The sequence below is a fragment of the Buttiauxella sp. genome (genome assembly GCF_049686335.1).
GTDB lineage: Bacteria > Pseudomonadota > Gammaproteobacteria > Enterobacterales > Enterobacteriaceae > Buttiauxella.
Map to the genome: position 1 here is coordinate 115,343 of NZ_JBAVHX010000009.1, position 115,343 is coordinate 230,685.

The window sequence follows — 115,343 nt, forward strand, 5'->3', positions numbered from 1 at the left end:
ATTTTGTAACTAACATAGGCCTCAGGATAATAACTCACCAGCTATTCTAAAGAATAGCTGGCTTAATTAACATAAACAATCCATTAATAGCATAGAATAAATCATCACTGTTTATCACATTTTACATTAACGAAATTCAAGGATACATATGAAAAAACGCATCACTTTCAGCGCAAACAAAAAATCTACTATTGATGCAATTGATGACTATAGCCGTGCAAAAGGATACTCCAGATCAGAAGTGATATCATTTTTGTTAAACGCTACTGCCCCAGTATTAAATAAAATAACATCGCAATATCATATAGCTCAAACTTTAGAGTCAACATTAGGCTGTATTTTTGAAGAGAAGGAATCCTTAACAGCACGGAGTGAGCCGAAATTAACCTACGAAGAGTTTTTTTACTCTGTATGGAACACTCACATTCGACACAGGAACGAAGTTATCGATCAGGATTTTTATGCACACAAAATACCTCATGATAAGATGGGGATGAGTGAAAAAAAATTAATTCATGAAAAGCTCTCATGCATTATAAAAAGTTTTCATGTGAAAAAAGCAATTTTTATTTACACAGATCGACGCGTGAATCACAAACATCTTATTGCAGGAGGGTTATCGAATATCATTCTGATAAAAGAAACAATTTATGATGATTATTTTTTTGATTTTAGCAGCATTGTGATTATACCAACCTTTGAACTTATTACATTTGGAGTTGAAGCAGTGTTGAAACGAAATAAAATCCACCCTGAACAATCATGCTATTGCTGGATACCAATTTATTACACAAATGATCTAGCGGTAATGGTTCCGGTCATTGCCGAAGGCGATGCACCTCAAAAGGCGATAAAAGGAAGAGACGCCATCATCATTAACCCCTTTAACGGTGAAGTTAACCATACATTCTGATACCAATGTTAAGCATAACCACTTAGTTTGCATACATCTCACCAGTATGGAGTTGGTGTTCAATAGCTAGAGGAGGACAAAGATGCCCAGGAACAATACAAACTCAAAGAAAATGCAGGGAAGACCTGAAGGAAGTAAATATTTCCCTCTAATTCAGAATGAGAAGGCTAAGCATTATTCTCAATCCAAGGTGGCAAAGATCTTAGGAATAAGCATTTCCACGGTAAAAAGACACTGGGATAATGGTATCTTTGGGTGATTATAATTGCAGAGTTACTTTTTCAGTTTTTTACTGCATGGATGTTGGCTTGATAACAAGTTCAATTGTTGGAAAGGTATTATATAGCGATCATTACTATCAACACTTAACTAACTACAGACATTCATCTGTGTCTTATCATATTACTCTATACGGCTTTAGAAAACCGTAGAACTAACTACAAGGGTATACATATGGAGTTATATCATGGTTCCCATGGTGAGCATGTGCTCGCCTATAGAAAGCATATTGAGCGAGTCGTTAATGATGCTGTCAGTGAATTCCCTAGAACAATGGCATTACGTGTTGATGCCCATTACCCCCCTATTTTAGATAGAGGTGATACGATTTGCTGTTTTCCTAATCTGGAGCCTGGCGCGATATCACGTTTCCGAAATGCGTTAAATGCCATACTGGAGGCCAATGAGAAAGCTAGAGCAGTCCCCGGTAAAAGAATATATCCAAACCGTGTTCGTCATGTTTGGGTGCGGGAGTTTTCTGATGAGGGTAAATGTCACTTTCATCTTGGTCTTTTTTTTAATAAAGATGCCTATTATCACTTGGGAGATTATGAAACTGAAAATAATCTACGAATGATGATTGCAAGGGCATGGTACAGTGCACTGGGGTTGGAACTGGATGATTATCCCGGATTAGTTCATTATCCTGAAAATTGTCGTTATATATTAGATGTCAATGATGTCAGCTTTAAAATGGAATACAACAACCTACTGAATCGTTTAGATTATTTAGCCAAGCTCGATACTAAAGTATTTGGTGATGGTGACCGTAATTTCGGCTGTAGTCGCGGGTAATTTATTTTTTACAACAATGGCATTTCTTATGGATGGAAAGGCCCGATTTGTTTGTGTTAGATATAAGCAATTTTTAATGGTTGAAAGCCCGTCTTGGTTGGCGCACTGGCCTACCAAATGTGCGGGTTATTCAACAAGATCCCCTCAGTGCTAAATAGGTGCGCCTAATACCGCTACACTTTTGCCTGACCATGTTTTCCTCCGGGGAATGGGCTGGCAGTTTCCATAAATGGCGGACCTTTTTCAGTAACTGCCACATTGAGCGGCACTGATGATTACGGGTTATCGTGTCATGAAGCGCCTGCCATAACCGCTCAACGTGGTTCACCCACGGCGAGTAAACCGGCTGGTAAATGACCCTGAACTTGGGATTTGCTTTCAACCAGCGCTGTGTTTCACGGCTTTTATGGATAATGTAGTTATCTACGATGAGCGTGATGGTTCTTGTCCGTCGATATGTGGCTTTAAGATGTTTCAGCAGTCTGATGAACAGCACCGAACTTTTGCTGTTGCCGCCAACGTAACTGACCTTTCCTGTACCGCTGTGTAAGGCTCCGGCAAGATAATATTTTTCATTCTGACCCGGCGTGACGACTCGCTTTTGCTGCCCGCGAACCTGTAAGTCTCCCGGTTTTAGTTCCACACACTTTTTGAGAGTTCCGCGTTTTCAGCCATCAGCCGGTACTCTTCCGGCGTCAGATTGTTCAGGGATTCATGAGGTCGCTCGCTGTTATATTCCGTCAGCCAGCGCTCTGTAATTTCCCGTGCTTCATTCAGTGTTCTGAACAGGTAAAAATCCAGGATTTCTGTCCGGTACGTCCGGTTAAAACGCTCAATAAAGGCATTCTGCGTCGGCTTGCCAGGCTTGATAAATTCTAGTAGCACACCATGCTCCTCAGCCCATTGTGTCAGCGCCAGTGAGACCAGTTCTGGTCCGTTATCCATCCGCATCTTTAGCGGATAACCGCGGTTTGCCACTATCCTGTCCAGCACTCTCACGACGCGTTGTGCCGGGATGTTCAGGTCGATTTCTATTGCCAGCGCTTCGCGGTTAAAATCATCCACCACATTGAAGGTCCGGAAGCGTCTTCCACAGACCAGTGCATCGTGCATAAAATCTATCGACCAGCTCTGGTTCAGCGCTTCCGGCGTCGCCAGTGGTCCTCAGTATCCACGCTGTCAAGCAACCAAAGATCCTCAGCCTCAACAATCTCTCCGGTGCGTTTATCGCGAGCAGATTCCATCACTCTCTCCTTTTGTAGAATCAAAAATCCAGTATGCTTAGTGTTGGCGATCAAACGCGCGCAATAATGATGCTCCAGAAAAACTCATCGGTGATATCGCTCTCGTTGCCAGTTCCCCTTATAGATTACGAGGTGAGTAAGTAGCACCACTTGTTTTGCCTACAAACGGCATTCGGTTTACACCATCCGGTATCGAAAATGTTTGTTAAACTCTTGGTGATTCAATACCATTTCGTTAGAAGTTGAGAGCAATTCGATTGCCCCCGATCTGTCCAAGCAACGTTTTCGTATTGCTTAACAATTGTAGCCTTACATCATTTTCAGGCATTGACCACGCCTTACCCAGCAATCGAACTGTAATATTGAAATCCCATGGCATCACAGTTCGATTGTCAAATTGAGCAAATGGCCCGTCGCTCTCAGGCACAACCCTGTCTTTAGGGAGCTTAGTAGCAAGAGCTTTCCCAGCAGCAGAGTTGAAAGCAGCCGGACCAATACTGAACCAGCATCCCTGCGCTGAAGCATCCCTCAATTCCGTAACACTTCCAGTGAACCAATGTAAAATAGGAATTCCGTGAGAGGGGAATGCTTTTAAGGTAGCCAGCACATCCGGCACGGCCTGTCTTGAGTGGATGCTCATTGCTCGTCCCCCAACATCCTGGCACTTCCTGGCCACCTCGGAAAACACTCGAAGTTGCATCGCGTAACTAGTGGAATATCGTTTTGAACCATCCAATCCAACCTCACCTACAGCAGCTTCGTTTTGAATCAAATCAAGAAGCATTTCCAATTCCTGGAAACGATCAGCGACAATTTCAGGATGAAGTCCAGGACTGATCATTACCGATTCATGTTTTTGTAAAACATGACTTGTAGCCTGAAAAGCCTTTGGGCTCGTAGTAACTAACCAAGTGAAAACATTACGCTCAATCGCACCAGCATAAACTTCTCTAGCCTTGGGATACAAATCAACGTGACAGTGAAAATCAATCAAAGCAATTTATCCTGAGTGAGTACAGTTTCTAGCTCTTTTATACCTTCTTGCAAAACTCTACGGTACATAGGGCGCTCGTTAATCGGTGCAAAAGCCAACGAGCCACCAAGAAATCTGTCAAGCCCTCTCTTCCTTACATCAAGGATGGCAAGTGCAACAGCCATAGGGTCATCGGGTGCACTTGATTTGTCACTGCCAACAACAGACCCAAAGCGGTAAGACGTTGTATCCCCCTCAGGTTTCCATGCAAGGAAGGCAGCCCGACGGATCAAGCATGGAACACAGCGTCCACAGTGCTGACGATTATAAGTTCGAAAACGGCCACAACTTGTAGAATCAGCAGCCCATTTTTGCAAGAGGTCTTGGTCAAGACATTCCCGCATCATTTCGCCTTTAGTTTTAAAACGATAAGGCAATTGAAGCTGCACATGAATACCTAAAGTATCCAAAACTCTTTGCAACATATCGATAAACATAGGATGCGTTGTTCGAGTACTCAAACTAGATACACGCCCTGGAACCAAAGGAGGATTAATGGAGATCACCCCATTTTCGGGGATAAATATTGTTGGCTTCGGTAGGTTGATTTTTGTTGAAGCAAGTAGTGCAAATGCATAAAAAGCTAATGAACGACCACGTGTAGAAGGTTCGCGCGATCCTTTGAAGCTGATACCATGACTCCATTGATAATGTGAGCCATTTCCCATCAGCATAGCCGCGTATGCCCTCTGTCGCTCTGAATCTTTATGTGCGAGCTGAGAAACAAATAGAGGTTTTTGGCCTTTAGCTACCAAATCAATCCCACCTATTAGACTATCTAGTCCACCCGATAATAAAGACACACAGTCATTGCTGAGAAAAGCGCCGTCTCCTTGAGGAGGTTCCATGCCTGCATTATTGAAATTTAATAACCAATAATCGCCAGTCAGAACTTTTAGCATATCTTCAAGATCAGATTTCAGCGGTAGCCATTTATCTGGATCGCACAATCCAACCGTAAGTTGAATATTCCGAGTCCAGCCATCTGCACTTGTTCTTCTAGGGCTTGATAGATCCGCGCTACATACCGCGAGGCAAAATTGTACAAAATCCCAAATCTCTGTTGAAGGTCGAAACCCACCCCGTTTTAATGCACCATGCCATCGATTCGCAATTGTACCAACACCTGCACGCTTAGCGCCTTTAAAATAGGAGAATACTCGCCCATCAGCAGGAACCTGCGCTGGAATCAGTTCTGCTTTAGCACATATAACTTTAATCATTCTGAAAATACCTCTAAGGCAGACAAGAGAATAGACTGAGCCAAGCTTTTCGGTTCTGTATTTTTTGTAGTTTGTTTTTCCAATACCACTCTAACCTCAGCACCGACCCACTCGCGAATATCAGAACGCCGTTCCTGAATTAATAAAGGATCATATTTTAATTTTTCGTAAGTCTGTCCAAGCTGGAGATCTATTCGATTACAAATCTCATTCGCAATGGTCAACCCCATGACTTCAGCTATTTGCGCATCCGTGAGATTAAATATGTCAACGTCCGGATAAAGTTCATAGAGTTGCGCCATAGCCTCCGCGCCAGCATTACGGAGCGATTCGTCATCAACGCTTCCTGTCCCAGGAATAACCTCTTTCAAAATTTCAAGAGTAAGATCTGTTGCCGAAAGGTTCTCTTGACGAACGTGAGTAAGCCAATCAATCACTCGCTGGTCGTTTCCATCCCTAACAGACGTCAGGAACTCACCAAGACTACCGACACCACTGGCAACACCTCGCATAGTAGCGGCTGCTCGTCGCGCGCCCCCCATTCCTTTGGAGACCATGCTTTTTGTCGCACCACGTAAATTATCGTGGCTGCCATTTTGCAGATATCCCCTAAGTAGCGACCGAGCAGGTCCAAACCGTCGTTCTGGTGCTATTGCACCATCAGGAACTACATTTCCACCGTTCTCCTCCGATGGTGAATCAGGCGAATCTCCTCCACCTGTTGTAGAGTCACTTTCAGGTTTTAACCATTCAGGATCAAACGGTGAGCCTGCGCGGCCTCCCCCACTAGAAGTTGATGTTCCCATTAGCGCCTCCTCCCAAGGTTCCCAATTGCATTCCTAGTTGTTTTTGGTAATTCGTTAAGATCTTTCCATCGTTCTAAAAGTTGCTGTGCCCATGGCTGAGCACCAAGAGTTGGGATTAAACCTGGGCCAATAAGTTTCAGAGGAGCCTGATCCAACAAGCTGACCGCTTTATTCCCAATTTCCGGGTAAACCCTGCAGCACTCAATCAGCATTACAATTTCTTTGCTACTCTTCCAGGTACGTGAGGCACTATTGCTCTGCCAGGCCTTCGTCATCGCCAACTCTGTCTGCGAAGGTCCTATTTTCCTCATAAGTTCAACTAAGGACTCATGACCATTAGTTGCAACCTTCAGTGCGTCTCTCAATTTTCTAGAATCAGGAGTCATATTGTCATCACCGAAGTCACGAGTTCCAGAGTCGCGGCTGAGGTGGAGAAGCGGGCGTAGATCCTCGGTTCCCAAGGCTGGCAGGAGTTGGAGCCATTGCTGAGTAAATGGCGTATTCTTGAAAGGCTCAGGTAAACTACTCTGACCCGCTGCAGCAGCTTCAGCATCCGCCAAAACTTGTACCCTACCGTCATTATCCGAATGAACACGACTAGCAAGTTCCTCAGCAAGGCTTTCGTCGCACCTTTCAAGGAGATGCCATTTTGCCAGTGCGGCTATATCTAAAGTTATTCCCTGTGGCGCAGAAAGAGCATCACGCAAATAAACAGTATTTAAAAATCTTTTCATTAGCCGGGGATTAGCGTTTACTGCTAAAGAGCTATGAAGAAGAGCCGCAAGACCTTGGGCTAAATCCATTAAACTTTTGAGTGCATTAACATGCTCTACCAATTCATATAAAAACTCTTGATTGATCGTTTCACCTTTCCAACTATTACGCAGTTTCTCAGGGATAACGCTAAGAGCATGATTGAACCTTTCCTTACTGAAATGGCCTGCGTTGGTTTCTCGCTCAAGCAACAAAAGCACCAGATACGCTTTTGCCTCATTCAAACCAAGGCGAGGAACATGGAGTGGAACCTGTATTAATTTATCGAAATAGTTAGTTGCAACATCACCCGTAATTCCAGCGCCATCAAAGTGAACCTTCACTGCAGCTTTTATGAAATCATTATCTGCAGCAATAACGAAAGCGCTACGGCGAATAAATAGCAACAAACGAATTGATTCAAGTGTTGAAATTGCTGTTTGTGGCAAACATCTGTCTAAATCATCCACAAATATTACTAACGTGATTTTCAACTCTTCGAGAATACTCTCTAAAGTATCCCTGAATGCCTGAATATGGGCTGGCATCGAAAATGGCTCACTCGGTTTTAGAAGACCGCTGGCACTTAGCTCGAGACTATCTGTATCTGATGATTCATTGCTCGATTTGTCATCCGACGTAAACCAACCAGCCAATTTACTAACGGTTTTTCCAAGAGAACCGATAGGAATGCCAGTAGTTAAAGTCAATGCAGCTTCACCACTTAATTGAGCGACTCGGAGAAGATTTATCCTTCGCCACAGTTCAGATACTTTGTCGGCGATAGTTTTATTTTCATCGGTAAGCCGAACAATCTCGTCTCCCACAATTTGTAACAATGCACTCCTAGCGGACTCAAAATCTTGGTAAAGCCATGGATTAAAAGTGAGCACGACAAATGAATGCTTTTCTAGATTGTTTTCCTCCCTACACGACTCTTCTGATGAAGGCCCCTCCAAGCGTGATGCAATCATTTTCACCAGAGAAGATTTACCTGCTCCCCAGCCACCTGACACGCCTATAGAAATAGGTTCCCCATTAGCCTGCTTCAGCAGGCTTGCACATGCATCAGCAACAACACCAAAATTCAAATAATCGACAGTTGTCTCGTTGTCATGCCACATAGTAAAAAATCCATTTAAAATTAATTTATATCAATAGGATATGAAAACTATTGGTTTCTGGTTCACAAATCCACTCTTGTATAGGGCACTTGGCGTGTGGCCAGCAAATCTACACAGCGCCCTGCAAAGGCGTTTGGTATCGCAAGAGCAACAAAATTACGAGCACGGGTTAAGCCAACGTAGAGTACACGCTTTGCCTCAGCATCTACTCGCGCTTGCCATGACTCGAAGAGTGCTTCAACTCTGTTTTCAGGGGCTCGATTTGGCGGGACTACGACGCATACGGCATCGTACTCACGACCTTTCACTTCATGTACATTGCCACATGAAAAACCGAGAGCTGCGGGCACTTGAAGATGCTTTGACCAATGCGCATTAGGTGGCTGTCGGAAGAAACGACGTACGCTTACACCAGCTGGGAGTGGCAGATGCAGCCTCTCCATTTCCGCGTGAACACAGGCTATCCAGGCAAGCCGCTCTTCATCCGAATCTCTGCACGTTTTTGGAAGGTTAATGAGGAAACTTAGGGCGCATCTCCGATGGGCACGCCGGTCCATACCAAGACGCTCTATGGCTTTAATCAGATGCTCATTTGGTTGACGCACACCCATTAAATCCAGCAATAATATTTCGACTGACTGGACTACATTCTCCTTCGTTTTTGGGGTTGCGGCAGGTGACCAGAACTTTGACACTTGACGAGCCAGCGTCTCAATTCGCGAGTTTCCGGTTGAATTGCTGGAAGTGACACCAGCTGCGCGTAACGCAACTTTGCCTGAGTGAGCCAAAATAATCGCCTTGGTTGACTCCAGTCCCAGTTCCGTAATCCGTTCAAGGAATATCTGACCAATCATTGCCGTTGGACCCCGGCCACCGTAGGTAAGAAGTAAAATTGGATAGTCAACATTCGCACTTTCACCAAGCGACCGATCAACCTGACCTTCTCGCCTTAAAGAGGCTGCTAACTGGCAAATTGCGGGACTACTACGAAAATTACCCGTCAACTCCTTATGTGATGCAATAGGGTATGTATCCTTAAATACCTGTATTCCTTGAGGATTACCATTACGAAATTCGTAGATTGCTTGGTCAGGATCACAGACGAACGTAACATTTACCCCATGTGCTCTGAGCCATGTCAGTATTTGTAGATCGAGTGGATTGCAATCTTGCCCTTCATCAACCATAACTTCTTGAAAACGTGCCGCTAATGCGCGAGCAAGTGCCCCACCAATTACATTATCTCTAATCAACCGCAATGTTTGAGCACGTGCATCTCCTGCACTCATATAGCCAGCTTGTAACAAAGATCTTCGCCGATGTGCTGCTGCTTGTTGGTATCGAAGCTGATGTTGACGGACATGATTTTGCAAACCTACATGTCCGATCCTATCAGGATCAATAATATTGGTTTCTGGATCAAACAAATCTAGGCTTACCGGTTCACCTCGAAAGGCAAATTGACCTGATAAACGAATTTCTATGCCAAGAGTATCCCAACTATCAAGGATGATTGGTCGTATCTGGTTTGATACCGCACAGCTTGGTAGTACAACGAAATGCCTGACGAAAGCATCAAGTGTTCCCATGAAACTAGGATATTGCAAAAGCGTATCGAGCCCAGCAGCCAGGCATCGTTCGCGAAACTCGTCTACAGCGGAGTTTGTGAATGAAAGTATCGCTATGCCCTGACGAGGAGGCAACGTAGCGGCGATCCTCGCTAGCCGAGCAATGATAGTGCGTGTTTTTCCGGCTCCAGGACAAGCATTAACGAAGGCTCCGCCAATGTGGGCAGCAAATGTTTCTTGCTCTGGGGTTAGATTGTTGATGCCAGTCATATACGTGAAGCTCCACGAATTGCATCAATGAGATAAGGAGGTACAACAAATGGTTCACCCGCCTCAATGCGCGAAGCCATAGCTTGCGCCAAATCGCCTTTACGAGTCTTTTTCGCCTCAATTAATTTAAGAAATGCATTAGGGCGATCTTGTTCTGGAATGGCCTCTATTTGCGCTTCCCAGTCTCTACGTGAATTACGATGCAAACGAAGAAACACGCTTTTCAGGAAACTTTCATTTCCAGCGCCAAAAATTTCGTGCTCCAGTGTGTGCTGATTGGTTAGCACGATCAGAGCATCTGGAGCTCCATGCGTTGCCGCCAGATTTTCCAGATCAACTTTCCTATTTCCCAACACGGTTGGGTCCGCATCAGTGATCACTATCAGCCTATCAGCAATACGTGCATCACCGTATGGCCGTAGCAGCACCTCTACATATGGGCGGAAGTCCACACCTTCAATCGGCACAATTACAGCCCCCTTGAACCTAAGCCACCCATCTAAGTCATCGGCTAGCACAAGCTTTTGTGCTAGTACGGGCAACAATAGTGCTTCCGCGATCCCTTCCACCAATATAGCTCTGTTACCAAACAGCAAAGCGGAACGAGTCACGTCAAGATATCGGCTAATTTTATCTAATGTCTTTGGCTTTAGCCCTATTTCGGCAATAGGCACACTAACTGATTCTGAGATGGCTATTCCATCTTGCTCACGATGTCGCGAACGCATGACCACTAGGTGGCGTGGAGAAACCCATGCCGTCAGGTTGGGGGAATGGGTTGTCACTACAATTTGGATGCGACCTTCAGGCTTTCCTGGCTCTATGATGCGTGATGCTGATTGACGCGCTTGTTCTAAGAGGAACTCAAGCACAAGTACCTGTAATTGCGGGTGCAAATGCGCTTCAGGTTCTTCAACAAGGAAAATCGTGAGGTCTGCCTCTTTGGCTTTAGTCAGCTCTACAACAACAGTGGCCATGTAGAGTAGATTTGAGTACCCCAGACCAGAAGATCGAATATCTTCGGGTATCAAACCTGTATCGGCCATACGAAATCTCAAATCACGAGCTACATCGAATAAGGTTTCACTACCAAAATCCAATGCCGCTATCTGCGGACGAACTCCATTAGTGAGTAGTCCGAGAGCTGCACTGATATCAGTATTCATTGTAGTTAATATCTCAGGCCGATTATCCGCACGCCTGACACCAGCGAGGAAATCCTGTTCCTGCTCTTTTGGCAAGAAATTACGCAGCAATGCCATCACTCGAGTGCCACTGCTGGTACCAAGCACCTGGTGTGCGTCCCTTAAAGGAGGGAGATAAACGTGTCTGATCAACTCTGAAGAACCAAGCTCTGGTCCATTGGTGTCGAAACGTCCAGCCCACACGGTAGTCTTACCACGGGGAGCATGTTCGGAACGCGATTCATATCGATAACCGAAGGTAGCCTCACTCTTGGTAGGATCGGGAACTGCAGATATCAATAGACCTTTGAGGGTATCGCTTAGACCTTGGAAAGCCCCTTCGATTTGAAAACTTGGGATGGTCGAATAGCGACGCACATCCTCATCTTCTGGGTATCGTTCGCGACGTCCGCTCAATGGTAGAGTAAGTAATCTGATTGCGTCTACAACATTGGATTTTCCACCATTGTTTTCACCGACCAATACAGTCAAATCTGGGCGGAGACTAACAGTCACATCATCACAAGACCGAAACCGCGAAATTTTTAGTCTACCTAAATACATAAATATCCTTATGTAAGTCTCTTGGATTTATTCATTCACATCAGTCTCAAACTGTATGACAACGGACGGCGCTTCAAGCAATCCACCTAACCTGATCCCATTGGTAGGGATGACATTGGCACAATTAACCGGATCAAAAATGAGCCTGATTTCATCGGTCTGGCCGGTTTCAAGCCCTGATACCAGGGCGAGAATGAAATTATTACCCCGTTCTTTTGCTCGCTGATACTCATTGTTAGACATCTCTATCTGACTCTGAGGACTACGCCCAGTGGCTTTCATCTCGATGAACAGTTTCCAGTCAATAACGCCATCGGCGCCGACGCCATGATTGCGCCGGAAGTCAATAATCTTCTGGTCGTTGGTCGTGTCCAGTGCCTGGGAAAGTAGCTCCCAACCTCTCTGCTCAAGATCCGCATTGGTATAAGCCACTGGAGTGGAAATTGACGTGTTGGTTCCTGATTTTACCGGGGGCGGTGTCGTTTTCAGTCCACGAGCGCCTTTGCTGGTGGTGGTTGTCTTAGCCGTTCCTGTACCTGTTTTGACCGAGGCACGGACCATCGCACCAACTGATGGTTTCAGCGTTCTTGGTTGTACTTGTGCAGAACGACTTTTGGGGGTCGTAACGTTAATTTTGTGTTTTAAAGCGGCATTAATATTTGTAGCGATATCTTCCATGGCTTCAGTACGTGCCTCATCACTTGCCAGCCGGATTGGCTCAGCGACTGAATCGAGACTCTTTTTCCATGCAATAGTCCACTCGGCATCAATGCGTCGACGTTCTTTCGATGGAAACAGTGAAGCGATGACTCGGCCACCGAAATCGCGGTCGCCAATAGCATCTTGATAAAAATGGAAAGCCTGAGAATTATCTAAACTCACGGCTTTGAGCGAAAGGTCAACAAATCCGCCCGGGAATTCTGGTGCTAAAGCGCGGATGGTGGCGGGGGAATCGTAAATATAGAGCGTTGTATTTTTGAACTTATCCCAACTGATAGGCAGCTTATCACGCAGATCAGGCATACTTTTTGCCAGTTCATTTGAAAGATGCTCAATTGCGTGGCCAAAGCGCAATCTTTCCTGCTCTCCACGCTCTTTCGAGTCGGTGTTATCGTTGACACTCTGAAGCTGGGGATTCAGTTCCACAACACGTAGTGCTTTAACCAGTCCTGGAAAATACTGGATATCGCAAGGAGGCACCCAGCACTGGAGGTCGGGAAGCGCTTTGCCTAATTGCTCTCTGAGTTCTGGGTTATCAAGCGAGTAAATGGGCCGTTGTGTCACCCAGCCTGAAGAGCAGAAGAGTGGTAGCGTGCGTAATTTATCTTTTGGGCCTCGCTCCTCCTTCTCGAGCCGTGTCTCCATGTAACGATAAACGTCCATCAGTTGGGATTCTGTTTCGGTGCTATACGGCTTGTGAGACAGTTCACGGCAGTATTGAATACAATCAGCAAGACTCGGTTCGGGAATATTCAGGGCATACCAAAGGTTCTGGCAATGCGATGTCGTACCTCCAGGTACAAATGGCCGCTTTCCATGGAAAATATCGAGTCCTCTGAACAATTCATTGGGTCTGGACCAGCCTCTGCCAGAAACATAGATTAACCCGCTCCCCTCAAGAAATCGGGTCCTGAGTTCTTGGATACTCAATTCGCCGACTCGTGTTGCGAAGGTAATCGTTGCGGGGCAGTGCTTTGCAATGGCCCTGTATATTTGCTGTGTCTGTGCCTGAATAACAATTTCTTCGTTCGTTCGTATCGTTTCCAGTGCGGTCAACAAGTCCCCAATCCTGACATCCGTAATGATATTTAAAACACGTAAAAATTCCTTATCGAGGTCTTTTGCATTCACGCCGCAGATGAAGGTCTGATAAAGCGTCTGAGTTTCAGGTGTTTTCAGCACGGCGGAATGGGGTAAAACCGTATCCCCTTTACCGACTGCAACCCAACTTACATCTCTTAACGTATTCAGCCACGCTGCGGTGACATTCGCTTTAGGATAAAAGTATTTAATGGCTTTGTGTGCGGAGGGAACCGATGAGGTTGGAACATACAGGCGTTGCCAGTTTTTGGTGAGAGTCGTGAGTAGGGCAGGACTCCGCCGTTTTGCGTGTTGTTTGCTTGTTGCTTTGATGCTTTGAATCACGCGTTCGAGATCCGGGGATTCGAAGTCGTAATAAACCAGTTCGGCACCATTAGCCCGAAGTTCTGCTCTCCGACGTTCAGTTACTCCGTAACGATGTTCATCAATTTTTTGTACCCGAGGCGAATATTCAACCCCAAGTAGTAGCAGGAACTTTCTGGCACCACGAGATTGTGTTCCATCCTCGCGCTTGCGCTTCGCTCCTCTAGTTATGTTGGTTTTTAAAATGGCTTCGTATTTTGCTCCAACCCACTGGATACCCGGCGTGTTGTCTGCTGCATCAGGCCAGGTAGAGTTTTCGCTATCCAGAGTTTTACACAGGTAGCTTTCTGAAAGCCGCACTTTTTGCCGTACGATCTTGCCGTTTTTATAGACATAACCATCCAGCTTAAGAATCGCGCCTATTTTGATACCTAAAGCTTTTGCTTCTGTATCCCGCAGTTTATCAAACATGTCCCGCAGCGAGCGAAGATCGTCTTCTGATATTTCGATGCTGTCTTGTTCAAATTTTTCAGCAAAGGCTAAGAGCTCAATCACCGTGTTAGCTTGACTGACAAAGGCGACATTAGCATCCAACCAGGTGATAACCTGTTCGCCTGCATCCCCATCCTCGTATGCCACATGCAGGCGCTGTAAAAGTTGCCAGCGTTGCGCAAATTCAGAAGGTGGGTTCAGCACCAGGGGAATGTCGGTTACATCATCAGAGCTACAAGAAATCGGCTCATTAAGATGTGAGAGTAAGAAAGCGCGGTCAAATAATTCACTCTCTTCATGATGTTCCACCAAGAGTGCGCCCGCCCGGACCCACCATGGTGCAGGTTTAAAATTGAAGAGTTTGTTCTCCAGGGAGTCAAGTAACTCATCTGTGCTGACAAGACTTGAGACGTTGAGTTCCTTAATGACTTCGCGCCAGCGGTCCTGAGTATCCCGGGCACTTCTGTGCAGGGCATGCTGTCCTTGATGGATACGTTCGACATCGTCCTCGCTAAGAAATGCTTTCAACGTTTGCGCTTCATAACTCAGTGCTGAAAAAGGGTAATGGCCAGAGGGTAACTGGACTACAGCATGCTGAGCTAACCAGGTACGGGTTTTATTCAGTGCAGTTGAAAAGCAGCGGTTAAGTACCGAGTTACGCTCTGGATCGACAAGTTCGGTGGTGAGCGGAATGAGGTGCCAGGCGGTTTTCGGGACGGTAGCGAGCATTCCCGCTGCAATATTTCCCACCACTTCGGCGGTGCGCTCAATGAGCCATCGGTTCCAGTCGTTTTCTATAATAGATTCGCGGGAGGTACTTGGATCGAACTGCGCATCCAGTGAAAAGGTGAGGGTTGTGGGAATGTCAGTACGAAAACCAATATAGACCCCGGATTGGGTTCGCTGTGACGAAATAGCAATGGAAATATCGGTGACTTCGCTGCGCGCTTTATGCGCTGGATGTAAATGTTCAGGAACTGCGACTGATGCTCGCCAGATGGTCCAGTCATTCTCTTGTGCTTTGGTGAATCGACACTGGAGTTTGTGCATTCCTGAGTGGTGTAATGTATAGCCCGTATCTGTCCAGTCTGAAAAAGTCAGTGCACGCTGGCTTTTTATGCTGCCATCGAGCTCGCACCATGTTAACTGGCTTACCGAAGCCAGAAACAGCAACCCGTCGTGGCGCCATGAATCAAACCATGCGGTGAGCTCTGACTCATCAAAGGCAGAATTCAGGTCCGCAACAATAAGCGTATGCTGCATCGGGTCGTAAAATCCGGGAAGGGCCGGTTCTGGTGGCAGGCGGTCAAAATCTAACTGATTACAGGAGAAATGATACGGGGCAGAGTGCACTGCAAGCGTGTCGGCAATACGGAGAAGGGTTTTCATACCGATACCAAAACGCCCGCGCTGATCGGTTCGATTAGTCTTGGAAGTCTGATAGGGGAGGACCATGCCGAGCACATTAAGACAGGTAACCGGGGCACCGTCGTGAACTAGCAAAAGTTGTTTACCTGTTTTCGTCTGCCTGAGTGCAAACCATACCTGTGTGGCCCTGACATCATCGGCGTTCTGTATCACTTCGATGATCCCCTGAAAGGTGGCCACGGCAAGATCTTCTGCGCCTGCTGTTGCGCGTTCAACCAGATCTTTAAATATGCCGGCCGCATTTTTAAGTTCGCTGGCCGCAGTATCCATCATGGCGTTCGCAAACTCAGTGGTTCGGGGATCGTGAATATGTGCTGCTGCAGGATCATTATCAATGATAAGTCGGGCGGCATTTTTCCCTTTAAGGGTATCTGATAGGTCGGGTGCTGTGCTGGTGTGCTGGGAAAGGGACATAGAGCAAAAGACTCGCTGGAAGTGATGACAAAGGCTGTAAGCCTGTTATCAGGCCTTTGCAGCCGTACCCTGTTTGATGAGAATGATAGTGGCGTGGCGCACCGCAGACGGCACTATCAACGATGTCTCGTATTGATAAGCGAGGGGCTCGCTTGGTACTGGTTAAGTTCCCACTCTGATTGGATTACGCTAGCTTACCATTTTGTTGTTTGCTAGTGGATGATTTCCGCAGGACGAGATAAGTGGACGTTCTTCGAAAGAAATATAGACAGCAGTTTTCTGCATGCCCTGAGTACCTGAGTATTCGTTAGCGAACGTGGAGCACTTACTGGCTCGAAAGCAAAGCGGCAATCATCAAATCACATGATTCTGGCACAATATTCGTAACCAGTAAGCGCATACCCTGAATCACTTAAAAGTGTAACTCTCAGGGTTCGAATGACTATATCTGGCGCAGAACAGCCTGTCAGCATTATAAAAGTATTCAGATATATATCATTCCTCTGAACATACACGATTAACGGTGAAATCTCACGATTCTGCCGTTTTTTTATTATTTTTCAGAGGAGTAGTAATGAACAATTCTGAAGGTTTGAAGTCGTTTCAGCAATCGCTTGCTGGTCTGCCACAGTGGGTATCAGAGCGGATTCTGCAGCAAATAAACCAGTTAACAAACTACGAGCCAGTTATTGGCGTTATGGGTAAATCCGGAGCCGGGAAATCCAGCCTGTGTAATGCACTGTTTGCCAGTGAGGTATCACCTGTCAGCGATGTGGCGGCCTGCACCCGTGAACCTTTACGCTTTCGTCTGCAGGTTGGTGACCGCCATATGACGCTGGTGGACCTGCCCGGCGTGGGCGAAAGTGGCGCTCGCGATAACGAATATGCTGCGCTGTACCGCGAACAGCTTCCCCGGCTTGACCTGGTGCTGTGGCTGATTAAGGCCGATGACCGGGCGCTGGCAGTGGATGAACACTTTTATCATCAGGTGATTGGTGAGGCATTCCGGCATAAGGTGCTGTTTGTTATCAGCCAGTCGGATAAGGCCGAGCCCACCAGCGGTGGGGGGCCATTGTCCAAAGAGCAGAAGCAGAATATCAGCCGTAAAATCTGTCTGCTGCATGAGCTGTTCCAGCCCGTACATCCGGTGTGTGCCGTGTCGGTCCGTCTTCAGTGGGGACTGCGGGTGATGGCTGAGCGAATGATTAAGTGCCTGCCACGTGAGGCCACCAGCCCGGTGGTGTCGCAACTCCAGTCTTCCTTTCGCACAACGGTAGTCCAGGAGCAGGCTCGTAGCGATTTTGGTGAAACCGTCGGTGCTGTACTCGATAGCATCAGTGCCTTTCCCCTGATACCCGCCCCGGTGCGGGCAGTCATACGCGCGGTGCGCGATACCGTGGTGTCGGTTGCCCGTAGCGTCTGGAATTTCTTCTTCTGAGTATTTAATCCTGCCAGTTGATTTCCTAGCCCTGTCGCCTTCATGCGACGGGGATTTCTTTTATATATTTTCCCGTTATGAGGAGTCTGCTTATGACCCGTCTGGCTTCGCGCTTTGGCGCAGCAAATCTTATTCGTCGTGACCGTCCGTTAACCCGTGAAGAGTTATTTCGGGTGGTGCCCAGCGTATTCAGCGAGGACAAACACGAATCCCGCAGTGAGCGATACACATACATACCGACCATCTCTCTGCTGGACAGTCTGCAGCGGGAAGGCTTTCAGCCGTTCTTTGCCTGTCAGACCCGGGTGCGTGACCCGGGGCGTCGGGAGCATACGAAGCATATGCTGCGCCTGCGTCGGGAGGGACAGATTACCGGTAAACAGGTGCCGGAAATTATCCTGCTCAACTCTCACGATGGCACCAGTTCGTATCAGATGCTGCCGGGGTTATTTCGTGCCGTGTGTCAGAACGGCCTCGTTTGCGGCGAGTCATTTGGTGAAGTAAGAGTGCCGCACAAAGGCGATGTGGTGAGTCAGGTGATTGAAGGGGCCTATGAGGTGCTGGGGATTTTTGACGGGGTGGAAGAAAAGCGGGATGCCATGCAGTCTCTGCTGTTGCCGCCACCTGCGCAGCAGGCACTGGCAAAGGCTGCGCTCACCTACCGCTTTGGTGAGGACCACCAGCCCGTGACCGAATCGCAGATACTCTCCCCGCGCCGCTGGCAGGATGAGAGCAATGACCTGTGGACCACTTATCAGCGCGTGCAGGAAAACCTGATTAAGGGCGGGCTCAGTGGACGTAATGTTAAAGGCGGGCGGACGCACACCCGTGCCGTACGTGGCATTGACGGGGATGTGAAGCTTAACCGGGCACTGTGGGTGATGGCGGAAACATTGCTTACACAACTGCAGTAGTCATTACCTTTGTTGCCATGTTGTTAATATCGGACACCACCTGTCCGCATTGCAACGTACTGACAGATCTCACTCCCTCGAAGATGACCTGTAACCCCCACCACATCTGACTTTTGCAGAAATGAAAAATAGTTTCTGCAGTGTCCATACCCTGTCCGCACCCCTCTTTAAAGTATTCACATCATTTTCAGTCAGTTAACTTTCACGGAGAACCATTCATGACACAGGCAGAACGCCGCCATGACCGGCTGGCTGTCAGGCTGTCACTGATAATCAGCCGTCTGGTGGCGGGGGAAACGCTGAGCGTACGCAAACTGGCCGCTGAGTTTGGCGTGTCGGTGCGCACACTGCGGCGGGATTTTCGTGAGCGGCTGATGTATCTGGACCTGGAATATCAGTCCGGCTACTGCCGCTTACGTACTGCTGGTAGTGAGATGCAGATGGTGCCAGATGTGCTTATCTTTGCCCACCGGAGCGGGCTGGCCGGGCTTTTCCCTGGCCTTGACCGCCGCCTGGTGAACGCACTGCTGATGTGTGACGAGTCTCCCTGCGTGATATCGCCCGCCAATCCGCTCCCTTCACCGTCTGGCTCATTGTCTTTCTGGCGGTTGATTCAGGCTATTACCGGGCGCAGGCGGGTGATGCTGATTGCGGATGGACAGCGCTGTGAGCGACTGGCTCCCTGTCGGTTGCTCATCCACCAGCAGGCCTGGTACCTGGTGGGTGAGTACGGCGGACATATCGCCGTATTCACCCTGGATGAAATCCATCTGGTTCAGCCCCTGCAGGAGACGTTCCGCCGTAATGACAGTCTGTGCCGCCTGGCTGAAGACCCGGTGTTCATTCAGGCCTTGCCCCATTTTCGCTTTATCCAGCAGTCACTGCTTGCGTTTATTCCGGCTGACAACTCACCGGAATAGCACAGGCTTTGTTAACAACCCGGCAACAGGGAGGAGCCCTATGCCCGTTATTGTCATTATCGCCATTGTTGTCATCGTCATCATTCTCAACAAAACCGGGGTGTCCGACAGCCTCACGGCCCTGACACTTGGCACCGTTGCTGCACTGCTGACGGGCGGTGGCGCAGCCGGTGCCGCCAGTGTTGCGCTGACGCCGTTCATCGGTGTTCCGGTAGGCATTTTCGTGGGGATTTATGTCTTTGCCAAAGTCGTTCGTCTGATTTCAGGAAAAAAATAATGAAACGTAAAACATTCCCTCTGCTGGCACTGGTTGCCACCACCCTGTTGCTGAGCGCCTGCGATGACAGGAATGATGATCTGAAAGCCATCAGCAAATTCAGGGACCTCACACCTCCGCGATTTAGTGACGTGGTGAGCCGCCAGGATGATGTCAGTGAGGAATGGACACAGATTGGTTTCTCCACCGGCCTCACCCTGCAGGTCTTACGCACCCGCCAGTCGCCGGAAGGTTGCGAGGGTGGCAGTTACTACTATCTGGTGGATATGAAGGAAAAAACCGTGCAGCCGCTGATGAATGCGCTGTGTATTGCTGACAACATCAAACTGGAATACCACGAGGTCACGGACCCGTATACGAAGGAAAAATACTTCGAATACTCCCATGACGGCAAACTGATGGGGCGGCTGCTGATACCATCAAATCCTGATAATCAGGAATAAAAACAAAGATAAAGGAGACAGGAATGAAAACACATTCGCTCAGCCGGTTTGCGCTGGCAGGCGTACTGCTCGCGAGCTTTAATGCTTCTGCGGTTCCCGGACTCTGGCAGCAGGGTTACGGCCAGGGCAATGCGGAATACAGCGTGACGGACGCCAGTGGGAAGATGTTTACCATAAACTGTACAGGCAATCCGGACCAGAACGGTATCTACCAGCACTCGGTTTTTCTTACCCTCGCGGGAGACAAAACGGTCAGTTCGCATGATGACGGTACCGATATCACGGTAGTGATGAACCACCAGCAGTACGGAATTCCGTCCAGCCTGGGCTGGCGTAACGGGGATAACGCCTGGTACGGCTTCATCATGGATATCCGTAAGGCCTCGCAGTTCGAGGTCTACGTCAATGACCGCAAAGCGGGTAACTTCAGTGCTGACCTGAAGAATGCCGCGAAGGTCCTGCCCACGCCCGGAGACTGCGGTAACGACTGATACATTCATTTCGCATGCAATCCAGCCCCGACAGCCATCAGGCTGCCGGGTTTTTCTTTTTTTGTTACATGAATGCCACGTATAAGCCTTACGCTGTATCCCGTAGCAATGAAGGTTCGGTCTCAGTAATGAGAGATTGTATGATCTTCTAACGCAAAAAAACGTACCCGATTCAAACTGGCGAAGCGTATTAAGCCATTTATTACGCGAGATTATTCTACTCCGCATAACAGAATTATCAGTCATCCATATACATGCTTTAATACCAGACCTGCGAAATCGATACCAACAACGCTGATCGTGTTCATGTGAGGTTACACCAAGATTGATGCAGTTTTCTGTAAAAGTATTGCATTTACTACATTATGAAGTTGAGTTCATCGCATCACTAAAATATAACTTTTTGTTAGATAAATATTATATTGGAGAAAAAATCAAACTATGCATCCAGGGATGCTCCAGGGATGCTCCAGGGATGCTCCAGGGATGCTCCAGCGATTGACTATCGTTGGATGTAACGGATTGCGGATGTCAAGGGTACATTTCATGTATTTTTTTGCACGATAATAAGTGCAAAATAGAATATTTCATTTTTGAGGGTGTATATATATCTATATCACGTAGATAGCATCATGCTAGCATCTTGTTATGGTAATTATTTAGAGGAGTGTGCAAATGGTGCATTATATATTAGCGACTCATGGGAAAATGGCCGGAGGGATGAAGTCCTCTGCTGAGATGCTATTGGGCCCTACAAATAATCTTTCAGTTTATGATGCATACGTTGACGAAGAAGATATAAGTGTTGGTATTCAAAGAATCATTCGTTCTATTGACGAAAATCAGAAAATAGTAATGCTCTCAGATATGCGGGGGGGAAGTGTAAACCAGAAAATGATGGGGTATTTAGGAGGGGATAATATATTTTTAGTTACTGGGCTGAACCTAGCTCTGTTATTGACTTTGTTGGTTGATTACTCTGATGATATTGATGAGCAAAAGCTTTCTAAAGTAGTAGAAGAGCATCGAGACTCAATGCAAGTTGAGTCACTCGATTTTAAGATCGAAGATGATTTTTTGTAAGGATAATTTATGATAAACCTTTTCAGGATTGATGAGCGTTTGATTCATGGCCAAGTGGCAATAAAATGGTCAAAATATTCAGATGTAAGTCATATTGTTGTTGCAAATGATAATGCTGCAAATAATTTAATTGTCGAGAAAACTTTAAAAATGGCAGCTCCAGCAACGATAAAAACTGCCATTAAGTCAATCGATAGCGCAGTTGATCTATTAAATGATCCTAGGGTAAGCAAAATGAAGCTTCTTGTTTTAGTCGCTTCACCACATGACGCAGTTGAGGTAATTAAAAATATACCGGGAGTACCATATGTAAATGTTGGGAATTATGGGCGTGTAATACAAGAAAAAAATAATGAAAATAGAACAAGATATGCAGGTAACCTTTACTGTAATGATGAGGATGTTAGGAGCTTTCAAGAATTGATGAGAATGGGTTTGAAATGTATTTATCAGCCGACACCAGAAGATAGTGCTGAGGATATGGTGTCATTTTTTAAATAAAAGAGAGGTAAGCATGGTCATTAGTGGAATACTTGCTGCCATAGTTTGGGTATTTGTTCAGGGGGTGGATAGATTACTATCATGGCAAACTCTGCAAAGACCTTTAGTTACAGCAATGTTAACCGGTCTGGCATTTGGCGATATACAAACAGGCATCGTCATGGGAGCAGCGCTAGAAGCGATATTTATGGGTATTTCGGCAATTGGAGGCACAATTCCGGCTGATGCATGCTCTGCAAGTATTATTTCAGTAAGTATGGCTGTATTAACGAATGCAAACATGACTACAGGAATAGCCCTAGCATTGCCTATAGGTACTCTACTTGCAACTACAGGATCAGTATGGAAAATATTTTTATCATCCCTAGCTCCTTATTGGGAAAAATTGGCACAAAGTGGTAATGATAAAAAATTCCTTCACACTTTGATTTTCTTCGGAATTATTGTCGACCGGTTGCCACAAACTATCATTATTTTTGCATCTGTAGCATTTGGGGTTTCTGGACTTGAATATGCGATTAATTATCTTCCTGTCTGGGTAATGAGCGGCTTTGATGCTGCTGCAGGAATGATGACTGCGGTGGGGTTTGCGATCCTGGCAGCAATGATTTGGGATAAAATATTCATTGGTTTCTTCTTTATCGGATTTGTTTTGGCACAATATTTTAAATTAGATACAGTGGCTATCGCTATAATAATGGGGGTAGTGTCATTAATGTATTTTGTAAATGATAAGAAAATTTTAGATTCTAGAAGTGAAACCAAGAGAGGTATAGCAGATAATAATAAGGATGAGGACTTTTTCGATGAGTAAAAATAAGAGTGATAAAGACATACCATTGGAAGATAAAAAAATACTAAAGTCTATGTATTGGCGTTCTGGATTAGTCATGTCAGGATTTAACTTGGTCAAGATGGAGGGCAATGCGTTCTGTGCGACAATGTCTCCATGCCTTAAAAAGTTATATGTAGATGAAAATGAAAGAAGAAAAGCGTTACTGAGACATAATGGTTTCTTTAACACAAATGCTGTATTGTTCCCATTTATTGCAGGACTTACTTACGCTCTTGAAAAAGAGAAAATGGAGAAAGGTTCTGTTGATGATGATGCCATAGAGAACATTAAAGTTTCGCTGATGGGGCCATGTGCCGGTATTGGTGATGCATTGTTTTTCAATAGCTTAAGGATAATTGTTGCAGGAATCTCAATGGGGTTTGCTGCACAAGGAAATATACTTGGCCCAATATTGTTTATATTACTCTATGGGGGAACTCAAATGATTTCCCGATGGAAGTTTTTAAATATTGGGTTTACTATGGGTACATCGTTTATAGATAAAGTATTTGCATCTGGCCTTATGAGTTCGCTGACTAAATCAGCATCCATTTTGGGACTAAGCATGGTTGGTGCTATGGTTGCCAAAATGGTAAATGTGAAATTAAAGTGGACCATAGATATAGGAAAATCTCCGATTGTAGTACTGGATGTAATTAATTCAATCATGCCCAATTTGTTATCGATTCTATTGTTATTCTCATTTGTATATCTTCTGAAAAAAGGATACAAACCAATTACACTAGTTATTGGGCTTTTAATAGTCAGTGTTTTATTAGCATTCTTTGGGGTTTTTTGAATAAATTTACTAGGAGTGGTTTTAATGAATAACTTCCAATTTATTAAAGTATGTTCAGAATCTCCATACGAACGTGGAGTTCAGTATGGGTCACAAGCCAAAAGCAAAATTATCGACGGGGTGGTAAAGTATAAAAAACTGTTTCTTGAAACAACAGGGAAATCCTGGGAACACTTACAAGGATATATTGAATCATATAGTAAGTTTATAGAAAAGAATGCTCCTGATCTATTGACCGAAGCTTCAGGGATCGCAAATGGGGCTGGAGTACATCTGAATGAAATTATGCTTTTGAACTGCCGTTACGAAATCACAAAATTTTCAAGTAACGCTGCAAGTACACATGAGTGTACTACTGGGGCATTACTTTCTGACACAACAAGGAATAATAATATTTTCATGATTAAAAACTGGGATTATAAACCAGGGATCGTTGAAAATATCGTGGTAATACATATAGATGAATGTAATGGCACTCAAATTCTTGGTGTCGCTGAAGCTGGGCAGTTAATTAGAGATGGGATTAATAATCATGGGGTTGGCATTGTAAATAATAATCTAAAATCAATTTATGATACAGAACTGCCAGGAATGCCTTCAACTTTCCTGAGACGTAGCATTTTATCTTGTAATTCATATGATAATGCTTTGAAAAAATCCATCTCTACAAAGAGAACAGTTTCTGTAAATATGATGCTGGTTTCTGATGAAGATAAGGCTGTTGACATCGAAGCATATCCAGAAGGGTGTGATTTCGTCAAGCCAATTAACGGAATTATAACCCATGCAAATCATTTTACTATTAATCCTGAAATAAATGCCAAAAAATCAGATGATTTTATGAGGGATACCAGATTGCGATACTTACTGGGGAAAAAGTATAAATATATAGAACTGGAAACTATTAAGACAGCTTTACAAGACCATGAGTTTTATCCGCTCTCTTTATGTGGGCATGATGAACCAGTACATGAAGATCCAATGAAGGGTCGAACCACTGTTGCATCTATGATTTTCGATTTAACTGAAAAAAAACTTTACGTCAGTAAAGGATGTCCGTGCACAAATGCATACAATGAATATTCTTTATTTCAAAGTGATTGTGATGTTTAATCAAATTTTTTTCTTTCATATAAAAGGTCGTCTTCTGAGTATTTAGTGTGATGGTTTTATTGTTTATATTAAAGATAGGTAGTGTAATGATTTAAGTCGTGGCGCTCATTTAGCTGTAGTAATGTGTTATTGTTATAATAATGCTATATATTGCATGTGGTTCTATATTTTCATGGCAAAATAAATCAATTTATAAATAATGAAATGAACGTCACGACAATCTTTTCTAAATTAATGATTTTCCCCAGTTAAGTATTATTTGCTTCCTGTTTTATAAATTCACAACGGATGAAAGAAAATAGAAACCCATTAAAATATTACATGGAAATCTCAGGGTTCTGAAAATAGCGCCTGTCTCCAGGGGGCATTATGTTTGGCAATAATAAATTCACGCAAGTTAAGCGTTCAGAAAATAAAAAGATGGCTGCTATTACTCTATTCTTGAAAGAGAACGATTTAAGCGTTGATACAACTGTCGAAATATTTATCACCGTCAGCCGTGATAACCACCTGATTGCCTGCGGTGGTATTGCTGGAAATATCATTAAATGCGTGGCCATCAGCAAATCCGTGCGCGGTGAAGGCCTGGCACTGACTCTGGCCACCGAACTAATCAATCTCGCGTATGAACGCCACTGTACGCACCTCTTCATCTATACCAAAACCGAGTACGAATCGCTGTTTAAACAGTGCGGTTTTTCTACGCTCACCAGCGTTCCCGGCATTATGGTATTGATGGAAAACAGCACCACACGCCTGAAACGCTACGCCGAATCACTGGCAAAACAGCGCCATGAAGGGAAAAAAATTGGCTGTATCGTCATGAACGCCAACCCTTTCACTAACGGACATCGTTTTCTGATCCAACAGGCGGCCGCGGAATGTGACTGGCTGCATCTGTTTTTGGTGAAAGAAGATACCTCGCGTTTTCCGTATGAAGACCGCCTGCATCTGGTGCTTAAAGGGACAAAAGATATTCCTCGTTTAACCGTTCATCGCGGTTCGGAATACATCATTTCTCGCGCCACGTTCCCGTGTTACTTCATCAAAGAGCAGAGCGTTATTAACCAATGCTACACCGAAATAGACCTGAAAATCTTCCGCCAGTATCTGGCTCCGGCTCTCGGCGTCACACGCCGCTTCGTCGGTACTGAACCATATTGCACCGTCACCTCCCAGTACAACAACGATATGCGTTACTGGCTGGAGACCCCAACGCTTCCCGCTCCACCGATTGAACTGGTGGAAATTGAGCGGCTGTGCTTCCAGGAGATGCCGATTTCCGCCTCCTGGGTGCGCAAGCTGCTGGTTAAAAAAGATCTCACGGCTATCGCATCCCTGGTCCCTGACGCCACGCTGCAGTATCTGCAAAGCATGGTTGAACGAGCCTCATCGGGTACGGCGGTCCGCCAAAATACCCCGCATTAGCAACAGGTGAAAAATGAAAATAAACCAGGCAGCCGTCGCAGGCACACTCGAGTCCGGTGATGTGATGATTCGCATCGCACCACTCGATTCGCAGGATATTGACCTGCAGGTTAACAGTAGCGTCGAAAAGCAGTTCGGTGATGCCATCCGGGCCACCATTCTGGACGTTCTGTCCCGCTGCAACGTACGCGGCGTGCAATTGAATGTTGATGATAAAGGCGCACTGGACTGCATTTTACGTGCGCGACTGGAAGCACTACTGGCCCGCGCTGGCGGTATTCCGGCACTGCCATGGGAGGATTGCCAGTGATTTCCGAATCTTTGCAACAACGTAAAACCCGTACTCGCCGCAGCATGTTGTTCGTACCGGGCGCCAATGCCGCCATGGTCAGCAACTCGTTCATCTACCCGGCAGATGTGCTGATGTTCGACCTAGAAGACTCCGTCGCGTTGCGTGAAAAAGATACCGCTCGCCGCATGGTGTACCACGCGCTGCAGCATCCGCTGTATCACAACGTTGAAACCATCGCGCGTGTAAACGCCCTCGACTCCGAATGGGGTATCAACGACCTTGAAGCCGTGGTACGCGGCGGTGCTGACATCGTACGTTTACCGAAGACCGATACCGCGCAGGATGTCATCGACATCGAAAGCGAAATCCTGCGTATCGAAAACGCCTGTGGCCGTGAGCCTGGCAGCACCGGTCTGTTAGCCGCCATCGAATCGCCGTTAGGAATTATCCGCGCGGTAGAAATTGCCCATGCTTCCGAGCGTCTGATCGGTATTGCCCTGGGTGCGGAAGATTATGTACGTAACCTGCGCACTGAGCGCTCACCGGAAGGTACTGAACTGCTGTTTGCCCGCTGCTCTATTTTGCAGGCTGCACGTTCTGCCGGTATTCAGGCGTTCGACACCGTGTATTCCGATGCCAACAACGAAGCAGGTTTCCTGCATGAAGCCGCACACATCAAGCAGCTGGGTTTTGACGGCAAATCGCTCATCAACCCGCGCCAGATCGAACTCCTGCATAACCTGTACGCCCCAACGCGCAAAGAGCTGGCTCACGCCCGTTTGGTCGTAGAAGCCGCTGAAGCCGCCGCTCACGAAGGTCGTGGCGTAGTTTCCCTGAACGGCAAAATGGTCGATAGCCCGGTTATCGAGCGCGCCCTTCTGGTTATCTCCCGTGCAGAACTTTCCGGCATTCGCGAAGAATAAGGCAAAAAAATGACGCAGAAAATCGAACCGTCTCAACATCAGGATCGCGTGGCGACCTGGAGCCGTCATGCAGAAAGTGAGCTTTCCGCCTATCAGAGCACCGTAAAAGTAGAATTGCAGGCGCAAAAACCGCGCGACAAAAAGTTGTGCGCTAACCTGGAAGACGCCATTCGTCGTTCAGGTTTACAGGATGGTATGACCATCTCTTTCCACCACGCTTTTCGCGGTGGCGATCTGACGATTAACATGGTGATGGACGCCATCGCCAGTATGGACTTTAAAAATCTGACGCTGGCCTCCAGCTCCCTGAGCGACTGCCATGCTCCGCTGGTTGAGCACATCCGTCAGGGCGTGGTTAGCCGCATTTATACCTCCGGTCTGCGTGGCCCGCTGGCGGAAGAAATCTCACGTGGCCTGTTGGCCGAACCGGTACAGATTCATTCCCACGGTGGTCGTGTACACCTGGTGCAAAGTGGCGAGCTCAGCATTGATGTGGCGTTCCTCGGTGTACCGTCCTGCGACCAGTTTGGCAACGCCAACGGTTATACCGGTAAAGCGTGCTGCGGCTCACTGGGCTATGCCCGCGTAGACGCCGAAAACGCGAAACAGGTTGTCCTGCTGACTGAACAGCTGCTGACATATCCGCATAACCCGGCCAGCATTACACAGGATCAGGTGGATCTGATCGTACAGATCGATCAGGTCGGCGATGCGGACAAAATCGGTGCCGATACGACCCGCATGACCACTAACCCGCGTGAATTGTTAATCGCCCGTAGCGCGGCAGAGGTCATTGCTAACTCCGGTTACTTCAACGAAGGCTTCTCACTGCAGACAGGAACCGGCGGTGCTTCTCTGGCCGTTACGCGTTTCCTGGAAGACAAAATGCGCAGCCGTGATATCCGTGCCGACTTCGCGCTGGGCGGCATTACCTCTACCATCGTTGACCTGCACGAAAAAGGCCTGATTCGCAAACTGCTGGACGTTCAGAGCTTTGACCGTAACGCCGCGGAATCGCTGGCCCGCAATCCGAACCATATCGAAATCAGTGCAAACCAGTATGCCAACTGGGGCTCAAAAGGCGCATCCGTCGATCGCCTGGACGTCGTAGTACTGAGCGCGCTGGAGGTTGATACCAGCTTCAACGTGAACGTACTGGCCGGTTCTGACGGCGTACTGCGCGGCGCATCCGGCGGTCACTGCGATACCGCGGTTGCCGCTGCGCTGTCTATCATCGTCGCGCCGCTGGTTCGCGGACGCATCCCGACGCTGGTTGACAACGTGCTGACTTGCGTAACCCCTGGCTCCAGCATTGACATTCTGGTCACTGACCACGGTATCGCCGTCAACCCTGCACGTCCTGAACTGGCAGAACGTCTGAAAGAAACCGGTATGAAAGTGGTGTCCATTGAATGGTTGCGCGAACGTGCACAGCAACTCACCGGTCAGCCACGCGCTATCGAATTCACTGACCACGTGATTGCCGTTGTACGTTACCGCGATGGTTCAGTGATTGACGTTGTGCATCAGGTGAAGGAATAAGCCATGCACCTGCTCCCTGAACACGCCACTCAACACGCGGTTTCAATTCCCGAGTTGCTAACCAGCCGTGATGAGAGACAAGCAAGGCAACTTACTTGCCTCGCGAGTCATTCTTCGCCACTGATCTCTTATACAGTAGTAGCGCCAGGTTCGATTAAAGACAGCGAGTTAACACGTCGCATTTTTAATCATGGCATGACAGCCTTGCTCGAACTGGCTGAAAAATCATCCTGGATTGTGAGGGCGCAAACTACGCTGGTTTCTGCCAGCGGGCCGGAAGGCCTGTTGTCCATTGAAGCCCCAGCCTACGACCTCAAGTTTGCCACAATCGGGCTTGAGAATTCACATCCGCTGGGACGGTTATGGGACATCGATGTCCTTACTCTTGAGGAGGGAATTCTGTCCCGGAGTCATTTCGCGCTCCCTGCCCGCCGCTGTCTGCTGTGCGAGCAAAGCGCTGCCGAATGTGCGCGAGGTAAAACCCACGCGCTTTCCGACTTACTCTCTCAGATGGAGGCACTGCTGCAAGATGCCGATTCTCGCTACATCAACCAATAACGCAGCCCTTCCTCTGGTTCTGCCTGATGCTTACGCAACGCTTGCGTGGCGGGCCATGTTGACTGAAGTCAACTTGTCGCCCAAACCGGGTCTGGTGGATCGTATTAACAGCGGCGCACATAAAGATATGGCGCTGGATGATTTTCACCGCAGTGCGGAGGCTATCCAAACTTGGTTGCCAAGATTTATCGAATACGGCGGATTCAGCACGCAGCTTTCGCCTGAAGATGTATTGCAGGGACTGCGTCCACTGGGTATGGCCTGCGAAGCCGAGATGTTCCGCGCCACTGCTGGGGTAAACACCCACAAAGGCAGCATCTTTTCACTGGGACTGCTGTGTGCCGCTATTGGCCGCTTGCTTCAGCTCCGCCTCGCAGTCACTGCGGAAACTATTTGCTCTACGGTAGCAACATTTTGCCGTGGCTTGACCGAGCGCGAACTGCGCCAGAACAATCAACAACTAACGTCTGGTCAACGTCTTTATCAACAAATGGGTTTAACCGGCGCACGGGGTGAAGCCGAATCGGGATACTCATTAGTAATCCAGCATGCTCTGCCACACTATCGGAGCCTATTGGCAAAGGATCTCGATCCTGAACTGGCCTTACTGGACACTTTACTGCTGCTGATGTCTGTAAATGGCGATACCAATGTGGCCTCCCGCGGCGGCGCAGAAGGTTTGCGCTGGTTACAGAAGCAAGCCACCAAACTATTGCAGCAGGGAGGAATTCGTACCCCCGCCGATCTAGAATACCTGCGTCAGTTCGACAAACAGTGCATTGAACGTAACCTCAGTCCCGGAGGTTGCGCCGACCTGCTGATAGTTACTTGGTTCTTAGCTCAGATTTCACAAGTTCATTATTAATATAATTACATATCCATTCTAGATAGAGCCGAATATTATTTTCTTGATATATAAATATATCTGCTGATCATTGTATATAACACTAACTTTTTTAATCCAGAAGTTGGTTGTAGAGTAATCATTTTTTTATGCGCTAACACTTTGCGAGTTCAATTTTAATTAATTCTTTAAATTGGTTTACTGTTTTCTGTCGGATTATTTTTTCAGTTTTATTTCTGTCATTTGTTAAAGCACAGGTGAATTGCGAATAAAGTTTTGCCAATGTATTATCCCCCTTGAAGTTCATTGTGATAATAACTATTATTTTTATGTTTTTCTTATTCCATTTACTGATTTTATTTAACTCGTAAATATCGAATATGCTACTTGTGACTAAGCTAGTTGGTAATGTGATTATCAACATTTCACTCCAAATGCATAAGTCATCAAAATCATTAATATAATTATAGAAACTTTCTCTAGAAGCATTGTCAGTCCAGTATTTAAATGCGCAAAAATTTAAAAAATCATTTCGGTTATTATATTTGTAATTCTCATGTAGTATATATGAAGTTAGTTTTAGTTTTGTTAATGATTCTAGTATGGGGTATCCATCAAGAATGATTTTTTCATATATCATATTGAGTTGTGAACTACTTGGAATTGAGTCAACATATACGAATGGAAGTTCGAAATTATAGTAGTAAGACTCAAAGTTTGATATTAGATAATCATAGTCATCTTGCTTAATGCTTCTTACTTCATAAGAGTTTAAGCAGGATATTTTTGAGAACCATACTGAGCCGTATTTTTTTATTATTCTATTTTTTATTATCTCGCTACTTTCCAAGCCATTCTGAGCAGTAATAATTATTTTTCTCGGAGTGTAGTTATAATTAATTCCATCTAAGCATGAGTAGAGGCAAATGGCTAGCTTTATAAGCTCAGCAGGATTAACACATATATCTTTTGTATTAGTTAGAAATCTGGAAATGTCAATTGCCAAAGCCATGCAAAAGCCACAACCGCTAAACATATTGTTTTCAATTTTCTTTCCAAGGATTAGATTGTATCCAATCCCATTGAAACTATTCCTTAATACTATTGGAATGATACTTGCGTTAATGATATTTCTGAAACCATATATGGAGGGGATGTGTATCCCCCATGTTAAATCTAGGTGGTGAAATATTTCATCTGAAATAGATTCTGATTGAGATACTATTGAGCTCCAGTTGGCATCATATTGCGCATGCTGGTTATGATCAATAAAGAATAGGATTAATAATTCTAAACTGAGTACCTCTTCGAGGCCAAATGTAATATAAGGATATAACTCTTTTATTTTTTGAAGGATCTGTTCTGCGCATTTATATTCGTTGTGATAGTTCAACAAAATAGCTCTATTGTGAAATAATTCAATGTCTTTTTTCTGTTTTATTCTATTTATGCTCAAGAGGATATAACATGTTATTTTGTGTGTGTTACTGTCAATAATTCTGATATTATTAAGCCTAAGTTCACTAAGAAGGATTTTTCTTATCTCAAGTTTATTGATATCTTCTACTTGAAAAATATTTTTATAGCCATCGACTTTTGTTTCTGGTAAGCATCTGACATCATGACTTAAAATCATTTCAGTCATACACAATCTGCGGTTTATCTCTAGTCCACAAATCTTTAACCCTTTTTTATTTTGGCTGAGAATTGTTATGTTGAAAGATGAAAAAATATCTCTTACTCGTTGCATTTCTTTATTAATGCTACTTGCCGATAAAAACAAAGCATGCCCAATATCATCTAGCGTAATATAATCATTTTGAAGCAAAAGATACTGAACAATATTGTTTGCATGGTCCTCATGTTCCATCGTATATGTCATGTTAGAGAAGTGATGGTTTAATTCTTTATTTATTGTTGAAAATAATTTATCATCCTTTATTTCGACCCAAAATCCAATTCCTTTAGTTGAATGTAACTCAAGGCCAAGGAGGGGGCCAACTAATTTGAGTTCTTTTAACTCATTTTTTATTGTTCTTTCACTACACCCTATACTCTTCGCTAATTCAGTTGAGGTCAAAACATTATTTGTGAGCGTTAATGTATATATTATTTTTTTTAATCTCTCACTATGTATTTTCAATATATCCTCCCTGCAATATATTTATGATTCTGCATTTATTATAATATGATATCATATTGTGTAAATGAATACTGTGATCTGTGTATTGAATCGATGAGTTTATATGTCATATATAAAAAGTTATTTTTAATTATATAAAAATATTGCTTGTTACTAGCTAAATGAATAAGGTTGCTATACATTCGTGTAAATGAAAAAATTCAGGCAGATATTATCGTTATGACAACACTCAAATGGGCCGCAGTGAATCACCTTTTGGCGGAAACTCTTTATAGAGGTCTATAAGGATAATAGCTAATTAGAAATGATGCTAATTAATAAAACATGTACTTTCAATGACGCCTCCTGTAACTCTTTAAAGTAACTCAATTGATTGTGAAAAGTAGATTGTGTTACGGGTCGGGCGCTTTATGGGATTTATACCCGTCATACTTCAAGTTGCATCTTTGTTGGCTGCGTTCACTCACCCGCATCACTTACTTGAGTAAGCTCAGCGGGACTCATTCGATTGCCGCCTACCCGCATCTTGAAGTAGCTTGGGTATAGTAGCTAATGATGTGAGGTTGTTATGTTCAATGATTTGAGAATGTTTTACCGGTAAGATACTCCTCCCTCTCAGCAATGGGAGGCCGCTTTTATTAGTACCCAAAATGAAGGTATAGGTCAGTACTCCTCCTCAATACAATCTATATGCACACCTCAAAAAATTATTTTTAATAAATTAAATAATTGGATTCATTGCTTATGGTAACATGTGTCTCCCGGATTATAGAATCTCTTTCTCAATCACAAAACCGATAGTCCATTGAAAAACGGTGCAGCTGTTTGGGTCACTATGCGCCGCTCTCCTACGATTATTACAGTGGGGGTTGATCTCTGTAAGCTATGAACGAGAAGCCGTGCCTGTGCAGGTGTTTGCGGCTCTGACTTTACAAACCAGATTACTCGATTGTACGAAGCGTATTAATGTCATTAGACATTATTGCAGCGAGGTGTTTAGTGATCTTTTCTACAGACCAATCCCACCACGCTAATCTTTCCAGTTCGAATACTATTTCATCTGAAAATCGTGATTTAATGACTTTTGCAGGGTTTCCACCGACAATCGTATAAGCGGGCACATCCGTTGTGACAACAGTCTGGGAGGAGATAATCGCACCGTTGCCGATCTTCACACCAGGCATGATAAGCGCTTTATACCCGATCCAGACATCATTCCCGATTATCGTATCGCCTTTGTATGGCAAGTCTCCAGGCTTTGGCATCGCCTTTTCCCATCCATTACCGAAAATATAAAATGGAAACGTAGAGAAGCCAGATAATTTATGGTTTGCACCATTCATTATGAACTGGACACCTTTTGCGATAGCGCAAAATTTACCGATAACCAGCTTGTCACCTATGAAAGGGAAGTGATAGAGAACATTCCTTTCAAAATCCTCAGAGTCTTCTGGATCATCGTAATATGTGAAATCGCCAATGATAATGTTTGGGTTCGTCACAGTATTTTTAATGAAACAAACCTGAGGAAAGCCCTCCAATGGATGCTTATTCAGTGGATCTGGACCTTGCATACCCCCTCCGACGTAATTGGGCTCCGTTTGGGAAACGGAAAATATTGTACGTTATGATGGTTTTCTGTACTGACTGATTTCAATCAGGCGAAAAGGTCAATACTTTCCTTCAACCAGCTTTCTATTGTTTCTCCAAATATTTCCGCATCAATGCATTTTGTAGTGTCACGCCACGACGGACAGGAAAACCCCGTTCCACTACATGAAAGCCGTGCCGTAGAAAGAACTCTTCCGCAGCCTTACTCACATTTGAAGTAAGTTCAGCAATTCCAAGTTGTCTAGCTTCTTCATGAATGTAATTCATCAGTAGCGTCCCTACTCCCTGTCTCGGGTAGGTTCCTGAGACAAAGAAATGGTCAATGTACCCATTCGGCTGAACATCTGCATATCCAACTATTTCCCCATCCACTTCAACAACAAAGGGGCGCAGCTCCTTCATGTAATTGGCCCATTGTTCCGGGTCGATATCTGGTGGAGCCCAGGCCTCTATTTGTTCATGTGTGTAGTAGTGTGATGCGATGGTATGTACAGAAGATAAAAAGACCCTGAATAACGCAATTTCATCCCCATTAGTGAACCTTCTGATTTTCATAAAACCTCGTTAGTCGTAACGCGTTCTGCCTGCCGGTAAAGGATCTGGATGCTACATACTTGAGAGCAACTATAGCCTGTGGCATCTGCTGTTTCCCGGATATTCAGTTTTTTAACCTGTCGGTAGTACAGCACTTTCTGGTGCCTAATGGTTTTAACAGCAAGCGATCTGTTTTTAGTCTGAGTATCTGCATACGTTCATCTCCTTACTCAGAAGGAGTACGGTTTTATCGTAGTTACTCAGGCACCACTCATGCTTTTTGATAACCGCCGGTGGGATTTTCTCTATATCTTTGACGGTACCAAATCCCATTGACCCGTAAAAACCTTCAAGCTCAGCAAAAGGTAAACAGTAAAGAACTGACAGACCTGAGTTCTTAATCAGGAAATCTACCACCTTACGGGCGATCCCCAGACCCTCATTGCCGGGAAAAACATAAATTCCCCCAAGCTCGCCGCTTTCTGTATCGATTGTTACAACTCTACCTTGACCAACAATATTATCGCCATCAGTCGCCAATACGATTAGTTCCCCTGCAAGTGACGGAACAAAATCAATCTCAGCATAGCGCTCGTTAACGATGGCGAGATCAGCGTTGGTGGCGATTCTTAAAGAAATTTGCATCATTCTCCCTACATCTCTTTATCTGTATTTTTCAGCTTTTGATTTTCAACCATAATATTTGGTGTAAATATCAAACAATAACGGTCAAGAAACATATTAGATGTAGCCTAAATGTTTGAATATTTTCTGATAGATTTCACGCACCACTTTGCTTTTATTTTCGTGATATTGTTGAATATCTAAGCTACAACCTTTAATTGCATCTAATTTAACTTCAGCATATAGCTGGCAGTCCTTCTTTGACTGTCGCAACCAATCTCGAAAAAGCACATGTCTGATTGTTTCAGGAGTGTCTTGAGTGAAAACATGAAGGTTAACTCTGGGATTATCGTAATGAAAAAGACGATGTCCATGGAAGCGAGGCTCACGCACAATTAGTTTATACTCAAGACTCTCAAGTGCTAATACATAAGTTTTTTCATCTGTAGCATCAGCAACTGTCAAATCAATATCAATAACGGGTTTGGCAGCCAGACCAGGTACCGCCGTAGAACCTATATGATCAATTCTTAGTAAATTCGAACCTAATTTATTTTTAATAGTGGATGCTAACGATGAATATATTTCCGGCCACAGGGGATCATAAGCAACGACCGCAACATTCTCAATCGGCGGTACGCCATTAACAAAATAACTATCCTGAGGATCAATGACATAATGCTGCATTATTTCTTTTGGGCTAACCATAAACCAACACCTATCGACCTTACAAATTATGAACAATAGCGTACAGGAGATGGGTTTGGATGTCTCTCAAACGTCCGCTCCAGGCACGGAGCGGACTAACTAACTGAGCTGAAGGTCCGCTGTGAGCGTACAACGGACGTACGGGAAATCACTACACCCATTGTCGATATCCCACTCACTGTTCCAATTCAGTCATCGCCAACTCGGCAACTTTTATAGTTGTTGAAACCGTATCGTTACTTGATAGGGACCAGGCGGTTGAAAGGCCACACCATGCAATTATCCATTTGAGCAGGCGTTCTCTGTCCAGATCAGCCATCCTGGTGACGATACTTAGACGCTGTTTAAATGTCTCCGGTATAGTCGCAACAGGAGGTACTGGATTACCAAGATCCGGATTAGTAAAAATATTAGCAAAGTCGAATCCGCGTTCACCTATTAGCCCTTTAGGGTCAATGGCAAGCCAGCCAGACGTTTCAAAATCAAGCACATTCTCGTGATGTAAGTCACCATGCAATGCAACCACATCTCGTGGAGAAGAAAGCAATTCTTCTGAAATTTCTGCGCAACGTGTCAGAATACCACCATACTTCAAGGCTGCTGGTTTTAGAGGATTAAACCATTCATGTAATGGCGTAAGCTGGGGCAACGGTCTTTTTGCGAATGTATGAAGTCGGTTCGCAGTAATACACAAAATACGGCAAGCTGCATCATCCTTATCTCCACGGGACATTACTGATAAAGACGCGGAACCAGTTGCTCTTGAGAGAAGAATTGCTTCATTTTCATGTGCAATCACCTGTGCCGCACCATTCCCTTCCCACCATGCCATTAGTGCATTACCGGCTTGTTCATCAGTATCATCCGTAACTTTCAACATAGCTTTAACACCATGTACTGCCGTTTTGACCGGATATAACTGGGATGTATGAGTTATAAATGGAGTGCCATCAGGAATGAGGCTCCAGCGATTTAGCCAGGGTTTTAACTTGAACGTATCCATAAAGCCTTCTTTAACATCCTTACAATCAAAGTGGGAAATAGGCATGTATTCAGGCATTTTAACCCATAGATGAAGCGCTTTCCTGCATGCTGTTTTCTAGTAAGGCAACTTCCGCTCCTGGCACAGGGCTGCAGTTGCAGCCCTGACAACCCTAGACTTCGATAGACTCAGAGATCTCCAACGCATCATCGACTTCAATACCGAGATAACGCACTGTGCTTTCCAGTTTCTTATGACTCAACAGAAGTTGGATCACCCGGAGATTCTTGGTCTTCTTGTATATCAGGAAAGGTTTTGTTCTTCTCATGGAATGAGTGCTGTACAGCGAATCTTCGAGTCCAAGTTTTTCTACCCATCCATGAAAAATACGGTTGTATTGCCGGGTTGAAATGTGTTGGCAGGAACCGACCCGAGATTGGAACAAGTAGTCTTTGCTGTGCAGATTGTCCCGCTTTATAAGCGCTGCCACTGCTTCTCTTGTCCCTTTGGTTATCTCAAACTGGACAGGGCTGCCGGTTTTCTGTTGTAACACCGTTGCTCTGCTTGAAACAGAATTGCCATGTGCAACATCTGATACTTTGAGTTTTACCAAATCACAGCCCCGAAGTTTACTGTCTAAAGCCATGTTGAACAGGGCTAGATCGCGCGTTTTGCCTTCCAGTTCAAGTCTGATTCGAATCCCCCAGATATGAGATATCTGAAGCGGTCTTTTTTGTCCGATGATACGATTTTTGTTCCACGGTGACGTGACCTCCTGCAATGTAGAAGATTTAAGTATGACTGTCCCTCATGAGCGAGGAGCGGACACGCCAAGTATTAATACTAGCAGTAGCAGTAATACTCTTCTGTTGTCATATCGCTGCGGCATGAATTCCCACAATTCATGGCCCAGTGTGTTTTAATACTGTTGGATTTCATCGTTCTAGGACAAGTTATGCTAATCATCTTCAGTGGTTTGCCTGGAAGCGGGAAAAGCACTATCGCTCAGGCTTTGACAATACAGTTAAATGCTCTTTACTTGCGAATCGACACGATTGAGCAGGCCATACTTAAAGCCGAAGAAGATGGCCGTGAAATGGGGCCTACTGGTTATTTTGTCGCTTACTCACTCGCCAGAGAAAATCTGCTATTAGGAGCAACAGTAATCACTGACTCAGTGAACCCACTGGCGTTAACCCGTGATGCCTATCGAGAAATAGCTTTATCGGCAAGAACCGATTTTTTAGAAATTGAGATCGTATGTTCCGATATGATTGAGCATCGTAAACGAGTGGAAACAAGGGTGTCAGAAGTCGAGGGGTTAACCCTGCCAGATTGGAAATATGTTACCGATTTGACTTATGAACCATGGAACAGAGAACACCTCATTTTAGACTCGTACAGTTTATCCAGCGATGAATGTGTATCAAGGATCATCAAACTTCTTTCGCGATGACTTGGTCTTGAGAGGCTCCCCAACAATTATTATGGTGGGTAGTTAGCAATGTCCGCTTTTGGCATCAGCAGACGATCATATCCAGGAAGTGTCTGAACGAATTAATCTCATAACAGATCTCGGAAAAAATCCATTTTTCTAAATTATTTTAGATAGATATTATTTCCATGCATCCTCCCGCATCCTCCCGCATCCTCCCGCATCCTCCCGCATCCTCACTGGATTGCGGGATTTTTTATTTTTAAAACTGTGATTGGGTATGAACCACTGGGTCATTATTGGCTTCGTTTCCATGTATTTCGCACTCGTATTGCCATTTGCCAGCTCGAATACAGCCATTACGTCTGCCGTACCGAATCCAGTGCCATCCTTACTACCATTGATTAAGGAGTTTTGCCATGGAGAAACAACTGACCTTGTTTACGCCAGAACTACCGTTGACCTCACAGCGCACCATTAAACGAGCCCTGAGTCTGCTTGACCAGCACCTGCGTGAACCGGGTGTGGCATTTACCTCCACGCAGGTGGCCCGCGACTGGCTCAGGCTGAAGATGGGAACCCTTGAGCGGGAAGAGTTTGTCGTGCTGTATCTCAATAACCAGAACCAGCTGCTTGCCCACGAAGCGCTGTTCAGCGGCACCATCAGTCACACTGAAGTCCATCCCCGCGAAGTAGTGAAACGCGCCCTGTACTTTAACGCGGCGGCAGTGATTTTTGCCCATAACCACCCTTCCGGGGAGGTTGCCCCGAGCCAGGCAGACAAGGCCATTACCCAGCGACTGGTACAGGCGCTGATGCTGGTGGAAATCCGGGTGCCAGACCATCTGATTGTCGGCGGCAGGCAGATATTCTCATTCGCCGAGCATGGTCTTCTTTAAACAGGTATAAAATTATGAATAAAGACGTTATACAAATCTGGGGTCTTAAACGAGATATAACACCGTGTTTTGGAGCACGGCTGGTGCAGGAAGGTCGTCATCTGCATTTTCTGGCAGACCGGGCAGGATTTAACGGTTCGTTCAGCGAGATGCAGGCCCGAGATCTGGATGAAGCCTTCCCGCATTTTGTCTCGCATATGGAACTGATGCTGCTCTCCGGTGAGCTGAATCCCCGGTGCGCGCACCGGGTCATGCTTTACCGTAACGGACTGACCTGTGAAGCCGATACGTTGGGCAGTCATGGATATGTGTATATCGCAATTTATCCCTCAAATCAGGTTAAAGACTAATCCTCAGCATCATCTCAGCGTTGTAAGCCTTCAAATCTTCCTTTCCTTTATTTTAAGAGACTCAACACATGCAAATCTCAACTGTACCGGCCACGTTGCCGGTTTCGTCACGACTGTCACCTGTGCAGGTCTGGCAGCAACTATTAACGTATCTACTGGAACACCATTACGGCCTCACACTCAACGACACACCATTCCATGATGATGCGGCTATCGAGGAACATATCGAGGCGGGTATCACGCTTGCTGATGCGGTGAATTTCCTGGTGGAACGCTATGAACTGGTACGCACCGACCGCAAGGGATTCACCTGGCAGGAGCAGACGCCATTCCTGACCGCTACCGATATTATCAGAGCCAGGCAAGCTACCGGATTAATGAATACATAAATTCTTCGAGCTTCATTCCTGATTTTTACCTCTGCGCTTTCCACCCTTTTTATTCATCGCATAATGCGCCTGCCACTTTCGGCAGGCGTGTTTGCTTTTACGGACGATTAACGATGCAAACAGAACCCGACGTGTTAACAGATCACAACGAACTTATCCTTTCGACCAATATTGAACGTGTGGTCACTGGCCGCGATTCCGCACTGAAACAGATTGAACAACTTATTCAGCAGCTTGATGCCATTTCACGGCTAACCTCAGAAATTGGCGGTGGTACAGCGCAAGACTGGGCGATGAAAGCAGGGCACCGTTACGATAGCTGGATGACCGAAAAGGTAGATAAAGCGCTGCCTGCCGTCACCCGCAATATTGACCGTAGTATCTGGCGAGACTTGATGTTGAAGTCTGGCATGATGGCCTTGATGGATGCTCAGGCCCGTGACCAGTGGCATAAGAACCTGGAGGAGGGGGAGCTGCCTGCCATCAGCGAGGCGAATATCCTCAGTACTTTTGAGCAGCTACATCTGAACAAAATGGATGTATTTGAACGTGGCATTATCAATGTCTTCAAAGGGTTGTCGTGGGATTACAAAACCAATAGTCCCTGCAACTTTGGTAAAAAGATCATCGTCACCAATCTGGTGACGCATAACCGCTGGGGATTTAGTCTGAACTGGGGTTGGCGTAGGGATCAACTGGCGGATCTGGAGCGAATGCTATTTCTGCTGGATGGTAAACCGATACCCGACAATCGTGGCGATGTTACTACTCGATTGATGGAGCATATTCGGGACAACCCTTCGAAGGATGTTTACGAAGATGATTTCTTCAGTATCCGTTACTTTCAGAAAGGAACAGCGCACATCACTTTTAAGCGGTACGATCTGACAGAAAAGATGAATGATATTGTGGCGAAGCACTATCCGGGGATGCTGGCTAATCCGCGTTAACGTTGATGGGCGTTGAGAAAATTTACTTACACCAGCCGTTACATAAACTATTTGAATACGTGGTTTTTGGTGAGGGGTTTTGCATAACTCATTGATTTTAAATGGTACGCCCTACAGGGCTCGAACCTGTGACCTACGGCTTAGAAGTCCACGGAAATAATATCCCATAGCATTACGAATGGTTCCTTGTTATTACCAACTTGATGATAACTAAAGATAAAAACATTATGTTTTATCCTGTTTAATTCCATGCTATTCCTTTGCTATGTATACGGCTGTGTAGACGGTGTGACTATGGCATTAACGGATTCGAAGATTAGAGCGCTAAAAGCGAAAGATAAGGATTACTACGTGTGGCACAACGCCGGAACGCGGGGCGGCGGTGTGTTGGGTATCAGGATTTATCCCTCTGGCTCAAAGCGGTTTGTATACCAACACTCCGAGGGGGGAAGGCGCAAAATTCTTGTTATAGGGGAGTATCCGAAAATGTCCCTGGCTGACGCCGCGCAGCGGGTGCGCGAGCTTTCTGCGGCTCCAGACAAAAGCAGCGCAACAAGTCCGGCGGGTGCGACGTTTAAAGAGCTTGTACGCGATTACATTGATAACCAGAAGCAGACGGGCAAACGTAGCTGGAAGGTTACAGAGAATCGTTTGAATCAGGTGCTAGATAGCCCCCATATAAACCCAGACACCCCCGCAGCAAACATCACAACGCGAATGGTTTTTGACGTACTGGCAGACTTTATCCAGCGCGGAGCCGTGGCGGGTTCTGACAAGGTGCGCGGCAACCTTCACGCCCTATTTAATTTCGCCTTATCTGCTGATCACGACCCAGCAAAGCGAGGCTTTCCGGCACGGTACAACATGCAGTTAAATCCAGTAACGGTAATTCCGAAGCAGACCGGAGGAGGGCGGGCGCTGGATAGATACCTGTCATGGGGTGAGCTGTATCAGTTTATTGATTCCGTGACCGTCGCGGATATGGCTTGCCCGATGACGCCGCTATATGCCAGAGCGCTCATGTTATGTATTTACACGGGAGGTCAGAGGCCGTGGGAGATAATCACGCTCAAAAAATCAGATGTGAATGAGAAAGAAAAAACACTCACAATTCGACCTGAAATATCAAAGACGCTTAATTTTCATGTTGTGCCTTTGATGCCAGAGGCATTGGAAATCATACGTATACAGTTAATTCTGTACCCAGATAGCGAAATGTTATTCCCTGCCCCTACCGAAGCTGGTCATGTGTTATCTGCGGAGCTTTCAAAGCAGGTAAGAAAATACTGTAAGCGGGAGGAGTTCGCCCCGTTCACCCCCAGGGATTTGCGTCGAACATTCAAAACGCTGGCGGGTGAGATGGGTATTAATATTGAAATCCGCGACATACTGCAAAACCATAAGCGCCCAGGGGTATCGGGTAAGCATTATGACCGCTATTACTACTTAAAAGAGAAGCGGGAAGCCCTGGAAGTATGGTGTAGTCGCCTCGTCTCACGTCAATAATTTAGCAATTAGTGCGGGTGCGGCATTCCGTTTAATTACATCCGTTTCCGCCTGATTCCATCACACAAAACGCCCCTTTTCGCCTCGCCAATATTCTGTGTTTACTAAAAAAGAGCCAAGGATTTGGCTTGCTGCCCGTCTAACTAACTGCGGGTAGAGTCCGCCGAAGCGTTGCCCGTAAGGGATTCGACAAGGAGCGGATAAGGGAACCGGCTACATGTGGAACGCCGCAGCCGGTAGGCGATACCGCTACGACATGAGAGTGATTGAGTTCGCGGAGTTCTGTCGTAGTTAATGCAGGCCTGGGCAGGGGTAGAGCAGCCCCGAATTAGATGCAAGTACCGCAAGGGATACTCACCCGAGCGAGCAACATACGGGAACCTTCGACAAGGCTTTTTGTGTGGGGTAGGGGGGAACTATTCCCCTACTTCACCGATTTCTTAACCAGGCGGCACTACAACCCGCGCCAACATTAACCCCCAGATAAAAAACAGGACGTTTTTTAATCACAACAACGGAACGGCAAGCATGAGCAAGAAGCTCAAAGCGTCGAAAGTGCTACGGTTAACACCGGATGCCGATCTCGACGAGTATGTAGCAAGCGCATTAACCGCAACGGAAAAGGCAGTCATTGCCAGAATGCGAGCGCTGAAAATTATCAAGCCAGGCCAAAAGGCTGGCGCTCACCATTTCAAAGAGTTAGCCGAAGCGGAGGTATCCTATGCCAACGCCACCGCAGCAATAAACCAATCCAATGATGTCGCCATTATTCTGGCTAACCGGTCACGTGTTCTGGCTGGGCTAGAGTTGCGCCTATCCGATCCAAAGCTAAAGGATTCTGCTTACGCGTCACTGGCTAACCTGTGGTTCAAAATCTCAAGCGCTCCACTGACTCGCACATTTGAGGCTGAACCGCCAGAAACCGTGGATGATTTGACCGATGACGAACTGGAAGCAATCCGCAAGCAAATACAGCGGGGCGCGGCGTAATGGCTCGCACCACGCTAAAGCAGCGGAACGAAACCAGGGCGCTTGCGCTGGCTGTATGTGATGCCGGATTCGATTGCATGCGCAGGAATGCGAAGCTGATCGCAGCAGCCCAGCGTTACAACCGTTTCTACAAGCTTGACAGTTTTCAGCCGCACCAATTCCAGCGCGAGTGGTACTGGTCGGGCACTCACGCCACGCTCCGCTACTTATCCGCAGCAAACCAGATAGGTAAGACGTTTGGCGCGGCGGTTGAGATGGCCTATCACCTGACGGGCTTATATCCAGATTGGTGGCCTGGTCGCCGCTTCGACGTGACCGAAAAACAAGTGATGTGGGCTATGGGTGTAAGCCTGGAATCAACCCGCAAGGTGTTGCAAAACTATCTGATAGGCACTGACAACGCGAAGAAAACAAACGAAATCGGCAGCGGGTTAATTCCCCGCGAAATGATTCGAATCAACACCGTGATACGTGACGGTGAAACCCTTAAATCGGTATCCATTGAACATGTGGGCGGCGGCTATGTTGAACTGTATTTCTATGCAAGCACTCAAGACACAACCACTTTGCACGGCCAGAAAGTTTTATATATTTGGCTTGATGAACAACCCGCTAACGAACTTGAGTTATCCGGCATCTTTGCGGCACGAACTCTTAACACCGGCGGCATGGTTGCTATCACCGCAACACCCGAAAAGGGAGCTACAGACCTTTGGACACAATGCGCGGAAAGTGACAGCCCACACGTCCATTTTCAAACCGCTACCTGGGATGACGCCCCGCACCTGACACCCGAACGCCGCGAGCAAGTGTTAGCGGCATTTCCCTACCATGAGCGAGATATGCGTTCAAAAGGGATTCCCGTCGCTGGCGTGGGTGCCGTCTATCCGTTCGCTGACGACGATGTAACTTGCACCCCGTTTGAGATCCCCGATCACTGGAAGGTATTAGCTGGCCTGGACTATGGCGGTTCGGGCAGAGCTGACCCGTCAATCATTCTTTCGATAGCTCAAAACCCTGATACCGGCACCGCTTACGTGTTTCAAGAATGGTCAAGCATCATGGATCGTGACGTGTACGCCAACGCCCACATGGAGCACTACCTAGCCGCCAAAGTCACCGGTCAAGCGCCTGACAACTGGGACAGACTGACCAACAACGCAGATTTTGAACCGTTGGGATACCCTGGCATTGTCATGAAGTCGCCCCACGATGGGCGCAACGCCATCGGTAACGCGGAAGCCGGAACCAACGCCACGCGAATGGAAACCATGGAGGCACTGGGCGCTAACGTTCACCCGCAGGTATTTGAGATTCCACCCGACCTGGCACCTATGGCAAAGGTGCGTAACTCGCTCTCCGCATCCATCGGGCTGGTGGTTGAAATGTTCCGCCTGGGGCAATTGAAGATATTCACAACGTGTACACAAACACTCAAGGAAAGGCGTGGTTATCAATGGGTTAGCAAAGGGCAAAAAACAGTACCAATCGACAAAAACAACCACTTTATGGACGCAATGCGAATTGCTGCAATCCGCGTAAGGGATGACGGGGAATCAATGGCATCGGCACGAATCAACGTCCGAACCATGCAGAACTACGCAAGGCGAAACGACTACACCAAAGCAATGGGAGCTTTTTCTAAGTGAATACAACCGATCTGTACAAAGAGATGCAACGCCACAAGGACGCCGCGAAGCTGAGACAAGACGCGTTAGCCGAACGCTTTACGCAAGCGTGGGGTTTTTACCGTGGCGAACTGCCAGCCGTCATGATGCCTGGTGACGTTGCAGCCCGTAACGTGATGTGGGAAGCCTTCGAAACCATTCACCCGTCACTCGTCGCCCTGTTTACTGACAGCCAGAAAGCGCCCGTTGCGTTTTCCAATGACACCAAAGGCGAGAATAAACTAGCCGCAGCCGTGACAAAGGCAGTCCACGCCGCAGCGCTGGCGGTGAATGGCTGGGATATGATTATTTATCTGGCGCTCAAACAGTGCCTGATCACTGGCAATCAGGCCGGATTGGTTGGCTATGACAGCAAGACATACACCACTGATAAGATCACCTTCGACAAGGAGCCAGCGGAAGCTGCGCTTATTCAACAAAAAATCATCACCACTGCTGGCTATAACGTTGATTCTGACCTGTCGTTTGAGGACGTTGACGGCGTGGCGCTGGTGTCTGGATGGATGCAGGGCATACGGGAGGTTAAATTCCCCGTCATTTCACTGATTGAGTTTAAAAACTTCTTCCTGCACCCAAAGGCAACCAACCCGCAGGACTCAATCTACAGCGCCTATGCAGAGGAAATCACCAACGCGGAGGCATACAAGCGCGGCTACAAGAAATCAGCGGTAGAGGCCGGAGCGGTTGAGGATACCAACGCTGGGCGCAGCCTGGACACGTCGATGGTGGTTGTGGGCGACATGAACGCCGAAGGGCGCAGGGATTTGGAACAATCAACCCTGGACACCATGAATGACCTGATCACCGTTTATCACCACTACTGGCGCGGGTGTTACAACTCCGCAGATGAAAAGTTATGGCACGTCATCACGACCAGTACGGAATACATCAGCCATGAGGCCGTAAACTATTGCCCGTTAATTTGGGGTGCAATGAGCGCCGTACCGAACAGCGCCCACGGTGAGAGCCTGTATGATTTTTGTAAGTCCGCACAAGAAGGAACAACCCGCGCCCGCCGCGCTATTCAGCGCTCCGCAGACTTTGCCGCTTACCCTGACATGGAGGTGACAGACTCACTTTTAACGTCAGAATCCCGCGCCGCACTGAATGACCGTAGCGAACCTGGGCGCGTGTACGTTGTGAAACAGAAGGGCGCAATCAGTCGCATCCCAACATCCGACGTTCCGCAAGCTATGCAACTGCTTAACCAGGAATTAAATCAGGACGCCGAACGCGTTCGCCAGGGTTCCGCAGGGCAAGCGCAAGCCATGAGTAAAACCAATCAATCGGGGATCGCCATCGCGCTGACTCAGGCCAAAGAGGAAATCAACGAAAACCAGATTGCGAAAGTATTTGCGGAAACCTTCATAAAGCCCGCTTACGGCGTTTTCTTAATGGTATTACAGGAGATGGGTAACGTTCTCGACGTTGAGGGTGTGAAAATACCATTCAAGCTGTTACGTGACGATATCGGGCTAAAGGTAGACATTAAATCAGCCGCAGACCGCGCACAGGCTGCTGCCAATATCCTGACCGTGTACCAGGACGCAGCCCAGAAAGGCACCTTGCCGGAGAACTTCCAGCCGGAAAATATATACAACATCTACGCCGATTTTCTCCGTGCCGTAACCAACGATGAAGACATTACCCGCTACCTGACCCCGCCATCTGAAATGCCGAAACCATCAGAGTTTCAGAAGAAACTACAAGCAGTTATGGCTGCGTGTCAGTTACGCCACGCCATCGCCACGACCAAACTGGCGGAGGGCAAAGTAGAGGAGCAAGCCGGTACGACACAAAAGTTGTTTAACGAAGCCGCCAAAGCCCTGGCGCAGATTGAAGAAATCATGCAGGGAATCGACATTGAGAAAGCCCGTTTGGTTTTGGACGCTGATAAATCAGAAAAAGAGATGTTGCTGGATGCCGCTGAATTAGCAAATCGTGCGGAGCCAACCCCCTCGGAGAGTGACAAAGCCCCCGCGTAAATGATGCACTAAAAAAGACGGTGCAAGGAATGCGCCATTACCCCCTAAAACATGAGGTTTTAAATGTCAGATGTCACGACTACATCCAGCCCGTCTACCGGATTCAACCCTGGTTCCCTGTTTTTCCCAAATGACGCAGCACCGAAAGATAGCCAAAGCCCAGAAATCAGCGGAGGCGCATCACTTACAGTCACAGAAGATGACGGCAACGCCGCACCCCTCGACGGCATCGAGACTACGCCAGGCACTGAATCAAGCGCTGACGAATGGGAGTTCAACGGCGGTAAGTTCACCGCAGACCAAATCAGCGAAGCCCTGAAACATCAGGAGACTTTCACGCGCTTTAATACCTCCATCACTCCGCTGGTGCAAAACATCAAGTCATTCGGTGACCACGCCGCACGTTTCCAGGCTATGGCAGTGACGGAAACCGACAAGCAAATTCAGGAGCTACGCACCGCGCTTAACTCTGGGCAGCTTAACGCCGCTGATTACCAACGCGCCCACCAATCGTTACAGATGGCAGAGACGCGCAAGGGCATGCTGGAGGAAGCGGGAAAGCAGGTAGACGCCCAACGCACTGAGGCACTGAATAACGCCCGCCGCCACAACGCCAGCCAAACCGCCACCAACCTGGTAAAACAGGGTTGGACAGTGGAGCAGATGAACCAGGCGCAAAGCGTCGTCAAAGGCGTAATGAGCATGGAAGCCTTTGCGGATAACGTATCACCGGCTTTTATGGAAATCTTGCGTGATGCCTACGAACTGCGCAGTCAGAAAGCCGCCGCCGCTGCAAAGCTACAAGATAAAGTCCGCAAAGTGACTAAGACCCCGCAGCAGCGCCAGCAAGCCCCAGCGCCAGCTAAAGGCGCAAACATGGGATCTTCTGACTGGATGAAGAAAAATATCTGGGGTGGTAACTAATGGCGCTATTCAAAGGCTCGTCAAAGGACAGCACCAACAGCAGTAGCAGCACCTCGGAAAGTTGGCTCTTTGAATACCTAAGCCCCGTGATGATTGATTTCATCGAGTCAAACCCAGGTATTGATTACATCGAATCGGGCGTCGCAGACCTGACAGACGCACAAAAGCAAGCCCTTGATGCCTACAAATCCGGTGCATCCATCGATGCTGGCAAAAGCATTATGCAGGGCGGCGCGGGGCTGGTTAGCGACTCTATCGCCAATATGCAGAACATGTTAGGCGGCGGCACAAAAGCCGCCTTTACTAACGGCGTGTCCGGCATCATGGGCGCAATGACTCCAGCAATGGAGAATCAGGCCGCAGCCATTCAAAGCGATGTTTACGCAGATATGGCGGGGGCTTTCGGTGGTGCCGCTCAAAGCACCATGAGCAACACGGCAGTAACCAACAGCAGTAACGCGGAAATGACAACCAACGCGGTTATGGCATCCGGTGCCAACGCTATGACGCAGGGGATTGCAGAAATGCAAGCCGGTGTATTGTCCAGTGCCATTGGCCTGACTACTGACGCGCTGAGCACCTACGCCGGTATTAATTCCGATCTTCTGGGCGTGGGGGGCGACATGTTCAAAGCTGGCGGCGGCATGGTTTCCAGCGGCACCAAAAACATGTTTAACGCCGGATTGTTTGAGCAGATGTTCAATCAGGAAAACATCAACAACGACCGCAAAAACGACATGATTAACGGGAACATGGAGTGGATTGATATGGCGGCGCTTATGGCGGTCACTATGCCTGGCGCTGGCCTCAAGACTGAATCCAGCAGCGAAAGCAGCGTAAGCAGTGATACGGGGTGGTTCTAATGGGTGTTATGTCGTGGTTTGGCGGTGAAACCATCGCAGCAAGCGCAGTAGGCGAAGCAGTCCCACTAACTCCAGGGCAGGGCGGGGGCGGCATGACCGCCGTCGATGCAACCGCCGCAAACCTTCCAGATGAAAACTGGGTAGATACCGCATTACGCCAGGCATTGCCGCAGATTTTAGGCATGACCCACAGCAAGGGTGGCTCACGTTCCGCGCCGTCCGCTGGTGGCGCTAAAGGTGTTGGTGGTATGGGTGGCGGTTCCGCTGCGTCTGCTATGCAGGTTCCCGACATGATTGGTAAATCTGCAAATAACAATCCGCTGGATGATATTAACAAGTGGAGCAACCTATTTTGAAAATGCAGGAACGCTTTAACAATATCACTGCCCGTTATGATCAGATGGTCGCCCGTATTTCCCCGCAGCCGTCTACGGATGTTTTGTTGTCACCCGCTAAACGTGAATGGGCTATGCAGGAAGGATTCAGGCCGGAATACAACCCGAATACAGATGATGTGACGTGGGTTAAAAGCCCTGAACCGGTGTACCAACAAAGCCACATAAAAAACATTCAGGGGTCAATGTCACCTGAGCGTTTAACCGAATCTTTCCCCGCGTTTGCGTATAAGGCGGCGAATCTCGACGAAACGCTACAGGAGATAATCCGCCAGGCTGTTTCCGGTGAAATCACCACGCAACGCGCCAAAGAACTGGCCTACCAGTTTGCGCTTGATACGTTCGATGAAGCATGGAAGGAGGGCGCACCAACCGGCGCAGCCAAAACCGCCGCCAGCTTTGAACAGGCTATCGAGAAAACAACCAAAACAGTGAAGGTGGCAGGATGACAACGCAACTGGATAACCAATTACAAACGCAAGACGCCGCCGCAAGCGTTGAAGCCGCTACCCCACTGGCGCTGTTACCAGGGCAGAGTACCGCACCGCCGCAGATTTACGACAAGCCCGAACTATGGCAGCAAGCCGCGCAATCAGGAAAGCTGGTTAATCCGCCATCGGTGAAGGAAATCAACAAACAAATGTGGACGGGTTCTTTCATGACCGCGCTGATTGTTGGCCTGACAACCAAAGACCTGGGCAGCGCTATCGCTGGCGGTCTGATGGGTTCTATTGCCATTCATGACTATGGGCATTCACTGCGCCAGCGCTCCGAATACGTCCCGCAGATGCAAAAAGACGGCTATTCAAACGCCGCGATAATGGACTACTACAAAACCGGCAATCAAACCCTGTTAAATCAGGAGCGTGACGACATGCTCGACAGTAGCCGGTTTAAAGAGCAAGTCCGAACCGATGACCGAAGCTTTGTCGAGGGGCAGCGTCGCTTTGACGAGAACGCCGATTACCGCGAGGAGTCGTTACGATCCCGCGAATACAACCAGACAGCAATGCGCAACCAGCGTGACCGCATCCACGGTGAAACGATGGAATTTCGCCGCGAGAACCTGGACGCCCGCAACCGCATTGCACTGGCGCAGCGTTCACCCGTTATGTTTGACGCGTCCGCCCCTAACGCTCGCCAGATGGCACAACAGGCGCTGATGAAAGCAACAGACGGGCAGCGCAAAGCCGCAGCTTTTGCGGGGCGTATTTACCGTGGGCTGGATGTGGTCGAGTCACTGCAAGGGCAAATCGACCCAGGGCGCGTAGGGGAAATTACAAAAGCAATCGGTACTGGCTCAATTGCATCAATGGGGCTGGACGCCAACGAACAGCGCTATGTTAACGCCCTATCGGATGTTGTCGCCGCTATCGTTCGTAAGGACTCAGGGGCAGCCGTCACAGAAAGTGAGTGGGCGAACGCTCGCGCCCAGTACATGCCGCTTTACGGCGATGAATCGGAAGTCATCCAACAGAAATTTGACTTCATGCGCGACCGTGGCGCGGATTCTGAGGCGGAGGCGGGGGGAATCCTGGAGCCAATGGCCTATCTTGCTGGGCAGGATGTGTCTGAATTATCCGGCTCTTCACGCCAGAAACAGGCACAGGAGAAGCCAGCAACAGACAAGGCTGGCAATCCAAATTTAGCCTATAAGCAACAACTCATGGAAACCTACGGGGGGATTAAATGATGCCTACCGTAGACGAGCTATGGAAGATGCTGGCAGCAGCCCACGAAGCCGGAAATGCTGACGACGCAAAAGCTATTGCCGCGTGGATCAGGGAAATCGAAGCCGCGCCGAAGTTCAAAGCCATGCCAAAGGAAACCGGCGTGATTGAAGACTTTAGCGACGGCATTGATAAATCGCTGTACACCGCAATTGATACAGGAGCAAACCATCTAAAATCTGGATTTAGCTGGCTGGGTAATCAGTTTGGTATCGGTGATGGAACATACGAACCGTCTCGCCTTGCTGACGGCATCAAAATGCGCAATTCCCTGGCATTCAAAGCCGGTGAACTGACAGGCGACCTTGCACCCGCGCTGGCTGGTGGCGTGGGGGCTTCGCGCCTTGCTGCGCCACTGGTCAAAACGATTGGCAATAAATACGGCATTTGGGCGGCAGATGGTGCCGTTTCATCCCTGGGTGCTCAATTGGCGGACACAGGCGAAATTAGCCTAACTCAAACCGGAGTTGATACCGGTCTGAATGTTGGTCTGAACGCCATGCTGCCAAAGTGGGCGGCGGTTATTGCTCGCAAAATGCGTGGAGCTGACGATGGTCGGTTAGACCTTGCGGCGGCAAACGTTGAGGGCTTTATTCCGTCATACGGCATGAAAACAAAAAACAACTTTGCACTGACCAGAGAGCGAGCGCTGGAGGGTTCCGCTATGGGCGGCGGTACCATGCGCCGGTTTAACGAAACCAACCAGGCAGCGATGCAAAAATTCCACGACGATTTAGTTAACGCCGTTGGACAGCGCACCGATGCAACCCCGCAGGAAACAGGCCAGGCAATCCGTGAAGCCTGGGAAACCTTCCTGAAAGAAGGGCGTGAAGCTGGAACGCGTAACTACAAAGACGTTTACCGCGCTGCAGGTAATTTCCGTATTCAAATGCCGCAGGTGCGCGAGACTATCCGCGAGCTAACCCGCGTTGCCCGTGACAACAAGGCAATGGCTAAAATGCTGGTAGCACCAGAACTCCGCAGCGTCATCAAAATGCTGAATGATCAGGCCAAAGACGGCATGACACTAGAGGGGGCTATTGGTGCAAAACTGGCAGTAGATAACATGATTGCTGATCTAGGGCTGGGGCTGAAAAAGGCAGACGAGCAGCAGCTTTTGCGCCTACGTTCCGCCATTGATGGCGATATTCGTCAGCAACTGAATGACCGCGCCGCCTTTGGTGTATACGCCCGTTACAACAAAGCGACGGAAGAATGGGCGAAGTTTGCCCAGAATGAAAAAGGGTTGCGCCGGTTGTTTGATATCCAGGGTGGCGGCGCTTTGTATGACGCCATTTTCGGCACAGCTAGCGCCAATAATATCGGGGGGCTGAAAGCCGATAAGCTGGAATTATTGCTATCACTCATGCCGGAGGCGGTACGCGGGAAAATCAAAGGTGAGTACATTCTTCGAGCTGGGCGCGAGGCCGCAGGCGTTGCAGGGAGTGAAGGCGCACAATTCAGCGCCGCCAGATTCCTGACGAACTGGAACAAGCTGGAAAGGGATGGTATCGGGGAGCTTGTCGGCGCTGGACATTCTGGCGACCTTGCTGACCTTGCACTAATTTCCGACCGCATGAAAATGTATTATGCCGCGGGGAACCATTCGAATAGTGCCACGCACCTTATGAACAACCCGCGCCGCTTCCTGGATCGTTCGACGGTAGATATGGGTAAGCAGATTGTTTCCGGCCTGGTATTTGACCGAGTAGCAGCTAAGGCGCTGACCAATCCACAGTTTGCAGCCGCCGCAAAACGATTCCTGAACAGTACGGCAACCGACCCAGAATACGCGCAAAACGTTATCCGCTTGCTGGTGGTGGCAAACCAGAATCCTGATTTAGTGGATGATATCGAAGCACTACTCGGAACCGATAGCGGGGCACAAATTAGCAATTAATGCTTTCCGCGCTCACGCGCGTTTCAGAAGTTCCGCAGTTTTAGTGTCTACTAAAAAAGAGAAAACCAATATCGGCGCAAGGATTGCGCAAACGCAGTATTAACCATGAAGGTTAAACGACATGCCAGCTTTAAATTCTTATGAATTAAACGGTGTTAAGGATTCATTCGCAGAGTGGATTTCTAACATTTCCCCGCAAGACTTTCCATTTCAGGCGATGATCGGCAAGACAACCGCCACACAATCTAAATTCGAATGGCAGTGCGACAGCGACAGTCCTGTAGACCCAAATAACGCGCTGATGGAATCTTTCGAATTTGCTGATCTCGACGACACTTTCGCCGCAACCATCCCGATGACCGGATACACTCAGAAAATGGGTAAAGCTGTCAAAGTTACCGGCGATGCTGACGCGCAAGCAGCCTGGGGGCGCGGCACTGAATCTGATCACCAATCCCACAAGAAAGCGTCTGAACTGAAACGCGACATTGAAAACGCATTCCTGAGCACCACAAAGACGCAAGCCGAAGTCAAGCCAACGACCCCGCGCCGCTTGGGTGGCTTCGATTCTCAAGTATCAACCATTGACGGCGGCACAACTCGCATCGGTGATCCCCTGACCGGTACAGCGACATACATCACCGCAGCCGCCGCTGGCAAGCCACAGATGACCGACATCTTTGCAGGTATGGCGGCATTGTGGACTACAGGCGGCAAGCCAGAAGTCCTGATGTGCTCCGAAACCATGAAGGATGTGATTTCTGACGCGCAGGAAGCTGGCGGCGCTCGCGTTCGCATCTTCGAAAATACCGCTGAATTGAGCGTTGAAGTAAACACCATCACGGACGCCCTGGGTCAAACCGTCCGCGTCGTCTATAACCGCCACATGCCAGCCGATACTGTTTACCTGTTTAACAGCAAAGATTGGGAAGCGGTAATGTTCCGCGCACCGGAAACCGTACCGGTAGCCAAAACAGGCGATTACAAAAAAGTCGTGTTTATGGTCGATATTGGCTTACGCCACCGCAACCCGTGGGCATCCGCAGTTATCGCCCCTTTCGCGGCAGCGTAATTAATACCGTGACCGTAGCACCCCTGACAGGTGCGACGGTTGATACCGCTTACTCAGCGACGGCAACAGCCACGCTGATGGATGTAGACGATGGCACATACACAAACGTATGGAGCATGACGGCATCGGGCGGCGCATTGGGTTTAACTATCGACGCAGCAACAGGCGCGATTAGTGGAACACCAACGGCGGCGGGTGATTACGCAGTTAACTTGTCAGTAACGGATAGCTTGGGAAATACGGTATCAAGCGGAATAACGCTAACCGTTACCCCAGCAGCAGCGGCGTTGGCGGCAATGCCTAGCCACTACCAGCCGGTAGAAGCAATTAACCAGGCTGAACAGCCAAAAAACACTAAGAAAAAATAACCCCAAAGCCGCCCCATGACGGGCGGTTTTTTATTGTGGAGCTATTCAAATGACTACAAAGGCAGTTTTTGCCGTGACTACCATTGCGCAGATTTGCTACGCAGGTGTAACCGCGTTACGCGAGGCGATGGACAAGGAGCCACAGCCAGAATGGGACGCGCTTCAACCGGAGGCGCAGGGCAAAATTATTGATTACATCGTGCTGGTGTTAACAGGCCGCCCAACACCAGACACACCAGAAGGGGAGGTAATCCGCCGAATCTGCAACGTGCTGCGTGATGAAAAAAAGACGCTGAAATACGCTTAATCCATGGGCTGGCGAAAGCTGGCCTAATTTATGGCTCGGACTTTGGAATAGACCATGAGCACAACTTACACAAAGCTGGTGGAGGCGGTAAAAGGATTTGCGAACCGCACCGACACCAAAACTATTGCAGCGATCCCGATGTTCATCGCAGCAGCGCAGACCCGCTTAGACGGCGAGATGCGTATTCCACTAATGACGCGAACAACGACCCACGACGCCGCAGGGCTAAGTATTTCCCTCGACGTAATGGAAATTGAAACGGTTGTTATTGGTGGCCTCGTTTCTAGCCTGATGCCTTATGACAGTGTGCTCCGCCGCCGCATTGCTGATTTCAATTCTTCCAACGTGTACGCCATTAACGGGAATAGCATTGAGCTGGTAGCACCGGCACAAGTCATCGTGACCGGATATCAAAAGCCCCCGCGCCTATCGGACGCTGTCCAGACAAACGCATACACCGACCACGCAGAAAACGCCCTGCTATGGCAAAGCTTGGTGTTTTTGTCTGTATTCACCAAAGACACCAAAGGCGCTAACGGATATCAATCCCTGGCTGATGCAGAGATAGCAAACATCAATGCCGCCTTTGACAAGTTCAAATCTGGATCGGGGGTGGCGTATGGCGAACCAGTCCGCAAGTTCTGACACCTTTCTACGGCTTATTGGCGGCGGTGTGTTAGGCACCGTTATTGCAATCGCCGTGAACGTTGGCGGCTATAAGCAGCAGATAGCAGATATTGGCGATGATGTTGATTTGCTGGTGCAAGAAACCGCAGCGATAAAAAAAGAGCTTGCGGAACAATCCAAAGAGGGTGCGCTACAAGAGCAGTTTGGCGAGGAACTTGATAGGCGATTAGCAAAGCTGGAGGCTAGATAAATGCCGTTAGAAACTCCGCAATATATAGATACCCTGGTCCCAGAGTGGCCTACTGGCGCAGACCCGTTAAATGCTGGTGATGATCACATCCGTGTGATTAAGCAGGTACTAAAAAACACCTTCCCCGCACTTGCCGCGCCGATGCTGGCAGACGCTAACAATATCAACGGCATTACAGGCCATTTTAACTACGTGGCAGGCGACGGCATCGGGGCGAACCTTCCGCGAATGGAGGCGCATAATGATGAATGGACAGCAGCGATTTGCATCACGGCGCAGACACCATCACCTGCGCAATATGCGGAAAATGCCGCGTTTGTGCTAACCGGCTCGGCGCTGCAAAACATGATTTATCCGGTCGGTCATGTACTGACAACCAAGCGGGCTGGCAATCCAGTTGAATGGCTGGGGTTTGGTACGTGGGTACCGCTACTGGGCTGGATTGTTGGCGGCGGCGGCATCATTACCGATATCGATGGATATACAGAGGAATACGGCATCGGCACGGTGGCGGGGCATTTCCGCGTTCACTCCGAACACGTCTCAACTTTCGCAGCGTCGTGGGATTTGAACACCGATAGCCAGGGCGACCACAACCATAGTTTTACCGGCGCACCGGTTGGCTACTGGGCTGATGCTGACGGCGACGGCTCGAATAACTATTTGGTAGAAACCGGCACCGGCTACACATCAACCGGCGGCGCTCACGTTCACGACGTACAAGGCTCGATTAACGTTGGTTTAAATAGCCTTAACTTTAAACCACCGTCTCAAGCTATCCACGTATGGGAGCGCACCGCATAATGCCAAAACTTGCTATTAGTGGCCTGGGGAAAGTGGGATTGATGTATGACGCTGACCCCGCAGACATGCCAATTAACGCTGTCACTGATGCGCTTAACGTCCGGTTCGCCGGACGTGAAGTCGAGCAGGGGCTAGGCAGTCAGTACGAGCCGTACTACACATGGATGATTGAAGGGATGGCGGAAGTTTGCCCCATGTATCTGGCGCAGCCGATTATATACGATGGATTCAGCGACGGCGCTCGCCTGGTATTTTTTCTGGGTGAAAGTTGGGAGCCTGGCGCGATGGCGATATACAGCCAAAATATGAGCATTCCAGATTTTACCGGCCTGACTACGATCCCCGATTGGCCTTCATCATCAAGATGGAGCGCATACAAAGGGCAGATAAATAACTGTCCGTTCTTTGGGGCGCAGGGATTCCAGCCGTATGGCAAACAGTACGATTGGGAAGGGGTTAGCACACTGCCAGGCTGGGGCGAGCAGACCGGAGGCGACCAGATCGTTGTTACCCGCCGATGGTCATGCAAGAAGCTGATTAGTTTCGGCAACCGCCTGATCATGATGAATACAAGCGAGGAGAGCAGCGGCGGCGTTGATTTGCCATACCCTACCCGCTTGCGCTGGTCTGGGTTCACACAGCAAAACGCATTTCCAATCAACTGGGATGATACCGCACTAAACCGAACCCCAGAGGAGGCCGCCGCCGCCGTCATTGATGGTTACGCTGGTTGGATGGATTTAGCCAGCGATACACAACTGATAGACGCTTGCAACAATGGCGGCACCTTGTTTGTGTACAGCGAGCGCGAAACATTCAGCGTCACGCCGTCTGGTAACGCCAATTCCCCGTTCGTGACTAAGCAGGTTTATTCTGATTGCGGCGTTTTGGATCTGGGGTGCGTCGTTAACGCCAAAGGCTATAACTACGTTTTTACCGGCTCTGATTTTGTCCGGCATGATTCCGTTCGCTGGGAGAGTGTAGCGGAGGGAGTGTGTAGGGATTGGCTTAACGAGGTTGTCAGTACCCCGCGCCCTGGTGCCGTTCGCTTGGTGAACTACCCAGAACTTAACGAAATATGGGTAATGACCAAAGGCGATGATCAGGAGGCTGACGACTGCGCAAAAACTCAATGCCTGACGTTCAACTACATCACTAACACCTGGTCACGCAAAAGCCTACCTTACATCAATGAGGCTGTCTTTGCCCCGATAGCCCCCGATTCATCCGTTGCCGGTTCGACATGGGATTCAATGCCAGGCGCATGGGATGACGCGGGGCAGGAATGGGGAGGTGCGGGGCTACACATCGCGCAAGGTACAATGATCGGATTGTGTGCCGCTGGTGGCGTTTATTACCTGAATACCGGCGATGTTGAATACCGACACGTATACAGCGCGGGTGCCTGGTCGATGCAGTCGCAGCCGCTGCAATGCTTCATTGAAAGGCGGGGGCTTGACCTGGGCGACGGCGTTCGCTCACTGGTTACGCGTACAGAAATGAGTGGCACCGGATCGGGGCGCATAGAACTGGCGATGGCTGGCGCTGAAACAGAGGGGGCTGGCTATTCATGGGATAAACAGGGAATTGAGTCACTGGCCACACAACGCCGGTTGACATGGTTAGTTGATGGAAACATTCACGGCTACCGCCTGGGCTTCAATGGCTTTGGTTCAATCCCGTCCAAGCTGACTATCTACTTTGAGGATAACGGCGAATGAATCCAGAGCTAAGCAAGCAAAAGCAAAAGAGTGATGCCGCCGCCCGCGCAGCCGCCGCCGCACCCAGCCAGGTAAACGAGGTGGCACCGTCGCTCTATCAGGCACCGCAAATCAACGTGCCTGGCTCGCTACATGAGGTGGCTGTTTTAATACGTGCTGAATTGCTAAAGATTGAGCAAGCGCAATCCGCGCTTTTGTCACTGGCTAACGCCAGCAATGACGGCTTACGCTATGTAGATGGAACCGTTGTGTTTCGCGCGCCAAAGGATAGACCATACCCGCTACAGATTGAGCAATCTGACACGACGCAAGCAAACTACATCCGACTATATAAGGGGCAGATACTGCAAGGGGGCATGGGTAACGCTGACGCGTCAAACGATGTTTCAATATGGTCTAACCTGGGCGGCAACTCGATAACCGCTCGCGCTAATGGTGCAGTAGCTATAGGGGCAGCGCGTCGCTATTACTTTGACGGATCGTTTAACACTCAACTCTCCTTCCCTGGGGGGAATGGTGATCCGCATGTAGCGCTGGTGGATTACGCATTGCGAGATGGTGAGGGTGGGGGGATTGCGTTTGGCGCTCACATGAATAACGCCCCAGCAGACACGACCATTTTCGCCTATGGGAGTACGCAAGCTAACGGCATCGGCGAGGGGGTTCTCACTAGTCACTCCGCGCTAGGTGGCGGCTATCAACACCACATGTTAGCGCTCTACGGGGCGAACAAGTTTTACCAACGAACACGAAACGGCGATAGTGGCAACTGGAACACTTGGACGGCTAACCATTTCCACGCTGGTGGCTCTACGTCATATGCGGATTGGAACGGAATCGGGTTTCATACGCGGCAAGGTGACGCCGGCTCTATTGGTCATATGGAGATACGCCAGTACGATGACGGCAACGGCGTCGGGGCAAATAGTCCAGGCGGCGGATATGGTACTGCCCTATTTTTTGGTGAGGGCTTATTTAACACGCAAGTGGTGTTTAATGACAATACGGGGAGTATTTCAGTTCGCACCGCCTACGCCGGTACATCTAAGGGCTGGAGTCGCCACGAACCGACCGTTATCACTAAAAGACAAATTTACGCCGAACTGTTAGAGGCGAGAGTGATTACCGCAGAGGCTCACGCCGCGTTAAATCGCGCTGCAATGCGAACGGCAGCGGAACCCGAACCCGCAAAACCCAGACCAGAGCTTTTACCAGAACAGCCCACACAAAACATCTAACCCGCTACGGCGGGTTTCTTATTGATTTTCTTGCGCACGATTCGCGCCATTATTGCCTGTTCTTTTCGGGTAGGCTTGTTGCCATCAAATAAGGGGGGTGGCGAGTGTATATTGATATTTGGGTTTTGTTGCGCGTGGCGGGTGGCATCCTTGCCTTGTTCGCAGTGGCGGCGCTTTGCCAGTGGGTGGGGCTTATTGTCGGAATTTTGAAAGGAAACTGACAACCCTGAACCCCTTACCTCCCCATTACCGATTAAGTAAAACACCTAACCCGCTACAGCGGGTTTTTTGTTTTTATGGTGGTTCGAAATAGGTATACCGTTAGCGCACTATGGCTATCGGTTCGTTTTAGTGTTGTTCTGGTATTTAAAGCGAACTAGTGCGAACATAACCACCTAAAACGAACTGACGCAAAGGAAAGTGATGAAAAATTACATTCACGCTTATTTGAGAGCTTCGACATCAGAGCAGGACGCAAGTCGAGCAAGGGGCGCACTAGAATCATTCGCATCTGCTAATGGTGTGCGTATAGCGGGTTGGTATGTGGAAAACGAAAGCGGCGCATCAATGCAGCGGCCTGAACTTTTCCGCCTACTAGAAAACACGCAAGCGGGCGATATTCTTTTGCTTGAGCAGGTGGATCGCTTGAGCCGCTTAAACGCCGAGGATTGGCAAAAACTCAGAAATGCAATTACGTCAAAAGGCGTGCGCATTGTGGCGCTTGATTTGCCAACGTCGCACATGTTCATGACAGTAGCAGACGAGTTCACCGCTCGAATGATGGAAGCCATTAACGGCATGATGCTGGACATGCTCGCAGCCATTGCCCGCAAAGACTACACCGACCGCCGCCGTCGCCAAAAAGAAGGTATCACCAAAGCTAAGGATGAAGGCAAATATAAAGGCCGCCAGACTGACGAGAAAAAGCGAGAAGTTATAACGGCGCTGTTAGCTGGTGGAAAGTCTTACAGCCAGATTGAGGCATCGCTGGGCGTTAGCCGCTCCACCATCGCTAAGGCTGCAAAAGCGATGAAAGAACAGAGCCAATAATAGTGATTATATCTATTGTAAAATAGTCACTTACAGTGGGTGCAATTCACTTAACACCTTGTTTATTAAGAATTATTTTAATTGTAGCGTCATTGGGGTGGGATTGGCAGAATGCACTCACCCCACCAGTGAGGTGAAACGCGTGGTGTGAAAAGTGGTGAATCAAAATAATAAGTAAAACACTTAATAAAATGCTTGCTGATAGTAAGTAAAACACTTAATATAAATCCATCGAAACGAGACGAGGAAGAATGAAACTTACTGAATATATTGAAAAATACTTTGATGGAAACAAAGCGGCATTTGCCAAAAGCGAGGGTGTTCTGGCACCTCAAGTGCATCAGTGGATAGATAAGGGCTTTATCGTAATTGATGGGGTTCTATACAGTCCCCGCCGTGAACTGAAAGTTAAAGAACTTCAAAAATAACAAACGACGCTGGAGCTACATTTTATAGCCCGCCTCGTGCGGGCTTTTTATTGCCCAAAATCCACCAAAAGGAGCAATAAATATGAAAGTAACCAGCAAGCAAATTAACAAGAAAGCAGCGGCGTATTTCCAGCAATTCCGCACCGTTGCGACTACTGAGCAGTTAGCTAACTTTGCAAATCACGCTCACAACCAGTCTATGGGCGACACCCAAAAGGTATACGGTCGGCTGTGGTTGCTGGCTGAGTCTGAGACTGTGGCTCGCTGCTTTGAGGTGGTGGCGTAATGAAAAAGGCAGAGCGTGAACACGTTAACCGCGTGGCGGGATTGGGTTGTGTTGCCTGTTACGTCCAGTCTGGTGAGTGGTTCACGCCTGGTGAGATTCATCACATAAGGGAGGGGCAGGGCGCGGCGCAACGCGCTGGATGGTTTGAAGTGATTTGTTTGTGTGTTGGGCATCACCGCCACAACGACAAAGCAGCAAAAAAAATAGCAGTTCACGCCGCCTATAAAACGTTTGCGGCAACCTATGGCGACGAGCGCGAACTATTAGCGCTAACGCTCAATAATATCTAAAGGATTAGATGTCGTTATTTTACTGGATTAACAAAAATGCAAATGCCGGAAAGTTTCAAAGTCATCATTAAGAATTTCTCTACAGCAGAATTAGTAGAGTTACGCGCCTGGAATGAGACTAGTGCTCGCTCTAACCGCCTTGCAAATCAGGCAATTGATGCTGAGTTAGCAGCGCGGGGGGTGGTGCCGAATGAAGCGGAGAATAAAGCCAAATAGGGCGACGTGGTGCCAGGGTTATAAATCAGAACCGTTATTTGATAATGCCCCGCACCCAAAAGTTCACACCGTTTCATTATTTAATGAAGCTGGAAACCTTAAATTAAGATATTCGTCATTTTCAATAAAGAATAACGAAGGTTACAAGGATTACAACGATGTTTAATATATTCAAAGGCCACCGCCGCATTGCTGAATTAGAGTTAGCGCTGAAAAAGGAAGCGTCCGCTCAACGCATTAACCGCGACCAAATCGCCGCCCTTAACGCTGAGGTGATTGGGCTGGCAACGCAGCGCGATAGCCTCCGCAAAATTGCTGACACCCTCCGCAGCCGCATTCAATCCCACGGCATGACGGGAACCGAACGCGATTTCTTAATTCACTGCCAGGCCGCACACCGTGGTGAGTTTGATATGTCACCGCAAGTGATTGATGAATACATGACTGCAATCCGCAAGGAGCGCGAAACAATCACCGCAGCCCCAGCCCCAGCCCCAGCCCCCGCCGCAGAGGTTAGTAAATGTGCCGCCGCTTGCGCTGGTGCGGTTGTCTGCAAGCCAGAATGCCCCGAACCGGAATACTACAAGGGGGATTTGGAAGAAGTCGCCCACGCCGTGTTAACTCGCGTCACTGACGCCATGCACGAATATCAGCGCGTAACCGGTCACAAGATGATCGTTGCCACTCACTTGATGGATGGCATCCGCAGCGAGTTAAAAACGCCAGGCTACGTGGAGGCACTGTTACAAAGATGACAGCGAAGAAACCACGCCCTGACATCCCTAGCGCCCGTAGTCAGTTAGTCCGCAAGACAATCGAGGACAACCCAGGGAACAACCGGCACCAGATAGCTGAGTTAATGGGCATGACTGCGGAACAGGTCGATTGGGGTATCCGCCGAATGATTAAGGATGGAACCGCTATTTCCTACGAACCAGAGGAGCGCGGCGCAAAAGTTCTGTATTACGCGCTAAAGGATGCGCACCTGATCCCAGCGGTAAGCGTTGCGGAGGAGTGCCGCCAGAACTGGCAAGGCTATCTGATACACAAGGTTTTCGGCGGCGGCGCTCGCCTGGGGGTTGAGAATGGTAATTTGGTCGCTCTTTGATGGTTCGGGGATTATGGGCTTGCCCTGGGCGGAAGCTGGTCATCAGGTTTATTGCTTTAACGCTGACGGCGCAAATCACGGCACGTATAAAATCAAGATGCAGCATGAAAATTTACACTATGTAAATTGCTGGATTGAAAGGGGATTTGATGCCCGCCGCCTCGATATGGGCGTACCTGATCCTGATGTTATTTTCGCTTTCCCCGATTGCACCACGCTTTCGGCGGCAGGCGCAAAACATGAGCGTTCCGAGTCTGCAATGAACGCCGTTATCGGTCACGCGCAGCGGGTTGAGGAGCTAGGCAGGCGATATAACGCGGCGTGGATGGTAGAAAACCCAGTAGGAAAAATGTCTACCCTATGGCGCAAGCCGGATCACTACTTTGACCCGTACCAGTACGGGGGCTACATGACCGGAGAGGAGGAGCAGTATCACCCGCGAATGCCACCGCGTGACGGGTACACGAAAAAAACGTGTATTTGGGCTGGTGGGGGTTTCAGGATGCCAGAGCATAAACCGGTGGATCACATCGGTAAGTTTTGGGGCTGGGCTTACCTGGGCGGCAAGTCACCAAAGACAAAGCAGTTGAGAAGCCTTACGCCGCGCGGGTTTGCTCGTGCAGTCTTTGAGGCCAACGCTTGCAAGGGGGGGTAGCATGACGCCAACGCGCTACATTTCCCTGGAGGAAATGACATCGTTAACTGGTAAAAGCTATAAGTCGCTGTGGTGGATGTGGTCGAAAACGGGCGACTTTCCACGCCCCCACAAGACGAAGGGTGGGACTTTTTTGGGCTGGCCTGTTTCGGTTTATGAGGATTGGGTAAGCAAACAGAGTCTTAATTAGTGTAGAGGTCGGGGAAACCCGGCCTTTTTTATTGGTGCTACGAAAATGCGTTATGTATACGCTTATGTAGACGCTATTGGAGGGTGTGACGGTAAAAATATACGTAACTACTTGATTTAAATGGTACGCCCTACAGGGCTCGAACCTGTGACCTACGGCTTAGAAGGCCGTTGCTCTATCCAACTGAGCTAAGGGCGCACTGAAAGTGCTTTTTGTATCGTACCATGTTTTCGGAACGCTCGGATTATACGGTCAGTACCTTTCTAGTCAATGGCTTTTCATCTACCTGCGCGACTATTAAGCATAAACGCTTAACAATGCCTGACAGCGAGCCGCGCTTCTGACAAAATAGAAACAATCCCCTCCCTTTTCGATTACAGACGGAATCATCTGACTGATGGCAGCAAAGATTATTGACGGTAAAACGATTGCGCAGCAGGTACGGCTTGAAGTTGCTGAAAAAGTGAAAGCCCGAATTGCCGCTGGAAAACGTGCTCCAGGACTTGCAGTTGTACTGGTTGGCGAGAACCCTGCATCGCAGATTTATGTCGGTAGCAAACGTAAAGCTTGTGAGGAAGTCGGTTTTATTTCTCGCTCGTATGATTTGCCTGATACCACCTCGGAAGCAGAGCTGCTGGAGCTGATTGATACGCTCAACGCAGATAACGAAATCGACGGTATTCTGGTTCAGTTACCGCTGCCAGCCGGCATTGACAACGTAAAAGTGCTGGAACGTATCGACCCGGATAAAGATGTGGATGGTTTCCACCCATACAACATTGGCCGCTTGTGCCAACGTGCGCCGCGTCTGCGTCCTTGTACGCCACGTGGCATCGTGACGCTGCTTGAGCGTTACGGCATTGATACCTACGGCCTGAACGCCGTGGTGATTGGCGCATCTAACATTGTTGGTCGCCCGATGAGCATGGAACTGCTGCTGGCGGGTTGCACCACCACCGTTACCCATCGCTTCACTAAAAACCTGCGTCAGCACGTCGAGAACGCCGATTTGGTGATTGTCGCGGTCGGCAAACCTGGCTTCATTCCAGGGGATTGGATCAAGGAAGGGGCGATTGTCGTGGACGTGGGGATTAACCGTCTTGAGAGCGGCAAAGTGGTCGGCGACGTAAATTATGATGAAGCCGCAGCCAAAGCCTCGTATATTACGCCGGTTCCGGGTGGCGTTGGCCCAATGACCGTCGCCACTCTTATCCAGAATACCTTGCAGGCTTGCGAGGAATATCATGATGTCGATGGAGAGTAAAATGGCGACCTTCTCATTAGGTAAACACCCACACGTTGAATTATGCGATCTGCTGAAGCTGGAAGGCTGGTGTGAAAGCGGCGCACAGGCGAAAGCGGTGATTGCCGAAGGACTGGTGAAGGTAGATGGCGAAGTCGAAACCCGTAAACGCTGCAAAATCGTTGCAGGCCAGACGGTTGTTTTTGAAAGTCTGAGCATTACGGTTCAGGCGTAAGCTTCCCTTCGCACGAACCCTCTCTCTTTCGGAGAGAGGGACTTACAGAGTTTTTCCATGCCAACTATCGTTACTCACGCTGCTGTGCCTCTTTGTCTTGGATTAGGACTTGGCAGAAAAATCATTCCTGCGCGTTTAATGCTGGGCGGCGTCGTTCTCGCCATGTTGCCGGATGCTGACGTGCTGGCGTTTAAGTTTGGTGTGGCTTACGGAAATGCGTTCGGCCATCGCGGGTTTACCCATTCGTTGTTGTTCGCATTTGTTGTGCCGTTGCTGTGTTTGTTGGGTTACCGCTGGTTCAGAGCTGGCTTTATTCGGGTGTGGTTATTCCTCACGGTTTCGCTGCTTTCACATAGTTTGTTGGATTCGGTCACTACGGGTGGCAAAGGTGTTGGCTGGCTGTGGCCGTGGTCAGACGACCGGTTTTTCGCCCCCTGGCAAGTCATTCGCGTCGCACCATTTGCGCTCTCAAGCTACCTCGAACCGCGCGGGCAGGCGGTGATGTGGTCTGAATGGCAATGGGTCTGGTTACCCGGTTTACTGATGGCATTTTTATTATTCGTACTGCGTAAAAACTTCCGCTAATCCCCCACAAAAATCAGGTTAAAACCTGCGCAACTTCAAATATTCGATAACAGTATGGCTACAACTCAGATTTTAGTTGCCGGGAAAAATTCGTTTCGTCAGTATAAGTAGAACGTTCTACTAGAACGTTCTACTTACCATAAAAACGCGTAAATCTATTAAACGCGATGGCGGCGTCAACACCGGGGGATTATCAATGAGTTTGTTATCGAGCGTTACGAAATCGTTATCTAAGCTGTCGATGATAGGGCGTGCATTAATGCTGCCGATCTCGCTGCTTCCTGCTGCGGGCCTGTTACTGGCCTTTGGCGATAAATTCCATCTACCACTGATGATGAACGCCGGCGGGGTGATTTTTGATAACCTGCCGATGCTGTTTGCGATTGGTTCGGCGGTTGGGTTAGCGGCGGAGTCGGGGATTGCGGCGCTGTCGGCAGCGGTGTCAGTGTTTATCATCAACGTGACAATTGGTACGGTCTTGAGTATCACGCCAGAAATGGCGGCGGCAGGCGGGAAGTACGCCATGGTGGTCGGCATCCCGACCTTACAGATGGGCGTCTTTGGTGGGCTGATCTCCGGTATTCTCGCGGCCTGGTGTTATAACAAGTTCCACACCATGCAGTTGCCTGAATTCCTCGGCTTCTTCTCGGGTAAACGCTTTGTTGCTATTGCGACGGCATTTTTATCCTTCTTGCTCGGGATGGTGCTGCCCTATATCTGGTCGCACATTCAGTCGGGCATTGATGCGCTCTCCGTTGTGGTCAACGGCGATAATCAGGCTGCGTCCACCTTTATCTTCGGCCTCGTTGAACGTGCGCTGATCCCGCTGGGGCTGCATCACATCTGGTATCCTTCGTTCTGGTATTCGTTTGGCGAATACACCACGCAAGCCGGTCAGGTGATCCACGGCGACCAGACTATCTGGTTCAAAATGCTCGAAGAGGGCACCAAATCCTTCAGCAGCGACAGCTACCAGAACGCCGGTAAATTCATGCAGGGCGAGTTCCCGCTGATGCTGTTTGCCCTGCCAGCGGCGTGTCTGGCGATGTATCACGAAGCGAACACCAAAAATAAGAAAATTGCCTCCGGTATTCTCTTCTCTGCGGCGTTGACCTGTTTCCTGACGGGCATCACCGAACCGGTAGAATTTACCTTTATCTTCGTCGCGCCAATCCTGTATGTCTTTAACGCGATTATGGCTGGCCTGTCTTATATGTGTATGTATTTGCTGCATGCGCACATCGCCAAGTCGTTCTCGGCGGGGATGATTGACTACATTTCATTCGGTATTTTGCCTTCGTTCAACGGCTACCAGACTAACTTCCTGTCGGCGGTGATCGTCGGTGTGCCAATGGCGCTGATTTACTACTTCACTTTCCGCTACGTGATTCGCCGTTTTGATGTGAAAACGCCGGGCCGTGCAGATGTGACGGCCAATGCGAATGACAAAACCGACACCGAACTGGCTGGCGATATCATTGGCCTGCTGGGTGGGGCGGAGAACATCAACTCTGTCGGTTCCTGTATTACACGTCTGCGTCTGGAAGTTGAGAAGAGCGAACACGTTGATAAAGATGGCCTTAACAGCCTCGGTGCGCGTGGTGTGGTGTTTGTCGGTGATTCGGGGATTCAGGTGATTTTCGGTGCGCGCGCGCAGTTTATTGCCCAGACGATGTCCACGATGATCGGTAAGTAACTTTCCCTGTCATCCTTCAGGCTGCAGCCAACGCCTGTAGCTTGAAGGCTTTAGGGGAAAGGGCAGCAAAACTCGGTATGTTTACTGGGGGCTTTATGGTATTGATAACAAGGATATTTGGTGTAAAGGAGCAGGATGAAAAAGGTCAATATTATTGATGTGGCACAACTGGCTGGAGTGTCTGTCTCCACCGTTTCACTGGTGCTGCGTCAAAAAGGAAAGATCTCGGATGCGACCATCGAAAAGGTCAATGCTGCGATTAAACAGCTTGGCTATGTTCATAACGTGGCGGCCGCCAATCTGCGTTCCAATACCTCCAATCTTATCGGCCTGATTATCAGGGATTTCAACGATTCCTTCTGCGTTAACGTGATGGCGAGCGTGGTTAATTATCTGGAAAAACAAGGTTATATGGTTTTTCTTGGCCATCCACAAAATGATCAAGAACAATTACAACAGTGTTTAACCTCGTTCACCCAACAAGGCGTGGCAGGGGTGATTTATCTGGATGCCAATCACCGTTTAGCCTCCATTCCTGGCCTGATTGCTGAATGCACATTACCGACAGTTATCATTTCTGAATCGACGGTGAGTAGTCATCGGGATGTGATTGGGCGGGATAATCGCCAGGCAGGACACCAGGCGACGCGTTATTTGATTGACCGTGGCCACCGAAATATCGCCTATTTGGGTGGTACGGCGAATAACCTGATGCGCGAAGAACGCTTACTCGGTTATCGCAATGCACTTGCCCAATACAATTTGCCATTTCGTGAGGAGTGGGCGCCTGTGTGTGAAAACAACACCGAGGCTGCGGCTCGCTTAACGCGACAGTTGCTTGAGAATAATAGCAAAATCACCGCCATGCTTTGCCATTCGCCGTCTGCCATTATTGGCTGCCTGAATGGTATTCAGCAGGTCGGGCGAACCGTCGGTAAAGATGTGTTTTTGACTCAGCAAGTTTCACTGATTGGCTTCGAAGATATGATGCACATTAATCTCACTTCTCCACGCTTTACCTATGTCTCGTCATCCAGCGAAGAAGCGGGTCGACAGGCAGCCACGTTGATTGTGAATAAGATTAAAACCCCGACGTTGCCGTCGCAGAAGATTATTATTTCTGGGGAGTTAGTGCCGCGCGAGTCTGCGTAATTCTTCCCCCTCCGCTTGAAGGGGGATAAATCATCAACGATGGAACTCGCCTGCCGCTTCTGGCTGGTATTGCAGTTCCAGCACTTCAAGATGCGTCTGGTTACCGTTCGGTAACGTCCAGTTGATTGTTGCACCGACACGCAAACCCAGCAGCGCTGCGCCAACCGGGGCCATCACCGAAAGTTGGTTGTCGCTGTCTGTCAGGTTGACCGGGTACACCAGCGTGCGGACATGCTCCTCTTTTGAGGCCAGATCGCGGAATTTCACGCGGCTGTTCATGGTCACGACGTCAGCCGGCATATCTTCAGGCTTACGCATTTCTGCTCTGTCCAGTTCGGTGTTCAGTGCCTGAGCGACAGGCTGGTTGGCAAACTGTGGTTGCTCCAGCAATCGGTCGATACGCTCGGCATCAAGTTCATTAATGATAATGGCTGGTCTGGACATATTTCTCTCCATGTAAAAAAACAGGCACTCTTGTGTCTGATGGCGGACCTTACAAAAGAAAACCCTCACTCATATGAGTGAGGGTTTGGTCTGTGATGATGATACTGAGCTTAACGCTTAGATTAAAGCGACTTCAGTCACATTTTAATAACAGCACAGTTTACAGAATAATGCTGCCTACCAGCGCGAACAGGAAGGCGATTGTCCCGATCAAGGTTTCCATCACGGTCCAGGTTTTCAGAGTGGTTTTCTCGTCCATTTCAAGGAAACGGCCAACCAGCCAGAAGCCGGAGTCGTTCACGTGAGACAGTACGGTCGCACCACCGGCAATGGCTACCACGATGAAGCACAGGTCAAACTGGCTCAGGCCTGGGGTGACGGCAACCATTGGGGAAATCAGCGCCGCTGTGGTGGTCAGTGCAACAGTTGCAGAACCTTGCGCCACACGCAGAGCGGTAGAGATAACGAACGCGGCCACAATCACTGGCATGCCAGTATCGGAGAGCACGCCTGCCAGTGCATCACCAATGCCACTTGCACGCAGAACGCCACCAAACATACCACCCGCACCGGTCACCAAAATGATGCCGCAAATCGGGCCGAGCGCGCCATCACACACTTTTTCCAGATGCTGACGGCTATGGCGGCCACTAAACACGGCAAGGGAGAAGAAGACGGTAATCAGCAGTGCGATAGGGGTTTTACCCAACATCCGCAGCAGTTGAATCACGGTGTTATCGGCACTCACCCAACCGAGCACAGTCGCGGTGTTCAGCCCTGTATCGAGGAAAATCAATACCAGTGGCAGCAGCAGAATCGCTAATACGGTGCTAAATGCTGGTGGCTGGTGTTTCGGGTCGGCTTCCAGGCTTCCGAGGAAAGAAGAAGGCAATGGAACGTGGAATTTTTTACCGGCGTACAGACCAAACAGATATGCACCGAGATACCAGGTTGGGATCGCGATAACCAGACCAACAATCACCAGCAGACCGATGTTTGCACCCAGCAATTCACTGGCAGCAACCGGACCTGGATGTGGTGGCAGCAGGGCGTGCATGACTGCAAACGCACCGGCAGCTGGCAGCGCATATTTCAGCGTAGAGCCGCCGAACTGCTTAGCCACGCTGAAGATAATCGGCAGCATTACCACCAGTCCCGCATCGAAGAAGATTGGGAAACCGAACAGCAACGAAGCCACGCCGAGCGCCAGTGGAGCACGATGCGAACCAAACTTTCCGACTAGCGTGTCGGCAAGTACTTTTGCCCCGCCGGAAATTTCAAGCAAGCGGCCAATCATTGCGCCAAGGCCAACCAGCAGCGCAACGCCTGCCAGGGTGCTACCAAAACCGCCCAAAATTGTTGGGACAATTTTATCGAACGGCACGCCAGTCGCCAGGGCGACGACGACACTCACAAGTGTTAAAGCTAAAAATGCATGCACTTTGAAGCGCATGATAAGGATAAGTAGGAGTACAACAGCACAGGCTGCGATCCCTAGCAGCGTTCCTGCACCAAGATGTGTTGTTACTTCGGTCATTTGATTGTCCTCTGCGCCGAATTTATAAGTGAAAAAGGCCTAAGGCATAATTCACCAGATTTCTGATACCGGTAACATGATACTGGTAACATCAGCTACTCGGGAATGGACCTGACCATGTTTATTGGCATTTTGGGAGCAAGGTCAAACTATCCAAAAAAACACATAATCACACCGCTGACGAATTTAAGACCGTAAATCAACCCGCCATCTGAAAAAATTGCATTACGCTGTATATGCACCATTCAATCGGGCACTTCGTACGATCATCACCTGTAGAGGAGATATCATGAGCGATTACGACAAACTCACGTTAAAGGACGGCAGTTCTCTTTACTTTAAGGATTGGGGAGAAGGACAACCGGTAGTATTCAGCCATGGCTGGCCGTTAACAGCAGATGCGTTTGAAGATCAGATGTTTTTCCTGGGGCAGAAAGGATTCCGCGTAATTGCACACGACAGGCGCGGGCATGGTCGCTCATCGCAATCCTGGGAAGGTAATCATATGGATCAATATGCTGATGATTTAGCGGAATTAACCGCGCATTTAAATCTGAAAGACGCGGTCCACGTGGGCCATTCCACGGGCGGTGGCGAAGTGGTGCGTTACATCGGCCGCCATGGTACCAGCCGTGTGGCAAAAGCCGTGTTGATTAGTGCCGTGCCGCCGATCATGGTGAAAACCGATTTTAATCCAGACGGCGTTCCCATTGATGTGTTTGATGGGATCCGTGAAGGCGTGCGTGCCAACAGGGCAGACTTTTTCAAAGAGCTGACTCTGGCATTTTATGGCTATAACCGACCAGGAGCGACCCCCTCGGAAGGTGTAAGGGAGAGTTTTGTCGAGCAGGGCATGCAAGGGGGCATTAAAGCGCTTTACGACTGTATTAAAGCGTTTTCTGAAACCGACTTGCGCGAAGATCTGAAGAAAATGACCATCCCAACGCTGGTTATACATGGCGATGATGATCAAATAGTCCCGTTTGAAACCTGCGGAAAAGTCACGGCGGCGACCTTGCCGGACTCGATATTCAAAGTGTATCAGGGCGGCTCCCACGGTATCTGTACCACTGAGAAAGACCGGGTGAATGCAGATTTACTGGAGTTTCTGAAAGGGTAACATCCGGGCGGGTGAGCGAAGTTTCACCCGCCATTTAACCTCTTCATTTGCCCGCAACCGGCAACATAATCTCTTTTAAGATTTCGTAGCGCTGCTGCGGCGAAAGCCAAATCAAACCTAACAATTTATGCGCCTGCCCTTCGTGCTCAAACTGGGTTTTTAACTGTTTCAAGAAGCTTTTTGTCGTGTTCATTTTTTACCTCCGTTTTCGATAGTCAAAGCATATGACTACAAATGCGGAACTAATAGTGAACTGATTGTTTTTTGACTTCCGTATTTAAGCGAGTTAGTAGCCGACCGCATCAAGTCGGAACTGTTTGGCACAGTTACCGGGATTTTTTTGCGTGGCGAATGAGCTTTCAGTTAACGGGCCGTTAATTTGCCCGGCATCAAGTGAGATTTGCATCTCCGTCAGATAAGCCGGATTGCCGTTACAGGTCAGCTTAACTGCTTTCACCGCATCGCTACCCCAACTCTTTTCCAGCGCTTTATTGAATGCTTTACGGGTGACTACGTTGCCATAGTTTTCCGCAAGGAAAGTGCCCAATGCGCTTTGTTTGAATTCACCATTCAGGCGAACCATCGTCGCGAAATATGCATTGGGATCAAAGCCGAAACAGGCGCCATGTTTAGCATATTCGTATCGTTCAAGGCAGGATTTGCCGCCCGCACCAGGCATAACGCCCGCGAGTTTGCCGGCGACGTCTGCGGATAATTCAGGTGCGGGAGCCTGGCACTTTTGCGAACCGCGTACTTCCGCCATATTTGGCACCGGGCGCGTTGAGCAGCCGTAACGCATCCAGCGTTTTTCATCTACACCGCGTGAGGCTATGGACTTTGGCAACCCTGGCCACAACCCATGCACCGTTAAAAACGCACGTTTATCGCTTTGTTCCTGTTGGGTTTTACATTCCGTTGGTTCATTGCGATCACGTTCATGCATGCTCTGACAAAAACCGGTTTGCCAGGAAAGGGCGAGTACGTAACGGTCGAAGTCGGCATAGTTTTTTGCGCTGAGATCTTCTGCGTGAAGCAGCGGGCTGGTGGTCATCAGGGAGGTCAAAATTAGCGTTGTTCGCCACATCTTATTCATGCTTTTCTCGCTCGGGAGCCGTAATAAATTCCAGAAGTCTTTTTATTTAAACATAAAAAAAGCGCCCCGATGAGGCGCTTATTGAGTTCCTGAAAATTAAGGAAGAATCGCCGCCGATGGCACCAGGATCTCAGTGGCGATAATCACCACCACCAGACCTACAGCAATCGGGACTGAAGTGCGTTTTACCACTTCGAACGGGGAGATTTTCGCCATACCCGCTACCGCTACAACCACGCCGGACACCGGAGAAATGGTACGGCCAAGGTTGGAAGCTTGCAGCATTGGAATCGCAAGGTACGCAGGGTTGATACCAGAAGAGTGAGCCAGTTTCGGGATCATCTCAACAAAGGCATAGAACGGCGCGTTACCTGAACCGGTGGTCATTGCCGCTAACATGGTGAGTATCACTAATACCAGCATCAGAATGATACTGGCGGAGCCAAACGACGTCGCAATGGATATCAGGCTCTGGATAAAGCCGATGGTGCTCAGGCCCTGAGCGAATACGCCCGCCGCGACCAACAGCATCACCACGTTTGCGAAAGCATCTGCCATACCGCGGTAGCAAACTTCCAGTCCGGAGAAGACGCTTTGTGTATTGAAACTACGGAAGAATTCAATGATTGCCGCCATCAGAATACAGATGACCAGAATAGTAATGATATGCAGCTGCGGGCCCCATTTACCGTCGAAAATCAACACGCCGATAATTGGCGTAAACGGCAGAATGGCATAGAAAGAAGGCGCAGTAGTCTGGATTTCGCTGACATCGAGCATTTCATGGCTGATGTTCTCTTTTTTATCCAGATAGCGTTGCCAGAAAAAGTGCGCAATCGCCATCGCAATGATGGCCGCAATAGAAATAGGCACGGTGGTTTTAAAGGCAAAATCAACCAGTGACATTTCAGCCGCTTTCGCCGCCAGCACCACGTCGCCAGAAGTTGGAGACAGAATGATGGCCGCAGGGGAGGCACAAATTGCCGCCGCAGCGCCACGGCTAATCCCGACGTTCACCATCACCGGGAACAGCGTTGCCATCAGCAATACACCCAGGCCCGTTGCAGAGGAGACCGCCAGTGACATCAGGCAAGCCACGAAATACGCGGCAATCATCAGAATGTAAGGTGAGTTAATGAGTTTCAGCGGTTTTGATGCGAGCTTCACGACCATGTCGTTCGCGCCAATATGTGTCATATAAGAGGCGAAACCGCACAGCATCATGATCATCATGCCGAGATCGCCGCCACGGCTCATCAGCAAGATTTTGACATATTCGACAATATCGGTGGCGGTGTAACCGGTACTTTCAGCACTGGCAGGTAAGACTTTGTGACCCATCAGGGCACTAATAATCAGTAATGTTAAGCCGCCGACGAATAATACGCCGGTAGCGGAGTAGCCTTTGATGATGTAGCGAGCTACACCAACAATCACCACAACCCCAATAAGTAATTCAATCGTTGTCAGCATTAAAGCCCCCTGTTGCGTTTGGTATTCGGCATCTATGGGCCGCACCTGAACGTAACGCCATGCCAGAAAAATAATTAATAGAACGACTTTAAAGCCGTCTGCGAAAGCGGTGCCAATCTGCCTGAATCACAGGCGGTGATTTCTGATAAGCATCAAATTAAGCAAGCTTCGTGGGACTGCCTTGATACTTTTGTAGGCAGTGTTGCAATTATGACATTTACTTATTGATATGCGTTATTTATTTGTCCAGCCGATCGTTCTATTAATAACCATTCGAAGGCTATTTAATTAAAAATATATTACGTAATTGTTAATTAATCCCCTTAATGTAAAGCCAATAAAAATCACTTTAAAATATAAAGGCCTGATGCTTATACTGCCGGTTCGTTTATTTGAGACTACTATCTTGCCATCCACTTTCTGGTCGACAAGCCGTTTACGTTTTTTCAGAAAGCATCTTTTGATGCTGCTGATGGCGTTTGGCTGGCTGTTTGTCAACAGCCAGGTCGCAGTGGCATCGCATGATTGCCCGGTAAACATCAGTTTGCAGGCGCTTTCTATTCAGCATAGCGATCATATGCTGATGAATAACACGCGAGATTTAGCGAAAACCAAAGGAATGCTGTGTGAAAAACACTGTATTCCTGAGGTCATGCAAAAAGATAATGGCCATAGCTCTTTAGCCGCATTACCGGCGGCAAATACACTGGCTTTAGTGGTCCCGGAATGTAATGAAACGGTATCGTCCGTTACGTTAATAACGCCTCCTGCCACCGGCCCTCCGGCCACGATTCGGTTTTGTCGCTTTAGAGAATAACTCCAGCACTGTCTTGGTTTATGCCTTTTCGATTCAGGTATTGCGGCGTTTTGCCGTCCTTTGACTAACGTTCTGGAGTTTTTTTATGTCTATTATTTCTCTTCGTTCGCTTTCAGCCTTTGCGCTTTCCGTACTACTCATCTCCGTTACCCCGACTAAGTAACTGAGGCCAATATGAGACAACATTCCATGAGCTTATGGCTCGGTGGGGTGCTGTTTGCTGTGTCTGTCTTTGCCGCGAATGCGGCCCAGTTCAGCCTGCAACAGACCCTTATCGCCGCTGAGCATTATTCCGCAGAGCTTTCCGCCAACCGCAATCAGAGCAACGCGCTCAGTGCGATGGCCGATTCTGCTCGTCAGTTACCTGATCCTAAATTGAAATTTGGTATTGAAAACGTTCCGGTGCAGGGCAGTAACAGCCACCGGTTCACTCGCGAAGGCATGACCATGCAGCGCATTGGCATCATGCAGGACTACGTCAGCGAGGAGAAACGCGACCGTAAAGCTGAAACTATTCTGGCGCAATCGGCCAGTAGCGCGGCGAAAGCTGAAGTCATTCGAGCGGAGTTACTGAAAACCACCGCGCAGGCGTGGCTGGATTTGGCGTTGTCAGAAAAAGTGCTGACAACCGCACGCAAACTGGTGGCGGAAACCGAACGCCAGATTGCCGTGCAAAAGGCGACGGTCGCCAGCGGCAGTTCGCCCGCCTCAAGTGTCGTGGATATCCGCATGACGCTGTTAAATATGCAGGACAAAGTGACCCTCGCCCAGCGCGATGTCGTTCTGGCACAGACTCGTTTACTGCGTCTGACGGGTAAAAATATTGACACGATCAGTGGCAATTTACCGCGTTACCAACGTTTGCCCGCTGAGCCAATCGTGCTGGAAGAAGGTGTGGGGGAACATCCTGAAGTGATTGAAGCGGCGCGAGAGGCGGATGTCGCTAAAGCGCGTTCGGCACAGTCTGCGGTGGCGGCGAAACCGAATGTCGGTGTTGAGGTGTATTACGCCCATCGCGCGGATGATTACGATGACATGGCGGGCGTGATGTTCACCGTGGATATGCCACTCTTCAAAACCCAGCGCCAGGACAAAGACCTGGCCGCAGATATGTCCCGATCACTGGAAGCCAACGACCAACTCGCCATCGCGAAACGGGAACATGTTGCGCTGGTCCGCACGTTGGTCGCGCAATATCAGGCCGCACAAACTCTCTGGTTGCGCCAACAGGACGAGATTTTACCTCTGCAACGCCAGCGTCTTTCATTGATTGAAGCGCAATACCGTTCCGGGCAGTCGACCCTTTCTGAGTTACTCAACGCCCGCCGCACGCTGCTGGATACCGAACTTAACGCACTTAACGCTGAAAAAACCGTGGCTGAAACCTGGGCCGCCATCCGCTACCTGACGCCACAGGAAAATAACCCATCATGAAAACCATCACACATATTTCTCTGTTGGCGCTCGCTGTTGCAGCCGCCCTTGGCCTGGGATATTACGCGGGAAAACAGAGCCACACTACGACGACGACGGTTCACTCTGAGCGAAGCGTTCTCTATTGGTATGACCCGATGACCCCAGGCCAGCGTTTTGACAAACCGGGTAAATCACCGTTTATGGATATGGATTTGGTGCCGCGCTATGCAGATGAAACTCCCGAAGATGGCGGGGTGACGGTCAGCTCGCGTCAGCAGCAAAACCTGGGGATCAAAACGGCACAGGTTGTGAAGAAAGCGCTGGATTATCAATTTGATGCTTTTGCCACCGTTTCAACCGATGAACGCAGCGTGCAGATGATTCCCGCCAGCGCCAACGGCGTAGTGGAGAAGTTGTTTGTTAATGCCCCTCAGCAGTTTGTCAAAGCGGGCGAGCCGCTGGCACAACTCTGGATCCCTGAATGGACGGCGGCTCAGCAAGAATATCTCGCGGTACGTCGCCTGGGTGACAGTGCGTTAAGCTCCGCTGCACGCGAACGGCTACAACTCCAGTTCATGCCTGCTGAAATCATTCGTCAGGTTGAGCGTACGGGTCAGCCCCAAACACGTGTGACGGTCCGAGCCAGCAAGGCTGGCTATATCAATAAACTGGAGACGCGTGAAGGGGCGCAAGTGGTGGCAACCGCGCCGCTGTTTGAAATTGCCAACCTCGATAAGGTGTGGATTGTTATCGATTATCCCCAATCTCAGGCGCAAGTGCTGCAGGTGGGAAGTGAGATTGTGGCCTCAAGCAACAGCTTGCCGGGGGAAACTTTCCCTGGCCGCATCAGTGAATTATTGCCGAATATGGAAACCTCCACCCGCACTCTCAAAGCCCGAGTGGTGCTGGAAAACCCGCACATGAAACTCAAGCCGGGGATGTATCTTCGGGTCAAACTGGCGAATCTGCTCACTCTGCCACCGGTGCTGGCGATGCCAGAAGAAGCGTTAATCGAAACCGGAAATGCGAGCCGGGTGTTAGTCACGCAGGATGACGGCCATTTTAACCCTGTCAACGTGGTGGTTGGAGCGGCGCAAAACGGCTGGGTGGAGATTAAACAAGGATTGAAGGAGGGCGATAAAGTCGTCACGTCCGGCCAATTCCTGATTGATTCAGAGGCGAGTCTGCGTAGTGCGCTGCCACAGGAAAATACCGTCGCACCTGCCACTGCGCAATATCAGGGAGACGCGGTGGTGAAAGAGATAACCGATGATTCGATTACGCTTTCTCACAAGCCCATTGCGGCACTCAAATGGGGCGCGATGACGATGGATTTCTCGCTGAAATCTGCAGCCGACGCGCAAAGCGTGAAAGTCGGTGACCATGTGATGTTCAGCTTTACTCTGGATGACGAACACGGTGCAGTGATTACTCACCTGATGCCAATGACGGAGGCGATGAAATGATTGCCGCCGTGATTCGTTGGTCGCTTAAAAATCGGCTGCTGGTTCTGCTGGCGGCCATCATGATGGCGGGATGGGGGATTTGGTCACTTCAACGCGCGCCGCTGGATGCGTTGCCGGATCTCTCGGATGTGCAGGTGATCATTCGTATCAACTATCCGGGAAAAGCGCCGCAAGTGGTTGAAGATCAAGTTACCTATCCGCTCACCACGACCATGCTTTCAGTGCCAGGGGCGAAGACCGTGCGCGGCTTTTCGATGTTTGGCGACTCTTATGTCTACATTTTGTTTGAAGATGGTACGGATCCGTACTGGGCGCGTTCACGAGTTCTGGAATATCTGAGCCAGGTACAGTCGCAACTTCCTGCGGAGGCAAAAGCCTCGCTGGGGCCAGATGCGACAGGTGTGGGCTGGGTGTACGAGTACGCGCTGGTGGACCGAACGGGCAAACATAGTCTGGCGGATTTACGGGCGCTGCAAGACTGGACGCTGAAGTTTGAGCTGAAAACCGTGCCGAACGTTTCGGAGGTCGCGAGTGTTGGCGGCATGGTGCGGCAATATCAGATAGTGCTCGACCCGCAACGGATGCGTGCGCTGAACATCACCCATGAGCAGGTGATCAATGCGGTGCAGATCGCCAACCAGGAAGGCGGTGGCTCGGTTATCGAAATGGGCGAAGCCGAATATATGGTGCGCACCGCGGGCTATCTGAAAAACCTCGATGACTTTAAGCAGGTGGTCATCACCTCGCGAGAAGGCGTGCCGGTATTACTTTCTGATGTCGCAACCCTGCGGATGGGGCCAGAAATTCGCCGTGGAGTCGCTGAATTTAACGGTGAAGGCGAGGTCGCAGGTGGCATCATCGTGATGCGCTATGGCAAAAATGCGCTCGATACCATTAATGCGGTGAAGGCGAAACTTCAGCAAATTCAGAAGAGCCTGCCTGCGGGAGTGGAGATCGTACCGGTTTATGATCGTTCACACCTTATTGAAAACGCGATAGAAACGCTCTCGCATAAATTGCTCGAAGAGTTCATCGTCGTGGCCATTATCTGCACGTTGTTCTTGTTCCATTTCCGTTCAGCGCTGGTGGCGATGATAACCTTGCCGCTGGGTATTCTGGGTGCGTTCATTGTGATGCATTACCTGGGGGTGAACGCCAATATTATGTCGTTGGGCGGGATTGCGATTGCGATTGGCGCGATGGTCGATGCGGCGATTGTGATGATCGAGAATATGCACAAAGTGCTGGAGCAATGGCGGCACGACAATCCCGATAAGCAACCGACGGGGGCAGATTATTGGCGCATTTCAGAACAAGCGGCGGTCGAAGTCGGGCCTGCGTTGTTCTGTAGTTTGCTGATCATTACGCTGTCCTTTATTCCGGTGTTTTCCCTTGAAGCGCAAGAAGGGCGGATGTTCTCGCCGCTGGCCTTCACCAAAACCTATGCGATGGCTGTGGCTGCGGGATTGGGGATTACCCTTGTGCCGGTGCTGATGGGCTATTTCATTCGCGGAAAAATCCCTGAAGAGAAGGCTAACCCGATTAACCGCTGGTTGATTGCTGCTTATGAAACGCTATTAGATAAAGTGCTGGCGCGTCCAAAAACCACACTGCTGATCGCGGGGGCGGTTTTACTGGCGACATTGTGGCCTCTTAGCCGCCTTGGTAGCGAATTTATGCCGCCGCTGGATGAGGGCGATTTGCTGTATATGCCGTCTACTTTGCCGGGGATTTCGGCGCGGGAAGCCGGACGCTTGCTGCAACAAACCGACCGCCTAATCAAAACCGTTCCAGAAGTGGCAACGGTATTTGGAAAAGCAGGGCGGGCAGATACGGCCACTGACCCTGCGCCTTTGACGATGTTAGAAACCACGATTCGTTTTAAACCACGCGACCAGTGGCGCCCGGGTATGACCATGGACAAACTCGTCAGTGAACTGGATAACGTAGTCAAAATACCAGGCATCGCCAATGTCTGGGTTCCGCCTATTCGCAACCGCCTGGATATGCTGGCAACCGGGATCAAAAGCCCGGTGGGTATCAAAGTGAATGGCAATAATATCGCTGCCATCGAACACGTGGCTGAGCAAATCGAACGGGTGGTAAAGCAGGTACCCGGTGTGACGTCTGCACTCGCCGAGAGACTGGGCGGGGGACGTTATGTGGATATCAATATCGACAGGCTGAAAGCGGCGCGTTACGGGGTATCGGTTAAAGAGTTGCAGTCGCTGGTGGCGTCGGTGATTGGCGGGCAGAATATTGGCGAAACCATTGAGGGGCGTGAGCGCTATCCCATCAATGTTCGTTATCCGCGAGAAGTGCGAGATAACGTCCAAAATCTGAAAAACTTGCCTGTTATCACGGCAAATGGCAGCCAGATTGCGTTATCTGAATTAGCTGATATCAGCATTACCGATGGCCCGCCGATGCTGAAAAGCGAGAATGCCCGTTTATCAAACTGGGTATATGTGGATTTGCGCGGCAGAGATTTAAAATCTGCCGTTGAGGATATGCAACGCGCGGTGAACCTACAGGTCAAATTACCGGATGGTGTTTCATTATCGTGGTCGGGTCAATTTGAATATCTGGAACGTGCGAGCGCTAAATTAAGAGTCGTCCTGCCATTCACGCTGGTGATTATATTCGTTTTACTTTACGTGACATTTTCGCGTGTCAGTGATGCCTTATTAATCATGGGCACACTACCGTTCTCGTTAATAGGCGGAGTCTGGTTGCTCTATCTGCCTGGATATAATTTATCCGTCGCGGGAGCGGTTGGATTTATTGCCTTAGCAGGGGTAGCGGCGGAATTTGGTGTGATAATGGTCCTTTATCTCAATCAAGCCATTACCAGGCATAAAGCGCTCGACCCGTTGGGAGGAAAACCCATGCTGATGCGCGCCCTGCATGAAGGCGCGGTATTACGCGTCAGGCCAAAAGTCATGACGGTGGCGACGATTATGGCGGGGTTGTTGCCGATTATGTGGGGTGATGGCACCGGTTCAGAAGTGATGCGCCGCATCGCAGCACCGATGATTGGCGGCATGATCACAGCGCCATTACTTTCGATGCTGGTGATCCCTGCGATGTATGTATTACTAAAAAGGCATAAATAAAAGTAGGTTGCCCTGGCTACGCTTCCAAATTTGTTAATCTGCACAGGCTGAAATCAATCCAAACCGAGATGCTTGCTAACTGTTGTTTGAAAATACGGGTTGCCGCACACTTTTTAAAATAGGTAGCAATTTTTCTCACTTTTTAGCAAATCGGGGCTGGACAAAATCCATGACAATTGGTGTACTGGTGTTCGACACAGCATTTGTGTCGTTTTTCATGTAAAGGTAATTTAGATGTCTAAGATTAAAGGTAACGTTAAGTGGTTTAACGAGTCAAAAGGCTTTGGCTTCATTACTCCGGAAGATGGTAGCAAAGACGTGTTCGTACACTTCTCTGCAATCCAGAGCAATGGTTTCAAAACCCTGGCTGAAGGTCAGCGCGTTGAGTTTGAAATCACTAACGGTGCCAAAGGCCCATCTGCTGCAAACGTAATGCCTATCTAAGTCATTACCAGTAGAATATAAAAACCCGCCAAGGCGGGTTTTTTTTGCTTCAAATTCAAGGAAATAAATACAGTTTCACAAAGCACGCCACAATCAAAGTGCTGACCATCACCGCTGTCCACCCAGCTACAAGTTCTTTCATCATCTTATCCCATGCTATTTTTCACACAGAGTGGCAGACAAAAATTAAGCTAACCTTAACGCGTGGCGAATCACTGGCCGTAGGATAAAGAAACTATCCAAAATGCGATGGCGGTCATGATTAGCGAACCTGCGAGGTTCAGCAGCATGTTGAGTCCCGCCCATGCCAGACGCCCATCCTGAAGCAGAAACACGACTTCCGCGGAGAAGGTCGAAAACGTTGTCAGGCCGCCGCAAAAACCGGTGGTTATCAATAGTTTCCAGACGGGATCGAGATGCGTCATTTTAGTGAACAGCGCAAGACCAAGACCGATGATAAATGCACCCACCAGGTTTGCCGTCAATGTCCCAATTGGAATGGCGCCATGTACAGGATTGAGTTTCATACTGAGCAACCAGCGCACAACGCTCCCCGTCCCGCCGCCAATAAACACGGCTAATAGCATCTGCAACACAATATTTTCCTGTTCGTTATAATGCGCAAGAGAATGAGTGTAACGTCAGCACGGAGCGTTTCACACCGGGTATACTGAAAATATTCGCGACCTTTTGGGAAACCACAATGAAAGTTGCAGTCGGGCAATTTGCGGTGAGTAAGGACTGGCAGGAAAACGTACAAACCTGTCTCGGGTTTATGGAACAGGCCAATAACGCAGCCGCGAATTTGTTGGTGCTTCCCGAAGCGCTGCTGGCGCGAGACGACAATGATCCAGATTTATCGGTCAAATCTGCACAAACGGTGCATGAAGCGTACATCGAGCCGCTGTGTGAACAAAGCCGCCATAATCAACTGACGACAATTCTGACGCTGCATATCAAAACTACAGCAGGGCGGGCGGCGAATACCTTGCTGGCTATTCGTGGTGGTGAGGTTATTGCCCGCTATCAGAAACTTCATCTGTACGATGCGTTTAACGTGCAGGAATCGCGGCTGGTTGATGCGGGAGAAAGTTTGCCACCTTTGATTGATGTCGCGGGCTTTAAAGTGGGATTGATGACCTGCTACGATGTGCGTTTTCCCGAGATGGCATTAAGTCTGGCTTTAGCCGGCGCAGAAGTTCTGGTTCTGCCCGCCGCCTGGCTACGGGGACCCAACAAAGAAATGCACTGGTCGACACTCCTCGCCGCGCGAGCGCTCGACACCACCTGTTATGTTGTGGCTGCGGGCGAGTGCGGTAATAAAAACATTGGCCACAGCCAGGTGGTTGATCCACTCGGAGTGGTGGTTGCGGCGGCAAATAAGCGCAAGGCGTTGATTTACGCAGAACTGGAAAGCCAGCATCTTGACGAGGTACGAGCTATGCTTCCGGTTCTGAAAAACCGCCGTTTCGTATCGCCGCAGTTAATGTGATTAATTTTTGAGCAGCTCTTGATTCAACTTGTTACAGGTTGCTATTGTATCGCGAGAGAAAATGACCGTTAATTGTCTCAGTGTATTATTCGCCGTATTCACGGCATGCATGATTAAAGAAGGTTGCTATGGGTGAGATTAGTATTACTAAGTTGTTGGTGATCGGTGCGCTGATTGTTTTGTTATTTGGCACCAAGAAGTTGCGTACCCTCGGTGGCGACCTCGGTGCGGCAATTAAGGGCTTTAAAAAAGCCATGAATGATGACGAGACCGTGGCAAAGTCTGCCAACAATACGGATGCAACAACTGACCGTATTACGCACAAAGACTGATCAAGACTTCCGCTTCCAATAGCGATAAAAAAACCGGCCTTGAATGAGCCGGTTTTTTTTTGCATAAAGTACCAGTCAAAAGTAACAATTTGTTACATCGTTATTTGACTTCCATGCCTTTGGCTTGCAGATCTGCATGATATGAAGAACGAACAAACGGGCCACAGGCTGCATGGGTAAAGCCCATTGCCAATGCTTCTGCTTTCATCTCTTCAAACTCATCCGGGCTAACATAACGCTGCACCGGTAAGTGGTGGCGGCTTGGCTGCAAATACTGGCCCAGGGTCAGCATTGTGACGCCGTGGCGGCGAAGATCGCGCATAACTTCCACAATTTCTTCGTTCGTTTCGCCTAAACCTACCATCAGGCCTGACTTGGTCGGGATGTCTGGATGCGCTTCTTTAAAACGTTCCAGCAGTTTCAGAGACCAGTTGTAGTCAGCACCGGGGCGGACTTTACGATAAATGCGCGGAACGTTTTCCAGGTTGTGGTTGAACACATCTGGTGGCGTAGCGGTAAGGATCTCTAACGCTTTGTCCATACGCCCGCGGAAATCCGGCACTAACGTTTCAATTTTGATCGTTGGGTTTTTCTCACGGATAGCGCTGATGCAATCTGCGAAATGCTGTGCACCACCATCGCGGAGATCGTCACGGTCAACAGAGGTGATAACCACATAGCGCAACGCCATATCAGCGATCGTCTGCGCCAGTTTAGCCGGTTCATTGTTGTCTGGTGCAACTGGGCGGCCATGGGCAACATCACAGAACGGACAACGGCGAGTACAAATGGCGCCAAGGATCATAAAAGTTGCGGTTCCGTGGTTGAAACATTCCGCCAGGTTAGGGCAGGAGGCTTCTTCACACACAGAGTGCAGACCATTTTTACGCATTGCCGCTTTGATACCCTGAATTCGGGTCGAATCAGATGGAAGTTTGATCTTCATCCATTCTGGCTTTCTTAACAGCTCCTGGCGCTCGGTCACCACGTTTTTAACCGGGATCAGAGCCATTTTATCGGCGTCGCGGTACTTAACGCCGCGTTCCATTACAATGGGTTTACTCATATCGTACGTATTCCAGTTGCTGATAACGAAGTCAGGCTAATCGAATGTTTTATTTATCAACTATTTTTTAATAGCGCGCGCAGTATACCATCACTGAAGGGGATAAATCAGCCTGGCAGAGCAGGAAACGGGGAAAGAATTGTAAATGAGTTGTTGGTTTGTGCGCTTTCTCAGGTTAACAAATGGCAAAATCACCTCGTAGCGCAGACTACGAGGTCGAAATAACTACACTTCCTCAAATTCGTGAATGATAGCCTCAATGACTTCCTGCAATATCGGATCACGTGAGCTGAGTTTGTTGAAATGCATGGTAGTGGCAAGCGTTAAAGCTGAAAACTTCTCACTCTCCACCGTTCTGAGTTGGAACGGACGAGAAAACATTTCAAAAATTTTGTACGGCATAAAGCCAATCAGATCGCTGGTGCTGAGCATTGAAGCGATAACTAACAGGTTATAGCTACTAAACCTAATATGGCGATTCGGTAAGATTTCGTTAATCAGATGGCGTGTATCGGTGAACAGATCATCCTGCATAATCAAAAAGGTGAAATTCATCCCGTGATTATCATTTGTGGAGAATATTGATTCTGCATTCGGATGGTCACGGCGGCATACCGCAACTAGACGGTCATCATATAATTTATAGCTACTGATGCCCGGGCCAAGATGAGGACGGGTGTCGATGGCAATATCAGCCTGGAATTGTGATAACTGACTTTCAGCGACAGGCACATTGCGAACGGTTAATTTTGGGTTGAATTTCTGAATGGCTGAATAGATTCGTGGCATCAATAATGCCCCCGAGGACGGGGTACTCGCAACCGTAATAATACGCTCCTTATCGTAGTGATTATTGACATCTAACGCGCAGAGAATTGACTCCAGTCCCTGGCTAAAATATTCATGCAAATGAGCGGCATAAGCCGTAGGTGTGACACCTTGTCCTTTACGGATAAACAGCGGGTCGGGAAATGTGGCTCTCAATTTTTGGATGGACTGGCTAATCGCTGAAGGTGTGAGATTTAACACTTTAGCCGCATTGACGATCCCTTTATGGATGTAAACCGCTTCGAAAACAGTTAATAAATTAAGATCAATGCCACGTAGTGTTTTGAAAGTTGGATAGTTATTTTTTTCATCTCTTTCCATGCAAATTCTCTCCCTGGTGAACTTATAATGGAATCCACTCAAAATGTATTTTCAAATGTTTATCGTTTAATTTTTATTAAACTCTAAATTTAGCAATGGCTAATAATATCAGGAGGGCAGTAAATAGGCTTGTTCATTCATTACATCAATATTATAAATTGATATTATTGGGTGCGGGATTTATCCCTGGCAAATGAATATAACAATGACTACCTTTTGTTTAACAAAGGGAAAGTATAGAAAACTTATCGGAAAGTAAAGCACTGCTGGTTAATATATTATTTAATAACCGCACCGGTTAAGGTGCAGTTAAAGGAATAAGTAATATTATGCGGATAAATATTTAACTGATGGATTATTGAGTAATACAATAAAATTATTGATAAGCAACGGCTGCACATCTTCAGGTAACACGCCTGGACGCAGAGAACTCACCTGAGTCATTTCAAGACCAGCGTAACCACAGGGATTGATTCGTAAGAATGGGCTCAAATCCATATCAATATTCAATGCTAAACCGTGGAAGGAACATCCCTTGCGGATGCGCAGACCAAGAGAGCAAATTTTACGACCATCAACATAGACACCTGGCGCATCGGCGCGAGGATAGGCTTCTATGCCCAACTCTGCCAGTGTGTTAACCACCGTCTGCTCAAGGATGGTGACCAACTCCCGCACGCCCAGTTTGCGGCGTTTCAGATTAAGCAGCACATACATAACTTGCTGGCCTGGCCCGTGATAGGTCACCTGGCCACCGCGATCGCTTTGGATGACAGGGATATCTCCGGGAACCAGTACGTGTTCGGCTTTTCCTGCCTGGCCTTGAGTAAATACGCGCTCGTGCTCTACCAGCCAAATTTCATCGGCAGTGGTTTCGTCGCGGGTATCTGTAAATTCATGCATTGCCAGCGAAACAGGTTCGTAAGGCTGCAGGCCAAGTTGGCGGATTTGAATAGTATCTTGAGACAAAACATCGTCTCCGGCAGGTTAAAAAGTGAGGGGAGTATATCACAGCGAGAAAAGGGAGTACCCGGCCAGAAGGCCGGGCGCAGATTACAACACCATACGAACGATTTCGATATTGCCCAATTCTTCGTACAGAGTTTCAACTTGTTCAATGTGGGTCGCATTGATGGTAATTGAGACAGAGTGGTAGTTACCCTTGCTGCTCGGTTTTACCTGCGGAGTGTAGTCACCAGGTGCGTGGCGCTGCACCACCTCAACGACCAAATCAACCAGCTCAGGCTTCGCCAGACCCATTACTTTGTAAGTAAAGGAAGTCGGGAATTCGAGCAATTCTTTCAGATTGGTTTTCATGGTAGCTCCAGCGTTACGGCATTAAAAATGATAACTCCCGCCAGCCGGCGGGAGTTGCTTTGATTCATAGTATATGGGGATGACTTCCACTCTTTCAAGTGTTCAATTATTAACCAAACCAATGGTGGAACATCAGTTTGATGTAATCAATGATACGACTGAAGAAGTTACCCTCTGGCATTTCCTGAAGCACGACCAATGGACGTTGCTCGATAGTTTTGCCATCCAGTTGGAAATTGATGGTCCCAACCACCTGGTTTTTCTGCAGCGGGGCGTGCAGTTCGGTAGTGTTGAGCACATAACTGGCTTTCAAATCTTTCATGCGGCCGCGTGGGATTGTCAGGTAAACGTCTTTATCCACACCGAGTGATGCACGGTCGTTATCACCAAACCAGGCTGGCTCAGAAGCGAACTCTTTACCTGCTTTGAGTGGAGAAACAGTTTCAAAGAAGCGGAAGCCCCAGGTCAGCAGTTTCTTACTTTCAGTTTCGCGGCCTTTATAGGTGCGACCACCCAGTACTGCGGAAATCAGACGCATCTGGCCTTCGGTTGCAGAAGCCACCAGGTTATAACCCGCAGCGTCTGTATGGCCGGTTTTGATGCCATCAACTTGCAGGCTGGTATCCCACAACAAGCCGTTACGGTTTGTCTGGCGGATATTGTTGAAGGTGAATTCTTTCTCTTTGTAGATAGAGTATTCGTTTGGCACATCACGAATCAGTGCCTGACCAATCAGCGCCATATCACGCGCCGAGCTGTACTGACCTTCTGCATCGAGGCCGTGTACGGTCTGGAAATGGGTATTTTTCAGGCCAAGAGCGGAAACATAGCTGTTCATCAGTCCGACGAATGCATCCTGGCTACCCGCCACGAAATCAGCCATAGCCACACAAGCATCGTTACCGGACTGCAGGTTAATCCCGCGAATCAATTGCGATACTGGCACCTGCATGCCTGGTTTCAGGAACATCAAAGAGGAACCTTTGAAGACCGGGTTACCTGTAGCCCATGCGTCCTGTCCGACGGTTACGATAGAACTTTCGTTAAATTTCCCGGCTTTCATTGCCTGACCGATGACGTAGCTGGTCATCATTTTGGTCAAGCTAGCGGGGTCACGGCGAGTATCGGCGTTGGATTCAGCCAGGACTTTACCGGAGTTGTAATCAATCAGGATATAGGCTTCAGCATCAATCTGCGGAACGCCTGGGATCATGGTTTTAATGTTCAGGTCGTCAGCGTGTGCAGCAGCCATCGCCGAAAGAGTCAGGGCTGTACTAAGCGCCAGGCGTTTAACAAAACGAAAAGAAGGGGCTGTATTCATGATTAGAACAACGACATCCATGATAGGAATAAAAAAAGTGCCTTACTATAGCAAAAGCGATTTTTGCTGGCATCCGTCTTTGCGCATCAATTGTTAATGAAATTTACAATAACTGACGCCGGACGGATGCCAGACACAACCACTTACATAGCGGGTGCGTTAGTGATGAAAGATTGCTGTTGGGCTTCGCTCATCAAGCGTTGTTGTAGTGCGGCAGCTTCGCCTTTACTACCAAACGGCCCAAGTTGTACACGGTACATGGAACCATTGCTGGAAACCTTGCCCGGCACACCAAATTGTTGGCTAAGTTTTTGCTGCCACTGTGTTGCGCGAGTCTGGTCACTGACTGCACCCACCTGGACCACGTAGTGCCCTGTTGCGGCGGCAGCCGCAGGCGCTGCAGACGCTACGCTGCCCTGGACTGAACCCGGCGCAGTCACCGGTGCATTTTGCTGCACTGGAGCCGCCTGCACAGGTGTTGCTGTCACAGCGGGTGTAGCGACAACTTCTGGTTGGTCACTTTCAATGACACCCGCAGCCAGCGGTGTTGCCGCGCCGAGGAAGCCACTATTACTGACTGGCGCACCGGTTGGATCATCACTTTGCAACGTGGAGTTACTGATAGCGCGAACGTCACCCTGCGGGGCATCAGTCGGAGCAGAAGTCGCACTGCCCATGCCGGTGTTTAAATCCGGGCGAGCGGGCAGGGCATAGGTTTGTTTGGCGATAGTCGTACAAACGGTACCAGGACCGGACATGGTGCCGTCTTGCGCCACCAGAATCGGGTCGATACGCACTTTAGTATTGTTTGAGGTATTCAGGCGGTCTGCGGCAGCACGGGACAGTGAAATCACCCTGTCATTGCCATACGGGCCACGGTCATTGATGCGCACCACAACCATACGGCCATTCGCGAGGTTAGTGACTCGCGCATAGCTTGGAATAGGCAGTGTTGGATGTGCTGCGGTTAATGCAGACGGGTCAAACGTTTCCCCTGACGCCGTCAGATTACTACCCGGTTCTGCGTCATAAATGGCAGCAAGACCGGCTTGACTGAAATTCGCCGGGTTTTGCACAATTTTGAAGCTCTTACCGTTGTTTTCGTAATCCTGATTAACCGAAGGATTTAACGGTTCGAAGCGCGGGTCTGCACCGCTGATTTCAACCACCGGGCCATTACACACCGCCGGTTGCGGTTGCTGGTTTACTTGCTGTTGATCGCCTTCATCAGACGAGCAGCCAGCCAGCAATGCAGCTGCGACACAGATACCAAGCCAACGCTTTACCATTACCCACCTCATCCACTTACACGCTTTTTGATAACATTTTTCTGTGGGTATGTATCGACATCACGATACCAAACCCGGCCATCAGAACGATGAGTGCCGAGCCCCCGTAACTTACCAGCGGCAAAGGTACTCCGACCACCGGTAAGATACCACTAACCATGCCAATGTTAACAAACACATATACGAATAAAATCAACATTAGTCCACCGGCCATAACACGGCCAAAGGTGGTTTGAGCGCGAGCAGCAATCACCAGACCGCGCATAATTAACAGGAGATAGAGCGCCAGCAGCACCAGAACACCCACCAGACCTAACTCTTCGGCCAGAACCGCGAAGATAAAGTCAGTATGGCGTTCGGGTAAAAATTCAAGCTGCGACTGGGTTCCATGCAGCCAGCCTTTACCCCGCAAACCGCCGGAGCCAATAGCAATCTTAGACTGAATTATGTGATAGCCCGCACCGAGTGGGTCACTTTCTGGATCAAGCAGCATCATGACGCGTGCACGTTGGTAATCGTGCATCAGGAAGAACCACAAAATCGGAATAAATGCGGCGAGCAGAAGGACGGCAACTCCAATCAGTTTCCAGCTCATACCGGATAGGAACAGGACGAACAAACCTGATGCGGCGATAAGAATCGATGTACCAAGGTCAGGCTGAGCAGCAACCAGTAAGGTCGGCATGAAAATAAGGATCAGCGCGATACCGGTATTTTTCAGCGTTGGCGGGCAAACATCGCGGTTAATAAAGCGAGCAACCATCAGCGGCACAGCGATTTTGGCAATTTCTGAGGGCTGAAAACGTACCACGCCCAGGTCCAGCCAGCGCTGCGCGCCTTTAGAGATTGCGCCGAACGCATCGACCGCGACCAGTAATATGATACAGACAATATACAGGTACGGCGCCCACCCTTCGTAAACGCGAGGAGGGATCTGAGCCATCACGATCATCACCACCAGCCCCATCAGGATCTGGCCAATCTTACGCTCCATCATGTCCATGTCCTGGCCACTGGCGCTCCAGATAACCAGCGCACTGAAGATAAGCAGCGCCAGAATGGTCAACAGGAAGAGCGGGTCGATATGGATTTTATCCCAGAACGACTTTTTATTCGGATTATCAGTCATGGTCATTGATCCTCTGCACTCGCTGCTGCGGGCACTTCAGTAGGCAGAACCGTATTGTTATCCCCGAGCATAATATGGTCGAGGATTTGGCGCATGATGGTGCCTACAGCGGGGCCTGCGCCGCCGTTTTCCAGAATCATGGTGACGGAAACCTGTGGATTGTCGTAAGGAGCAAACGCAGTCATTAATTTATGATCGCGTAAGCGTTCAGCAATTTTATGGGCGTTATAGGTTTCATTGGCTTTCAGACCAAAGACCTGGGCCGTCCCTGATTTCGCAGCCACTTTATACGGTGCGTTTGCAAAGTATTTATGGGCAGTACCGTTAGGACGGTTGGCAACGCCGTACATACCGTCTTTGGCAATTTCCCAGAAACCAGAATGGATATCGCCAACCGGTGGCTGTACCGGTTGCTGCCACGGCACTTTTTTGCCGTCTTCGACGGTGCTCATCAAGAAATGCGGAACGCGAACGATGCCATCGTTGATCAGAATCATCATCGCTTTGCTCATCTGGATAGGCGTGGCAGTCCAGTAACCCTGGCCGATACCCACAGGGATGGTGTCTCCCTGATACCACGGCTTCTTAAAGCGCTTCAGCTTCCATTCGCGCGTTGGCATGTTACCGGAGCGCTCTTCAGAAAGGTCGATACCAGTGTAATGGCCGTAGCCAAACTTGCGCATCCACTCGCCCATGCGGTCGATGCCCATATCATAGGCAACCTGGTAGAAATAGGTATCTGCAGATTCTTCAAGTGCCTTGGTGACGTTCAGGCGGCCATGGCCCCATTTTTTCCAGTCACGATAGCGTTTTTCAGAACCTGGCAGTTGCCACCAGCCTGGGTCAAATAGCGAAGTATTACGGGTGATTACCCCGGCACTTAACGCAGAAACCGCCATATACGGTTTCACCGTAGAAGCAGGAGGGTAAACCCCTTGCGTGGCGCGGTTAATCAGCGGTGTATTCGGGTCATTCAGCAAACCGGTGTAGTCTTTGCTCGAGATGCCATCGACAAACAGGTTTGGGTTGTAACTTGGCATTGAAACCAGCGCCAGAATACCGCCAGTGCGAGGGTCGGTGACCACCACTGCGGCACGGCTTCCCGCCAGCAACGTTTCAATGTAGTTCTGTAAATTCAGGTCTATCGTCAGATAGATATCGTGCCCGGCTTGCGGTGGTACTTCTTTAAGCTGGCGAATCACACGACCACGGTTATTCACTTCAACTTCTTCATAACCCGTCTGGCCGTGCAGAACGTCTTCGTAAAAACGTTCGATACCGAGCTTACCGATGTCATGGGTTGAGGCGTAGTTGGCAAGCTTTCCGTCTTTATCAAGGCGTTCAACGTCTTTATCGTTGATCTTGGAAACATAGCCGATGACGTGCGTCAGCGCTGAGCCATACGGGTAGAAGCGGCGTTTATAGCCTTTAACTTCCACGCCCGGGAAACGGTACTGATTAACGGCAAAACGAGCAACCTGCACTTCGGTAAGGTTGGTTTTGACCGGAATAGAGGTGAAGCGATGCGAGCGGGCTCGCTCTTTCTTAAAGTTGGCAATATCGTCATCGGTTAAATCCACGACCGAGCGAAGTGCTTCAAGCGTTGCCTGCACATCATCCACTTTCTCCGGCATCATCTCTACCTGATAAATGGTGCGGTTGAGTGCCAGAGGCGTGCCGTTACGGTCATAGATAATGCCGCGGCTAGGCGGGATGGGAACCAGTTTTATGCGGTTTTCATTGGAGCGGGTTTGGTAGTCGGTGAAACGGACGATTTGCAAATTATAAAGGTTGGCGACAAGCACACCGCTTAGCACCAAAATACCGAGAAACGCGACCAGCGCCCGGCGCACAAAAAGCGCAGACTCAGCTGTATAGTCACGAAAAGAATTCTGTAATTTCATCCGAAGCTTAGTTCTACCCGACGATATCTACTCACGGTGATAAGGGTGGTTGGTCGTAATGCTCCACGCGCGGTACAGGCTTTCTGCCACCAACACCCGCACCAAAGGATGCGGCATTGTCAACCTGGAGAGCGACCAGCTTTGCTCTGCGGCAGCTTTACACGCAGGGGCAAGACCTTCCGGGCCGCCAATCAGCAAGCTGACATCTCGACCATCCTGTTTCCAGCGTTCAAGTTGCACGGCAAGGTGCGGCGTATCCCATGGTTGCCCTGGGATATCCAGCGTGACAATTCGGTTGCCCTTGCCGGCCGCTGCCAACATCATTTCGCCTTCTTTTTCGAGAATGCGTTTGATATCGGCATTTTTGCTGCGTTTCCCCGCAGGGATTTCTACCAGTTCAAATGGCATATCCTTTGGGAAACGACGCAGGTACTCGGTAAAGCCGGCTTGTACCCAGTCAGGCATTTTGGTGCCAACTGCGACTAATTGCAGCTTCACGTATTAACCCCAGAGCTTTTCCAGTTCGTACAGCTGGCGGCTTTCATCTTGCATGACGTGGACGATAACTTCGCCAAGGTCAACAACAACCCAGTCGGTCGCGTTCACGCCTTTCACGCCCAGTGCATCAATACCGGCTTTGCGAGAGGATTCAACAACGTGTTCTGCAATAGACATCACGTGGCGGTTAGAGGTGCCGGTACAGATAATCATGCAGTCAGTGATGCTTGATTTACCCTGAACATCTAAAGCAACGATGTCCTGGCCTTTGAGGTCGTCAATTTTATCAACGATGAAATCTTGAAATTCTTTACCCTGCAAGTGTTCCCCCTGGGAAAAGTAGAGTGTGTTCGATGTCGCCCGCAGTTAACCCATTGGATGGGGCAGTCTTACTGACAAGTCAGCAATGCGGTACTCAAAGCGGGGTATCATCCCACCGAGTAGCCTGGTTTGCATCGCCATTTTTGTAAAACTATTTTGGAAAGTCATGCTTGCGGGCAGGAAATTATGGCAGCGGAGCATAACAGCCTGGACTGTAGTGTCAATGGTTGACGATAACTGTAACGCATGCAACTTACGATGCCGGATGATAAATAGCACGATTATTAAGGGTTCTAAGGGTAGTGAAGCCCTCGCGAATTTCCACGCAGCTCCATGCTCCTTGCTCTATCATAAAATGCCATAGCGACGCTGGAGGCATGTTGAGTAGGGTGGCAATCAGCAAACTCAGCACTCCCTGATGACTCACAATCAGAAGATTCTCTTCTTTTGCTTGTGAAGCGAGGGTATGCGCAAATTCACTAACCCGTTGCGAGAAAAGTTGGAAGCCTTCGCCATTTTTCGGCACCACATTCTGCCAGTCGTTGCACCAGGCCGCATAGTTTTCGGCATCCGCACGTTGTAAATCGCGGTGATGGCGCATCTCCCAGTCACCAAAATTCATCTCATTAAGGCGTGGTTCGGTAATTACCGGGATATTGCGCTGATGAAGGATCAGCTGAGTGGTGTGTTGCGCGCGACCCAACTCGCTGCAAAGCACTTTTTCAAACTCAACATGATTGAGTAAACTGCCAACGGCTTGCGCCTGCGTGATGCCGTGTTCGGTGAGCGGAGTTTCGGAAATGCCACTGTACAGTCCGTCTACATTTGCCTGGGTTTGCCCATGGCGAACTAACCATAATTTCATCTGTTCCTCACGTAAACGTTGGCTGTGGCTGGCAGTGGCATAAGTGTATCATTGCGCTTCATGTTACGAAGTCTGTTTTGTTGGGGGAAGTATGGCGTTTAGCAGCCAGCATGGTGGCAATATTATTGAAGCGGCAGCAGTTATGGGCGTGGATGCGAATTCGATTATCGATTTCAGTGCGAATATCAATCCGCTCGGTATGCCTGATTCATTAAAACGCGCTATCGTTGCAAACCTGGCGCTGGCGGAGCGTTACCCTGACGTTGAATACCGCGCTTTGCATCAGGCGCTGGCGAGCCATCATCACGTCCCGCAAGAATGGGTACTTGCAGGTAACGGCGAAACAGAACTGATATTTAATCTGGTGCAGCAACTCGCACCCCGTAAGGCTTTATTATTGACGCCAGGCTTTGCGGAATACCGTCGTGCATTAACGCGTGCGGGATGTGAAATAACCGATTTCCCTTTGGCTGAAGAAAACAACTGGCAGCCGGATGAGTCATTACTTCTGGCATTAACGCGCGATCTCGACTGCCTGTTTTTGTGCACCCCGAATAACCCGACCGGCTTGTTGATAGACTACGAGTTGCTACTGGCCATTGCCCAGCGCTGTTTGGAAAATGGTATTGCGCTCATCGTGGATGAGGCTTTTCTTGACTTTCTACCGCAGGAAGCCGGCTTAATTCCCCACTTATCACGTTTCCCTCAACTCTATGTTTTGCGATCGCTTACCAAGTTTTTTGCGATTGCCGGGCTGCGCCTGGGTTATATGGTGAGTGCGAATACTGAGCTGGTGAACCGCATCCGACAACAGAGAGAACCCTGGACGATTAACGCGTTTGCAGCACTTGCAGGTGAGGTAATCCTGAATGATCGTGAATATATTGAGGCGAGTTATCGCTGGCTGAGTACCGAACAACCCCGCCTGTTTAACGGCTTAAACGCACTGCATGGGATAACAGTCTGGCGGCCACGGGCGAACTATATTTTCCTGCGTTGTGATATTTACGGTTTGGATCTGCAACGAGCACTACTGGAAGAGAATATTTTGATTCGCCATTGCGCCAATTATCCGGGGCTTGATGCACGTTATTACCGTGTGGCCATCAAAAGCCCAACGGACAACGACAAATTACTGGATGCGTTGCGGCGGGTGATTAGCAATAAAGTTGATGCTGGCGAATAAATTCCGCCACAGCAGGAGGGAGCAAGTCATCGCACGGGAGATGCTGCTCTAAACGCTGGCGAATGTCAGTGGCTGAGATGTCATATAACGGCGTTTGTGCGAGGTAAATTTTACCCGCAGGCAGCGCATGAAGTTGTTCCACGGACGACGTCTGGTGCGCTTCAAGCCATTGTTGTTCCGCTGGGGTGTTCATCGTCAACGAATATCCCGGGCGCTGGCAAACCAGCAGATGACATAAAGTCAGCAGCGTTTCCCAGCGATACCAGCGTTGCAAACTCAGCAACGAATCCTGTCCGATAATAAACGCCAACGGCTGTGTTATGCCGATTTCTGCCCGCAACTGCTCCAGTGTTTCAACGGTATACGACGGGGTTTCCCGTTGCAGTTCGCGGTCATCCAGACGAAACAGTGGTTTTTGCGCGATGGCGAGTTCGACCATGGCTTTGCGCTGCTGGCTGTTTGCCAGCGGCTGCGGGCGATGCGGTGGAACGTTATTCGGCATGATGGTGACGTGTTGCAACGCCACCTGTTTTGCCAGTGATTCGACCGGTCTTAAATGCCCGTAATGAATGGGATCGAATGTCCCACCAAACAGGGCCGCTAAACGCGATGCACTGTTAACCATGCGTGAAAATTTCCGGCAGCGCTTTATGACACAGCAGAAGAGAAAGCCCTTCCAGCTCTGCCCATACCGATTGCCCATAATCTTGCTTGAGCGTCAGTTCGATTTGGCTGAGTAAACGCACAGCCTGGAAAAGCTGCTCCGCCGATAAACGATTGAGTGCTTCGGTGACGAGTGCGCGGCGGTTTTGCCATACACGTTGCTGATCAAACAAAGTCCGCAGCGGTGTCTGCGCCGACTGGCGTTTAAGATTAACCAGTTGCAGCAATTCACGCTGGATTGTGCGTAGTAGAATGACTGGCTCACTGGCTTCCAGCTTTAATTGCTGAAGGATATGCAGTGCGCGTTTACTTTTACCCGCAAGAATCGCATCTACCCAATGGAACGGCGTGAAATGCGCGGCATCATTAACAGCCTGCTCGACGCGAGGCAGTGTCAGCGTACCATCCGGCCAAATTAATGACAGGCGTTCCAATGCCTGTGATAGCGCCAGCAAGTTGCCTTCATAGCAGTAACAAAGTAGCTGGTTGGCAGCCTCATCCAGATTCAGGTTCATCTGTTTCGCACGTTGTGAAACCCAGCGCGGCAGTTGAGCCTGCTCAGGCGTCTGGCAGGTTACGAGCACGCTTCGATCGGCAAGCTTACCCAGCCAGGCCGCATTCTCCTGCGCTTTGGTGAATTTGTTACCGCGCACCAACAGCAAAATATCGTCGTGCAACAGAGACACCAGCGTTTCGAACTGTGCATTTATGGCAGCGTTCGGCCCGTTTTCAGGCAACAACAGCAGAAGAGTCTGGCGACTGGCGAACAGGCTTAACGCCTGACAAATTGAGAACAGATCTTGCCAGTCGGTGCTGGCGTCAATCTGGACGGTGTGGTGTTCTTCAAAGCCTTGAGTACTCGCTATCTGGCGAATCGCATCCTGGCTTTCCTGAAGTAATAGGGGATCGTTTCCGAGCAGCAGATACGCCGCGCGCAGCCCTTCATTGAGCTGCGCGCGGAGTTGTTCAGGGTACAACCGAATCATTTGCTACCAGACGTCGCCGAAAGCGTGGTCGACGTACGGCCTGTAGATGTTGCTGAAGCCGAAGTCGTGCCAGTCACCGGTTTCTCGGCTTCGTGGGTTTCTTTAACTTCGGCCGCATGCACTGTCATCAACTTACGAATAAGCTGTTGGGCAGCAGAGGCGTACATCTCTTTGATCAGCAATTCTTGCTCGGCATCTTTTGCCAAAGCTGTCAGTGGGTTATCAAAGAATGATTTATACACTTTGACACTGATCGGGTAGATATCTTCGCCTGGAATCAACACTTGCGCTGAGACCGTCATGACCATTTGATACTCGGCAGTACGCCCATCCTGGAAGATGGATGCCGTATCCTGGCCCATGGCACTGCCCAGCAAGCGCAGGGACGGAATATCCTTACGCACGCCCGTACCCGTATCTTCCACAAGCGTAACGCCGTTCAGACGCAACTGAGAGCGAACTTCACGCGCCAACGGGCCGTTTGGATCACCCGAGTTAAAGATCATGGTTTTCATTTGATCTGGAACTTGCGCGCTGCCATGCAGACGAAAACCACACCCGGCGGTGATAAGCACCGCCAAAGTAACTAACAAGCTGACAAAGGGATGTCGCACGGTTCCTCCTGCGCTTAGCCCACAACCAGGTTGAGCAGTTTGCCCGGCACGTAAATCACTTTACGTACGGTCACACCCTCAAGATATTTCGCAACCAGATGTTCCTGACCTGCGCGTTCTTGCACTTGTTCTTGCGTCGCATCAGCCGGAACAGTGATTTTGCCACGAACTTTACCATTCACCTGCACAACGACCAGCAGCGAGTCTTCGACCATTGCTGATTCATCAGCCTGTGGCCATGGCGCGTTGTCGATATCACCTTCACCGCCCAGAGACTGCCACATATCGAAGCAAGCGTGTGGGGTGAACGGATAAAGCATACGCACCACCGCTAACAGGGCTTCGTTCAGCAGTGCACGGTCTTGCAAACTTTCCTGCGGTGCTTTTGCCAGTTTGTTCATCAATTCCATGATGGCAGCAATCGCGGTGTTAAAGGTCTGACGACGACCAATATCATCGGTCACTTTCGCGATAGTTTTGTGAACATCACGGCGTAATGCTTTTTGATCTTCGTTCAGCGCTGCAACATCGAGTGCTGGTGCAGCACCACGGCTGGTGTGCTCGTAGGCCAGGCGCCAGACACGTTTCAGGAAGCGGTTTGCCCCTTCAACCCCTGATTCCTGCCATTCCAGCGTCATATCAGCAGGAGAAGCAAACATCATAAACAAGCGAACGGTGTCTGCGCCGTAGCGTTCAACCATCACTTGCGGGTCGATGCCGTTGTTTTTCGACTTCGACATTTTGCTCATGCCAGCATAGACCAGTTCATTGCCTTGTGCGTCAGAGGCTTTGATAATACGGCCTTTCTCGTCACGCTCTACAATCGCTTCAGCCGGGGAAACCCAGTTACGCTCACCGTTAACGCCGGTGTAGTAGAACGCGTCTGCCAAAACCATACCCTGACACAGCAGCTGTTTGGCAGGCTCGTTAGAGGTCACCATGCCCGCATCGCGCATCAGTTTGTGGAAGAAGCGGAAGTAAAGCAGGTGCATGATGGCGTGTTCGATACCACCAATGTAAATATCAACCGGCAGCCAGTAGTTAGCCGCCTTGGAATCCAGCATTCCTTTGTCGTACTGCGGGCAGGTGTAGCGCGCGTAGTACCAGGAAGATTCCATGAAGGTATCGAAAGTATCAGTTTCACGCAGCGCAGGCATGCCGTTAACCGTGGTTTTTGCCCACTCTGGATCGGCTTTAATTGGGCTGGTGATACCGTCCATGACCACATCTTCTGGCAGGATAACCGGCAGTTGGTCTTCTGGGGTTGGCATCACAGTGCCGTCTTCCAGAGTGACCATTGGGATTGGCGCGCCCCAGTAACGCTGACGGGAAACACCCCAGTCACGCAGACGATAGTTAACTTTGCGCTCACCTACGCCTTTTGCAGCCAGTTTATCGGCAATCGCATTAAAGGCATTTTGGTAGTCCAGACCGTCAAACTCACCAGAGTTGAACAGCACGCCTTTTTCAGTCATCGCTGCAGCAGACAGGTCAGGCTCGCTACCATCAGCATTCAGAATGACAGGTTTGATTTGCAGACCGTATTTGGTGGCAAATTCCCAGTCGCGCTGATCGTGGCCAGGAACTGCCATTACCGCACCTGTGCCGTATTCCATCAGCACAAAGTTAGCCACCCAAACTGGGACAGATTCGCCAGTCAGTGGATGGATTGCGTTAACGCCAGTCGCTACGCCTTTTTTCTCCATGGTTGCCATTTCAGCTTCAGCAACTTTGGTATTACGGCACTCATCGATGAATTCAAGCAGTTCAGGATTGTTTACCGCCGCTTGTTGCGCGATAGGGTGACCGGCTGCAACCGCCAGGTAGGTCACACCCATGAAGGTGTCCGGGCGAGTAGTGTAAACAGTCAGTTTTTCAGCGCTGTTTTCAACGTCGAAAGTGATCTCTACACCTTCGGAACGGCCAATCCAGTTGCGCTGCATGGTTTTGACCTGATCAGGCCAATGGTCCAGCGTATCCAGATCGTTTAACAATTCGTCTGCGTAAGCGGTGATTTTGATAAACCACTGTGGGATCTCTTTACGCTCAACTTTGGAGTCACAACGCCAGCAGCAGCCGTCGATAACCTGTTCGTTTGCCAGAACAGTCTGGTCATTCGGGCACCAGTTAACCGCGGAGGTTTTTTTGTAAACCAGGCCTTTGTTGTACAGCTGAGTGAAGAACTGCTGTTCCCAACGGTAGTATTCCGGGGTACAGGTCGCCAGCTCGCGGCTCCAGTCATAGCCAAAGCCCAGCGTTTTGAGCTGGTTCTTCATGTAGTTGATATTGTCGTAAGTCCACGGCGCAGGTGCGGTGTTATTTTTTACCGCTGCCCCTTCGGCTGGCAGACCGAACGCATCCCAGCCGATTGGCTGAAGCACGTTTTTACCCAGCATGCGCTGGTAACGCGCGATAACGTCACCAATGGTGTAGTTACGAACGTGGCCCATGTGTAGTCGGCCAGAAGGATAGGGTAGCATCGAGAGGCAGTAATACTTCTCTTTGCCTTCGTCTTCGGTTACTTCAAAAGTACGCTTCTCTTGCCAGTGAAGTTGTACGTTGGATTCTATCTCTTCCGGGCGATATTGCTCTTGCATGGCAGCCAGTGGTCCTGTGATGAAAGACAGCTACAGGTTGTAGCTTTAACTATTAATTTCAGATCGGCATAGCATAGCCGATAAGAGTGCTGCAAAACAGCCTTTCAACAGCTGCCATGCCCTTTTCTCATTTGCAGTTATTTACGCCGCATGTGGGCAAACTAACATAGTGGTAGCCGATTAAGGTCTACTATTAGAGTAGGTTACACGACCCTGAAAGCAGGAAACTCTTCAAGGAGGCAGACAGACGATGAACAAGGTTGCTCAATTTTACCGTGAACTGGTGGCCTCACTCACCGAGCGGTTACGTAATGGAGAGCGTGATATTGACGCTCTCGTCGACAGCGCACGTAAACGCATGAACGAAACCGGGGAGCTGACTCGTACCGAAGTTGATGAAGTGACACGTGCAGTCCGCCGTGATTTGGAAGAGTTTGCTCGTAGCTATAACGAAAGCCAGAACGAATTTACCGACAGCGTTTTCATGCGCGTCATTAAAGAGAGTCTCTGGCAGGAGCTGGCGGATATCACTGATAAAACGCAGCTTGAGTGGCGTGAAGTGTTTCAAGATCTGAATCACCACGGGGTTTATCACAGTGGGGAAGTGGTGGGGCTGGGCAACCTGGTCTGCGAAAACTGCCATTTCCATCTGGCGATTTATACCCCAGATGTGCTGCCTGTCTGCCCAAAATGCGGGCACAATCAATTTAGCCGTCGGCCTTTTGAACCTTAATCCTCACAACGCGAAGGAACCGCAATGCAACGAAAGTTACTGGCCAGAACGATGCTGGCCGCTTTCCTATCCACGCTGCTGATACCGACCACGGTGTCAGCAGTTCAGACGCTAAAGTATACCGATCACGAACCGCTGGGCGGTATGCGCACGACTTTTATCAAAGAGGTGTTTTTTGCCGAAATTGAGAAGGAATCACAGGGTCGCCTGAAAATTGAAGACCACTGGAACAGCAAACTTGCGCGCAGTTACGATGCGCTGAGTGTGGTGAAAGAGGGCAAAGTGGCCGATATGGCTATCGTTGTACCTGAATACACGCCAAAGGAATTTCCCCTACAGCAGATTTTCAAAAGTTTCCCGGTAGGTCCGACGGGAGATAAGCAGGTGGAGTTTTTCCGCAAGGCTTACGCCACGATCCCGGCTTTACAGGCCGAAGTTGCCAGGCAAAATATGGAAATTGTCTTTTTGGCAACGGGCTATCCCGTGGCGTTTTTTAGTACTAAGGCACTGAATAATTTGAGTGATCTCACCGGAACAAAATGGCGTTCAGCCAGCTTCTGGCACCAGGATTTTTTAAAAAATAGCGGTGCGATTCCCGTTTCGATGCCGTGGGGCGAGGGGATTTATGATGCCCTTAAAGCAGGAAATCTGGATGGGTTGATGGTCAACGTCGACAGCGGCTATGAACTTAACGTCCATAAAACGGCACCTAATATCATGATCTCCAAAGATTTGTGGTTGGGGCACGTTTACCTGCTGGTGATGAATAAAGATACCTGGAATAAGCTTGCCGACGAAGATAAACAAGCGGTTCAGCGCGCAGCCACGAAAGCCTATCAAACATTAGGTTCTGTCATGGATAGCAGTTATGACGGGATGCTTAACGAGTTACGCAAAAACGATGTGAAGATGCGTGAACTTAAACCTGATGAACTGAAAAGTTGGGAAGCCGCGACACGCTATCAGGAAGTGCAGCAGAAATGGGTACAAGAACAAGAGAGTAAAGGCGTGACAGAGGCGGGGTCGACAATGGAAAAAGTCACTGCGCTGATAAAAGAGACGATGAAGTAAGACTGGAAATAAAAGTTTCACAAGCAATGCCTGCACAATCACAAGGTTGTGCAGGCATTTGTATGATTAGTGCAGTATTTTCGCCAGGAAGTCTTTTGCACGTTCGGACTGCGGGTGGTTAAAGAAATCCTCTTTGTTCGAGTCTTCGACAATCTTCCCTTCATCCATAAAGATCACGCGGTTTGCCACTTTACGGGCAAAGCCCATCTCGTGGGTCACCACCATCATGGTCATCCCTTCGTGTGCCAGCTCAACCATGACGTCGAGCACTTCGTTGATCATCTCGGGATCAAGTGCGGAAGTCGGTTCGTCGAACAGCATGGCTACCGGATCCATACACAACGCGCGTGCGATCGCCACACGCTGCTGCTGACCGCCGGAAAGCTGAGCCGGGAATTTATCCGCATGCGCCGTCAGTCCAACACGCTCAAGCAATTTCAGCCCTTTAGTCCGCGACTCTTCTTTATTGCGTTTGAGTACTTTTACTTGTGCCAACGTCAGGTTTTCAATAATCGACAAATGCGGGAATAGTTCAAAGTGTTGGAACACCATACCGACATGAGAGCGCAATTCAGCCAGATTGGTTTTCTTGCTATTCACTTGCGTGCCATTAACAACAATTTCGCCTTTTTGCACCGGCTCCAGGCCGTTTACGGTTTTAATCAGCGTTGATTTACCGGAGCCGGATGGCCCGCAAACCACCACGACTTCGCCTTTTTTCACTTCTGTTGAGCAGTCGGTTAGCACCTGAAAGTGACCATACCATTTAGAAACATTTTTCAGGGAAATCATTACACTGTCCTTTTCTTCAAGTATGTGACCAACAGCGAGGCACTAAGACTGATGACGAAATACACCAGACCGGCAAACAGAATCATTTCTACCTGGGTTCCGTCGCGTTCGCCAATGGTGGTCGCGGTACGGAAGAAGTCCGCCAGGCTCAAAACATACACCAGCGAAGTATCCTGGAATAATACGATGCCCTGGGTTAACAGCAGCGGCACCATCGCACGGAAAGCTTGCGGCAGGATAATCAGTTTCATCGACTGCCATTGCGTCATTCCGAGCGCCAGCGCAGCATGGGACTGGCCACGTGAAATACTCTGAATACCCGCACGAATAATCTCGGAGTAGTAGGCAGCTTCAAACATTGAGAACGCGACCATCGCGGAAATCAGGCGGATATCCGTCTGTGGTGAAAGCCCTAACACTTTTTGTAAGAAACCCGGCACCACCAGATAAAACCACAGCAGAACCATGACCAGCGGAATAGAACGGAAAACGTTGACGTAAGCGCTTGCAAACCAGGCAATCGGCTTGATTGGCGACAGACGCATAACCGCGAGCAAGGTGCCCCACACAATACCGATGACAACCGCAGTCACCGTGATTTTCAGGGTGATAATCAACCCCTGGATCAGGTAAGGCATGGCGGGAAGAATTGAAGTCCAGTCAAAATCGTACATTATTTGCCTCCCATGTTGCCCGGCAGGCGAATTTTGCGTTCAACCACATACATCACCAGCATAATCACCGCGTTAATAAGAACATAAGCGAGCGTGATGGCGGTGAAGGATTCGTAGGCGTGCGCGGAATAGTCCAGCAGTTTACCGGCTTGAGCAGCCATATCGACCAGACCAATGGTTGATGCGATGGCCGAGTTCTTCACCAGGTTCATCATCTCAGATGTCATTGGCGGCACAATCACGCGATAGGCGTTTGGCAACAGCACATAACGATACGCCTGTGGCAACGTGAGTCCCATCGCCAGCGCGGCGTTTTTCTGCCCGCGAGGTAATGATTCAATCGCGGCACGAACCTGCTCACAGACACGCGCGGCGGTAAACAGACCGAGACAAATCATCGACGACAAGAAGAACTGGATATTGGGGTCAAGCTCGGATTTAAACCACATGCCGAGATTTTCGGGCAGTAATTCCGGTACCACGAGGTACCAGGTAAAAAACTGCACGATAAGCGGCACATTACGAAAGAGTTCGACATAGAGCGTGCCAATACCTGACAGCCATTTATTAGGAACGGTACGCAAAATACCGAACAGTGAGCCGACTAGAAAGGCGATTATCCATGCGCAGATGGACAGGGCAACGGTGACCTGGAAGCCATTCCAAATCCAGCCCAGATAGGTTGTGTTGCCGAACGGGGCGGGCTGTAGAAATATTCCCCAGTTCCAGTCAATAGACATAACGTACTCCGAGAAAAAAATGAGGGTAGCAGTCACGCTACCCTCGAAGATTGATGAGAAGCTTGTACCCGGATTTCAGATCTTTGCCTGAGATTTATGGGGTACTTTCACGTCGGATGGGGAACGGCCATCCAACGCATAGTCTGTCCGAGCTTCGGTTCGTCAATCGGGAGGGCTGGGTCATCCCGGCCCCTGGTTCTAATTAGTTGAGTGCTTTATCGTTCGGTTCTTTGAACAGGGCTTTCATGTCGTCAGACAAAGCGAAGTTCATGTTGATATTTTTCGGTGGGATTGGATTCATGAACCACTTATCGAACCATTTAGCGGCTTCACCGGAGGTTTGCGCCTGAGCGATGGTGTCATCCATCAGCTTCTTAAAGTCAGCGTCGTCTTTACGCAGCATACAGCCGTACGCTTCGCGTGATTGCGGAGTGCCAACGATTTCCCAGTTATCCTGTTTCTTCGCTTTCGCGCGCTCACCGGCCAGCAGGGCATCATCCATCATAAAGGCCACCGCACGACCGCTTTCCAGGGTGCGGAACGAGTCGCCGTGGTCTTTAGCGCTGATAATACGCATGTCCATTTTCTTCTCTTCATTCAGCTTGTTAAGCAGAACTTCAGAAGTGGTACCGGATGTCACAACGACGGCTTTACCTTTCAGGTCAGCAAAGTCTTTAACCGCGCCGCCTTTCTTCACCAGCAAACGAGTCCCTACCACGAAGATCGTGTCGGAGAACGAAGCTTGTTTCTGACGTTCGAGGTTGTTGGTTGTTGAACCACATTCAAAATCGAAAGTGCCGTTTTGCAGTAATGGAATACGGTTCTGAGAGGTAATCGGGATCAACTTAACTTGCAGGTCAGGTTTATTCAGTTTCTTCTTCACGGCTTCAACGATGGCGTTGGAATAAGCCTGTGAATAACCTACCACTTTTTGTTGGTTATCATAGTAAGAGAAAGGAACGGAGGATTCACGGTGACCGACAACAATAACGCCATTAGCGGCAATTTTATCAAGAGTACTTTGCTGAGCGGCAGGTTTCGCATCTTCGGCGTGTGCGATACCTGCGCCTAAACCCATAACCAACAAAGCCGAGGCTAGTTTACGTAATTGCATTACCAACTCCTTTTCTTAATGCCAGAGGGCATTGATACCTGATGTGTGTTGTTTTGTTGTTGTGTGTTACTGAACAAGCTCAATTCTTAGTCTTTTTGTTAACATTTAACCTAGCTTATTGTAAAGATTTTGCTAAGAAGATGTTTATTTTTGCGAACTATGCCGCACCGTTTAAAGGCAAAAAAACCTCGTTGCACTACTTTGGTGCTCGCGGTGTCATTGTTTGGTGCAACTCAATGCATCGTGCTAGCCACAGGGTTGAGCTTCAGCATTTTGTTTGTTTCTTATGAGTAAATGATTGCAAAGGTTGTGCCAGAAATAATAAAGGCCAGCAATCGCTGGCCTTTTAAGGATGGTGCAGAATCAGGATTTGCGGCGACTACGCAGTGCCAGCAGAACAGAAGCGAAACCAAAGATCAGGGTGGCAAACCACAGCGGCCAGTTACCGAAACGGGCGTAAGGCGTGATGCCCGTTGTTGGCGTAACCTTCGCTTCGAGGACTTCGCGAGTAAACTGCGGGATCATCGCATCGATGTCGCCATCAGCATTAATCACGGCAGTGATACCATTATTGGTACTGCGCAACAGTGGACGACCAAGCTCAAGCGAACGCATGCGCGCCATCTGGAAATGCTGCCACGGGCCAATCGACTTACCGAACCACGCATCGTTTGAAATAGTCAGCAGGAAGTCAGTGTCAGGGCGGAAGTTATCGCGTACTTGTTCGCCGAGGATAATCTCGTAGCAAATAGCAGGCGTGAGCTTGATGCCATTGGATAACAGCTGTGGCTGTAAATATGGCCCACGGCTGAAAGACGACATTGGCAAGTCAAAGAACGGTGCCAGCGGGCGCAGGATAGACTCCAGAGGCACAAACTCACCGAACGGCACCAGATGATTCTTGTTGTAACGGTCGGTGCTGTTGTAGCTGTACGGATTGCCTTCGCCGAGCGTGATAATGGTGTTGTAAGTATCGTAGCGGTTTTGCTTATTTAAACGCGCGTCGACAATACCAGTAATCAACGAGCTGTGCTTAGAGCGCATCAGGTCGTCCATCATCGTCAGGAATTGCTGCTGGTTTATCTCAAGATCAGGGATCGCAGATTCAGGCCAGATAATCAGCTGGGATTTGCCCATCTGCGGCTGAGTTTTATCGAGATAAATTTTCAGCGTATTGAGCAACTGGTTTTCATCCCATTTCAGGGATTGCGGGATATCGCCCTGAACCATCGCGACATCAACGGCGCGTTCAGGCTTGGCCTGGTACCATTGAATCGAACGTAATGGCCATGGCGCAAGCAGCAATACAGCGGCAATCACTGCGGGACGCCAGCTTCGCTCGTGAAGTGCATACACTATCAGCCCGCTGATAATCATCAGCAAGAAGGTGACACCTTCGACGCCGACAATCGGGGCAATACCTTTTAGTGGTCCATCAATCTGGCTATAACCAAACTGTAGCCACGGGAAGCCCGTTAATACCCAACCGCGCAAGAACTCGGTGAGCTGCCACAGCATCGGAGCCGCAATAGCGACTCGCCACCAGGTGGTTTTCGGCCAGAACTTGCTGAGGAAGCCGCCAAACAGACCAGTATACAAAGACAAATAAGCAGCAAGTAACACCACCAAAAAGACATTCACCGGGCCTGGCATACCACCAAACTGCGCGATACTGACATATACCCAGTTTATGCCTGAGCCAAATAGCCCCAGTCCCCAGAAGAAACCAATCCAGGCGCTCTGAATAGCGCGGCGATTAAGTGTCAGTCCCTGAAGCCCTGCCAGAGAAACAATCGCGGCAGGCCAAAAATCGTAGGGGGAGAAAGCCAGCGTTCCGCAGGCACCAAAAAGCAGCGCCAGCAGCAAGCGAACGCGCTGGCGTTGAAGGAGTAAGGCTATAGCCATCTTTGAATTAATCTTCCAGTTTCGGTTGTGGCGAGTCGTCCGGAATTCTGACATGAACCTGAATAACACGGCGGCTATCTGCCATCGCGACTTTAAACTGATAACCATCAATTTCAATGGTTTCGCCACGAGCAGGTAAGTGGCCAAAGGCCTGCATGACTAATCCACCAATGGTATCCACTTCGTCATCATTGAAATGGGTGGCAAAGGTGTCGTTGAAATCTTCGATTGAGGCCAGAGCCCGAACCGTCCATGTATGGCGGCTTAGCTGGCGGAAATCGCTGTCTTCCTCGTCGTCGTATTCATCTTCAATTTCCCCAACAATCAGTTCGAGAATATCTTCGATGGTGACAAGCCCGGAGACGCCGCCAAACTCATCAATCACAATCGCCATGTGGTAGCGTTGCTGACGAAACTCTTTGAGCATCCGGTCAACACGCTTACTTTCTGGCACAACAACGGCCTGACGTAACACTTTTTCCATGCTAAATGGCTCGGTATCGCTGCGCATAAACGGCAGCAGATCCTTGGCCATCAGAATCCCTTCGATATGATCTTTGTCTTCACTGATCACCGGGAAGCGGGAGTGTGCGGATTCGATAATTACATCGAGGCATTCATCCAGCGTCTGGTTGTGTTTGAGCGTTACCATTTGAGAGCGAGGGATCATGATGTCGCGAACGCGCTGGTCGGCGATATCCATTACGCCTTCAAGCATGTCGCGGGTATCCTGATCGATCAGATCATTTTGCTCAGAATCACGGATAAGTGTCAGCAGATCGTCACGGTTTTTAGGTTCACCGTGGAATAGCTGGTTGAGAATCAGGGAAAAAAATCCCTTCTTACTGGCAGGCGTGTCACTGTTTTGTGAGTTGTCGTCGCTCATGGCGTTAGGTTTGTGGCCCCTCAATAATGAATTGATATCAGGCAGCCTGGTCGTGCGCTACCTGAATGTCTTTGCTCTGTAGGTTAATCCTTACAGAGACTATTCTTTCTCGGCAATGTACGGATCAGCATACCCAAGAGCAAGCATTATCTCTGTTTCCAGGGATTCCATCTCTTCGGCTTCTTCATCTTCAATATGATCGTAGCCAAGCAGATGCAAACTCCCGTGGATGACCATGTGCGCCCAATGAGCTTCCAGCGGTTTTTGCTGCTCTTTTGCTTCTTTCTCTACCACCTGACGGCAAATAATCAGGTCGCCCAGTAACGGGAGTTCGATACCTGGAGGGGCTTCAAACGGGAATGAAAGCACGTTGGTGGATTTATCTTTACCACGGTAGGTGAGATTCAGATCGTGGCTCTCAGCGTCGTCCACCAGGCGAATCGTGACTTCTGACTCTTCCTGAAACTGTGGGATGACTGCATCAAGCCAGGTTTGAAATTGTTCTTCCGTCGGTAAGCCGCTTGTTTCTTCACATGCGACCTGTAAATCCAGTATGACCTGACTCATTTACTCTCCTGAGCGGCGGCATTGATTGCCAGCGCTTCTCGCTTGCGAACTGCAGCGAGTTCATCTTTACGAACCTGTTCTGCGTTTTCCCACGCTTCATAGGCATTTACAATGCGTGCCACAACCGGGTGGCGGACTACGTCTTCGCTATTAAGGAAGTTAAAGCTGATTTCGTCGACCTCTGCCAGTACGTCAATCGCGTGGCGAAGGCCCGATTTTAGATTTTTCGGTAAGTCGATTTGCGTGACGTCGCCGGTAATAACCGCTTTGGAGTTAAAGCCAATACGCGTCAGGAACATCTTCATCTGTTCGATGGTGGTGTTCTGGCTTTCATCCAGAATGATGAAGGCATCATTGAGGGTGCGGCCACGCATATAAGCGAGTGGGGCGACCTCAATCACGTTGCGTTCCATCAGTTTTTCAACGCGTTCAAAGCCGAGCATCTCAAACAGCGCGTCATACAGCGGGCGTAAGTAAGGATCGACTTTTTGGCTTAAATCGCCTGGCAGAAAGCCCAGTTTTTCACCGGCTTCAACCGCCGGACGGGTCAGCAAAATACGACGAACATCCTGTCGTTCCAGCGCATCAACGGCTGCCGCAACGGCAAGATAGGTTTTACCCGTACCCGCAGGGCCGACGCCGAAGGTGATGTCATGGTCGAGAATATTAGCGATGTATTGCGCCTGGTTCGGGGTGCGCGGCTTGATAACACCCCTTTTGGTTTTGATGTTTACCGCTTTGCCGTACTCTGGAACGCTTTCCGCAGACTGCTCCAGAACACGAATCTCTTTAATGGCAAGGTGAATTTGTTCTGGTGAAATATCCTGAATTTCGCCACGCATCGGCGCGGTATCAACGTACAGATTGCGCAGAATATCTGCTGCAGCGTTTACCAAAATCGGACGGCCCGTGAGCTTGAAGTGATAGTCGCGACGGTTGATCTCGATACCCAGCCGACGTTCGAGCTGCTTGATGTTGTCATCAAATGGGCCACACAGGCTTAGCAGACGCGCATTGTCTGCGGGTTCTAGCGTAATTTCACGTGTTTCGATGTTCAAACTTATCCTCGGGGTCGCACAGGGCCAGTTGAAATAGTTTCTGCGTTAGCGCAGGCCATAAAAAGATTATTTACGGCGCGGGCAGATGGTGCAAGCCTGGTTTTTGATATTTGGGTGGCTGATTCAGAATGCAAGTGCAAACAATGAAAATGCCCGAGGGTTCACTGCGTTAGCGAACCCTCGGGCATAGAGTGGAATTAAGGCTGATAAATCCCAACGCCGATTTCATTCTCTTTACGGGTGCGGGCAATGACCGATTCCGGAGATTGCGCGATACGCAGTCCCATCTCATCTTCAGTGCGAACCACCTTACCGCGCAGCGAGTTGTTCGTCGCAACCTCAGTGATTTCGACATCGACAAACTTACCGACCATATCCGGGGTACCGGCAAAGTTCACCCCACGGTTATTTTCGGAACGCCCGGTCAACTCCATAATGTTTCTGCGGGACGTACCTTCAACCAGAATGCGTTGTGTGGTGCCAACCATCTTACGGCTCCACTCCATCGCCTGTTGATTGATGCGGTCTTGCAGAATATACAGACGCTGTTTTTTCTCTTCTTCTGGCACGTCATCCACCATATCGGCGGCAGGCGTGCCAGGACGTGCGGAGAAGATGAAGCTGAAGCTGACGTCAAAATTCACATCGGCAATCACTTTCATGGTCTGCTCGAAGTCCTGCTGGGTTTCACCTGGGAAGCCTACGATAAAGTCAGAACTAATCTGGATATCCGGACGTGCCGCGCGCAGCTTACGAATCGTCGATTTATATTCCAGCGCGGTATGAGTTCTGCCCATCAGATTAAGCACTCGGTCTGCACCACTTTGAATGGGCAAATGCAGGAAGCTCACCAGTTCAGGCGTATCACGATAAACCTCGATGATATCGTCAGTGAATTCAATTGGATGGCTGGTGGTGAAACGAATGCGGTCGATACCGTCAATGGCTGCAACCAGGCGCAGTAATTCTGCGAAAGAACACATGCCGCCATCGAAAGTCGGGCCACGCCAGGCATTCACGTTCTGACCAAGCAGGTTAACTTCACGCACGCCTTGCGCGGCGAGCTGCGCAATTTCAAACAGAATGTCGTCGCACGGACGGCTCACTTCTTCACCACGGGTGTAAGGCACCACGCAGTAAGTACAGTATTTATTACAGCCTTCCATAATTGAAACGAAAGCCGTTGGGCCATCTGCTTTTGGCTCTGGCAGACGGTCAAATTTTTCGATTTCCGGGAAGCTGACGTCGACGATTGGGCTACGATTGCCGCGAACTTTGTTGATCATTTCCGGTAAGCGGTGCAGAGTCTGCGGCCCGAAAACGATATCAACATAATGGGCGCGACTGCGGATCATCTTGCCTTCCTGGGAAGCAACACAGCCGCCGACACCGATAATAATCTCGGGGTTTTTACGCTTTAAGAGTTTCCAACGGCCCAGCAGATGGAATACTTTTTCCTGGGCTTTTTCACGGATAGAGCAGGTATTGAGCAGCAATACGTCCGCTTCTTTCGGATTATCAGTGAGGATATAGCCATGCGTGCTGTTCAGCAGATCGGCCATCTTCGATGAATCGTATTCGTTCATCTGACAGCCCCAGGTTTTTATATGGAGTTTTTTTGTCATCGACTTGCCATTGCTCAGTTAAAGCCAGGAATTCAGGCCGCGTATTGTAATGCTTTGGCCTTGATGTGACCAGCCTACGAAACCTGCGCAAAAATCCGGTAGAATCAGGATAGACAATTTAAGGACAAAATCATCATGTTGAACCAGACAATAGATGTTGCGGTAGTTGGCGGAGGGATGGTCGGAGCGGCGGCGGCTCTTGGTCTTGCGCAAAATGGTTTTAAAGTGGCGGTGATTGAGCATCAGGCTCCTGGCGCTTTTGACCCTACAAGCCAGCCCGATGTCCGTATCTCGGCCATCAGTAGTGCATCAGTGGGCTTGCTGAAATCTCTCGATGTTTGGCAGACGATTCGGTCTATGCGTAGCCATGCGTATCGCCAGCTTGAAACCTGGGAGTGGGAAAGCGCGCATGTTAGCTTTAATGCCCACGAGCTCGGTTTGCCGGAGCTTGGCTATATGGTTGAAAACCAGGTTTTGCAGCTTGCGCTCTGGCAGGCGCTAGAAACCCATCCTAACGTGACATTAATGTGCCCGGCGCAGATTATCAGTTTGCACGGTGAGGCAGGGCAGTGGAGAGTCGAGTTTGCTGACCAGCAAAGCTTAACGGTGCCGATGGTGATTGGCGCGGATGGCGCGAATTCTCAGATTCGCCGTTGGGCTGGAATGGGTATTCATGCGTGGCAATATCGCCAGTCCTGCATGTTAATCACCGTGGAGTGTGACTATCAACCTGGCGACAGCACCTGGCAGCATTTTACGCCAAATGGCCCACATGCTTTTTTACCGCTCTTCGATAACTGGGCTTCTCTGGTCTGGTACGACACGCCAGCACGGATTCGCCAGTTGCAGAATATGTCGATGCCACAACTACAAAAAGCACTGGAAACCAGTTTCCCTGCGCGTTTAGGCAAAGTGATACCCGTCGCCAGTGGCGCATTCCCTCTCACCCGTCGCCATGCGTTGCAATACACACAGCAAGGTTTAGCGCTGATTGGCGATGCCGCTCATACTATTCATCCGTTAGCCGGGCAGGGTGTGAATCTCGGTTATCGCGATGTGGAAGCGCTGCTGGATGTGATGATAAACGCTCGCAGCTACGGTGAGAATTGGGCGGATGCGCGAGTTCTAAAACGTTATCAAACACGCAGACAGGCGGATAACTTCCTGATGCAGAGCGGTATGGATCTGTTCTATGCGGGTTTCAGCAACAATTTAGGGCCGCTGCGAGTGATTAGAAATCTTGGGCTGATGGCAGCAGAACGCGGCGGTGTGTTGAAACGCCAGGCGTTGAAGTATGCGTTAGGGTTATGAATTAGCGGTGAGTTTATCGTAGGTCGGATTCGCGCTGCGACATCCGACCTATATTCAGTTAGGATTTGCCAAACGCAGGAAACCAAAAAGCTCGCCGAAGCGAGCTTTTCTTTTTTGGCTGGGGTACGAGGATTCGAACCTCGGAATGCTGGTATCAGAAACCAGAGCCTTACCGCTTGGCGATACCCCAAAAATATGGTGGCTACTACGGGAATCGAACCTGTGACCCCATCATTATGAGTGATGTGCTCTAACCAGCTGAGCTAAGTAGCCAAATTGTAATTCTGTAAAACTATTTTTCGACTGGCTGGGGTACCTGGATTCGAACCAGGGAATGCCGGTATCAAAAACCGGTGCCTTACCGCTTGGCGATACCCCAACTAAGGGCGCACAAATTAACGTGCTATGTCGAAAACTGCTATGTCAAAAAAGTGGCTGGGGTACCTGGATTCGAACCAGGGAATGCCGGTATCAAAAACCGGTGCCTTACCGCTTGGCGATACCCCATCCGTGCAACGCTTTAAAATGGTGCGGGAGGCGAGACTTGAACTCGCACACCTTGCGGCGCCAGAACCTAAATCTGGTGCGTCTACCAATTTCGCCACTCCCGCGCTAAAAAAAGAATAATGGTGGCTACTACGGGAATCGAACCTGTGACCCCATCATTATGAGTGATGTGCTCTAACCAGCTGAGCTAAGTAGCCTTCTTTTTTTCGCGTCACCTTATCGGCGTTGCGGGGCGCATTATGCGTAGTTGGCCTTCTAGCGTCAACAATTTTTTTCCCGAAAAGTGGCTGAAATTGTCTGTTTGACCACCTTCCGAACAGCTTGGTGCAATATTCGTCAAATATCGGTTATTTCGTGGTTTTATTTAGCGAAAAACCCCGATCCGGGGCAGGGAATAATGTAGAAATAAAAACGGGCCCGTAGGCCCGTATGGTGAATTTTCTTTGCTTATTTATAAGCAGACTGGTGTACGCCGACGGCTCGACCTGATGGATCATTCATGTTTTTGAACGCTTCATCCCATTCAATCGCCTTAGCGGAAGAACAGGCAACAGATGGGCCACCTGGTACACATTGAGCCGCACTTGGCAGTGGGAACAACTCTTCAAAGATTTCACGGTACAAATAGGCTTCTTTCGAGCCTGGCGTATTATACGGGAAACGATAGCTTGCGGTTTCGAGCTGTTGATCGGTCACCTGGCCGGCCGCCACTTCTTTGAGCGTATCAATCCAGCTGTAACCCACGCCATCAGAGAACTGCTCTTTCTGACGCCATGCAACGCTTGCTGGCAGATAGGATTCGAAACATTCACGCAGGATATGTTTTTCCATCTTGCCGTTGCCGCACATTTTATCTTTCGGGTTGATACGCATCGCCACATCGAGGAATTTTTTGTCCAGGAAGGGTACGCGCGCTTCTACACCCCAGGCTGACATCGCTTTGTTAGCGCGAGCACAGTCAAACATGTGCAGAGCTTGCAGCTTACGAACCGTCTCTTCATGCAGCTCTTTGTCGTTTGGCGCTTTATGGAAGTACAGGTAGCCGCCAAACACTTCATCAGAACCTTCACCAGACAGCACCATTTTGATGCCCATGGCTTTGATTTTACGTGACATCAAATACATTGGGGTGGAGGCGCGAATGGTGGTCACATCGTAAGTTTCAATGTGATAGATAACATCGCGAATCGCATCCAGACCTTCTTGCACCGTGAAATGAATCTCGTGGTGCACGGTACCCAAGTGGTTTGCGACTTCTTGGGCGGCTTTCAGGTCAGGGGAACCGACCAGGCCAACCGCGAATGAGTGCAGTTGTGGCCACCAGGCTTCAGAGCGTTCTTCATCTTCCACACGACGAGCAGCAAACTTCTTGGTGATAGCAGAAATAACCGATGAATCCAGACCACCAGACAGCAACACGCCGTACGGTACGTCAGACATCAGATGACTTTTAACGGCATCTTCCAGCGCCTGACGTAATTCGTTTTTGTCGGTAACGTTGTCTTTTACGGCATCGTATTCGAACCAGTCACGCTGGTAGTAGCTGCGGATTTCACCGTCTTTGCTCCAAAGATAGCTTCCAGCCGGGAACTCTTTAATGGTGCGGCAAACCGGAACCAGCGCTTTCATTTCTGATGCAACATACATGTTGCCGTGTTCGTCATAACCCATATACAGCGGGATGATGCCAATATGGTCACGGCCGATCAGGTAGGCATCCTGCGCTTCGTCATACAGAATGAAAGCGAACATTCCCTGAAGATCGTCGAGGAACTCCGGGCCCTTTTCCTGATACAGCGCGAGGATAACTTCGCAGTCTGAACCGGTCTGGAATTCGTAGCGGTCGCCGTATTCTGCGCGCAGAGCCTGGTGGTTGTAGATTTCGCCGTTAACCGCCAGAGCGTGAGTTTTTTCTTTGTTATATAGCGGCTGAGCGCCAGCGTTGACGTCAACAATAGAGAGG

General features: G+C 49.1%; 112 protein-coding genes, 7 tRNA genes and 3 pseudogenes (2 of these 122 running past the window's edge). 68 read left to right on the forward strand and 54 right to left on the reverse strand.

Annotated elements, in window-relative coordinates:
- From WBL83_RS07495 to WBL83_RS07505, 3 genes are all read left to right on the forward strand, one after another.
- Positions 1-13 carry the final stretch of a helix-turn-helix domain-containing protein gene (locus tag WBL83_RS07495; RefSeq protein WP_072004856.1) on the forward strand. The gene continues 209 nt to the left of window position 1, outside the view, so 13 of the gene's 222 nt are visible here — the last part of the coding sequence; its start codon lies beyond the left edge, outside the window; it ends in the stop codon at positions 11-13.
- Between the two features lie 135 nt (positions 14-148).
- Complete coding sequence (locus tag WBL83_RS07500) at positions 149-913, forward strand: hypothetical protein (protein ID WP_424588550.1); 765 nt, start codon at positions 149-151, stop codon at positions 911-913.
- 453 nt (positions 914-1,366) lie between these two features.
- Positions 1,367-1,987, forward strand: a complete 621-nt coding sequence (locus WBL83_RS07505; RefSeq protein WP_424588551.1) for an inovirus Gp2 family protein — start codon at positions 1,367-1,369, stop codon at positions 1,985-1,987.
- Positions 1,988-2,160: 173 nt separating this feature from the next.
- Here the strand turns inward: WBL83_RS07505 and WBL83_RS07510 are convergent.
- The 9 genes and pseudogenes from WBL83_RS07510 to WBL83_RS07550 all read right to left on the reverse strand — a co-directional run.
- Positions 2,161-2,612 (reverse strand): annotated as a pseudogene (locus tag WBL83_RS07510) (IS630 family transposase); the annotation flags it as partial.
- Between the two features lie 8 nt (positions 2,613-2,620).
- Positions 2,621-3,148 (reverse strand): annotated as a pseudogene (locus tag WBL83_RS07515) (IS3 family transposase); the annotation flags it as partial.
- 318 nt (positions 3,149-3,466) lie between these two features.
- Positions 3,467-4,225, reverse strand: coding sequence for a Qat anti-phage system TatD family nuclease QatD (qatD, locus tag WBL83_RS07520; protein WP_424588552.1), 759 nt, complete (start codon positions 4,223-4,225; stop codon positions 3,467-3,469).
- Positions 4,222-5,487, reverse strand: coding sequence for a Qat anti-phage system QueC-like protein QatC (gene qatC, locus WBL83_RS07525; RefSeq protein WP_424588553.1), 1,266 nt, complete (start codon positions 5,485-5,487; stop codon positions 4,222-4,224). The genes qatD and qatC overlap by 4 nt, the downstream gene beginning before the upstream one ends.
- A complete protein-coding gene (locus WBL83_RS07530) occupies positions 5,484-6,293 on the reverse strand; it encodes a hypothetical protein (protein WP_424588554.1) in 810 nt (269 codons plus the stop codon). The genes qatC and WBL83_RS07530 overlap by 4 nt, the downstream gene beginning before the upstream one ends.
- The gene (locus WBL83_RS07535) at positions 6,293-8,170 is read right to left on the reverse strand and encodes a KAP family P-loop NTPase fold protein (RefSeq protein WP_424588555.1); all 1,878 of its coding nucleotides are present in this window, start codon (positions 8,168-8,170) and stop codon (positions 6,293-6,295) included. Before WBL83_RS07535 ends, WBL83_RS07530 begins: the two co-directional genes overlap by 1 nt.
- Before the next feature lie 62 nt (positions 8,171-8,232).
- Positions 8,233-10,008 (reverse strand): UvrD-helicase domain-containing protein, encoded by a 1,776-nt coding sequence (locus WBL83_RS07540; RefSeq protein WP_424588556.1) that lies wholly within the window; start codon positions 10,006-10,008, stop codon positions 8,233-8,235.
- A complete protein-coding gene (locus tag WBL83_RS07545; RefSeq protein WP_424588557.1) occupies positions 10,005-11,756 on the reverse strand; it encodes an ATP-dependent nuclease in 1,752 nt (583 codons plus the stop codon). The genes WBL83_RS07540 and WBL83_RS07545 overlap by 4 nt, the downstream gene beginning before the upstream one ends.
- 27 nt (positions 11,757-11,783) lie before the next feature.
- Complete coding sequence (locus WBL83_RS07550; RefSeq protein ID WP_424588558.1) at positions 11,784-16,214, reverse strand: sacsin N-terminal ATP-binding-like domain-containing protein; 4,431 nt, start codon at positions 16,212-16,214, stop codon at positions 11,784-11,786.
- 574 nt (positions 16,215-16,788) lie between these two features.
- Between WBL83_RS07550 and WBL83_RS07555 the strand changes: the two genes are divergently transcribed.
- The 17 genes and pseudogenes from WBL83_RS07555 (at position 16,789) to citG (ending at position 30,636) form a co-directional block, all read left to right on the forward strand.
- Entirely contained in the window at positions 16,789-17,652 is an 864-nt protein-coding gene (locus WBL83_RS07555; RefSeq protein WP_424588559.1) for a GTPase family protein, read from the forward strand.
- 92 nt (positions 17,653-17,744) lie between these two features.
- Positions 17,745-18,566, forward strand: coding sequence for a DUF932 domain-containing protein (locus WBL83_RS07560; RefSeq protein ID WP_424588757.1), 822 nt, complete (start codon positions 17,745-17,747; stop codon positions 18,564-18,566).
- A gap of 218 nt (positions 18,567-18,784) precedes the next feature.
- A complete protein-coding gene (locus WBL83_RS07565) occupies positions 18,785-19,486 on the forward strand; it encodes a WYL domain-containing protein (protein ID WP_424588560.1) in 702 nt (233 codons plus the stop codon).
- 40 nt (positions 19,487-19,526) lie between these two features.
- Complete coding sequence (locus WBL83_RS07570; protein WP_061806841.1) at positions 19,527-19,763, forward strand: hypothetical protein; 237 nt, start codon at positions 19,527-19,529, stop codon at positions 19,761-19,763.
- The gene (locus WBL83_RS07575; protein ID WP_424588561.1) at positions 19,763-20,206 is read left to right on the forward strand and encodes a YfjS/YafY family lipoprotein; all 444 of its coding nucleotides are present in this window, start codon (positions 19,763-19,765) and stop codon (positions 20,204-20,206) included. Before WBL83_RS07570 ends, WBL83_RS07575 begins: the two co-directional genes overlap by 1 nt.
- A 23-nt stretch (positions 20,207-20,229) precedes the next feature.
- A complete protein-coding gene (gene yfjT, locus WBL83_RS07580) occupies positions 20,230-20,697 on the forward strand; it encodes a protein YfjT (RefSeq protein WP_424588562.1) in 468 nt (155 codons plus the stop codon).
- 675 nt (positions 20,698-21,372) lie between these two features.
- On the forward strand, positions 21,373-21,780 hold the full coding sequence (locus WBL83_RS07585; protein WP_424588563.1) for a PTS sugar transporter subunit IIA: 408 nt from the start codon (positions 21,373-21,375) through the stop codon (positions 21,778-21,780).
- 9 nt (positions 21,781-21,789) lie between these two features.
- Positions 21,790-22,281 carry a PTS system mannose/fructose/N-acetylgalactosamine-transporter subunit IIB gene (locus WBL83_RS07590; RefSeq protein WP_424588564.1) on the forward strand — a complete coding sequence of 164 codons (492 nt, stop codon included), beginning with the start codon at positions 21,790-21,792 and terminating at the stop codon, positions 22,279-22,281.
- Between the two features lie 13 nt (positions 22,282-22,294).
- Positions 22,295-23,095 carry a PTS mannose/fructose/sorbose/N-acetylgalactosamine transporter subunit IIC gene (locus tag WBL83_RS07595; RefSeq protein ID WP_424588565.1) on the forward strand — a complete coding sequence of 267 codons (801 nt, stop codon included), beginning with the start codon at positions 22,295-22,297 and terminating at the stop codon, positions 23,093-23,095.
- Positions 23,088-23,915, forward strand: a complete 828-nt coding sequence (locus WBL83_RS07600; protein WP_424588566.1) for a PTS system mannose/fructose/sorbose family transporter subunit IID — start codon at positions 23,088-23,090, stop codon at positions 23,913-23,915. Before WBL83_RS07595 ends, WBL83_RS07600 begins: the two co-directional genes overlap by 8 nt.
- A gap of 24 nt (positions 23,916-23,939) precedes the next feature.
- Complete coding sequence (locus WBL83_RS07605; RefSeq protein WP_424588567.1) at positions 23,940-25,028, forward strand: C45 family autoproteolytic acyltransferase/hydolase; 1,089 nt, start codon at positions 23,940-23,942, stop codon at positions 25,026-25,028.
- 369 nt (positions 25,029-25,397) lie between these two features.
- Positions 25,398-26,473: pseudogene (gene citC, locus WBL83_RS07610) on the forward strand ([citrate (pro-3S)-lyase] ligase).
- A complete protein-coding gene (gene citD, locus WBL83_RS07615; protein ID WP_424588568.1) occupies positions 26,470-26,766 on the forward strand; it encodes a citrate lyase acyl carrier protein in 297 nt (98 codons plus the stop codon). The pseudogene citC and the gene citD overlap by 4 nt, the downstream one beginning before the upstream one ends.
- The gene (locus tag WBL83_RS07620; protein WP_424588569.1) at positions 26,763-27,671 is read left to right on the forward strand and encodes an aldolase/citrate lyase family protein; all 909 of its coding nucleotides are present in this window, start codon (positions 26,763-26,765) and stop codon (positions 27,669-27,671) included. The genes citD and WBL83_RS07620 overlap by 4 nt, the downstream gene beginning before the upstream one ends.
- 9 nt (positions 27,672-27,680) lie before the next feature.
- Positions 27,681-29,213, forward strand: coding sequence for a citrate lyase subunit alpha (gene citF / locus WBL83_RS07625; RefSeq protein WP_424588570.1), 1,533 nt, complete (start codon positions 27,681-27,683; stop codon positions 29,211-29,213).
- Positions 29,214-29,216: 3 nt separating this feature from the next.
- On the forward strand, positions 29,217-29,771 hold the full coding sequence (gene citX / locus WBL83_RS07630; protein ID WP_424588571.1) for a citrate lyase holo-[acyl-carrier protein] synthase: 555 nt from the start codon (positions 29,217-29,219) through the stop codon (positions 29,769-29,771).
- On the forward strand, positions 29,743-30,636 hold the full coding sequence (gene citG, locus WBL83_RS07635) for a triphosphoribosyl-dephospho-CoA synthase CitG (protein WP_424588572.1): 894 nt from the start codon (positions 29,743-29,745) through the stop codon (positions 30,634-30,636). The genes citX and citG overlap by 29 nt, the downstream gene beginning before the upstream one ends.
- A 133-nt stretch (positions 30,637-30,769) precedes the next feature.
- Here citG and WBL83_RS07640 read toward each other — a convergent pair whose 3' ends face one another.
- The 7 genes from WBL83_RS07640 to WBL83_RS07670 all read right to left on the reverse strand — a co-directional run bounded on the left by WBL83_RS07640 (position 30,770) and on the right by WBL83_RS07670 (position 37,998).
- Positions 30,770-32,758 carry a BglG family transcription antiterminator gene (locus tag WBL83_RS07640; protein WP_424588573.1) on the reverse strand — a complete coding sequence of 663 codons (1,989 nt, stop codon included), beginning with the start codon at positions 32,756-32,758 and terminating at the stop codon, positions 30,770-30,772.
- 941 nt (positions 32,759-33,699) lie between these two features.
- Entirely contained in the window at positions 33,700-34,332 is a 633-nt protein-coding gene (locus WBL83_RS07645) for a Vat family streptogramin A O-acetyltransferase (protein WP_424588574.1), read from the reverse strand.
- Positions 34,333-34,453: 121 nt separating this feature from the next.
- Entirely contained in the window at positions 34,454-34,924 is a 471-nt protein-coding gene (locus WBL83_RS07650) for a GNAT family N-acetyltransferase (protein ID WP_424588575.1), read from the reverse strand.
- A gap of 174 nt (positions 34,925-35,098) precedes the next feature.
- Positions 35,099-35,551: a GNAT family N-acetyltransferase gene (locus tag WBL83_RS07655; RefSeq protein ID WP_200930321.1), complete on the reverse strand. Its 453-nt coding sequence runs from the start codon at positions 35,549-35,551 to the stop codon at positions 35,099-35,101.
- 93 nt (positions 35,552-35,644) lie between these two features.
- Positions 35,645-36,235: a GrpB family protein gene (locus WBL83_RS07660; RefSeq protein ID WP_424588576.1), complete on the reverse strand. Its 591-nt coding sequence runs from the start codon at positions 36,233-36,235 to the stop codon at positions 35,645-35,647.
- A gap of 175 nt (positions 36,236-36,410) precedes the next feature.
- Positions 36,411-37,238, reverse strand: coding sequence for an aminoglycoside phosphotransferase family protein (locus WBL83_RS07665; protein WP_424588758.1), 828 nt, complete (start codon positions 37,236-37,238; stop codon positions 36,411-36,413).
- Positions 37,239-37,389: 151 nt separating this feature from the next.
- Positions 37,390-37,998, reverse strand: coding sequence for a tyrosine-type recombinase/integrase (locus WBL83_RS07670; protein WP_424588577.1), 609 nt, complete (start codon positions 37,996-37,998; stop codon positions 37,390-37,392).
- Between the two features lie 174 nt (positions 37,999-38,172).
- On the opposite strand from WBL83_RS07670, the gene WBL83_RS07675 reads away from it, so the two are divergent.
- The 31 genes from WBL83_RS07675 to WBL83_RS07825 all read left to right on the forward strand — a co-directional run bounded on the left by WBL83_RS07675 (position 38,173) and on the right by WBL83_RS07825 (position 63,641).
- The gene (locus tag WBL83_RS07675; protein WP_424588578.1) at positions 38,173-38,673 is read left to right on the forward strand and encodes an AAA family ATPase; all 501 of its coding nucleotides are present in this window, start codon (positions 38,173-38,175) and stop codon (positions 38,671-38,673) included.
- Positions 38,674-39,071: 398 nt separating this feature from the next.
- Positions 39,072-39,551, forward strand: coding sequence for a RadC family protein (radC, locus tag WBL83_RS07680; protein WP_424588579.1), 480 nt, complete (start codon positions 39,072-39,074; stop codon positions 39,549-39,551).
- A 14-nt stretch (positions 39,552-39,565) separates the two neighbouring features.
- The gene (locus tag WBL83_RS07685; RefSeq protein ID WP_424588580.1) at positions 39,566-39,901 is read left to right on the forward strand and encodes a type IV toxin-antitoxin system YeeU family antitoxin; all 336 of its coding nucleotides are present in this window, start codon (positions 39,566-39,568) and stop codon (positions 39,899-39,901) included.
- A 68-nt stretch (positions 39,902-39,969) separates the two neighbouring features.
- The gene (locus WBL83_RS07690) at positions 39,970-40,290 is read left to right on the forward strand and encodes a TA system toxin CbtA family protein (protein ID WP_424588581.1); all 321 of its coding nucleotides are present in this window, start codon (positions 39,970-39,972) and stop codon (positions 40,288-40,290) included.
- A 113-nt stretch (positions 40,291-40,403) separates the two neighbouring features.
- Positions 40,404-41,240, forward strand: coding sequence for a DUF4942 domain-containing protein (locus WBL83_RS07695; protein WP_424588582.1), 837 nt, complete (start codon positions 40,404-40,406; stop codon positions 41,238-41,240).
- Between the two features lie 294 nt (positions 41,241-41,534).
- Positions 41,535-42,746: a tyrosine-type recombinase/integrase gene (locus WBL83_RS07700; protein ID WP_424588583.1), complete on the forward strand. Its 1,212-nt coding sequence runs from the start codon at positions 41,535-41,537 to the stop codon at positions 42,744-42,746.
- A gap of 528 nt (positions 42,747-43,274) precedes the next feature.
- A complete protein-coding gene (locus tag WBL83_RS07705) occupies positions 43,275-43,736 on the forward strand; it encodes a hypothetical protein (RefSeq protein ID WP_424588584.1) in 462 nt (153 codons plus the stop codon).
- Positions 43,736-45,385, forward strand: coding sequence for a terminase large subunit domain-containing protein (locus WBL83_RS07710; protein WP_424588585.1), 1,650 nt, complete (start codon positions 43,736-43,738; stop codon positions 45,383-45,385). Before WBL83_RS07705 ends, WBL83_RS07710 begins: the two co-directional genes overlap by 1 nt.
- Positions 45,382-47,409, forward strand: coding sequence for a portal protein (locus WBL83_RS07715; RefSeq protein ID WP_424588586.1), 2,028 nt, complete (start codon positions 45,382-45,384; stop codon positions 47,407-47,409). Before WBL83_RS07710 ends, WBL83_RS07715 begins: the two co-directional genes overlap by 4 nt.
- A 63-nt stretch (positions 47,410-47,472) precedes the next feature.
- A complete protein-coding gene (locus WBL83_RS07720; protein ID WP_424588587.1) occupies positions 47,473-48,333 on the forward strand; it encodes a hypothetical protein in 861 nt (286 codons plus the stop codon).
- Complete coding sequence (locus WBL83_RS07725) at positions 48,333-49,196, forward strand: hypothetical protein (protein ID WP_424588588.1); 864 nt, start codon at positions 48,333-48,335, stop codon at positions 49,194-49,196. The genes WBL83_RS07720 and WBL83_RS07725 overlap by 1 nt, the downstream gene beginning before the upstream one ends.
- The gene (locus tag WBL83_RS07730; protein ID WP_424588589.1) at positions 49,196-49,552 is read left to right on the forward strand and encodes a hypothetical protein; all 357 of its coding nucleotides are present in this window, start codon (positions 49,196-49,198) and stop codon (positions 49,550-49,552) included. The genes WBL83_RS07725 and WBL83_RS07730 overlap by 1 nt, the downstream gene beginning before the upstream one ends.
- Positions 49,549-50,040: a hypothetical protein gene (locus tag WBL83_RS07735; protein ID WP_424588590.1), complete on the forward strand. Its 492-nt coding sequence runs from the start codon at positions 49,549-49,551 to the stop codon at positions 50,038-50,040. The genes WBL83_RS07730 and WBL83_RS07735 overlap by 4 nt, the downstream gene beginning before the upstream one ends.
- Positions 50,037-51,284 carry a hypothetical protein gene (locus WBL83_RS07740; RefSeq protein ID WP_424588591.1) on the forward strand — a complete coding sequence of 416 codons (1,248 nt, stop codon included), beginning with the start codon at positions 50,037-50,039 and terminating at the stop codon, positions 51,282-51,284. The genes WBL83_RS07735 and WBL83_RS07740 overlap by 4 nt, the downstream gene beginning before the upstream one ends.
- Positions 51,281-53,221, forward strand: coding sequence for a hypothetical protein (locus WBL83_RS07745; RefSeq protein ID WP_424588592.1), 1,941 nt, complete (start codon positions 51,281-51,283; stop codon positions 53,219-53,221). The genes WBL83_RS07740 and WBL83_RS07745 overlap by 4 nt, the downstream gene beginning before the upstream one ends.
- A 121-nt stretch (positions 53,222-53,342) precedes the next feature.
- Positions 53,343-54,293 (forward strand): SU10 major capsid protein, encoded by a 951-nt coding sequence (locus WBL83_RS07750; RefSeq protein WP_424588593.1) that lies wholly within the window; start codon positions 53,343-53,345, stop codon positions 54,291-54,293.
- A gap of 8 nt (positions 54,294-54,301) precedes the next feature.
- The gene (locus WBL83_RS07755; protein WP_424588594.1) at positions 54,302-54,661 is read left to right on the forward strand and encodes an Ig domain-containing protein; all 360 of its coding nucleotides are present in this window, start codon (positions 54,302-54,304) and stop codon (positions 54,659-54,661) included.
- 49 nt (positions 54,662-54,710) lie between these two features.
- Positions 54,711-54,968, forward strand: coding sequence for a hypothetical protein (locus WBL83_RS07760; protein WP_256450468.1), 258 nt, complete (start codon positions 54,711-54,713; stop codon positions 54,966-54,968).
- A gap of 54 nt (positions 54,969-55,022) precedes the next feature.
- Entirely contained in the window at positions 55,023-55,613 is a 591-nt protein-coding gene (locus WBL83_RS07765) for a phage adaptor protein (protein ID WP_424588595.1), read from the forward strand.
- The gene (locus WBL83_RS07770; protein WP_424588596.1) at positions 55,588-55,845 is read left to right on the forward strand and encodes a hypothetical protein; all 258 of its coding nucleotides are present in this window, start codon (positions 55,588-55,590) and stop codon (positions 55,843-55,845) included. Before WBL83_RS07765 ends, WBL83_RS07770 begins: the two co-directional genes overlap by 26 nt.
- Positions 55,846-56,649 (forward strand): hypothetical protein, encoded by an 804-nt coding sequence (locus tag WBL83_RS07775; RefSeq protein ID WP_424588597.1) that lies wholly within the window; start codon positions 55,846-55,848, stop codon positions 56,647-56,649.
- Positions 56,649-58,370 (forward strand): hypothetical protein, encoded by a 1,722-nt coding sequence (locus WBL83_RS07780; protein ID WP_424588598.1) that lies wholly within the window; start codon positions 56,649-56,651, stop codon positions 58,368-58,370. Before WBL83_RS07775 ends, WBL83_RS07780 begins: the two co-directional genes overlap by 1 nt.
- A complete protein-coding gene (locus WBL83_RS07785) occupies positions 58,367-59,608 on the forward strand; it encodes a hypothetical protein (RefSeq protein ID WP_424588599.1) in 1,242 nt (413 codons plus the stop codon). The genes WBL83_RS07780 and WBL83_RS07785 overlap by 4 nt, the downstream gene beginning before the upstream one ends.
- A 423-nt stretch (positions 59,609-60,031) precedes the next feature.
- Complete coding sequence (locus WBL83_RS07790; RefSeq protein WP_256450475.1) at positions 60,032-60,658, forward strand: recombinase family protein; 627 nt, start codon at positions 60,032-60,034, stop codon at positions 60,656-60,658.
- Between the two features lie 251 nt (positions 60,659-60,909).
- Positions 60,910-61,086 carry a hypothetical protein gene (locus WBL83_RS07795; RefSeq protein WP_256450476.1) on the forward strand — a complete coding sequence of 59 codons (177 nt, stop codon included), beginning with the start codon at positions 60,910-60,912 and terminating at the stop codon, positions 61,084-61,086.
- Between the two features lie 82 nt (positions 61,087-61,168).
- Positions 61,169-61,372 carry a hypothetical protein gene (locus tag WBL83_RS07800; protein ID WP_424588600.1) on the forward strand — a complete coding sequence of 68 codons (204 nt, stop codon included), beginning with the start codon at positions 61,169-61,171 and terminating at the stop codon, positions 61,370-61,372.
- Complete coding sequence (locus tag WBL83_RS07805; RefSeq protein WP_424588601.1) at positions 61,372-61,662, forward strand: Ref family recombination enhancement nuclease; 291 nt, start codon at positions 61,372-61,374, stop codon at positions 61,660-61,662. The genes WBL83_RS07800 and WBL83_RS07805 overlap by 1 nt, the downstream gene beginning before the upstream one ends.
- Before the next feature lie 36 nt (positions 61,663-61,698).
- Positions 61,699-61,878, forward strand: coding sequence for a hypothetical protein (locus tag WBL83_RS07810; protein WP_256450479.1), 180 nt, complete (start codon positions 61,699-61,701; stop codon positions 61,876-61,878).
- A 158-nt stretch (positions 61,879-62,036) separates the two neighbouring features.
- Complete coding sequence (locus WBL83_RS07815; RefSeq protein WP_424588602.1) at positions 62,037-62,633, forward strand: hypothetical protein; 597 nt, start codon at positions 62,037-62,039, stop codon at positions 62,631-62,633.
- 110 nt (positions 62,634-62,743) lie between these two features.
- Entirely contained in the window at positions 62,744-62,986 is a 243-nt protein-coding gene (locus WBL83_RS07820) for a hypothetical protein (protein ID WP_424588603.1), read from the forward strand.
- Positions 62,964-63,641, forward strand: a complete 678-nt coding sequence (locus WBL83_RS07825) for a DNA cytosine methyltransferase (protein ID WP_424588604.1) — start codon at positions 62,964-62,966, stop codon at positions 63,639-63,641. Before WBL83_RS07820 ends, WBL83_RS07825 begins: the two co-directional genes overlap by 23 nt.
- A gap of 311 nt (positions 63,642-63,952) precedes the next feature.
- Here the strand turns inward: WBL83_RS07825 and WBL83_RS07830 are convergent.
- Positions 63,953-64,029: transfer RNA gene (locus WBL83_RS07830), tRNA-Arg, on the reverse strand.
- Between the two features lie 199 nt (positions 64,030-64,228).
- On the opposite strand from WBL83_RS07830, the gene folD reads away from it, so the two are divergent.
- From folD to malI, 5 genes are all read left to right on the forward strand, one after another.
- A complete protein-coding gene (folD, locus tag WBL83_RS07835; protein WP_424588605.1) occupies positions 64,229-65,095 on the forward strand; it encodes a bifunctional methylenetetrahydrofolate dehydrogenase/methenyltetrahydrofolate cyclohydrolase FolD in 867 nt (288 codons plus the stop codon).
- 1 nt (position 65,096) lies between these two features.
- Positions 65,097-65,309 carry a ribosome-associated protein YbcJ gene (ybcJ, locus tag WBL83_RS07840; RefSeq protein WP_424588606.1) on the forward strand — a complete coding sequence of 71 codons (213 nt, stop codon included), beginning with the start codon at positions 65,097-65,099 and terminating at the stop codon, positions 65,307-65,309.
- Positions 65,310-65,366: 57 nt separating this feature from the next.
- Positions 65,367-65,894 carry a metal-dependent hydrolase gene (locus tag WBL83_RS07845; RefSeq protein ID WP_424588607.1) on the forward strand — a complete coding sequence of 176 codons (528 nt, stop codon included), beginning with the start codon at positions 65,367-65,369 and terminating at the stop codon, positions 65,892-65,894.
- Between the two features lie 196 nt (positions 65,895-66,090).
- Positions 66,091-67,590, forward strand: a complete 1,500-nt coding sequence (locus WBL83_RS07850; protein WP_424588608.1) for a PTS transporter subunit EIIC — start codon at positions 66,091-66,093, stop codon at positions 67,588-67,590.
- Positions 67,591-67,725: 135 nt separating this feature from the next.
- Positions 67,726-68,742 carry a Mal regulon transcriptional regulator MalI gene (gene malI, locus WBL83_RS07855; RefSeq protein ID WP_424588609.1) on the forward strand — a complete coding sequence of 339 codons (1,017 nt, stop codon included), beginning with the start codon at positions 67,726-67,728 and terminating at the stop codon, positions 68,740-68,742.
- A gap of 33 nt (positions 68,743-68,775) precedes the next feature.
- Here the strand turns inward: malI and rnk are convergent, their stop codons facing one another.
- Positions 68,776-69,186: a nucleoside diphosphate kinase regulator gene (gene rnk / locus WBL83_RS07860; RefSeq protein WP_424588610.1), complete on the reverse strand. Its 411-nt coding sequence runs from the start codon at positions 69,184-69,186 to the stop codon at positions 68,776-68,778.
- 160 nt (positions 69,187-69,346) lie between these two features.
- A complete protein-coding gene (locus tag WBL83_RS07865; RefSeq protein WP_424588611.1) occupies positions 69,347-70,723 on the reverse strand; it encodes a GntP family permease in 1,377 nt (458 codons plus the stop codon).
- A gap of 289 nt (positions 70,724-71,012) precedes the next feature.
- On the opposite strand from WBL83_RS07865, the gene WBL83_RS07870 reads away from it, so the two are divergent.
- Positions 71,013-71,843 carry an alpha/beta fold hydrolase gene (locus tag WBL83_RS07870; protein WP_424588612.1) on the forward strand — a complete coding sequence of 277 codons (831 nt, stop codon included), beginning with the start codon at positions 71,013-71,015 and terminating at the stop codon, positions 71,841-71,843.
- A gap of 43 nt (positions 71,844-71,886) precedes the next feature.
- Here the strand turns inward: WBL83_RS07870 and WBL83_RS07875 are convergent, their stop codons facing one another.
- From WBL83_RS07875 to dcuC, 3 genes are all read right to left on the reverse strand, one after another.
- On the reverse strand, positions 71,887-72,036 hold the full coding sequence (locus WBL83_RS07875) for a hypothetical protein (protein ID WP_424588613.1): 150 nt from the start codon (positions 72,034-72,036) through the stop codon (positions 71,887-71,889).
- A gap of 93 nt (positions 72,037-72,129) precedes the next feature.
- The gene (gene rna, locus WBL83_RS07880; protein WP_424588614.1) at positions 72,130-72,936 is read right to left on the reverse strand and encodes a ribonuclease I; all 807 of its coding nucleotides are present in this window, start codon (positions 72,934-72,936) and stop codon (positions 72,130-72,132) included.
- A 96-nt stretch (positions 72,937-73,032) separates the two neighbouring features.
- The gene (dcuC, locus tag WBL83_RS07885; protein ID WP_424588615.1) at positions 73,033-74,409 is read right to left on the reverse strand and encodes an anaerobic C4-dicarboxylate transporter DcuC; all 1,377 of its coding nucleotides are present in this window, start codon (positions 74,407-74,409) and stop codon (positions 73,033-73,035) included.
- Between the two features lie 367 nt (positions 74,410-74,776).
- Between dcuC and WBL83_RS07890 the strand changes: the two genes are divergently transcribed.
- From WBL83_RS07890 to cspE, 5 genes are all read left to right on the forward strand, one after another.
- A complete protein-coding gene (locus WBL83_RS07890) occupies positions 74,777-75,226 on the forward strand; it encodes a DUF2946 domain-containing protein (protein ID WP_424588616.1) in 450 nt (149 codons plus the stop codon).
- A 174-nt stretch (positions 75,227-75,400) separates the two neighbouring features.
- A complete protein-coding gene (locus WBL83_RS07895; RefSeq protein ID WP_424588617.1) occupies positions 75,401-76,660 on the forward strand; it encodes a TolC family protein in 1,260 nt (419 codons plus the stop codon).
- Positions 76,657-78,108 (forward strand): efflux RND transporter periplasmic adaptor subunit, encoded by a 1,452-nt coding sequence (locus WBL83_RS07900; RefSeq protein WP_424588618.1) that lies wholly within the window; start codon positions 76,657-76,659, stop codon positions 78,106-78,108. The genes WBL83_RS07895 and WBL83_RS07900 overlap by 4 nt, the downstream gene beginning before the upstream one ends.
- Positions 78,105-81,224, forward strand: coding sequence for an efflux RND transporter permease subunit (locus WBL83_RS07905; RefSeq protein WP_424588619.1), 3,120 nt, complete (start codon positions 78,105-78,107; stop codon positions 81,222-81,224). Before WBL83_RS07900 ends, WBL83_RS07905 begins: the two co-directional genes overlap by 4 nt.
- Positions 81,225-81,458: 234 nt before the next feature.
- Complete coding sequence (cspE, locus tag WBL83_RS07910; RefSeq protein ID WP_004100146.1) at positions 81,459-81,668, forward strand: transcription antiterminator/RNA stability regulator CspE; 210 nt, start codon at positions 81,459-81,461, stop codon at positions 81,666-81,668.
- 212 nt (positions 81,669-81,880) lie between these two features.
- Here cspE and crcB read toward each other — a convergent pair whose 3' ends face one another.
- Complete coding sequence (gene crcB, locus WBL83_RS07915; RefSeq protein ID WP_424588620.1) at positions 81,881-82,264, reverse strand: fluoride efflux transporter CrcB; 384 nt, start codon at positions 82,262-82,264, stop codon at positions 81,881-81,883.
- Between the two features lie 107 nt (positions 82,265-82,371).
- Between crcB and WBL83_RS07920 the strand changes: the two genes are divergently transcribed.
- Positions 82,372-83,160, forward strand: a complete 789-nt coding sequence (locus WBL83_RS07920; RefSeq protein ID WP_424588621.1) for a deaminated glutathione amidase — start codon at positions 82,372-82,374, stop codon at positions 83,158-83,160.
- Positions 83,161-83,288: 128 nt separating this feature from the next.
- Positions 83,289-83,492 (forward strand): twin-arginine translocase subunit TatE, encoded by a 204-nt coding sequence (gene tatE / locus WBL83_RS07925; RefSeq protein WP_424588622.1) that lies wholly within the window; start codon positions 83,289-83,291, stop codon positions 83,490-83,492.
- Positions 83,493-83,592: 100 nt separating this feature from the next.
- Here tatE and lipA read toward each other — a convergent pair whose 3' ends face one another.
- The 11 genes from lipA to WBL83_RS07980 all read right to left on the reverse strand — a co-directional run bounded on the left by lipA (position 83,593) and on the right by WBL83_RS07980 (position 94,351).
- Positions 83,593-84,558, reverse strand: coding sequence for a lipoyl synthase (lipA, locus tag WBL83_RS07930; RefSeq protein ID WP_424588623.1), 966 nt, complete (start codon positions 84,556-84,558; stop codon positions 83,593-83,595).
- 225 nt (positions 84,559-84,783) lie between these two features.
- Positions 84,784-85,707, reverse strand: coding sequence for a YbeF family transcriptional regulator (locus WBL83_RS07935; protein WP_424588624.1), 924 nt, complete (start codon positions 85,705-85,707; stop codon positions 84,784-84,786).
- Between the two features lie 327 nt (positions 85,708-86,034).
- On the reverse strand, positions 86,035-86,676 hold the full coding sequence (gene lipB / locus WBL83_RS07940; RefSeq protein ID WP_424588625.1) for a lipoyl(octanoyl) transferase LipB: 642 nt from the start codon (positions 86,674-86,676) through the stop codon (positions 86,035-86,037).
- An 84-nt stretch (positions 86,677-86,760) separates the two neighbouring features.
- The gene (gene ybeD, locus WBL83_RS07945; protein ID WP_183271141.1) at positions 86,761-87,024 is read right to left on the reverse strand and encodes a DUF493 family protein YbeD; all 264 of its coding nucleotides are present in this window, start codon (positions 87,022-87,024) and stop codon (positions 86,761-86,763) included.
- Positions 87,025-87,133: 109 nt separating this feature from the next.
- Positions 87,134-88,345 (reverse strand): D-alanyl-D-alanine carboxypeptidase DacA, encoded by a 1,212-nt coding sequence (gene dacA, locus WBL83_RS07950; RefSeq protein WP_424588626.1) that lies wholly within the window; start codon positions 88,343-88,345, stop codon positions 87,134-87,136.
- Between the two features lie 143 nt (positions 88,346-88,488).
- The gene (rlpA, locus tag WBL83_RS07955; RefSeq protein WP_424588627.1) at positions 88,489-89,634 is read right to left on the reverse strand and encodes an endolytic peptidoglycan transglycosylase RlpA; all 1,146 of its coding nucleotides are present in this window, start codon (positions 89,632-89,634) and stop codon (positions 88,489-88,491) included.
- Positions 89,635-89,650: 16 nt separating this feature from the next.
- Positions 89,651-90,763: a peptidoglycan glycosyltransferase MrdB gene (gene mrdB, locus WBL83_RS07960; RefSeq protein ID WP_424588628.1), complete on the reverse strand. Its 1,113-nt coding sequence runs from the start codon at positions 90,761-90,763 to the stop codon at positions 89,651-89,653.
- A 2-nt stretch (positions 90,764-90,765) separates the two neighbouring features.
- Positions 90,766-92,667 (reverse strand): peptidoglycan DD-transpeptidase MrdA, encoded by a 1,902-nt coding sequence (gene mrdA / locus WBL83_RS07965; protein ID WP_424588629.1) that lies wholly within the window; start codon positions 92,665-92,667, stop codon positions 90,766-90,768.
- Between the two features lie 27 nt (positions 92,668-92,694).
- A complete protein-coding gene (rlmH, locus tag WBL83_RS07970) occupies positions 92,695-93,165 on the reverse strand; it encodes a 23S rRNA (pseudouridine(1915)-N(3))-methyltransferase RlmH (RefSeq protein WP_424588630.1) in 471 nt (156 codons plus the stop codon).
- Positions 93,166-93,168: 3 nt separating this feature from the next.
- Positions 93,169-93,486, reverse strand: a complete 318-nt coding sequence (gene rsfS, locus WBL83_RS07975; protein WP_424588631.1) for a ribosome silencing factor — start codon at positions 93,484-93,486, stop codon at positions 93,169-93,171.
- Positions 93,487-93,739: 253 nt separating this feature from the next.
- Complete coding sequence (locus tag WBL83_RS07980; RefSeq protein ID WP_424588632.1) at positions 93,740-94,351, reverse strand: adenosylcobalamin/alpha-ribazole phosphatase; 612 nt, start codon at positions 94,349-94,351, stop codon at positions 93,740-93,742.
- Between the two features lie 91 nt (positions 94,352-94,442).
- Here WBL83_RS07980 and cobD point away from each other — a divergent pair, with 91 nt between their 5' ends.
- Positions 94,443-95,537: a threonine-phosphate decarboxylase CobD gene (cobD, locus tag WBL83_RS07985; protein WP_424588633.1), complete on the forward strand. Its 1,095-nt coding sequence runs from the start codon at positions 94,443-94,445 to the stop codon at positions 95,535-95,537.
- On the opposite strand, the gene nadD is transcribed toward cobD, so the two are convergent.
- The 4 genes from nadD to leuS are packed head-to-tail and all read right to left on the reverse strand — an operon-like array spanning position 95,509 to position 100,397.
- Positions 95,509-96,162 (reverse strand): nicotinate-nucleotide adenylyltransferase, encoded by a 654-nt coding sequence (gene nadD / locus WBL83_RS07990; RefSeq protein WP_424588634.1) that lies wholly within the window; start codon positions 96,160-96,162, stop codon positions 95,509-95,511. The genes cobD and nadD overlap by 29 nt on opposite strands.
- The gene (holA, locus tag WBL83_RS07995; protein ID WP_424588635.1) at positions 96,155-97,186 is read right to left on the reverse strand and encodes a DNA polymerase III subunit delta; all 1,032 of its coding nucleotides are present in this window, start codon (positions 97,184-97,186) and stop codon (positions 96,155-96,157) included. The genes nadD and holA overlap by 8 nt, the downstream gene beginning before the upstream one ends.
- Positions 97,183-97,800: an LPS assembly lipoprotein LptE gene (lptE, locus tag WBL83_RS08000; protein WP_424588636.1), complete on the reverse strand. Its 618-nt coding sequence runs from the start codon at positions 97,798-97,800 to the stop codon at positions 97,183-97,185. The genes holA and lptE overlap by 4 nt, the downstream gene beginning before the upstream one ends.
- A gap of 14 nt (positions 97,801-97,814) precedes the next feature.
- Positions 97,815-100,397, reverse strand: a complete 2,583-nt coding sequence (gene leuS, locus WBL83_RS08005; RefSeq protein ID WP_424588637.1) for a leucine--tRNA ligase — start codon at positions 100,395-100,397, stop codon at positions 97,815-97,817.
- 250 nt (positions 100,398-100,647) lie between these two features.
- Between leuS and WBL83_RS08010 the strand changes: the two genes are divergently transcribed.
- Together WBL83_RS08010 and dctP are read left to right on the forward strand one after the other, a co-directional pair.
- Entirely contained in the window at positions 100,648-101,130 is a 483-nt protein-coding gene (locus WBL83_RS08010; RefSeq protein ID WP_424588638.1) for a zinc ribbon-containing protein, read from the forward strand.
- A gap of 24 nt (positions 101,131-101,154) precedes the next feature.
- A complete protein-coding gene (gene dctP / locus WBL83_RS08015; protein WP_424588639.1) occupies positions 101,155-102,201 on the forward strand; it encodes a TRAP transporter substrate-binding protein DctP in 1,047 nt (348 codons plus the stop codon).
- A gap of 66 nt (positions 102,202-102,267) precedes the next feature.
- Here the strand turns inward: dctP and WBL83_RS08020 are convergent, their stop codons facing one another.
- From WBL83_RS08020 to miaB, 9 genes are all read right to left on the reverse strand, one after another.
- Entirely contained in the window at positions 102,268-102,993 is a 726-nt protein-coding gene (locus WBL83_RS08020; protein ID WP_424588640.1) for an amino acid ABC transporter ATP-binding protein, read from the reverse strand.
- A complete protein-coding gene (gltK, locus tag WBL83_RS08025) occupies positions 102,993-103,667 on the reverse strand; it encodes a glutamate/aspartate ABC transporter permease GltK (protein WP_424588641.1) in 675 nt (224 codons plus the stop codon). The genes WBL83_RS08020 and gltK overlap by 1 nt, the downstream gene beginning before the upstream one ends.
- Positions 103,667-104,407, reverse strand: a complete 741-nt coding sequence (locus WBL83_RS08030) for an amino acid ABC transporter permease (protein WP_424588642.1) — start codon at positions 104,405-104,407, stop codon at positions 103,667-103,669. Before WBL83_RS08030 ends, gltK begins: the two co-directional genes overlap by 1 nt.
- 202 nt (positions 104,408-104,609) lie before the next feature.
- Positions 104,610-105,521, reverse strand: a complete 912-nt coding sequence (locus tag WBL83_RS08035) for an amino acid ABC transporter substrate-binding protein (RefSeq protein ID WP_424588643.1) — start codon at positions 105,519-105,521, stop codon at positions 104,610-104,612.
- A gap of 363 nt (positions 105,522-105,884) precedes the next feature.
- Positions 105,885-107,426, reverse strand: coding sequence for an apolipoprotein N-acyltransferase (gene lnt / locus WBL83_RS08040; protein ID WP_424588644.1), 1,542 nt, complete (start codon positions 107,424-107,426; stop codon positions 105,885-105,887).
- A 7-nt stretch (positions 107,427-107,433) separates the two neighbouring features.
- Positions 107,434-108,312 carry a CNNM family magnesium/cobalt transport protein CorC gene (gene corC, locus WBL83_RS08045; RefSeq protein ID WP_064548673.1) on the reverse strand — a complete coding sequence of 293 codons (879 nt, stop codon included), beginning with the start codon at positions 108,310-108,312 and terminating at the stop codon, positions 107,434-107,436.
- Between the two features lie 99 nt (positions 108,313-108,411).
- Positions 108,412-108,879 carry an rRNA maturation RNase YbeY gene (gene ybeY / locus WBL83_RS08050; protein ID WP_424588645.1) on the reverse strand — a complete coding sequence of 156 codons (468 nt, stop codon included), beginning with the start codon at positions 108,877-108,879 and terminating at the stop codon, positions 108,412-108,414.
- On the reverse strand, positions 108,876-109,937 hold the full coding sequence (locus WBL83_RS08055) for a PhoH family protein (protein ID WP_424588646.1): 1,062 nt from the start codon (positions 109,935-109,937) through the stop codon (positions 108,876-108,878). The genes ybeY and WBL83_RS08055 overlap by 4 nt, the downstream gene beginning before the upstream one ends.
- 197 nt (positions 109,938-110,134) lie before the next feature.
- A complete protein-coding gene (gene miaB / locus WBL83_RS08060) occupies positions 110,135-111,562 on the reverse strand; it encodes a tRNA (N6-isopentenyl adenosine(37)-C2)-methylthiotransferase MiaB (RefSeq protein ID WP_424588647.1) in 1,428 nt (475 codons plus the stop codon).
- A 135-nt stretch (positions 111,563-111,697) separates the two neighbouring features.
- On the opposite strand from miaB, the gene ubiF reads away from it, so the two are divergent.
- Complete coding sequence (gene ubiF, locus WBL83_RS08065) at positions 111,698-112,873, forward strand: 3-demethoxyubiquinol 3-hydroxylase (RefSeq protein WP_424588648.1); 1,176 nt, start codon at positions 111,698-111,700, stop codon at positions 112,871-112,873.
- 115 nt (positions 112,874-112,988) lie between these two features.
- Here the strand turns inward: ubiF and WBL83_RS08070 are convergent.
- From WBL83_RS08070 to asnB, 7 genes are all read right to left on the reverse strand, one after another.
- Positions 112,989-113,063, reverse strand: a tRNA-Gln gene (locus tag WBL83_RS08070).
- Positions 113,064-113,069: 6 nt separating this feature from the next.
- Positions 113,070-113,146, reverse strand: a tRNA-Met gene (locus WBL83_RS08075).
- A gap of 31 nt (positions 113,147-113,177) precedes the next feature.
- Positions 113,178-113,252, reverse strand: a tRNA-Gln gene (locus WBL83_RS08080).
- 53 nt (positions 113,253-113,305) lie between these two features.
- Positions 113,306-113,380: transfer RNA gene (locus WBL83_RS08085), tRNA-Gln, on the reverse strand.
- Between the two features lie 19 nt (positions 113,381-113,399).
- Positions 113,400-113,484 (reverse strand) — tRNA-Leu (locus WBL83_RS08090).
- A gap of 16 nt (positions 113,485-113,500) precedes the next feature.
- Positions 113,501-113,577 (reverse strand) — tRNA-Met (locus WBL83_RS08095).
- Between the two features lie 250 nt (positions 113,578-113,827).
- Positions 113,828-115,343: the 3' portion of an asparagine synthase B gene (gene asnB, locus WBL83_RS08100; RefSeq protein WP_424588649.1), read on the reverse strand. It continues 149 nt past the right edge of the window; only the last 1,516 of its 1,665 coding nucleotides appear in the window; its start codon lies beyond the right edge, outside the window; the stop codon is at positions 113,828-113,830.

Excerpts from the sequence above, each read along its gene's own strand:
- WBL83_RS07700 (WP_424588583.1), top strand. The coding sequence starts at position 41,535 with ATGGCATTAACGGATTCGAAGATTAGAGCGCTAAAAGCGAAAGATAAG.
- WBL83_RS07695 (WP_424588582.1), top strand. The coding sequence starts at position 40,404 with ATGCAAACAGAACCCGACGTGTTAACAGATCACAACGAACTTATCCTT.
- WBL83_RS07780 (WP_424588598.1), top strand. The coding sequence starts at position 56,649 with ATGCCAAAACTTGCTATTAGTGGCCTGGGGAAAGTGGGATTGATGTAT.
- ubiF (WP_424588648.1), top strand. The coding sequence starts at position 111,698 with ATGTTGAACCAGACAATAGATGTTGCGGTAGTTGGCGGAGGGATGGTC.
- WBL83_RS07900 (WP_424588618.1), top strand. The coding sequence starts at position 76,657 with ATGAAAACCATCACACATATTTCTCTGTTGGCGCTCGCTGTTGCAGCC.
- cspE (WP_004100146.1), top strand. The coding sequence starts at position 81,459 with ATGTCTAAGATTAAAGGTAACGTTAAGTGGTTTAACGAGTCAAAAGGC.
- WBL83_RS08030 (WP_424588642.1), bottom strand. The coding sequence starts at position 104,407 with ATGTCTATTGACTGGAACTGGGGAATATTTCTACAGCCCGCCCCGTTC.
- yfjT (WP_424588562.1), top strand. The coding sequence starts at position 20,230 with ATGAAAACACATTCGCTCAGCCGGTTTGCGCTGGCAGGCGTACTGCTC.
- WBL83_RS07530 (WP_424588554.1), bottom strand. The coding sequence starts at position 6,293 with ATGGGAACATCAACTTCTAGTGGGGGAGGCCGCGCAGGCTCACCGTTT.
- WBL83_RS07650 (WP_424588575.1), bottom strand. The coding sequence starts at position 34,924 with ATGAAAATCAGAAGGTTCACTAATGGGGATGAAATTGCGTTATTCAGG.
- WBL83_RS07850 (WP_424588608.1), top strand. The coding sequence starts at position 66,091 with ATGAGTTTGTTATCGAGCGTTACGAAATCGTTATCTAAGCTGTCGATG.
- dcuC (WP_424588615.1), bottom strand. The coding sequence starts at position 74,409 with ATGCTGACAACGATTGAATTACTTATTGGGGTTGTGGTGATTGTTGGT.
- WBL83_RS07865 (WP_424588611.1), bottom strand. The coding sequence starts at position 70,723 with ATGACCGAAGTAACAACACATCTTGGTGCAGGAACGCTGCTAGGGATC.
- malI (WP_424588609.1), top strand. The coding sequence starts at position 67,726 with ATGAAAAAGGTCAATATTATTGATGTGGCACAACTGGCTGGAGTGTCT.
- WBL83_RS07810 (WP_256450479.1), top strand. The coding sequence starts at position 61,699 with ATGCAAATGCCGGAAAGTTTCAAAGTCATCATTAAGAATTTCTCTACA.
- WBL83_RS07760 (WP_256450468.1), top strand. The coding sequence starts at position 54,711 with ATGACTACAAAGGCAGTTTTTGCCGTGACTACCATTGCGCAGATTTGC.
- WBL83_RS07805 (WP_424588601.1), top strand. The coding sequence starts at position 61,372 with ATGAAAAAGGCAGAGCGTGAACACGTTAACCGCGTGGCGGGATTGGGT.
- WBL83_RS07570 (WP_061806841.1), top strand. The coding sequence starts at position 19,527 with ATGCCCGTTATTGTCATTATCGCCATTGTTGTCATCGTCATCATTCTC.
- WBL83_RS07785 (WP_424588599.1), top strand. The coding sequence starts at position 58,367 with ATGAATCCAGAGCTAAGCAAGCAAAAGCAAAAGAGTGATGCCGCCGCC.
- dacA (WP_424588626.1), bottom strand. The coding sequence starts at position 88,345 with ATGAATACAGCCCCTTCTTTTCGTTTTGTTAAACGCCTGGCGCTTAGT.
- WBL83_RS07545 (WP_424588557.1), bottom strand. The coding sequence starts at position 11,756 with ATGTATTTAGGTAGACTAAAAATTTCGCGGTTTCGGTCTTGTGATGAT.
- WBL83_RS07705 (WP_424588584.1), top strand. The coding sequence starts at position 43,275 with ATGAGCAAGAAGCTCAAAGCGTCGAAAGTGCTACGGTTAACACCGGAT.
- WBL83_RS07845 (WP_424588607.1), top strand. The coding sequence starts at position 65,367 with ATGCCAACTATCGTTACTCACGCTGCTGTGCCTCTTTGTCTTGGATTA.
- WBL83_RS07575 (WP_424588561.1), top strand. The coding sequence starts at position 19,763 with ATGAAACGTAAAACATTCCCTCTGCTGGCACTGGTTGCCACCACCCTG.
- WBL83_RS08020 (WP_424588640.1), bottom strand. The coding sequence starts at position 102,993 with ATGATTTCCCTGAAAAATGTTTCTAAATGGTATGGTCACTTTCAGGTG.
- WBL83_RS07685 (WP_424588580.1), top strand. The coding sequence starts at position 39,566 with ATGAATAAAGACGTTATACAAATCTGGGGTCTTAAACGAGATATAACA.
- WBL83_RS07745 (WP_424588592.1), top strand. The coding sequence starts at position 51,281 with ATGATGCCTACCGTAGACGAGCTATGGAAGATGCTGGCAGCAGCCCAC.
- folD (WP_424588605.1), top strand. The coding sequence starts at position 64,229 with ATGGCAGCAAAGATTATTGACGGTAAAACGATTGCGCAGCAGGTACGG.
- WBL83_RS07775 (WP_424588597.1), top strand. The coding sequence starts at position 55,846 with ATGCCGTTAGAAACTCCGCAATATATAGATACCCTGGTCCCAGAGTGG.
- WBL83_RS07675 (WP_424588578.1), top strand. The coding sequence starts at position 38,173 with ATGCTAATCATCTTCAGTGGTTTGCCTGGAAGCGGGAAAAGCACTATC.
- WBL83_RS07790 (WP_256450475.1), top strand. The coding sequence starts at position 60,032 with ATGAAAAATTACATTCACGCTTATTTGAGAGCTTCGACATCAGAGCAG.
- WBL83_RS07750 (WP_424588593.1), top strand. The coding sequence starts at position 53,343 with ATGCCAGCTTTAAATTCTTATGAATTAAACGGTGTTAAGGATTCATTC.
- WBL83_RS07645 (WP_424588574.1), bottom strand. The coding sequence starts at position 34,332 with ATGCAAGGTCCAGATCCACTGAATAAGCATCCATTGGAGGGCTTTCCT.
- citF (WP_424588570.1), top strand. The coding sequence starts at position 27,681 with ATGACGCAGAAAATCGAACCGTCTCAACATCAGGATCGCGTGGCGACC.
- WBL83_RS07730 (WP_424588589.1), top strand. The coding sequence starts at position 49,196 with ATGGGTGTTATGTCGTGGTTTGGCGGTGAAACCATCGCAGCAAGCGCA.
- dctP (WP_424588639.1), top strand. The coding sequence starts at position 101,155 with ATGCAACGAAAGTTACTGGCCAGAACGATGCTGGCCGCTTTCCTATCC.
- WBL83_RS07870 (WP_424588612.1), top strand. The coding sequence starts at position 71,013 with ATGAGCGATTACGACAAACTCACGTTAAAGGACGGCAGTTCTCTTTAC.
- gltK (WP_424588641.1), bottom strand. The coding sequence starts at position 103,667 with ATGTACGATTTTGACTGGACTTCAATTCTTCCCGCCATGCCTTACCTG.
- WBL83_RS07565 (WP_424588560.1), top strand. The coding sequence starts at position 18,785 with ATGACACAGGCAGAACGCCGCCATGACCGGCTGGCTGTCAGGCTGTCA.
- WBL83_RS07895 (WP_424588617.1), top strand. The coding sequence starts at position 75,401 with ATGAGACAACATTCCATGAGCTTATGGCTCGGTGGGGTGCTGTTTGCT.
- citG (WP_424588572.1), top strand. The coding sequence starts at position 29,743 with ATGCCGATTCTCGCTACATCAACCAATAACGCAGCCCTTCCTCTGGTT.
- WBL83_RS07820 (WP_424588603.1), top strand. The coding sequence starts at position 62,744 with ATGACTGCGGAACAGGTCGATTGGGGTATCCGCCGAATGATTAAGGAT.
- tatE (WP_424588622.1), top strand. The coding sequence starts at position 83,289 with ATGGGTGAGATTAGTATTACTAAGTTGTTGGTGATCGGTGCGCTGATT.
- WBL83_RS08035 (WP_424588643.1), bottom strand. The coding sequence starts at position 105,521 with ATGCAATTACGTAAACTAGCCTCGGCTTTGTTGGTTATGGGTTTAGGC.
- holA (WP_424588635.1), bottom strand. The coding sequence starts at position 97,186 with ATGATTCGGTTGTACCCTGAACAACTCCGCGCGCAGCTCAATGAAGGG.
- WBL83_RS07725 (WP_424588588.1), top strand. The coding sequence starts at position 48,333 with ATGGCGCTATTCAAAGGCTCGTCAAAGGACAGCACCAACAGCAGTAGC.
- corC (WP_064548673.1), bottom strand. The coding sequence starts at position 108,312 with ATGAGCGACGACAACTCACAAAACAGTGACACGCCTGCCAGTAAGAAG.
- WBL83_RS07600 (WP_424588566.1), top strand. The coding sequence starts at position 23,088 with ATGAGTAAAAATAAGAGTGATAAAGACATACCATTGGAAGATAAAAAA.
- WBL83_RS07920 (WP_424588621.1), top strand. The coding sequence starts at position 82,372 with ATGAAAGTTGCAGTCGGGCAATTTGCGGTGAGTAAGGACTGGCAGGAA.
- WBL83_RS07720 (WP_424588587.1), top strand. The coding sequence starts at position 47,473 with ATGTCAGATGTCACGACTACATCCAGCCCGTCTACCGGATTCAACCCT.
- WBL83_RS07770 (WP_424588596.1), top strand. The coding sequence starts at position 55,588 with ATGGCGAACCAGTCCGCAAGTTCTGACACCTTTCTACGGCTTATTGGC.
- nadD (WP_424588634.1), bottom strand. The coding sequence starts at position 96,162 with ATGGTTAACAGTGCATCGCGTTTAGCGGCCCTGTTTGGTGGGACATTC.
- WBL83_RS07595 (WP_424588565.1), top strand. The coding sequence starts at position 22,295 with ATGGTCATTAGTGGAATACTTGCTGCCATAGTTTGGGTATTTGTTCAG.
- WBL83_RS07815 (WP_424588602.1), top strand. The coding sequence starts at position 62,037 with ATGTTTAATATATTCAAAGGCCACCGCCGCATTGCTGAATTAGAGTTA.
- WBL83_RS07660 (WP_424588576.1), bottom strand. The coding sequence starts at position 36,235 with ATGGTTAGCCCAAAAGAAATAATGCAGCATTATGTCATTGATCCTCAG.
- WBL83_RS07800 (WP_424588600.1), top strand. The coding sequence starts at position 61,169 with ATGAAAGTAACCAGCAAGCAAATTAACAAGAAAGCAGCGGCGTATTTC.
- ybeD (WP_183271141.1), bottom strand. The coding sequence starts at position 87,024 with ATGAAAACCAATCTGAAAGAATTGCTCGAATTCCCGACTTCCTTTACT.
- mrdA (WP_424588629.1), bottom strand. The coding sequence starts at position 92,667 with ATGAAATTACAGAATTCTTTTCGTGACTATACAGCTGAGTCTGCGCTT.
- WBL83_RS07590 (WP_424588564.1), top strand. The coding sequence starts at position 21,790 with ATGATAAACCTTTTCAGGATTGATGAGCGTTTGATTCATGGCCAAGTG.
- WBL83_RS07605 (WP_424588567.1), top strand. The coding sequence starts at position 23,940 with ATGAATAACTTCCAATTTATTAAAGTATGTTCAGAATCTCCATACGAA.
- cobD (WP_424588633.1), top strand. The coding sequence starts at position 94,443 with ATGGCGTTTAGCAGCCAGCATGGTGGCAATATTATTGAAGCGGCAGCA.
- WBL83_RS07825 (WP_424588604.1), top strand. The coding sequence starts at position 62,964 with ATGGTAATTTGGTCGCTCTTTGATGGTTCGGGGATTATGGGCTTGCCC.
- WBL83_RS07655 (WP_200930321.1), bottom strand. The coding sequence starts at position 35,551 with ATGATGCAAATTTCTTTAAGAATCGCCACCAACGCTGATCTCGCCATC.
- WBL83_RS07935 (WP_424588624.1), bottom strand. The coding sequence starts at position 85,707 with ATGGAAAGAGATGAAAAAAATAACTATCCAACTTTCAAAACACTACGT.
- WBL83_RS07795 (WP_256450476.1), top strand. The coding sequence starts at position 60,910 with ATGAAACTTACTGAATATATTGAAAAATACTTTGATGGAAACAAAGCG.
- WBL83_RS07980 (WP_424588632.1), bottom strand. The coding sequence starts at position 94,351 with ATGAAATTATGGTTAGTTCGCCATGGGCAAACCCAGGCAAATGTAGAC.
- WBL83_RS07740 (WP_424588591.1), top strand. The coding sequence starts at position 50,037 with ATGACAACGCAACTGGATAACCAATTACAAACGCAAGACGCCGCCGCA.
- WBL83_RS07890 (WP_424588616.1), top strand. The coding sequence starts at position 74,777 with ATGCTTATACTGCCGGTTCGTTTATTTGAGACTACTATCTTGCCATCC.
- rna (WP_424588614.1), bottom strand. The coding sequence starts at position 72,936 with ATGAATAAGATGTGGCGAACAACGCTAATTTTGACCTCCCTGATGACC.
- lipA (WP_424588623.1), bottom strand. The coding sequence starts at position 84,558 with ATGAGTAAACCCATTGTAATGGAACGCGGCGTTAAGTACCGCGACGCC.
- WBL83_RS07505 (WP_424588551.1), top strand. The coding sequence starts at position 1,367 with ATGGAGTTATATCATGGTTCCCATGGTGAGCATGTGCTCGCCTATAGA.
- citX (WP_424588571.1), top strand. The coding sequence starts at position 29,217 with ATGCACCTGCTCCCTGAACACGCCACTCAACACGCGGTTTCAATTCCC.
- WBL83_RS08010 (WP_424588638.1), top strand. The coding sequence starts at position 100,648 with ATGAACAAGGTTGCTCAATTTTACCGTGAACTGGTGGCCTCACTCACC.
- WBL83_RS07585 (WP_424588563.1), top strand. The coding sequence starts at position 21,373 with ATGGTGCATTATATATTAGCGACTCATGGGAAAATGGCCGGAGGGATG.
- WBL83_RS07710 (WP_424588585.1), top strand. The coding sequence starts at position 43,736 with ATGGCTCGCACCACGCTAAAGCAGCGGAACGAAACCAGGGCGCTTGCG.
- WBL83_RS07500 (WP_424588550.1), top strand. The coding sequence starts at position 149 with ATGAAAAAACGCATCACTTTCAGCGCAAACAAAAAATCTACTATTGAT.
- mrdB (WP_424588628.1), bottom strand. The coding sequence starts at position 90,763 with ATGACTGATAATCCGAATAAAAAGTCGTTCTGGGATAAAATCCATATC.
- qatC (WP_424588553.1), bottom strand. The coding sequence starts at position 5,487 with ATGATTAAAGTTATATGTGCTAAAGCAGAACTGATTCCAGCGCAGGTT.
- ybcJ (WP_424588606.1), top strand. The coding sequence starts at position 65,097 with ATGGCGACCTTCTCATTAGGTAAACACCCACACGTTGAATTATGCGAT.
- radC (WP_424588579.1), top strand. The coding sequence starts at position 39,072 with ATGGAGAAACAACTGACCTTGTTTACGCCAGAACTACCGTTGACCTCA.
- citD (WP_424588568.1), top strand. The coding sequence starts at position 26,470 with ATGAAAATAAACCAGGCAGCCGTCGCAGGCACACTCGAGTCCGGTGAT.
- WBL83_RS07555 (WP_424588559.1), top strand. The coding sequence starts at position 16,789 with ATGAACAATTCTGAAGGTTTGAAGTCGTTTCAGCAATCGCTTGCTGGT.
- WBL83_RS07540 (WP_424588556.1), bottom strand. The coding sequence starts at position 10,008 with ATGACTGGCATCAACAATCTAACCCCAGAGCAAGAAACATTTGCTGCC.
- lnt (WP_424588644.1), bottom strand. The coding sequence starts at position 107,426 with ATGGCTATAGCCTTACTCCTTCAACGCCAGCGCGTTCGCTTGCTGCTG.
- WBL83_RS07875 (WP_424588613.1), bottom strand. The coding sequence starts at position 72,036 with ATGAACACGACAAAAAGCTTCTTGAAACAGTTAAAAACCCAGTTTGAG.
- WBL83_RS07905 (WP_424588619.1), top strand. The coding sequence starts at position 78,105 with ATGATTGCCGCCGTGATTCGTTGGTCGCTTAAAAATCGGCTGCTGGTT.
- WBL83_RS07765 (WP_424588595.1), top strand. The coding sequence starts at position 55,023 with ATGAGCACAACTTACACAAAGCTGGTGGAGGCGGTAAAAGGATTTGCG.
- WBL83_RS07690 (WP_424588581.1), top strand. The coding sequence starts at position 39,970 with ATGCAAATCTCAACTGTACCGGCCACGTTGCCGGTTTCGTCACGACTG.
- WBL83_RS07665 (WP_424588758.1), bottom strand. The coding sequence starts at position 37,238 with ATGGATACGTTCAAGTTAAAACCCTGGCTAAATCGCTGGAGCCTCATT.
- miaB (WP_424588647.1), bottom strand. The coding sequence starts at position 111,562 with ATGACAAAAAAACTCCATATAAAAACCTGGGGCTGTCAGATGAACGAA.
- WBL83_RS07560 (WP_424588757.1), top strand. The coding sequence starts at position 17,745 with ATGACCCGTCTGGCTTCGCGCTTTGGCGCAGCAAATCTTATTCGTCGT.
- ybeY (WP_424588645.1), bottom strand. The coding sequence starts at position 108,879 with ATGAGTCAGGTCATACTGGATTTACAGGTCGCATGTGAAGAAACAAGC.
- rnk (WP_424588610.1), bottom strand. The coding sequence starts at position 69,186 with ATGTCCAGACCAGCCATTATCATTAATGAACTTGATGCCGAGCGTATC.
- WBL83_RS07535 (WP_424588555.1), bottom strand. The coding sequence starts at position 8,170 with ATGTGGCATGACAACGAGACAACTGTCGATTATTTGAATTTTGGTGTT.
- rlpA (WP_424588627.1), bottom strand. The coding sequence starts at position 89,634 with ATGGTAAAGCGTTGGCTTGGTATCTGTGTCGCAGCTGCATTGCTGGCT.
- leuS (WP_424588637.1), bottom strand. The coding sequence starts at position 100,397 with ATGCAAGAGCAATATCGCCCGGAAGAGATAGAATCCAACGTACAACTT.
- WBL83_RS07550 (WP_424588558.1), bottom strand. The coding sequence starts at position 16,214 with ATGTCCCTTTCCCAGCACACCAGCACAGCACCCGACCTATCAGATACC.